Here is a 115,343-nt window from a genome sequence, read left to right as displayed (position 1 = left end):
GCTTCCCCCGCCAATTTCATAACCGTTTAAAACCATATCATAAGCTTGGGCACGGATTTTTCCTGGATCCGTGTCAAAAAATGGAATATCCTCTTCCCTAGGCATAGTAAAGGGATGATGCTCCGCTACGAACCTTTCTTCTTCCTCATCATAGGAGAGAAGCGGAAAATCAATGACCCATAGGAACTTAAAGGTGTTGTCATCAATCAGATTCAGATCTCTTCCAAGCTTTAGACGGAGATTGCCCAAAGCATCAGCCACAACCTTCGGATTATCTGCGACAAATAAGAATAGATCCCCCTCTTCTCCTTGTAACCTCTCTGTAAAGGATTGCAGTTCCTCCTCAGAGAAGAATTTCGCGATTGGCCCCTTTAATCCGTCTTCCTTATAAGCCAGCCAAGCTAATCCTTTAGCACCATATCTCGCTACAAATTCACCCAATAAATCAATTTCCTTGCGACTATAATCTCCGCAACCCTTGGCATTGATGGCTTTGACCTGTCCACCATTTTCCACAGCTTGACGAAATACCTTAAAATTGCAGTTTTCCACCAGATCCGATACATCAACCAGTTCCAATCCAAAACGAAGATCAGGTTTATCTGAACCATATCGTTCTATTGCTTCCTGGTAGGATAGCTTCAAAAATGGCCGTTCGATGGTGATTCCCACAATTTCCTTCATGAGTTTTGCCATTAACTCCTCCATCAATTCATGGAGTTCCTCCATCTTCATAAAGGAGGTCTCTATATCCACCTGCGTAAATTCCGGTTGGCGATCAGCCCTTAAATCTTCATCTCTAAAACAGCGGACAATCTGAAAATATTTCTCATATCCAGCCACCATTAACAATTGTTTAAACAGTTGGGGGGATTGAGGCAAAGCGTAAAATTCTCCGGGATGAACCCTGCTCGGAACCAAATAATCCCGTGCCCCTTCAGGAGTGCTTTTGGTTAACATGGGCGTCTCAATTTCCAAAAAACCATGCTGATCTAAAAAGTCCCGGAAAATTTTTGCCGCTTGATGCCTGATTTTTAAAGTTTTTTGCATCACGGGACGACGCAAATCAAGATATCTGTACTTAAGGCGGATGGACTCCTCCACCTCAACATCATCCTGAATGAGGAATGGAGGGGTTTTAGCAGGATTAATAATTTCCAGATTGATAGCCTGTACCTCAATTTCTCCGGTTTTAATATTGGGATTTATGGTGTCTGGACTCCGTTCCACCACTTTTCCTTCAACTGTAATCACAAATTCACTTCTCACTTTATCGGCCAGCTCCCAGGCTTCTTGGGAATATTCTGGACCAAAGACCACTTGAACCAACCCGCTTCGGTCCCTTACATCCACAAATATTAATCCGCCAAGGTCTCTCCTTTTTTGTACCCATCCACTTAGTTTCACCACTTGGCCAACCAACTCTTTGGAAAGCAATCCACAATGATGTGTTCGAAATAAGGTTTCCATTCCTACTCCTCCATTACGTTATTTCATTATCTTTTCCTTTAGAATATGAAGCACCTGTTCATAAGCTGCCTCTTCCTGTTCCCCGGTTGCCATGTCTTTTATTAAGACATTTCCCCTACTCATTTCTTCCTCACCAAAAATACAAACCCATTTTGCATGAAACCGGTCGGCAGACTTTATCTGAGCCTTCATTTTGCGATTCATATAATCCATATCTGCTGAAAATCCGGCTGCACGAAGTTTCTGAATAAGAGCAACTGCTTTTCCTTTCACGTGTTCGGTCTGGATGGCCAAATAAACATCCAAAAAGGACTGAATAGGGAGGTTTACCTGGTGAGCCTCAAGGGCCAAAAGTACCCTTTCAATACTTAAGGCAAAACCAATGCCGGGAACCGGTGGCCCCCCGATCTCCTCAACCAATCCGTTGTACCGTCCTCCACCACATAACGTGCCAACCGCTCCAATTCTGGTTTCCATGATTTCAAAGGCTGTTCTGGTATAGTAGTCTAATCCCCGAACCATTCTTGGATTTACAACATAGGAAATGCCCATCTCTTTTAAATAATCCTTTACTTTTTGAAAGTGAGAATCACAATCCTCGCACAGATGCTCCAGTACGGAAGGTGCATCTTTAGTCAATTCTTTGCAACTTTCTACTTTGCAATCAAGAATCCGCATGGGGTTACGCTCCAGTCTCGATTGACAGTCTTTGCACAATTTGTCCCTATAGGGTAAAAGATGGCTGACTAGTGCTTCGCGATGGATCGGCCTGCAGTCGGGACAACCAACGCTGTTTATTTCTACATGAAGGTTGGAAATCCCCAATTCCTCATAAAAGGAAAGGGCTAATGCAATAACTTCAACATCAATACTGGGATCATCACTTCCTAGGGCTTCCAAACCGATTTGCGTAAATTGGCGAGTCCTTCCAGCCTGTGGCCTCTCGTAGCGAAACATGGGCCCGATATAGTAGAGCTTGGTCGGCTGCTGAGGGTTGCCATACATCTTGTTCTCCACAAAGGATCGGACAACAGAAGCTGTACCTTCCGGTCTTAACGTTATGCTTCTTTCCCCTTTATCCAAGAAGGTGTACATCTCTTTTTCCACAATATCTGTGGTTTCTCCTACCCCCCGCAGGAACAGCTCGGTATATTCAAACATAGGAGTTCTAATTTCCTGATAATGATAACGATGAAATAAATCCCTTGCTTTGTCTTCAATGATCTGCCATTTTTCCACTTCTCCCGGCAACACATCTGCCGTTCCTCTTGGAATCCTTATGTTCATTTCTATCCCTCCTACAACATAAAATAAAATCTCCCGCCACTGACCTTATGTTGTCAGGGACGAGAGATTGACTGTTCAATCACCCGTGGTGCCACCCTAATTGGATATGATCCCACTTATTTCAGGTTAACGCCCTGTCCATACGCCCATTGATTACTTAAGGAGTCTCCTAAGGAATCTCCTTTTTCAACAAGGGTCTTCCGGGATGTCCTTCATAAGGTAGAATAGGGAATGGTTTCAGCCACGCCATTCCTCTCTTGTACTATTCGTCGCCCCTTATTACTTTTCCCTTCATTAGATCTTCATTAGATCACAGTGAATTATCTTGCAGATATATTACGCAACTTCATATCAATTGTCAAGGTATATTTCGTTCAATTTTTCAATCTTTTTCCTAATGATTTCCTGATAGGTCTCATAATATACCTTAGGCTCCTTCGGATTGGGCCAACGGATAATTTTTTCTGAACCAGGTGGAATTAGTTTGCTGACCGCTCCACAGCCAAGACCGATGATGGTTTGCCTTTCTTCCATGATAATGATGTTATACATGCTCTCTTTTCCCGGTAGGGAATATCCAATATTCTCTAAGTTTCCTAGGATATTTTTTTGCCGATATAGATAATAGGGAAAATATGAATGTTCCTCTGTCCATTGGGACGCCATTTCCATCATCGTTCGAATTTCATCCTGCTCGCTAATTTCATATCTCTTCCTATTTTGAGTCATGGCGGATGCCCTTTTGAAGGATAATGTATGCACGGTTAATGATTCCGGCATTAATTCCTCAATCATCTTCAAGGAATGGGAAAATTCTGTTTCCCCCTCTCCCGGTAGGCCTATAATTAAATCCATGTTAATATTGTTAAATCCCATGGACCTGGCTAATTGAAATGTTTCAATGGTTTCTTCCACGGTATGGTGACGTCCAATGGTGGTTAAGGTTTCCTGGATAAAGGACTGGGGGTTGATGCTGATTCGGTCCACATTCCAACGTTTCATGACTTCCAATTTATCTTTTTCAAGGGTATCCGGTCGCCCCGCTTCTACCGTCCATTCCCTCACTTGATCCATATATGGGATGGAATCAGCCATCACCTGATACAATTCATCCATTTCACTGGCTGAAATACTTGTCGGAGTTCCGCCTCCAAAGTAGATGGTGGTTACACGAATCTGCCTCTCCCTCAACCATTTTCCAATCGCCCTCATTTCTTGATGGAGACTCTTTAAGAAAGTATCTACCGATCCTTGTCTTCCATGTATTGCATAGGCGGGAAAGGTACAATAGGCGCATTTCGTCGGACAAAAGGGGATTCCAATATATAAACTAACATCCCTGTTCAATTGATATAAATCTGGGATGACTTTTTTCTGAATATCAACAATTTCCTGAAGCAGCTTGATTTTCTCTGGCTTCACCAGGAAATTTTCTTCCAGCTCACGATGGGCTTCCTCTTCGCTCAAACCGTCCAATAAAAAGCGATGAAGCAGTTTAGTTGGGCGAATCCCTGTCAAAATTCCCCATGGTTGTCTTTCCCCAGTTGCCTGCTCCAATACCTCAACCAAAACGACATGCAACGCCTGTTTTTCAGCCTTTTGCAATTCACGTCCAGATTGGGTTCCATCAACAGAACGGCTATGGGTAGAGTTCCACTTTCCCGGTACATATTTTTCCCAAATTAATTGGGCCTTTGCTGCTATTCTATGGATTCCATCTTTGGATTCATCATCAGATTTTCGATTTGATTCTTCAATTGAAAGGAATATCTTGATCTCATTTTCTGTTTGGATCCCATAATTCCCATCTTCATTATTCAGATGTTCTTTCATCTGAAGATCATTGTCATTGCTGAAAAAATAATTTATGGTTACATTCCCACGTTCAAAAAATAAGGAAATGATGTTTTCAATTTCCTGTATATACCGATGTCCTTGACAATATATCGTGATTTTCATTGTTTATCCTCCAAGTCATCCCACACTACGGAACAGTGTAACGAAAGAATAATTGCGCGTCAATCGTTGGACATCCTTGAACTTCTGGAACCTTTCATTACTGCCTGGGATATTTGAGGGTTGAAAAACGAACTCCTTCCTCTTCTTCATGGACTGCTTCTTCCTCTATTTCATCGTGGAAATCAACAGACATTAATTTTCCCTGTATCCATTCCACCATTTTTTCCTTCATACTCATTCTCATCTTGCCACCTCCAACGTTACGATCATTTTTTCCAAATATTAAAGAATGTATGACTTTAGAAATGGGGAAGGAAAATCCTCGCAAGAATCGAATACATCTAAAGAATAAATCACCTTGCTTAATCGCCCAGAAAGGAATGTTTTTCTTGTCACAACACAGTCATTTACTTAAAGAAATTGGAATGATTCTCCTGCTTCCGTTGGTGGTCTTATTACTTTTATTCGGCAAAGAAACGGAAGCCAGCACTCAAATTTCGCCGACAGTAGATAATTTAAACGTCAGAACCGGGCCTGGCTTTAATTTTCCTGTTTTAGGAAGGATTCAGAAAGGAGAAAGTTATTCTTTACTGGAAGAACAGGACCAATGGGTACAAATTGAATGGGCAGAGGATAAAATAGGTTGGGTAGCCGGTTGGCTGATCTCAAAAAAAGAATCCCCCAACTACATTCTTGCCATTGAACCAAGGGTGGAAAAAGTAAATGTCCGCTTGGGACCCAGTACATCTTTTCAAGTGATCGAAGCCATTAATCCAGGTGAGACTTATCCGTTCGTAAAAGAAGAGGGGGATTGGATTCAAATTCAATTAAACAATAATATCCAGGGATGGGTAGCTGGATGGTTAGTCACAAAGAAGGAAACCCCTCCGAAGGCCACATCCATTTCCACTTCAGCAGCTACTGTCAATGTTCCTGTTTTAAATGTCCGTTCAGGACCTGGTGTAGAATACGAAAAGATTGGAGAACTAAAAAAAGGAGATACCTTAGATGTTCGCCGAGTAAAGGAAGGATGGTATCAGCTTATTTTCAATGGACAAGAAGGATGGGTAGCTGGAGAATATGCAACCATGGATAAAGCAGCGGAAAATAGCAATTCCCTGCCATCACCAACTAAACCAATCAGGATGAAAGTAAAGCCAGCCGTCCTCAATATGAGAAGCGGGCCGTCTTTAGAGAGTCAAGTGATTTCCAAATTAAACCAGGGTGACATTTTAACCGTAATCCAACAAAAAAATGACTGGTTTCAAGTGAAAACATTTGACGGAAATGAAGGATGGGTAGCTGGCTGGCTAGTCACAGAAATTTCCGGAACAGTGGCCAATGAGCCAAAAGTAAAAATATTAAATCCCGGCACCAACATTCGTTCAGGACCAAGTACCAATAATTCCGTGATCATCCGGGCAAATGTCGGAGATACTTTTCCCATCCTTGGAACTGAAGGAGATTGGTTTAATATTCAGCTCCCTGATGGAAAAAAAGGTTACGTGGCGGGTTGGATCGTTGCCGCTGAAGGAATCCCAAATGTAACAAGGCCTACGATATCCAAATACCTAAAAGACAAAACCATCATCGTTGATCCCGGACATGGAGGAAGGGATAATGGAGCCACCGGTCCAGGATTAAAGACCCTTGAAAAAAAAGTAAATCTTCAAGTGGCCAAGCTTTTAGCAGCCAAATTGGAAGCTGCCGGTGCGAAAGTAGTCATGACCAGAACGACTGACGAAACTGTTCCCTTGCAAAAAAGGGTGGATTTATCCATCCAATATAATGCCGATTTATTTGTAAGTGTTCATCACAACACCAATGATGACAATCGAATAAATGGAACGATTACTTATTACTATACCAATGGACAGGATCGGGAATTAGCCAGTTATGTTCAGCGGGAAGTTGTAAAGAGAAATGGTTTAAGAGATTTGAAAGCCAGAAAGGGAAATTATTTTGTCCTTAGGGAAAATCCTCGTTTAGCGATCTTGGTAGAGCTTGGATTTTTAACTAACTATAATGAGGAAATGGTTATACGTTCCAAGCGGTTTCAAGAGCAAAGTGCTGAAGGGATCTTCCAAGGAATTCTTGAGTACTTTGAAAAAAATAATTGAGTATATCCCCACTCCATTGCTCATACTAACCTTAAGGGAGTGAGGTGAAATAAATGGCTGAAGAAATAAGGAATGAGGGTCACGGACAAGGTGGAGAAAGAGCAGTTGAAGATACCTCTGCCAGATGGATTGGCTGGATTGGAATTGCTGCATCCATCATTGCTTTCTTCTTTGCTCCATATATAATGGGTGGGGCAGGAATAATTTTGGGGATTATCGGCCTTTTTAGCAACGCCAAAACATTAAGCTGGTGGGCAATAGGTCTTGGAGCAGCAGCCATCATCATCAGGTGGTTTATGGTGGGTTATTAGATTCGAGTCCTCTGCCGTATATTGGCGGAGGACTATTTTGGGTTTTTAATGATCACTTTCAACAATAAGGGTAACCGGCCCCTCATTGGTCAGAGAAACATCCATCATGGCTCCAAAGACTCCTGTTTCAACTTGAACACCCTTTTCACGAAGAGCCTGATTAAAAGCGTCATATAATTTTTTCGCCTGTTCTGGACGGGCTGCGGCCATGAAATTAGGACGACGCCCCTTTCGAGCGTCACCATATACGGTAAATTGTGAAATGGACAAAATACTTCCTCCAACATCCAAAAGGGAAAGATTCATTTTGCCTTCCGCATCTTCAAATATTCTGAGATGAACGATTTTTTCCGCCATATATGATACATCCTGAAGTGTATCTTCATGGGTCATGCCAACTAAAAGAACCAATCCCCTGCCGATTGCTCCTGTAACTTCTCCGTTTACGATTACCGATGCATTCTTTGCTCTCTGAACAACAATTCTCATTCTTTCCTCCAAAGTTTTTGATTCAAAGGACTATTGCATCACTCTTTGCACAGAATAGATATCTTTAATTCTTTTCACTCGCTCAACGACTCGATGAAGATGATCCAAATTCCGAATGGATATCGTCACATGAATATGAGCCATTCGGTTTTTGTCAGATTTTCCAGCCACTTCAGTAATATTTGTTTTGGTTTCTGAGATGGCTTGAAGCACTTCATTCAGCAATCCTCTGCGGTCCAATCCGCAAACTTCTATATCCACATGATATGACTGGTCGGTATTTGCTTCCCATTCCACAGGGATAAAACGTTCCTTGTCCACTTCATGTTTTACATTTATGCAATCGCAGCGATGGATGGATACGCCTCTACCACGGGTAATATATCCGATGATATCATCTCCGGGAACAGGGTTGCAACAGCGGGAAAAACGGACCAACAGGTTGTCCACTCCTTTTACACGAACCCCCTGATCCTGTTTCCCCTTTGATTTATATTCATTTACAGGGATTTTATATTCAGGAGGATTTTCCCTTCGGAATTTTTCAGTCAACCGGGTGACGATTTGGGCTGCCGTAATTCCGCCATAGCCAATGGCAGCATACATGTCTTCCTCACCCTGGAAATTAAATTTCTTTGCCACCTTATCCAAGGCTTCATCGGTCATAAATTGCTTAGGATCAAATCCCTGTTTGGTCAGTTCATCCTCAATGGCTTCCTTTCCTTTCAGGATATTTTCTTCCCGTTTTTCTTTTTTAAACCATTGGCGGATTTTATTCCTGGCTTGGGATGATTTCGCAATTTTTAACCAGTCCTGGCTGGGACCATAGCTGTGTTTGGATGTTAAGATTTCGACAATGTCCCCGGTTTTTAATTTATGATCAAGGGGAACAATTTTCCCATTTACTTTCGCTCCAATGCAACGATTTCCTACTTCAGTGTGAATCCGATAAGCAAAATCCAAAGGAACAGAACCTGCCGGCAATTCAATGACATCCCCTTTTGGGGTAAAAACAAATACGAGGTCCGAGAAGAGGTCCACTTTAAGGGTCTCCATAAATTCTTGAGCATCTTTAACTTCCTGTTGCCACTCCAATATCTCACGAAACCATGCCAACTTTTTCTCAAATGCCCCATTGACATTGGCCTTGCCCTCTTTATAGGCCCAATGGGCGGCAATTCCATATTCGGCAATCCGATGCATGTCAAAGGTCCGAATCTGAACCTCCATCGGTTCTCCCCTTGGACCAATGACCGTTGTATGAAGGGATTGATACATATTTGTTTTAGGCATTGCAATGTAGTCCTTAAACCGGCCAGGCATGGGTTTCCATAAGGTATGAACAATTCCCAATACCGCATAACAATCCCTAATATCATCAACAATCACCCGAACAGCCAGTAAATCATAAATCTCATTAAACTGCTTGTTTTGGTTTACCATTTTCCGGTAAATGCTGTATAGGTGTTTTGGACGGCCAGATACTTCCGCTTTTATTTTTAATTCATCCAATTTCTCCTTAATCTTGTCTATGACTTCATGCAAATACTGCTCCCGTTCCGCTCTCTTCTTTTTCATCAGATGAACAATACGATAATACTGCTGAGGATTTAAGTACCGAAGTGCAATATCCTCTAATTCCCACTTGATGGAGGCAATTCCCAAACGATGAGCCAATGGAGAAAAAATTTCTAAAGTTTCATCGGCAATTCGACGCTGTTTCTCTTCCGGTAAATGCTTTAAAGTTCTCATGTTATGCAGCCTGTCTGCCAGTTTGATCAAAATCACACGAATATCCTTAGCCATGGCTACAAACATTTTCCGATGATTTTCTGCCTGCTGTTCCTCCTTAGATTTATAACGAATACGGCCTAATTTCGTAACTCCATCGACAAGCAAAGCTACTTCCTTTCCAAAGTTTGCCTCCAGTTCACTTAGGGTTACTTCTGTATCTTCCACCACATCATGAAGAATAGCTGCTGCAACCGTAACAGCATCCATTTGTAAATCCAATAAGATGCCTGCCACTGCGGCAGGGTGAACAATATAAGCTTCACCGGACTTGCGAACTTGCCCCTTATGGGCTTTATCTGCAAAGCGATATGCCTTCTCAATAAAATCTATATCTTGTATGGAAAGATATTTCTCCGCCTTTTGTATTAATTCATCAATTCCCATGAATATTCCCCTTAAGGCTAAAAATGTATTTCTATCTATTATGTAAGATTCGACAAACTTTGTAAAGAAGGCTGACTGCTCAATTCCCGAGCGTTTATAAACTATTGTTATGATTGTTGTATTTATTTTGATTTATTACAATTGTAAAGCCAAGGGTAAAGTACGGGAATGAGCCCTCAAACTCACTTCTCCTTTGAAATAACCAAATGTTTTTGAGGGCTCCGTTCTTTAGAAAATGTTCAATATTTCACTAATGAGAATACATCTTGATTCTTCAGTTTTTCCCTTCCATTCAAATAAGTTAGTTCTATAAGAAAAGCGCATCCAACAATTTGTGCTCCCAATTCTTCCACTAAACTTATTGCCGAAGAGATGGTTCCCCCCGTTGCTAGGAGATCATCAGCGATCAGAACGCGTTGACCTGGCTGAATGGCATCTTTATGGATAGCAAGAACATCCCTTCCATACTCTAAACTGTATGAGACTTCGAGGGTTTCTCCAGGCAGTTTCCCTTTTTTGCGAATTGGCACAAAACCGACGCCCAACGCATAGGAAAGGGGAGCCCCTATTACAAAACCACGAGCCTCCGGGCCAACGATGATTTGAGCATCTTTATCCTTGGCATATTGGGCAATGGCATCTATGGCCTGTCGATATGCCTTTCCATCCTTTAATAAAGTAGTAATATCCTTAAAACGAATACCTGGTTGTGGGAAATCTGGAATCACGCGAATCTTTTCCTTGAAGTCCATATACTTTTTCCTCCTCTGTATTCCTTTGATTTATCATAGAATCTATGGTTTTCTTTAATTCTTCAGTAGTAGAAAAAATCAATTCCGTTTCTAAGCGAATTTCATCCATTCTTTTCTGATATAAAGCTGATTCAGATAGCTCTCTTTTTTTCGGTTGATCTATATATGCTATTTTTCCCATATCAAGATGAATGAACCCTAATTCATGGAAAACATCAATCATAAATTGAATCATGGATGAGGATAACTGATTTTTGATTCCATACAGATACATTTGCTTTAAAGAGGTATTTCTTAGGGTTCTTATCCGTTGATAAACCCATTTAAAATGATCCCTTGCAGGCAGTGCTTCTACCTTGGGAAGATCTTTATCACCAAATAAACAATAAATTCTCTCTGCATTTGGAAAAAAAGACAGAACATAAGATAAATCATCTATACGTAAAGGCAAATCATAGCATATCACTTGCTTGCAGGAACTATCCATATTCCATCCAGATTGTCCATTGAAACTTCCATCAAAGTACAGTAAATCATCTACTCTGTTCCCCTGTTCGATGATGACCTCCAGTTCCCGTTGGGATTTATACTGAAAACAAATAATGGTTGAATGGGCGATATTGGGAATGGATAATAAGCGTTCACTACGGGGACAACCCCTCCAGTCAAATATTTGTCTTTCACGGACTACCATATCCTTCAATACCATTTGAGGCCGTCTGTACCCGTTCCATTCATTGATGGAGATCTGGCCGATTATATCGGCAGGTGATTCCTGCGAAATCTGAGACGACAGCTCCCCCATTTGGAATCCTACCCCATCAAGGTTTTTATGATTTTTTAAAATGGTACACTTCAAATGGGTTCCATCCCGTCCAATTTTCCTGATCTGAGACAAATACACGCCTTTTAGCATAATAAGCGGAACAGGATTTCCCATTCCATATGGGGCCAATGACTCTAATTCTTCTGCCAATTTTAATTCAATATCGGAAAGCTCACATTGAATATCCACCTGCGTTATCGGAACATAATCTTCCCCTGACAAGATTTCCTTTGCGGAGAAATTAAAGCGTTTTCTTAAATCATCTATATGATCAATTGATAAGGTCATTCCGGCGGCCATTTTATGTCCTCCAAAATGGGGAAGGATATCCTCCATGGCGGATAATGATTGATACAGATCAAAACCTTCAATGCTTCTGGCGGAACCTTTGGCCACTCCCTTTTCCTCATCCATACTTAATACAATGACAGGCTTGTAGAAACGTTCTACCAAACGGGATGCAACAATGCCAATCACGCCAATATTCCAATCCTTCTTGGCAACAACAATAGCGTATTTATAAAGATCAGGATGGGATAAAACCTTTTGTTCTGCTTCAAGATAAATTTCTTCGACCAGGGACTGCCTTTCCCTGTTTAAACGATCCAGTTCAGCAGCCAAATAGACGGCCTCATCCATCTGATCAGCCGTGAGCAACTGTACGGCAAGATAAGCAGTTTCTAAACGTCCTCCGGCATTGATTCTTGGAGCTAAAGCAAACCCTACTTGCCCTGTTCCGATTTCCTTTCCTTGAAGACCTGATACTTGGCATAGGGCCTTTAGTCCGATGTTTGGGGTTTGATTTAACACTTGGAGCCCCAACTTGACAATTGTACGATTTTCACCTATTAACGGAACAAGATCAGCGATCGTGCCCAAGGCCACGATATCCAGCCATTCATACGGAATTCTCTCCAATAGGGCATGGGCCAATTTAAAGGCAACTCCCACTCCCGCCAAGTGAGGAAACGGATAAGAGGATCCGGAAAGCTTGGGATGAACAATAGCATAGGCCTCGGGTAGCACAGACGGTGGTTCATGATGATCCGTTATGATCACGTCTATTCCCTTAGATTGGGCATATGCTGTTTCATCCAAAGCGGATATTCCGGTATCAACGGTAATCAATAAGGAAAAACCCTTCTCTATCGCCTGATGAATGGCATCCTGATTAAGTCCGTAACCTTCGGAAAAACGGTTAGGAATATAGTAATCAAAATTGGCCTCCAATGAAGAAAGGGTATGTATCAGTAAAGAGGTACTACTTACCCCATCTGCATCATAATCACCATAAATCAGAATTTTTTCTTTTCTTTCGATTGCTATCCTTATTCTCCCAACGGCCTTAGCCATATCATGCATCAAAAAAGGATCCGGTATTGTGCTTTCATCAGCCTGTAAAAATTCCCTTACTTTACGTTCATTATCTATTCCTCTAGAAACGAGTAGTTTAGAAAGAATCGGTGAAATTCCGAATTTTTTTTGGATAAGCTCCGCTTTTTCCGGATCAATTTCACAGAGTTTCCATCTTGTTTTTGCATGCAACATAGCAACACCCCTCAACCTTCATCATTATAACGAAGGTAAGGAGTATTGGTAAAGGCCTCTCTATGGTTTGTGTGATTCTTCTAAATGGTTACTCTGATCATGAATTGAGTCTAGGTTGGTTTGATTTTGATTATGTTCATCTTCCTTCATTATTTCTTTTGACTCTGCTTTATTCTTCCCTTCAGCATGAGAGGATATCTCTTCCTCCAGTTCAACGATTCTGTTCCTCAGCCGTTTAATCTCCCGCTGCAATGAATATTGACGAAAAATCCCATATAACCCAACAATTAGACCACCTATTAGAGTTGAAGTTAAAATAACTATAATCAGAGGAATATTCAGAAGGGTAAATAGAAAGTTCACCTCAACGGAGTTGACGTTAACCACGGCAAATATGGCTATAACCAGCGCAAATATCAAGGAAAGAATCAGGTTCCACTGTAAGCGCATCTAGAATTTCTCCTTTCGTGCCTATGTCATAAATACTTTCCTAAAAAATTCGATAAAAAGCCTATACATTCCTTCATGTTGTGAAGATAATAAAAAGCCCTCAAACGGATTTCATCGTTGAAATACCGATAGTTTTTGAGGGCTGATATAGGGATATGATGATTAGCTTGCGGAGCGGAATTTAGCTCGTTCCATGTCTTTTCCCTTCCATGTTAGCCAAAGTTGACTGGCAATAAAAATCGAAGAATAGGCACCGCTAATCAAACCAATTAACAGAGCTAATGAGAAATTGCGAATACCTTCCCCTCCCAGAATAAACAAGGCTACTGCAGCAAAGAGAACCGTTAATACCGTATTAATGGAACGGGCAAGGGTTTGTTTAATACTGTTATTTACGACATTTTCCACATCTTCAACTTTCTTCACCTTTGCGTATTTTAAATTTTCCCTGATCCGGTCAAAAATGACGATGGTATCATTAATTGAATAACCCACGATAGTCAAAACGGCAGCAATAAAGGGAAGATCCACTTCCAATTGGAATATGGAGAAAAAGGCGATAACCATAAAAGCATCATGAAGTAAAGCAACAATGGCTGAAACAGCAAAGCGAAATTCAAAGCGTATCGTCACATAAAGAATAATCCCAATGGAAGCAATGAGTACCGAATAGAAGGCTTTCCAGGCCAATTCCCTGCTAATCGTTGGGTCAACGGTACTGGCCGAAACATCAACCTTTTCCCCGAATTTTTCGGTATACAATCCCCTGATTTGAGCTATTTCTTCCTTCTGTAAGGTTTTATCGTATCTTAAGACAGCCCGGTCATTCTCGGCCCCTGCCGTGACCACACTTTTAGGTTCAAGATTTATTCCCTTTAATTCCTTGATAATTTCTCCTTCATCAAAGGCTTGTCCGATGAAAATTTCAACTCTTGTTCCGCTAACAAAATCGATCCCGAGATTTAATCCAAAAATCAGCAAGGAGAGCAATCCCAGTAAAATGATGAAGCCCGAGGCAATAAAATATTTTTTTCGGTGCTTCACAAAATCAAATTTTATATGTCTTACATCCCTAAAGTTCACTAATTTCACTCTCCTTTACCCCATAATACCAGGGTTTTGTTCCCACATTTCCCCTAACTAGCAGATTCAAAAGAATACGGGAACCAAACACCGCCGTAAAGAAACTGACCAAAATGCTGGTAATCAAAGTGATTGCAAAGCCTTGAATCGCACTACTGCCAAAGTAAAAGAGAACCAACGCAGCCAAGATCGTCGTTAAGTTAGCATCAAAAATCGTCCCAAAAGAACGTCTTGAACCGGCGCGAAGGGCCGACAGTATGGTTTTTCCGCTTCTTAATTCATCCTTTATCCGCTCATAGGTGATAATATTGGCATCCACCGCCATTCCGATTCCCAAAATAAATGCCGCGATTCCCGGCAGGGTCAGGGTTGCTCCCATCCACGTAAAAATGCGTAAAACAAGATAAATATAGGCTGATAAGGTAATGGTGGCAACTAACCCAGGCAAACGATAATATACGATCATAAATAAAAAAATCAAAATTGTACCAATGATCCCGGCTTTCACCGTGTTTTTTAAAGCGAAAGATCCTAATTTGGCGCCTACACTGTTGGAGTATATTTCCTTTAGATCAACCGGCAATGCACCTGCGTTTAACAGAGCTGCCAGCTCTTTGGCCTCATCAACGGTACGCTGACCGTCGATGGTGGCTTCTCCACCAGTAATGACCGCTTTAACAATAGGGGCGGTCAGCATCGTTTCATCAAGATAAATGGCAATTGGCTTCTCTAAATACTGCCTAGTAATATTGGCAAACTTTTCAGGGTCCTTTAGTTTTAATGTAACAAGGGGTTGGTTCAATTGATCGTATCCTATTCCTGCCCCATTTTCCACCAAATCTTTTCCAGTCATTAAGATTTCGCCGTCCATATTTCGAAATGTTAATTTGGCCGGGGATCCAAGAAGTTTCCTTGCTTTATCCTGATCAAATACTCCTGCCAGCTTGATACGAATTCGATCTTTCCCCTCAATTTGAATCTCCGGTTCGGCTACGCCGATCACACTGATCCTGCGTTCAAGGGCGGAAACCGTGTTTTTCATCGTTTCAGGAGTAATGGTCTCTCCTTCCAAAGGGTTAACCTGATACAAAATTTCAAAACCACCCTTCAGATCGAGTCCAAGTATCACATCCTCTAGAACATTATCTGTTGTCAAACCAATAGTGGTGAAGGTTAAGACAACAATGAGCAGAAATCCTGTAACTCTACCCCAACGAACCATCTGTATGCTTCCTCCTTTTTTTCCAATACTCCCATTATCGCAAGATGGGACAGGGATGTCAATTTTCATAGAAATGAAGGATAGAAGGTGAGAAGTCGAAGTGGGAATAAAAAAGTGAACTTAATCTAAGTTCACCCCTTTAAATGCATTTATTGTCATCCAATTCATATAGGCTGTCACCTTTAAAGATAAAATATCGTTAACCAAAACATGAAGCGGGGGATATCCGTTTTTGTAGTTGGAAGAAACACAATTCCAAATATCTTTTCCCGTAATTCGCTCATATCCCAAGAACTGAAATTCTTCAGCCTTACTTTCACACAAATCTTCAATCTGTTTGGTCAATTGGTGATCATAATTTTCTTGTTCCCTTTTTTCCATCATTACCCCTCCTTGCCTAAAGCCTTCTAATTCCTTCCACCCACTTTATGATTCGCTTTTTCAAATAATAAATCCTCCTTCAGCGAATGAGGACTTCACTAAATAATCCGACGACCACTCCGGCAATGACTATACCAATGGCAATGGCCGGAAAGGAATAACGGAGTGAAATGTTAAAAAAACTGGCGGCAAAACATGCAGACCACGCACCGGTTGTAGGAAGAGGAACAGCGGTAAAAATGGATAAACCAATCGCTCCATACTTTTCTACATCTTTACTTTTTTTCATCGTTCTCTGGTACAACCAATCATACATCCTCCGATACCAAGCAAACCTCCTGCTTAAACAATCGCTCACCGGTTGAAACAACAAAAGTAAAGGAAATACCGGAAGGAGATTCCCAATGATACTAAGAAGCAAAACTTTCCAAAAGGGTATTCCCATGGCAATTCCGATTGGCAAAGCTCCCCTTAATTCAATAAATGGCAGAGCGCTAATCAGAATAACTACCAGCTCCTCAGGAATCCTTCCAAAAAATGATACAACACTATCCATGATTCCTCTCCTCTCTTTGTCCAAAAAACCTGGTCATGCAATTCAGGTATCTTTGCATATATATTAGATGTATGAAGTGATAAGTAGGGCTTGTAAAATTGGCGAAGTAGTCGATTTGTGAGAATTATCAAATTAAACCATTCGCCTATCTATTAAAAGGAAGGATGTTCATAGGTGGCAAGACATTCATTCTTTCGAGGGACCGTTATCCTGATCGCAGCAGGGTTTATGACCAAAATATTAGGGTTTATACCCAATATTGTTCTTCCCCGTATTATTGGAGCAGAAGGGGTTGGTTTGTTTCGTATGGCCTTCCCGGTTTTATTACTGGTGATTACCCTAACCACCTTTGGATTGCCGGTGGCCATCTCCAAGTTGGTTGCCGAAGCAGAAGCAAAAAAGGACTATAATAAAATAAAATCAGTTCTTCGCATATCGATTTTTATCGTGATTGGGTTAAGTATCCTATTTACGATTCTTATGTTTGCTTTTGCCCCGTTTATATCAAAATATTTATTGACGGATCAACGGGCTTATTACCCGTTACTGGCCATTACCCCCATCATTCCGATTATCGCCATTTCTTCGGTATTAAGGGGATATTTTCAAGGGAGACAAAATATGACTCCTTCTGCTTTATCTTCTCTGATTGAAACCATCGTCAGAATTTTGACTGTTATTTTTTTTGCTTTATATATGCGCCCTTTTGGAATTGAGTATGCTGCTACCGCTGCCATGCTTGGGGTTGTAGTTGGCGAATTTTTTGGAATGCTGGTCCTGATTTACCAATTTCGCCGGGCAAAAAAAAGAAACCTGATTCCCTATACCGGAAGCCTTTTCCAAAAAGTAAAGCGAAACAGAATTCAATTGCTGGAAATCGGAAGAATTGCCATTCCGGTAACGACAAGCCGTTTGGCGGGAAACGTTTTTTATGTCATTGAACCCGTTGTTGTTGCCCAAAGCTTAGCCTATGCCGGATTCTCTGTGGCAACAGCAACTTCTTTGTATGGGGAACTTTCCGGGATGGCCATCCCCCTTGTCTTTATTCCAACATTTTTAACATATTCCCTTTCGGTATCCCTGGTTCCTGCCATATCCGAAGCGGCTGCCCAAAAAAAATACGGATTGATTCAACGGAGATTATCCCAATCCTTACGCCTTACGCTAGTGATGTGTGCTCCATTTGCCGTTACCATGTATGTTTTCGCCGTTCCTGTAAGCACCATTTTATATGACCAGCCCCAAGTAGGTCATTTGCTGCAGGTGTTGGCTCCATTTTCCCTGTTTCTCTATTTTCAAGCCCCACTGGCTGCTACCCTTCAGGGATTAGACCGAGCAAAAGAAGCCATGAGAAATACGATTATTGGAGCAGCTATAAAAACAATCGCCATATTCCTGCTAGCCTCTCAGCCTGTTTTTGGTATAGATGGAGTAGCTATGGCCATCAATGTGGGAATTGTTTTGGTCACTTTATTTCACTTCTTTAGTTTGGTTAAACTAATTGGGTTTACGATCGAAGCAAGAACTTTTGTCAAAGTAGGAATTGCAATGATCATTATGGGGTACAGCGGATCCTACTTCATGACCAATTGGCTGGATGACTGGGGACTTTTCTTATCTTTATTGGCTGCTGTTTTTGTCAGTATACTTGTGTACATTCTTTTGTTAGTTTCCATGAAGGTATTAGGGCGTCAAGATGTGGTCAGGATTCCATGGATTGGTGAACAATTGGCTCCATTTTTTCCAAAAAGATAGACTAAGCCAAGCCCCTTTTCGTCAATTCTTATCCTTTTTATCTTTCTTGTCCAAGTAAATTTCACCCCGATGATCAATGGTCGCAAAGGCTACTTCCTTAAAATCACGAATCCCAAATATTTCTAGTTGATTTTTTAGCCAGAAACGGGTGACCCCCAGCTTTTCCAAGTTCTGATCGTTCACTTTCCCATCCATAATAATAGGCATGGGCAACCCAGGTGACCTGGGACGTTTTGGAATAGGAGTCCCTTTAAAATCATTTTTAGTAAATACACTCAGTTTTCCTGATGTTTCCAAAATGGCAAATTCCACATCTGCCACATTGGCTACATCCTTTTCCCTTAATTGGGCCATTAAGTCATCCATATTGTATCTAAGCTTCTTCATTTCAGAATCATTAATCTTCCCTTTTTCTATAAGAACCGCCGGTTTTCCATCCACTATTGAACGTATTTTTTCATTTTTTAAAGAAATATAAGCCATTATGATTTGAATTCCGCCAAGAAGTACAATAGGTACAACCCCATGGACAAGGGGCTTTTTATGGTCCTCAATCAAGATGACGGCAGCCTCGGCAATCATAATGGAAACCACCAAGTCAAAAATAGATAATTTCCCAATTTCTCTTTTCCCCATTAATCTTAGGATAAATAAAATAAAAAAATAAACGAAGACCGTTCGCAAAAAAATGGTGAGCAGCTCCATGGATGTAACCCTCCACATTCGGATTTCATCCATATTGTCACCATTTGGGGATAGCGATATCCGGTTAAATGACTGTCAGAAGCGGAAGTTAAAGCCATTTTCGTTTTTTAAAGGTGTACAACATCAAGGCAGACAACAACAGCATTCCTAAAAGAATAAAATAAATCATAAAGGGTTGATCCTGATTCGGTATTACCACATTCATCCCAAAAATGCCGGTAATAAAGGTCAAAGGCATCATAATGGTGGAGATAATGGTTAAGACACGCATCACTTCCGTTGTTTTTGCAACAGAGATAGAGTAATACGTATCTAATGCCCCATTGACTAAATCCCTGAAGGTTTCAGTTGAGTCGACAATTCGTTCCAAATGGTCTGTCAAATCGATATAAAATGGAATGTTATCTTCAGAGATCTCAAAGGACCAACGTCCATTTACATTGGCAAATATCCTTCTCTGGGGCAAAATGACCCGGCGGATCAAAATAATGGTTCTTTTTAGGGCCAAGAACTCTTCGGCAATTTCTTCAACCTGGTGCTCGTAAATTTCATCCTCCAACTCATCGATACGAACACTAAGACGGTCCAGAATCGGAAAAGTTTCATCTGTTATCCCATCCACGATGCAATACAACAGATAATCGGGTCCTCTGTTCATTAATTCCATGCTTCTAAGGCATGTAGCAGCAATTCTTCCAATGGTGGCCATCGGACTTTTGTGAATAGTTACAATATAGTTAGGTCCAAAAAATACATTTAATTCGAGGGTGGTAATTTCTGTATCGCTCTCCTCATTATATCTCAGGGCATGAAACACGAAAAAATAATAATCATCATATTTGTCCACTTTCGCCCTGGGACTGACATGCAAGGTATCTTCAATGGCTAGGGGGTGGAAATCAAAGATTTTTGCAATGTAGTGTAATTCGTCATTTCCAATATCATATAGATCAATCCAGAGCAAATCCTCAGGGGATTTTAAAAATTCGTCTTTTTTATCCAGATTCACATCATGATACATTTTCTTCTCTGAATGGTTATAAAAATAGGTCTTGATCATTCATATCCCCCCTTATATAAATATTCCGTCCATATGGGTAAAGCATAAAAAGGACAGATATCCCCTCTGCCCTTTGCCCGATGGCTCATCAATAGTTAAGTGGCGCTAAACTACATCAATGGAATCAGATAACGGAAATAGATGTACACTGTGGATATGATTAATGCAACCAATGTTAAAGGGGCCCCTATCTTTAAGAATGCCAGATAGGATATATTCTTTCCTTCCCGCATGGCCATCCCTGCTACTATCACGTTTGCAGAAGCTCCAATCAAGGTTCCGTTTCCTCCAATGTCTGCGCCCAATGCCAAGGACCACCATAATACGGCTAATATCGGTGAATCCAGAGGAAGCCCCATGCCAAGTCCCATATCCTGTATCAATGGAATCATGGTTGCCACAAAAGGGATATTGTCAATCGTAGCTGATGCAATACCGGAAACCCAAAGGATAAGCAAAGCAGCAAACGGAATATTATCTCCGGTGATTTCCAGGGCCTGCATGGCCAATGCCTTAATCACTCCCACGTGCTCCAGACCGCCGATTAATGTAAATAATCCGGCAAAGAAGAAGATGGTTACCCATTCAACGGAATGGAATACTTCCTCCAAATCATGCTCTTTTACCCCGATCAGCATCAACAAGGTAGCACCAGCCATGGCAACGGTTGCCGGTTCCATATTTACCGCTGAGTGAAGAATAAAACCAAGGATGGTTAACCCGAGGACCGAAACAGATTTTTTCATCAACGCAGGATCTTTGATGTAATCCCTTTCATTAAGAGCCATGATTTCTGCTTTCTTTTCATCGGAAACCTTCATTTGTTTGCGATAAATCAAATACAGCATCCACAAGGTTACTGCGAGAATCACAACCACAACCGGAGTTAAATTGTATAAAAAGGCGTTAAAGGTCAGGTGTTCATTTCCCTTGGCCGCACCAATCATAATATTGGGCGGATCCCCAATCAGCGTAGCAGTTCCCCCAATGTTGGAAGCCAATACCTCTGAAATCAAAAAAGGTATGGGATTTACGCCAAGCATTCTGGTGATGGAAAAGGTTACAGGGACAATCAATAATACCGTTGTGACGTTATCCAAAAAGGCTGAAGCCACCGCTGTCAAGATAGAAAGAGCAATCAAAATCCGGATCGGATCTCCCTTAGCCAATTTGGCTGATTTGATCGCCATATATTGGAAAACACCGGTTTTGTTGGTAATCCCAACAAGGATCATCATACCGATTAGCAGGGTGATGGTTCCCCATTCGATATACTCCACAAAGGCTGCCTCTAGCTCAACAATACCTAGTGCCACCATAATAACGGCACCGAGAAGAGCAACAACGGCCCTATTGATTTTCTCCGTAATAATGAAGGCATAGGTTGCTAGAAAAATTCCTATTGCAATATAAACTTGTAATGATGAAATTTCTGTTACAGTTTGTTCCACCTATTCATCCCCCTCTAAAAATTAACTCCACCCCATTATACAAGACTATAAAAGATGCGTCTAGAATCTTTCAATTATGAAAATACATATTTGTTGCGAAACAAGCATACAGTTGTACAAATGATAATCAGGAGGTTTTGCCGATGAAATCTTCTTTTTCCCCAACCCTTTCAGGTTTATTTTATACTCTTCTCATTGTAATTATTGGTTCCCTGTTAACCGCTTTGATATTAAAATTAACCAGTGTCAGGGAAGCAAGCATTCCTTATTTTACCTATGGTATTAATACGCTTGCTCTTCTTATTGGTGGTTTTATTGCAGGCAAAAGATCGCAACAGAGGGGTTGGTACTCCGGAGGCTTAACTGGGCTTATGTACGGTATTGTCATCCTTCTTATCGGATTCTTAGCATTTGATGCTATAATTTCCTGGATTTTTCTCGCCTATATCCTTGTTTCCTTTGTATTGGGTGCCATCGGTGGAATTCTAGGCGTAAACATGAAAAAATAAAAGTGCAAGCATCTCAGAAGTAGATCGAAAATAAGCAGGAAATGATATCAACTAAAGGGAAAAGGACTCCGCAATGTTGGAGTCCTTTATGTATTCGCATTGCTTATACTGGCAGTGCATTTGTCCAGAAATTATTCTTCCGATTGAACCACGCTATTTACGGCTTGACGTTCAAACTGCAATTTGACGTTGTCAGCCACACGTAGTGTTACTTTATCATCGGTAAGTTCTACGATGGTTCCATGGAGTCCTCCAATGGTTACCACCTTATCCCCTTTTTTCAATGCATTTAACATGGCATTGCGCTGTTTTTGCTTTTTTTGTTGGGGACGGATTAAAAAGAAATAAAAAATCGCAAATATCAGGATAAGTGGCAATATAGAAGTTAAAAAGTTTCCTTGTGCAGCATCTGCTTGCGCCAGTTCTAGCATGTTCTTCCCTCCTTTAAAAATTTCTATTTTCATTCAACCTGTATTGGCTGAAAAATTGATGCTGATAATCCCGGAGTCGATCCTCGGCAATGGCTTTTCGAATCTCCTCCATTAAATGTACCAGAAAATAAAGGTTATGATAAGTGGTTAATCGAATTCCAAAAATCTCATCTGCTTTAATTAAATGTCGGATATAGGCTCTAGTATAGTTTCGGCAGGTGTAACAATCACAGTCAGGATCCAAAGGTCCAAAATCCTTGGCATATTGTGCGTTACGTATAACCAATCTTCCCCTACTGGTCATGGTGGTTCCATTTCGCGCAATCCGTGTGGGAAGAACACAGTCAAACATGTCTATTCCTCGAATAACACCATCAAACAATGCATCCGGTGATCCAACACCCATTAAATAACGAGGCTTATCCTTTGGCAACAAAGGTACCGTAAAATCCAATACCTCATTCATCAGTTCTTTGGGCTCACCAACGCTTAATCCACCCACTGCATATCCTGGAAAATCAAGTTCCATTAATTCTGCCGCACTCTGCTCCCTTAAATCCCGGTACACCCCTCCTTGAACAATACCAAAAAGGGCTTGATCTTCTTTTCTTTGGTGGGCTTCCAAACATCGTTTTCCCCATCTTGTTGTTCTTTCCAGGGACTGTTTGACATATTCCCATTCCGCAGGATAAGGGGGACATTCATCAAAAGCCATGATGATATCAGCTCCCAGAGCATTTTGTATTTCCATGGCCTTTTCTGGACCAATAAACAGCTTTTCCCCGCTTAAATGGGAGCGAAAGATCACTCCTTCTTCTGTAATTTTTCTAAGCTGGCTTAAACTGAATACTTGGAAACCTCCACTATCTGTTAAAATGGCTCCATCCCAATTCATAAAAGAATGAAGTCCCCCGGCTTCTTTGACAATTTCGTGTCCGGGTCTTAAAAACAGATGGTAAGTGTTGCTTAAAATGATACGTGCTCCCAATTCTTTCAATTCCTCAGGACCCATAGCTTTTACCGATGCCTGGGTTCCAACTGGCATAAATACAGGAGTGTCAACGACTCCATGGGGTGTATGTAAACGCCCAAGACGGGCTCCCGTTTGTTTACATGTCTTGATTAATTCGTAGCGAATAGCCAAGGGTTTTGGACCTCCTTACAAGATTCAGGTATCATTTGTCATTCAATAGATAAACATGGCATCGCCAAAACTGAAAAAGCGGTATTTTTCTTTAACCGCTTCCTGATAAGCAGCCATGATTTTCTCCCGACCGGCAAAAGCACTTACCAGCATCACCAACGTAGATTTTGGCAAATGAAAATTGGTAAGGATGGCGTCTACTATTTTAAATGTATATCCGGGATAAATAAAAATGTCTGTCCAACCTTTACAGGGGACAATGGTTCCATTATGCAGCCCAGCAACTGATTCAAGGGTTCTTGTTGTGGTAGTCCCGACAGCAATGATTCTTCCGCCGTTCTTTTTCCCTTCCTGAATAATCCGGGATGCTTCTTGTTCTAACTCAAAATACTCTGCATGCATTTGGTGCTCTTCCACCTTTTTCACCGACACTGGGCGGAATGTGCCAAGACCTACGTGGAGAGTAATATAGACTATTTGCACTCCTACCTTCTTAATCTCTTCAAGAAGTTCCGCAGTAAAATGCAAACCTGCAGTGGGAGCAGCAGCGGAACCGGGATGCCGGGCATAAACGGTCTGATATCTTTCTTTGTCAGATAGTTTTTCTTTAATATAAGGAGGAAGGGGCATCTCTCCCAACTGATCCAATACCTCTAGAAACACACCTTGATAAGAAAAGCGAAGAATTCTTCCTCCCTCCGGTAGTTCCTCCACACATTGTGCGGTTAGAATTCCATTTCCAAATTGAAGTACTGTTCCTACTTTCACCCTTTTTGCAGGGCGAACCAGAACTTCCCACTTTTCATCCCCCACATCCTTCAACAAAAGAACTTCAATGTGGGCCCCAGTCTCCATTTTTGTTCCGTATAAACGAGCCGGTATAACTCGGGTATTATTTAGTACCATCACATCTCCCGATCTCAAGAACTGAAGCAGTTCAGGGAACCTGTGATGCTCCAGCCGGCCTGTCTTTCTATCTAGGGTTAAAAGCCTGGATCCGGTTCTTTCAGATGCCGGATGCTGAGCAATCAGTTCCTCTGGGAGTTGAAAATCAAAGAGTTCAATTTCCATAAAACTTCTCCTTTATTCAGTAGATCTGTAAATGTGAATATTAAGACTATCCTTTCTTCCTTCACTCCCCTGGAAATCCGGCAAAGAGGAATCTTATGTCCATTCGACTTTCTGACTTGGCGCATCGGGAACATCTGGGTAACTCAAAGGTGCGAGACTACCCTCTGCTTCATCCTCGACAGAAAGTCTTCATTGGGAAGGATTTCAAAAATCGTTCAGAAAGAAAGGATAGTCTTTCCATCTACGCAGGATGAATTGGCTCAGTTGTATCCTTGTGACGCAGACCGGCCCCTTCCGGCCTAGGAGAAATCGTTTTTATCAGCAATAAGCCCTCAACTGTCTCCCTCATTGGAATACCCAGATGTTTTGAGGGCTCTGAGAAAAACGATTGAACCGGACAGTGTAACCAACCTTGTGAAGGGAGACAAGGCAAGGAACAAGGATACAACTTGACCAATTTACCAATATGAAGCATTGAAGGACTTCAACTTAAGCGAAGACAGAAAGGATAGAATTTGGGCTCAAGATCCAAATAAGTCAATTCCTCCTGCATAAGGAGCAGGGTTACAGCTGAGCCAATTTTCGAAAATAAAGTATAAGACTTTTATCCTCTTGCTACTGGATCTTGGTGATAGAAATATCCTCTGAATAATATTGTTTCAATATCTGCTGGTAATCATACCCATCCTCTGCCAATGCTCTAGCACCAAATTGAGAAAGCCCCAAACCATGTCCATAACCCTTTCCAATGAAGCGAAACATCGGGGTCTTGGAAACTACACGGAGCTGTTTATTTGAAGAATAAGCAAAGAAATAATCATTAAACCCATTTGGGCTAGCAGCCGGGAGTCCAATTCCATATGGCTGAGATATCACTGCCAAGGAGGAGTTGATTTCCGGATATTTAGCTGATTTCCCCTCAGCACCAAGAACCGTCACACCCGCCATTTCTTCCACTTCAAAGAGGGTGCTTCTCAAACCAACAGAGCTTCCCCCTCTGTTTTCCTTAAATACAGAGCGGTAGCGGTCAGGACTAGATACGGGAATCACCTGCCCATTCCCCTTCATTTCCATCACCCTTCCCGAGGGCCCACGTTTTGTCACCTCAAGGGAAGTAATGTTATTGATAAAACGGATTCCCGTTTCATCCATGCTATCATTCACCAATTTGGTAATTTGCTCAGATGTAAATGGCCCTGCGATCCATGAATAAGCATTATCCTGGGGAACATCATTAATAATGATTACCCTTACTCCCGGATTTAACAATTTCGTGCTTTCATGGTCAACACTTGGACCAGTCCGAAAATTTAAATCAGTTGTATTAATATATCCATAGGGAAATCCCAGGGGGCTCTTCTCAGATAACACTGTAACAAAATCTGAGCGGACATATCCGACCTCTCCTTCGGGAAGGACAATTTGAAACCAGCGAGGAGCCAATTTCTCCGGCAATTCGTCCTTACTGGGCACCGGCTGGAGATATGGAACATCGTTTCCCCATACTTCTATTCCTCCAGCTGTCATCCCGCCGGCGTTAGAATAGTAATAGGTAGCTGATAATTTCCCATTATAGGTTATTACTTCTCCCCTAGTACTGTCGACAGCTCTTCTTATATCTTCTCCTTCTACAGTAAAACCCTTATAAGCCTGCTCAAAGGTGGTATCAGAAAGATGAGCAATACCATATTTATTCCCCAATCCCAAGGCATAGGTTCGTGCAATAACTGCTTGTACTTTCAGGGATTCTAAAGGCCAGCCAGTAGCCAACTCAGATCCTACAACACCGTACAAATATTCTTCAAAGGGCAGTTCGTTAATGACAGTGTAGGAATCCTGAAACATCCTAAGTTCTATCACACCACGGTATTTTCTGTTATTTTTTTCGGCAACCTGGATCACTGGAGTCTTTCCGCTACTTTCCCTGGGCTTGGCAATGATCACTTGGGACGGGGAAAAATAGTAATGGGGAACATATTCAATATTTTTGCCGGAAAAAACAGCATCATATTTCTTAACCAGATAAGCGGTTTGCTGAACAGGCTGCAAGTTTATATCCGGATAAGCGGCAACTACTTCCTGATAAAGGGATGTGAATTCCTCTGATGTGGCAGCCCTTCCCACCCAGACATTGTATTGAAGCTGGCCATTTCCGTCATGGGTCATTGCCAACTGTACCGGAAATCCTGAATTGGATAACTGGGTAAGAAGATTTAGCGCTTCTCCTTCCGTTGTAAAGGTTCCCGCACTCCAGCGCAAATTCCCAATCACCTTTCCTCTGAGCATGGAAAGAAGGGCAATGCGGTCCTTTAGGGCCACTGCATTTTCATAAGAAGATTCCGCTCCAACGATCACTTGAAAGACGGATTCTCCTTTTTGGTTATCCACCAAAACCTCTGAAGAAAAATCATATGTACTTAAAATTTCAGCCACCTGCTGGGCTTTATTCATATCCTTGGTCTCTTCAACCAAGACCTGAAACAGGTCTGGACTGATGCGCAGGGAAGAACGATCCACTACACTAAGATACGGGAACGAATTGGTATCTTTTAGCCAAAAAATGTCCATTCCTGTTTCACTGGACAATGTTACGGTAGGAACAGTGGCCCGATCATATTTTCCAATGTCAACGAAAAGAGCAACCCGGATGGAAGTCAACCCGGATATCCCTTGGGCCTGGGCATTCCATGAGACAGATGAAAGGATAACCATAGAAGCTAACAGCAGCATAATGATTTTTCTTTTCAACAGAAGTCGTCCTTTCTTTCGTTATATTTCATGCTATAGATCTGGAATTAAAGATTTACACATCCGCTTGTCGAGTTCTCGCGTGAAGTAATTAAAGGCCGCTTCAAGTCTAAAGAACGGAGCCCTCAAAAACATCTGGGAAACTCGAAGATGGAGTCAGATTGAGGGTAATTCCCGTTCTTGAGCCTTTTCGCTCAGTACGAACTCGAAGGCTGTCCGTATAAATCTTTAATTCCGTCTATATAGACGATCATGACCCATAAGGAAACATATTGATTAACGGAACCATCGAAAAATCAAGGAAAGCACCGTGAGCACAATGCTTAATATGATACTTGTCATCACCGGAAAATAAAACTTGAAATTCTCCTTCTCCACCACAATGTCCCCCGGCAACCTTCCAAGGGGGAGAAAACGGCCGCCAATTTGCCAAATCAACCCAATCATAATCAAAACAATCCCAAGTCCTATTAACATTTTTGCAACAGGATTCAAGATTCTGGCACCTCCAATTGGAAATGTTGATAAGCTAATGGAGCAACCATTCGTCCCCTCGGTGTTCGCTGTAAAAAACCAATTTGCAACAAATAGGGCTCATATACATCCTCAATGGTATTGGCTTCTTCACCTATGGTCGCGGCAATGGTATCAATTCCTACCGGACCACCTTTAAATTTTTGAATGATAGAAAGAATAAGTTTATGGTCAATATGATCCAGCCCAAGGCGATCTACTTGAATCATTTCTAATGCTTCTTTGGCCACTTTTTCGGTAATGATGCCATCCCCCTTAACCTGGGCAAAATCTCTTACCCTTTTCAACAGACGGTTAGCCACCCTAGGGGTTCCCCGGGAACGCAGAGCAATCTCTCTTGCACCCGTCTCGTGGATGGGAACCTGCAAAATATCTGCTGCCCTGGTCACAATAAAAGTGAGCTCATCAACGGTATAGTATTCCAGACGGCTGACAACTCCGAAGCGATCCCTTAACGGAGAAGAAAGCAAACCAGCCCTTGTGGTGGCTCCAATCAGAGTAAAAGGAGGAAGATCCAATCGGACCGATCTGGCACTTGGTCCTTTTCCAATAATAATATCTAAGGCAAAATCCTCCATCGCCGGGTACAAAATTTCTTCCACTGTACGATGCAGCCTGTGAATTTCATCGATAAAAAGAACGTCCCCTTCTTGTAAATTAGTGAGAATGGCTGCCAAATCCCCTGGCCTTTCAATGGCTGGTCCTGAAGTGGTTCTCAGGTTAACCCCAAGCTCATTGGCAATAATCGCGGACAAGGTTGTTTTACCCAATCCAGGCGGACCATATAGCAGAACATGATCCAATGCCTCTTTTCTCATCTTAGCAGCCTCAATAAACACCTTCAGATTTTCCTTAACCTGCTGCTGGCCTATGTATTCAGATAGGTATCTTGGACGAAGATTATACTCTACTCCTTCATCTTCGGGCATCATATGAGTCGAAATGATCCTTTCTTCCATTCGTTTTCCTCCTTATCCCCTTGCCAATTCCTTTAATGCCCTTTTCAACACTTCATCAATGGAAGAATATGCTTTATCTTCCTCCCGCAAATGAAGAATAACCCGGTCCACTTCACCTTGTGTATAACCAAGTGCAAGGAGGGCTTCTACAGCTTCGTCTAACAGAGGAACAGACGATATAGGATATTGATTTTCTGTTTTTATTGGCTCTATTCCGTTTGAAAACGGCATGTTTTTCAGTTTATCTTTCATCTCCAAAATAATTCTCTGGGCTGTTTTCTTACCGATTCCGGGGAATTTTGTGAGAAAGCTGACATCCTCCTTTTGTATCGCAGAGATAATTTGTTCAGGAGGAGCCGCAGAAATGACAGATAATGCTCCTTTGGGCCCAATTCCCGATACATCAAGAAGCTTGCGAAATAGTTCCCTTTCCCCTTTGGTTAAGAATCCATATAACATCATAACATCTTCCCGAACATAAAGATGAACGAATACCTTTACCTCCTGATGAAGCAAATGCTGATAGGAGAACGGGTTTCCGCAAAATAAACGATATCCGATTCCTCCTGATTCTACAACCAGGTAATCCGATTCCAATTCACTTAACATTCCTTTGATATATTCCATCATAATGATGTATCTCCATATATGTATTTTTCAAGGGTGGACGAATGGGCATGGGTAATGGCAATGGCCAATGCATCAGCCACATCATCCGGTTTTGGGATTTCCTTTAACTTTAATAAAACCCTAACCATTTCTTGAATCTGACGTTTCTCAGCCTGCCCATACCCTACGACAGACATCTTCACCTGCAAAGGGGTATATTCTGAAATGGAAAGGCGTTTTTGTTCAGCAGCAAGAAGCAGAACCCCCCTGGCCTGTCCGACGGTAATAGCCGTAGTCACATTTCGGTTAAAAAACAGCTTCTCTATAGCCAGACAGGCGGGTTGATATTCTTCTATCAGTTCAAGAGTCGCCCCATATATTTGTTTAAGCCGAGCAGCCATATGCAAATCAGATGCTGTCTGGATAGAGCCGTACTGAACAGGTTTCAGCTGAGATCCCTTTTTTTCAACAATGCCAAATCCGACGATAGCCACTCCGGGATCAATCCCTAATATTCTCATTTGGTTCACCCTAACGAAGCATTTAAACTATGCCAACTCTTATCATAAAATTTTATCACATCGCTATTCTAACATAACAGCATCGTTTATCGAAGTCTTTTCGAAATGTTATCTCCTCATCCAGTGTGTAGAAATAAAAAATCCACTGAAAAAACATTCGATTTTATCAGTGGATATATATGATGATGATTCTCATCGTTAACGTTCCTATGATTATCACCTATGATTTGGCAAATGCTCCGTAAGTAGAAAGGATTGAATTATACTCCGCCAGATTCCTTACCCTGATTCCACTTTGCAGCAACTTCAATTCTTCGGAAGGAAGGCTTGACTCCAACCTTTCCGTATCTAAAGGGTAAAAGGTTTGAATCACTTTTTTGTCTGCGGGAGGACCTAAGAATAAAGTAAGTACTCCGCCTTCAGACAATCCCATATACCCATTTTCTTTACAAGCAGGAGCTAAATCATCCACCTGTTTCAAATAAACCATCTCTTTATCTGTGGCACGAATTAATTCCCATTCCTTATCAAGTTGGGACAATTTATCCATTAGGACGGTTTCTCTTATTTCGTCGGTTACTCCACAGACATATCTAATCTGGTATACAACCTCAATGGGCTGTTTGCCGAGAGCCTCCACGGCTTGGATATTTTCTTTCTCTGCTGCGTTTTTTCCTTTAAAGTTAATCATCGTATCATCAAGGAGCAAAGTTCCCAAAAGAAAAATTCCAATAATGCCCGCAAATAACGCTCCTAATGTGATCCAAGATTTCCTTTTATATTTCTTCAAAAAAATTTTTCTTAAAAACCACATGCGAAAAACCCCTTTTAACCTGGTTTTCATCATTATTTCCAGATAAAAGGGATTTTATACAAGAGACATTTATGATGCCCCTAATTTATCCAATTCTTCATCATCAATATCAAAGTTAGCATACACGTTTTGCACATCATCATTATCTTCCAACATATCCATCAACTTCAACATCTTAGGAACCTCATCTCCGGTCAATTTAACCTGGGTTTGAGGAACCATGGTGATTTCAACAGAAGAAAATGCAAATCCTTGACTCTCCAAGGATGTCTTAACCTTTTCAAAATCATCTGTAGTCGTATAGATTTGGTAACCATCCTTCTCTACCACAAAATCCTCGGCTCCTGCTTCCAACGCTGCCATCATGACCTCATCTTCATCCTGGTTGGTGGTTTCCTTATCGATAGTTAAAGAGCCTTTCCTGTCAAAGAGGAAGGATACACAACCTGATTCCCCTAGGTTCCCGCCATTTTTTGAGAAGATATGCCTGACCTCAGCAGCCGAACGGTTTCTGTTGTCTGTCAATACATTCACCAATACGGCAACTCCTCCAGGACCGTATCCTTCGTAAGTGATTTCTTCATAATTTACTCCGTCCAATTCACCCAGGGCTTTTTTTATGGTTCGTTCAATATTATCATTGGGCATATTGGCTTCTCTTGCCTTATTAACAGCCATACGAAGACGGTTATTGGTATTGATGTCTCCGCCCCCTTGACGGGCAGCCACATAAATTTCCTTTGAAATCTTGGTAAATATTTTTCCCCTCTGCGCATCTTGTCTACCTTTTCGATGCTGAATATTTTTCCATTTAGAATGGCCAGCCATTATTCTACGACTCCCCTTTACATCAAATTCCATGGTTAGTGTAGCATAAGGATTGTCAGTTGGTCAAAGCTAACCCTTGCCCCGCTTAGCTTGCCACATATCGCAATTAGCTCAAGTAACGCACTCTATCTAACAAATGCGAGGTAAATGCATTCCAGTTAACCGGCTCAGGCGACGTGTATTTCCCAGGGGTGTTTTAAGAAAAAGATTGCCTTTGCCTCTTCCGATTACCTTCCCGATTACCTTTGCCTCTTTTCCATATTCATGATTATGCAAAGCTTTCAAAACACGTTCTTCATCCTCTTTGGCCACAATCAAAACAGCCTTCCCTTCATTGGCCAAGTAAAGAGGATCAAATCCCAGCATGTCGCAGGCCCCCTTCACTTCCCGTCTGACAGGCAGAGAGCTTTCTTCTAATTCTATCGTCACCTTAAAATCTTCACATATTTCCACCAAAGTCGTTGCCAGCCCTCCGCGAGTAGGGTCCCTCATAATTCGAATACCCTTAACCCCTCTACAGGTTTCTTCAATCATATTATTCAAAGAAGCACAATCACTCTGAATGTCTGTCATGAGACCCAACTCGCCACGGGAAGTAAGAATGGCAATTCCGTGATCACCAATCGTACCGCTCACAATGACTGAGTCGCTCTCCTCTATTCCCTGAGGAGATAGACTTATCTCTTCACAATGAAAACCAACACCCGTCGTATTGATATACAGGCCATCCGCTTTTCCGTGTTCCACTACCTTTGTATCACCAGCAATAATTTTCACACCTGCTTTTTCTGCCTCTTTAGCCATCGATTCTACAATGGTATTCAAATCATGAAGCAAAAAGCCTTCTTCAATAATAAATCCAGCCGTCAAATACTTCGGAATCGCCCCACTTACAGCAATATCATTCACTGTTCCCGCGACAGCCAACTTTCCAATATTGCCTCCGGGAAAAAAAATAGGCTTAATCACAAAACTGTCAGTGGAAACGGCAACGAGACCCGAGCTTGAAAAGGTTACCGCATCCATCATTGGCTCCTGTTGATGTCCAAAATGTTTGATAAATACATCCCGGATCAATTGGTGAGCCAATTCACCGCCATCCCCATGGGCCATACTTATCCTCTTACTCATATGATATCCCCCCTCATATACTGGTAATGAGCCGCACACGTACCTTCACTTGATACCATGCAAGGGCCGATGGGCTTTGATGGGGTACAGGCTTTACCATATAACACACAATCCTCAGGAACTGCTAGTCCGCGGAGGATATCTCCACAACGACATTTGGTTTTGCGGGGTTCTCCCACATGAACATTAAATTTTTTCTTGGCATCCAAATGTGCAAATTCTTTGCGAATATCTAAGCCACTATTGGGAATAACACCCAGGCCTCGCCACCATTCATCACATTCCTTAAAGTACGTCTTCATAATTTCCTGTGCAAATGAATTTCCGGAATGGGTAACAACGTGAGTATGATAATTCTCGATCTCTACCCGTTCATCCAGCAGCATGGCAATCAATTTGTAGATTCCACCCAAAACACCTACGGGCTCAAATCCGCAAATTGTCCCAGGAACCCCATACTCGTCAACCAAGTAATGATAACTGTGCTTTCCGAGGACAATGGACACATGTCCTGGTAGTAAAAAACCATCTAGTTTCACTTCCTGTGCTTCTAAAAGAACGCGGAGGATAGGTTCAACCAACTTGGTCGTTACCCACATGGAATATTTCTCTAATCCCTTTTCATTCGCCTCCTTTAAAGCGATCCCCAGGGATGGGATGGTAGTTTCGAATCCGATCCCTAAAAATATCACTTCTTTATCCGGATTCTTCTCTGCTATACGAACCGAATCAGAAGGTGAATAAACCACGCGGATATCCTTTCCTTCGCTCTTGGCATCCAATAGTGAACCATTTGAACCAGGGACACGAATCATGTCACCAAAGGTGCAAATAATTCTTCCATCACCTTGAGCCAGTTGTATCATGGCATCTATCGACTTTTGATCAGTTACACAAACAGGACAGCCCGGTCCGGATACTAATTTGACATAATCCCTAAGTGCCTGTTTAATCCCCGATCGTGCCAGCGCCATGGTGTGGGAACCACATACCTCCATGATTACCGGTTTACGGCCATGTTTTTCAATAAAAGTTTCTGCTAGATTCTTAACTTTATCCAATAATTTGCGACTTAAGTCCGGATTAGAGAATTGATCAAGAATTTGTATCATCCGCTAATTTCCTCCATTCCTCGATACTTAATCGCGCATATTCCTCATCAATAATGGACATCGCCTGACCGGCGTGGACAATCACATAATCTCCTTCTGACACTTCAGGAACCATAATTATGCCCACATTCATTTTAGTTCCCATCACATCGACCACCGCTGTATATTCCTGTTTTTCAATTACTTTTGCTGGGACGCCTATACACATAATATCTTCTCCTTACATTTCATAATTGTATCTCAATTGTTCATTCGACTATTCCTTTTATTGGCTGCGATTATTAACTGACCAAGGGACAATCCACCATCACTGCAGGGTACCTGCCTGTGAACGTAAACTTCAACTCCTGCTTTTTTCAAGCCATCGGCAATTTTTTGCGAAAGATAAGGATTATGAAAACTACCTCCTGACAATACGACTTTCCGGTTATAATTCGGATACCTTTCTATCGATTGAATGACGGCACTTTCACAAGCCGACACAATCAAACGGTGAAATCGATTGATCATTGTCCGAATTGGAACATTGGAAAAAATGTCATGAACAAGTTCCCGCAAACCCTGGCGAATCTCAATAACCATCGTTTTATCTTCTGAACTGATTAGATCATATGAATAGCCTTCTTCCTTCGTCACTTCCCCTACCATTTGCTCAGACAAGCGTATCGCAGCCTCCCCATCATAGGTAGAGAGCATGGAAATTCCGAGCATGGCACTGACGGCATCAAACAACCGTCCGCAGGTTCCAGCTAGGGGGGCATTGATTTTCTTTCGCACCATATTCGTCAGTAACTCAATTTCAGTCGAGTAATTCGGAAATAATCGTTTAGCCCATTGTTTTCCTTCTTCTCCAAAGAAATGAAACAACATTCCCACAGCGTTACGCCATGGTTCCTTAATCGCCTTCTCTCCTCCTGGTAATGGCCAGTAGTCAAGATGCGCCAAACGTTCATAGCGGGTAGCATCACCATAGAGTAATTCAAAACCCCAAATATTTCCGTCATCCCCATATCCAGTTCCATCCAAAATCATGCCAAAGCAAGGGTCGGTTAACCGATTGTCCTCCATACATGAAACCATATGAGCATGGTGATGTTGTACAGATACGATTTCCCCTTCCATCTCTCCAGCCAATCGGGTGGTTGTATATTCAGGGTGTTTGTCCACAGCGATGAATTCCGCTTCAATCCCCATCCATTTCTTCAAATGTTCATACGCTGTTTGAAAAAAATCTACCATTTCCATGGTTTCCATATCTCCGATATGGGGGCCGAGGAAGACCTGATGATGCCTTCCAATGGCAAACGTATTTTTTTGCTGTCCTCCAAGGGCGACAACGTCATGGACATTTGTATCGGTGAAAATTGGATCTGGAACATAACCTCGTGATCGCCGAAAAAAATAGGATACATCTGATTTCACCCGTACAACCGAGTCATCTAATGGATGCAGAATTTCCCGATCATGAGTCAGAATATAGTCTGCGATGCCATTCAAATAGGTAAGTGCCTGATCATCCCTGAATAAAATCGGTTGGCCGGACGGATTGGCACTGGTCATGACTAAAAGAGTCAATGATTCATCAAATAACAAGTAATGCAATGGGGTATAGGGAAGCATGACGCCAAGGGTGTTCATTCCCGGTGCTATAGCTTCCGATAACATAGGTTCTGTTCTGTCACCCTTTAATTCCAAAACAACAATCGGCCTCTCCGGAGAAGTTAAATGATTTACTTCTGCATCGGAAACATGACAATAACGCCTCACCTCTTCAAGTGAAGCTGCCATTACTGCCAGCGGACGGTTCGGGCGATTCTTTCGCTGGCGTAATCGCTTGATGACATCCTCATGATACGCATCGCAGGCCAGATGATAACCGCCCAGGCCCTTAATGGCCACAATGGCACCATTTTTCAATAGTGACCTGGTCAAGGCTAATGCATCTCCTTTGATCTCATCACCTGCTATGTTCAACAGTTTCAATTGAGGACCACAGACTGGGCAGGCAATCGGCTGGGCATGATGGCGTCGATTTCTCGGATCATGGTACTCGGCTGTACATTTCTCACACATTGGAAAGGCAGCCATTGACGTGTATTGACGATCATAGGGTAACTGATCAATGATCGTATAACGCGGACCACACTGCGTACAATTGATAAAGGGATATTGGTAGCGAACATCATCTGGATCTCTCATTTCCCCCAAGCATTCTTCACACACTGCCGAATCAATCGGGATGACAATTGACGCTTTTCCTGATCGCTCACTTGGAACAATCTCGAAACGACTATATCCTTGGATCGGTATATTCTTTACCGTAATTTCATCTATTTTGGACAAACGCGGCGGGTGACTCCGCAATTCTTGAAGCATAGCAGATAGATCGGAATCTTCTCCCTCCACCTTTATTCGAACACCATCTAGATTATTCTGTACCGTTCCGACAAGATGATATTTATCTGCCAAGAAAAAGATATAAGGACGAAATCCTACTCCTTGGACCCGTCCAGTAACTCGTATTTCTATTGCTCTTTGCATTTTTTATATGCGCCCCGGATCCAGTTGATCCACTCTTCCATACCTTCACCTGTGATCGCCGAAACCTTGAGCAGGCGAGAATCCGGATTAATCCCCTTCAAATCTGTCTCTGCCTCTTCCACATTAAAGTTCAAATAGGGAAGGAGATCAATTTTATTCAACACGACAAGTTCGGTACGTCGGAACATCACAGGGTATTTTGGTATTTTATCGTTTCCTTCCGGAACGGATAAAACGGCAATTTTACAAGTCTGTCCCAAGTCGTAACCTGATGGACATACAAGATTACCCACATTTTCAATAAAAAGAATGTCAATCTCATCCAAATCAAATTCCGGTAATCTTTTGGCGATCATCCGCGCATCCAGATGACAACCTCCACCCGTATTAATTTGAACGGCCTGGGCGCCTAGTGTTCGAATCCGATCCGCGTCTTTTTCTGTGGCAAGATCCCCTTCGATAACTCCAATCGTAAATTCGTGAGCCAATTTCTCCACAGTTTTCTCCAGGAGTGTAGTTTTGCCCGCACCAGGAGAACTCATCATGTTAATAACCAACGTCTTACTCTGCAGAAACTGACGCCGATTAAAATCGGCCGCCAGTTGGTTGTCTGTTAATACATTTTTATCTAAAGTGACTTTCATTTTAGCTAACTCCCTTCATAGGATTCAATGGCTAATGTCTCCCCAGAAATCAGTTTACCCGTTGGTAAGGAGCAACTAGGACATACTGCAATGCGCCGATCAGGTTTGTATTCTTTCTCGCAGATCGTGCAACGTGCCCAAGCAGGCTCATGAATGATCGTTAACTGAGCATTCCTGGATATCCTTTCAATTCCTTGTGCTTTGAAAATATCGAAAGCCATCTCAAGGGCCTCAGGCATGGCATTGCTTAGTTCACCCACGGTTAAGCTTACTCTATTCACTTCCTTGATACCACGTTGTGTTGCGTCCCGTAAAACCAAATTAAGGATATCTCCCATTAACGCCATTTCATGCATGGTGATCTTCCTAACTATTTAAGATTTTTAAACAGCAGCAACGTACCAGACATCGTCGTCAACTTTCGTTGGGTAACTCTCCAATGGAAGCGTCCCTTCTTCCTGTTCAATCGAATAACTTCCTTCGCATTGCGTACATTTGATTTTTTTCTCATGGGCAATCCATATTGTTATAGATTGGCATGCCGTACAAATCCCGCCAACTGCTTTCATGATTTTCCCATCAGAATAGACATAAACCGGTTTCCCTTTAATATAAAATTCCTGGATCATGTCAAAAGTTGCAGGATGGAACTTTCCTATAGGAATCCATTTAAGATCAATTAGTTCATCTACAAGAGCATTCATCGTTTCCTTCTTTTCGTGTAAATAGTCGAAAACCAGGTCCTGGATAGTTTGAGTGAGGTCATTCCCGATCTGCAAAAAAAATTGTCTGCGGTTCACCGATATGACCTCCACTGTTTCACCTTATCAACCACCATCTCAACCAATTTTGGCAGTTGTTTGGCTACCGTTTCAGTCATTTCAGCACCCCATTCCAAGGATTTAGGCTGAATTCCGCACATAAACATCTCTTTTGGAAGGCTACCTCGGAACTTCGCCATGGCCAGTACCTCTTGAAAACCAAGCTGGTGAAAAGACATTTTCACTCCTAAATATTTGGGAATTTCTTCTCCTTCTAACGTAATCAAGGTCCCCGGTTCTTTTCCTGCATTAATCGCATCAATAATCAATAAATAGTCTGTCTCTTCCACCGGTCCCAATAAACGGAGGCCATCGGTCCCACCATCAATAATTTCAATATCATCTTGATCAGCAAAAACTTTTCTTAAAGGGGAAAGGGTGTGAACACCCACACCCTCATCTGTAAAAAGGGGGTTGCCGATTCCCAAGATCGTAATTTTATTTTCGACAGGTTTTATGATCATTGGGATCATTCCTTTTCGCCATTTTGATGATTGCTTTCGTGTTTATAACCGGTAAAAATGGATGACATTGTACCGTTCTTACTCAGCCAATCTTCTCGAAACGCCATATAAACGTGAACAACCATAAAGACCATGAATCCCCATGCCACGATATGATGCCAGGAGCGAACTGAGAAACTATCACCACCAAACAATGCAGGAATCCAACCAAACAAAATCCCCATAAAAGAATCAAGTCTGGGTTCAGCTAGCAGGTAGTAACCCGTCAACATCATGATAATCGAGCCTGCTCCAATAAAAACCCAATAACTTAGTTCAGCAAGGGGGTTGTGCCCAATATAATGTTCCTTCTTATTATTTAAGAATAGATAATATTTGATGGTCTCCCACAAACCCGTCCAAAATTTTTTTTTCAAAGGATTGGATTTAGAATAAGTATTTCCCTTATATACCCAATACCAGCGCACTCCCAGATTAATCGTGAAGACAAATGCGGCAAAGAAATGAATGTAACGGGCCCAACCCATGAGGTAAGAATAATATGCCTCTTCCGGTATGGATGCCGAGATAAAAGGTCTGCCAATATATATGCCGGTAATCATCAAAATAATGATGCTTAACGCATTAACCCAGTGGAAAATACGTACCGGTAATTCCCATACATATACCTTTTCCGAATGGAGGTGAACTTGCTCAGCCCTACGAACGCCCTCTGGATCAAAAATCTTATATTGATTCTTTTCTAACTGCAATTCATTCTCGGAGATTGCCATTGCTATCCCCCTTTACCCGATACGAATATCGGTTGTTACTTTGTGTTCTGTATCTGTCAGGTGAACAGCACAGGCCAAGCAAGGGTCAAATGAGTGAACAATCCTTAGAATCTCCAAGGGTCTTTCCAGGTCACGAATTGGGGTTCCTCTTAAAGCCGCTTCATAGGCCCCAATTTGACCTTTATGATCCTTTGGAGATGCATTCCACGTGGTTGGAACAACGGCTTGATAATTTTTTACCTTCTCGTCTTCTATCACAATCCAATGTCCTAACGCACCGCGTGGGGCCTCCATCCATCCCACCCCTTTGGCCAGCTTAGGCCACGTTTTCGGTTCCCACTTCGTACGGTCAAAGGTGACTTGGTCCCCATTCTTAATATTGTTAAGTAAAGCATCCATATCATTACGAATCCAATTGGATATAATCCCTGTTTCAAGTCCACGGGCAAGGGTACGACCCAACGCCGATTGTAGAGCCGAAAAAGGCAACTCCATTTTCTTAAGGGTATCATCAATTGCTGAAACGAACTCTTCCCGACCCAAGGCATACCCTATGATCATCCGAGCCAATGGACCAACCTCCAATGGATTCTCTTTCCAACGCGGAGATTTAATCCAACTGTATTTTTGATTCGTATCAAGATATTCATATGGTGGCTTAGGACCTGTGTAATTTAAATTCGTTTCACCAGACCATGGATGTTTACCATCACTCTCATTTCCATCGTAGCTATACCATGAATAATCAATGAACTCCTTTACCTGCTCGGGATCTTTCGGATCTACGTCCAATACCTCATTCAGGTTGCCATTTAATATGACTCCCCGGGGCATTCGGTACAGATTCACATCCCGTATATCTCCAGTCGAAAAATCTCCATAGGATAAATAACTACTTAACCCGCCACCATAAGTCCAATCCTTATAATAGGAACTAATGGTAAGCAGATCTGGAATATATACTTTATTTACAAACTCCCTCGCTTGATCAATGATTTGTGAAACATGCATTAATCGTTCAGCATGAATACCATTATCACTATTGATATCTAAAGGAGTAGCCATACCACCAACGACATAATGCGGATGGGGGTTTTTCCCACCAAAGATTGTATGAATCTTAACAATCTCCTTCTGCCAGTCAAGGGCTTCCAAGTAGTGAGCCACGGCTAACAAGTTCACTTCAGGGGGAAGCTTGTACGCAGTATGACCCCAATAGCCGTTAGCAAAAATACCCAACTGCCCACTTTCCGCAACAGTTTTAACTTTATTTTGGATATCGCGAAAATAGCCTGGAGATGATTTGGGCCAATCGGAAATGGATTGAGCAATTCGACTGGTTTCATTTGGATCCGCTTTCAAGGCACTCAGTACATCCACCCAGTCAAAGGCATGCAAGTGATAGAAATGAACCACATGGTCGTGCATAAATATCGCCATATTCATAATATCCCGAATCAAATGGGCATTCCGCGGAATCTGAATTTCCAGGGCATCCTCCACCGCACGAACCGAGGCTAAAGCATGAACAGTTGTGCAAACACCGCAGATTCGTTGAACAAAGGCCCAAACATCCCTTGGATCTCGATCCCTTACAATTAACTCCAAACCTCGTACTAATGTTCCTGAACTATAAGCCTCTTCAATTTTTCCATCTTTGATATCTGCCTCAATCCGTAAGTGACCTTCAATTCGGGTTACTGGATCTACCACAATTCTTTCACTCACTGATTCTCACCTCTTCCAGAATGTACATCACCATTTGATGTTTTATCATTGTTCTTCTTCAGCGCTGTAACGGTTGCATGGGCAGCAATCCCCACAGCAGTTGCCCCAACGGCATATAATCCCACTTCATCCGGATTAATCGTCGTTTGTGTTCCTGGTATTTTCGCCATTCGCGTATAAAATGGTCCATTGTCCCAGAAGTTTTGTTCCGTACAACCGAGACAAGGGTTTCCTGATTGAATGGGATAACTAACCCCTCCATTCCAACGCATTTCAGCACAAGAACTGTAAGTCGTTGGTCCCTTGCAACCTACTTTATATAAGCAATACCCTTGCTTTGCCCCTTCATCATCAAAGGATTCGGCAAACAAGCCCGCATCGAAATATGCTCGTCGATTACATTTATCATGGATACGGTGTCTGAAGAATGCCTTTGGCCGACCAAGATGATCGAGCTCAGGAATCCTATCAAAGGTAATCATATGGGCGATAACCCCTGTCATAACCTCAGCGATCGGAGGACAACCTGGCACCAAAATTATCGGTTTATCCTTTATGATATCTTTTACTGCTACTGCATTGGTAGGATTGGGATTTGCAAAGGGAATCCCTCCCCACGAAGAGCAGGTCCCATAGGTTATAATTGCTTTTGCACCTTTGGCGGTTTCTAGTAACAATTCCTTTCCAGACATTCCACCAATAGTGAGATATTCGTCGTTTAAAGAGACACTACCTTCAACGGCTAAAATATACTTCCCGTAATACTTCTCTATCACATCAGTCCGTGCACTTTCTACCTGATGACCAGACGCTGCCGATAGCAATTCAAAATATTCCAGTGAGATCATATCTAACAGCACGCTTTCAGCTTTTGGATGTGTCGTGCGAATGAACGACTCTGAACAGCCTGTGCATGCTTGTTGATTTAGCCATATCACTGGAACACGTTCCTTTGACTCCATGGCATAAACTACTTCCTCAGTGTTTGAAAAATCTAACCCCATAGTTGCTGCAAGGGCGGTACACATCTTCAAGAAGTCTCGACGTGTCATCCCCCTTTCCAGTGCATGATCATAAATGGTTTTTACTTTCCCCATTCCACTTAACACCTCTCCCCATCTTGTACAGTTTAAGCTTAATCAAGCACGTTTAATAACCACCAAGAATTATATCAATAATAATTTGAATTTTAAATGATTAAATCAGAAATAAATTATTTTTATAAAATATATTTGACAAATATTTGTAATTAAGAATGCCAACTGAAGAAAATACAAAAAGTAATAACGTCTGATTTAATAAGATAGATGAGTTTTATGCCTTTTAATTAATAACAAACTTGATAGAATTTTATAAACTATTAATCTTTTTATATGATTAACTTATCAAGTAATTCTACCGCAAACATTAGTGAAAACGATCTGCATGTTTAAGAAATTTTTGAATAACATTCCGGGAGTGTGATCACCGATGAAATTAACGAAGGATCGTCACAGCCCGCGATATCCAAATAACTCCAATCACCAGGCTGGACATTCCAGTTAAAAACCACATTCCCTTGCTTACATACTTCCAACGATATGACCATGAAAAAAAACGTCCCACCATTACTCCATAGATAACCATGGTTAGTGTCACGCCAATGCCATAAAATATAATGAGTACCATCGCTCCAGTTACCGTATTTACCGCATTTAAAGGACCAAACAATAATACCCCCGCCGTTCCTGCCATACCCGTTACAATCCCTGTTAAAAGTGGGCCATAGGTAAATACCATTTGATCCATTTTTGTTTGACTTTGTCCTTCAGATTTTAACTTTTGTTTTCTAAGGAATCGACGATAAATGGACCACATCCCCAACGCAATTAACAATATTCCTGAAAAAAGCTCCCAAGAGCTATTAAAAGTGACTGACAAAGAATATTTAAAGGCCAATACGACACTTCCGATGATAAACACAGTAGTAGTATGTCCTAAACCAAATTTAATGCCGAATTTAATGACTTTTGAAGGTCGCGGATCCTGACTGACAAAATCAGTCATCTCGGCTACATGATCATAATCGAAAGCATGGATAACACCTAGTAAAAATGAAGTAACAATCAATGATGAAAACCAAATCAATTCCTTTTCTTCCTTTCCCGTTCTATCTAGAGAGTCATAAAGATAATTTCAGCAAACTTCCACCACATCCTAATGGATTACTTCCACGCATCCTGATGAAGCTTTGGTATCCCAGTTCTACACTTTTCGGTGCCCTATGAACTATGACAATTGGCGAAAAAGCAAAATAGATTATTTCTTTTTCAGTGTAACAAACGCAAATAAAAATTACTGTCGTACAGCTGACAGTAAACGGAAAAGCCAAAAGTTTTTTATCTACTTAAAATTGAATAATCCCTTTATTTATTAAAACCCATTTGGAGAGATATTTTCCTATTTCTACTTTAAGGGGTCATCACATTCGTGAACCAAGTCTTTTAATTTTTTTAGATCTTTAATAAGGTACGTATGTCGATTTACTTTCTCCAAAATTTCCATTTTTTGTAGATCACTCAATATCGTCGATACGGTTTGACGGGATGACCCTATCATATTCGCTATATCCTCTGTTGACATACCCATATCAAGCTGAATACCCTCTGGTACTTGTATTCCAATATCCTCTACCGCATAAATTAAAAATTCTACCAGTCTTAAGCGAACCTCTTTAAAAGCCAAACCATTAATAATCGTAATAGAATTTTTAAGTAAAACACCAAGAACATGAACCATAACCAATGCTACATCAGGTATATCTGCGATTATCTTTCTTAAAACTTGAATATCGGTAACTAAAATAGTAGTATCTTCTAAAGCTTGGCAAAAAGTCCTGGTATGTGTACTAAAAATATCTCCAGGTCTTAAAATAGATAATGTAAACTCTTTATATTCATTAACAAGATAAACACGTACTTTACCAGACTTAATTAAAAAAGCAAAATTATCCTGTTCTTTCGGAGTAAAAAGTATCTCCTTCTTGGTATATTTTTTCTCTTTAAACTCTTTAAAGTAATTGCTGCAAGACGGAGAACTTAAAACATTTATTAAATCGATATCAGTTAATTTCATCCTAGTGGGCATTCAGCTTCCCCCCGATAGATTGACTTCTACAAGTACATATAGTCTTCTCATTTTCTTTACTAGATAAATTTAGGAGCAGACGGGGGCAACATCCGTTTATGTTCGGAACGTTTATGCATTCTCTCAATGATCTCCCTGTCCTTTTGCGGAATCTCTTTTCCTTCTAGCAGATCATCCACCATATCATAGGTGGTCCCCATTTCCTGTTCATCTGTCTGTCCTTCCCATAAACCAGCAGATGGCGCTTTAGTAAGAATCGCTTCTGGTACACCCAAATGGGCAGCCCACTTTTTTACCTCCCGTTTAGTTAAATTGGAGATAGGAAGGATATCCACCCCTCCATCGCCATATTTTGTAAAATAACCGGTATAGGTTTCTGCGGCATTATCCGTTCCCACCACCAGGTAATTTAACGAATTGGCAACGGTATATAAGGTGCTCATTCTAATTCTGGCTCTTAGATTAGCATCAGCCATCCTAAGACTTGTCCCTTCTTCGATTAACTTCTTCTCAGTTAATGCAGAAGTGACCTTGCCATAAATCACATGATGGGCTTCGGAAAGATCCACGTCAAGATATGAGATACCAGAAGCTTCCACCACCTTTAACGCATCTTCCCTATCCTTTGGATTGCTCTTGATTGGCATGATGACTCCCAGGGAGTTTTCAGGAAATGCCTTTTTTATCAGAAAGGTAACAAGGGCAGAGTCAACCCCACCGCTGATTCCGACAACAAGCCCGTTGGCCCCTGCTTCTTTCACTTTTTCGCGCAGCCAATCCACAACTTTTTCAATTTTTTCATCCAACGTCATGGTATACTCCCCTTTTTATAATGGATTTATTGATGTGCATAGAGCCTCAACTCTATTATAACCATTCTTGTCAAGCTTTGTCATAAATATTTACATAAGATGAGTAATGGAGAACAGGAAACAGCTTCAAATAAGAACGAATAACCTCTTTTCTTTTATTCCATTGACCTTCATATCGCTTAATAAAGTGAAATACCCGGTTTTGCCGGTATCCTTTTTTTTTGAATAAAACACCGTTTATCTCTCTCATGATATCTGAAGGGAAACGTAGTAAAAATGAGAGAAGAACTAACTCCCTCTCCTCTAAAGGAATATAATCCTGATATCGATTCACAATATCGGCAAGAAAATAATCGTTCCAATTTTGTTCAACCATAACCCGGTTAATCAATTGGACCAAATCTCCCAATTGAAGATCAATGCCCGCTGTATCTAGATCGATAATATAGACCTCTCCTTCTGCTGTTTTTAAAAAGTTATGACTGGCTACATCCCGGTGGGCTACAGCAGATTTTGCGGCATCTTTGAATGTAAGTTCTTTTAATAAAGACATCGGCAGCTCTTCTAAAGCATGATAGGCCTCCTTTAGAATTCTAGCCCCATTTTGAATCATCCATAACTCCAATGGACTTTTGGGATAATTTAGACCTATCTTTTCCAAAGACCTTTCAAAATTCTTTACTCGCTGCATCCATTTCTCATATAAAGGTATCCCCGTTATCTCTTTTCCGCCCTTGATTCTCTGGGCTGCCTGATGGAACTGAGCTAAAGAAACTGCCGCTTGCTGTGCATCCGTAATCTTCTGATAAGTCATTTGACGCCCTGGTATGTAAGGCATGACCATAAACCAATGACCCTGATGCTCAAAAAAAGGAACCCCATTTTTTACTCTAAAGGAACACACATTGGTAAATTGATTGTTTATCACCTGGGTTGACAACGAATGAAGCCAATCCAAGTCTTTGTCAGACGGGTATGATTTCATCATGTATGCCCCATGGGAGGCCCCAATATACCAAAGATTCCCCCATTTTTTCCATAGATATATTTTTTCTCCGAGAAAATGAGACGCTTTTTGGAAAAGAATGTCCATGATCAATGCCTCCTTCAATCTTCGGGAACATGCATATGTAAGAATTGAAGCCCGAGTTGATCAAAAAGAAGGGTCATTTCGGGCCTCAAAAGAGAGTGCCGGTTAGAAATTAAAAGCTGGAACTTTCTTCTTCAAAAGAAGGAATCATCATTGGCGGAACCACGGGCATTGGAAAGTATGTTCCATAGGGCTTGAAATTGTATGGATTCATCGGATAGGAATTCATTCCATAATAAGGTTGAACCTGTCCCATCATATACATGGGGCAGCATCCATAGGGAATGGTTCCCATCGTCATTTGCTGGGGAAAGGTAAGCGGACTGGATTCGATGGAGTCCCTTTCTGGATGGTGGTGATGGATATTGGGAGTTTGGTACATCGGATATGTTGGAACCATTGGATTCATGGAATACATCGGATAGGGGTAACTTTTCATTTTGGCTGAAGAATCTGCCGATTCATCTTTCCTTGCAATTGAAGATTCTTCTTTTACGGTCAGAGATTCTTTAACTTCTGCTTTGAACATCTCAGATTTATGCTCTACTTTAGAAATCTCTGCCTTTGTAGCTTCCATCTGTTTTTTTTCAACGATTTCCTCTACGGGTGTTACAGGATGAATAAAAGCTTTTTCCTTTTTTGGTTTTACAGGAAATCCAGGGGTGGGAATTTTAATTTTCATTCCAGGCCTTAAAACGTCCGGATCTTTAAGGTGAGAATTTACTTTTTTCAAAGTTTCAAATTCCACCTGATATTTCTTTGACAGTTTCCAAAGGGTATCTCCTTTTTGGACCACATGAATTTTCAACATGACTACCTCCCTAGGCGAAAATTTCATTATATCATATGCACCCATGGGCGTTTTGCTCATAAAAACATCCGCAGATTTCTCTGCGGATGTTTTTTTTATTCGACAAATTTCGAGGTACCCGACACCGGGATTAAACGGCCTTTTCGGCGATTCCTTCATAAACTTGAACTCCATCTGTGGTAACTACTTTACGGAATTCTTCCAATAGTTGATTTGTAATGTTTCCAGGTTTTCCGCTTCCGATCGGTCTGCCATCAACCTGTACAACGGCTATAACTTCTGCCGCGGTTCCGGTTAAGAAAACCTCATCAGCAGTATAGACATCATGACGGGTAAATGGCTCTTCCTTTACTGTGTATCCAAGCTTCTCGGCAATTTCCATGATGGTATTTCGTGTAATTCCTTCCAGGGCTCCCAAATAGGATGGAGGTGTGATAACGACCCCTTTTTTGACGATAAAGACATTGTCACCGGAACCTTCTGACACATACCCTTGGGCATTTAGCATTAAAGCTTCCTTCACACCTGCCAAGCTGGCTTCAATCTTCACCAATACGTTATTTAAATAGTTTAACGACTTAATCTTTGGATTTAAAGCATCTGGTACATTTCTTCTGGTTGGCACTGTAACTATAGGAAGACCATTTTCATAAAGTTCTTTGGGAAATAAAGAAATATTATCCACAATAATAATGATTTCTGGTTTCTTACATTTGAAGGGATCTAACCCCAGATCTCCGACACCCCTGGATACAACCAGACGAATATAAGCATCCTTTAATTCATTCTTTCGAACAGATTCAACCACAGCTTGTATCATTTGTTCCTTGTTCATGGGAATTTCAAGCATAATAGACCGGGCAGAATCATAAAGCCTGTCAATATGTTCCTTCAGTTTAAACACATTCCCGCTGTATACACGAATTCCTTCAAAAATCCCATCTCCATACAAAAAACCATGATCAAATACCGAAATTTTTGCGTCTTCTTTCGAAACAAACTCTCCATTTAAATAAATCCATCTACTCATTACAGTAGGCACCTCCACCCCATATTTAGACCATTAAGTGTAAAAGAAATACCTCTACAACAAAATCCTAACATCGAGAACACCCGTGAAAAATTAATGGGATGACGTCAGAACCTGCCGCAGAGGTTTTTTTCCTCACGGTGTACATCATTTGGATGCTGATATCCCTCGGACCAGACCTTCCATATAGAAACGGAACCCTAGATATCCTCCTGACTTGCTTAAAATGATTTGATTCGCAAATATAATCTTAAATCTGATGGAATTTTCATTAAAATTCAAATTAATTTAATGATCATTATACGAGCATGCGCTCAGAAAGTCAATGAAAATAGGATAACTTTTTCAGGAAATTTTATTTTTTACGATGCTTTCCTTAACCATAAAACAGGGATATGTTCCAAGATATCTCACTTCGCAACCGATAGCTTCTATCTCGGCAAAGGCCCCGGGAAGAAGAACATCATCCATTCCTTGCTCGATATCGATCAAGAAATGGTAACTTCCAAGGCCCTTCTTGGTGGGACGGGATTCAATGCGGGAGAGGTTGATTTTCCTCCAGGCAAACGCCGCCAACACCTGGTACAAGGCCCCTGGGAAGTCAGAAGGCAATGTAACCAAAATACTTGTTTTCTGCTTTTCAGAATGCCCAATAAACGCATTTTCTTCTCCAACAAGAATAAAGCGAGTATAATTATTGGTATGATCCTGTATTTGATGATGAAGGATTTTAAGCGGATAGATTTCTTCAGCCAAACTTGTTCCAATGGCAGCCCACGGTTTTTCCGGGCTGTTCGCCACAAATTGGGCAGCTTCAGCCGTGCTGTTTGTATATTCCACTTCCACATGGGGAAGACATTCTCTTAGGAAATGATGACACTGTGCTACCGCATGGGGATGTGAATAAACTTTTTCCACATGATTAAGTGTTATGGGAATCTCTCTTTTCGCCACCAGGAGATGCTGAGTGATGGGAAGAACCATTTCAGCCAAGATGGGAAGGTTCACCTCATGAATCAGCCAATCCAAAGTTAAATTGACAGATCCTTCAATGGAGTTCTCAATGGGGACCACTCCAAAATCTGTCTCCTTTCGATAGGTGGTCTCTAAACAATCGGCTATATTTTTGCGAGGAACCCACTCATTTTTATCCTCATCAGGAAAGATTGCCCTTGCTGCTTCTTCTGTAAATGTTCCCCGAGGACCTAAAAAAGCTATTCTCCGTCTCATTCAATTCTGCTCCTATCCTTTTCTTTTCTATACACTCTACTATGGGACCAATCCCCTGTCAACCAGTACTAAACTAGACGATAGCGGAGTTTTTTACAGACAATCGTTCAACTGATACGCCATTGTGATCAATGGGCAAAATTCTACCCTTTGCTTCAATTTGTTCCCTTCGGAAAGCATCTTCCAAAAATTGAATGACCCCATCTTCCTTCCCCTTTTTTGTAAAGGCAATCAGAGTAGGTCCTGCCCCGCTCAAAGCTACCCCCAAAGCCCCATGATTCACAGCCGTTTGTAAAATCTCATTCATTCCGGGAATAAGGGGAGCCCGATAGGGCTGATGGAGCTGATCCTGCATGGCATACGGCAAAAGATCCAGATTTCCCGTAGCCAAAGCAGTTAATAAAAGGCCGGTATGGCTGACGGCATGAATCACCTTCTTGATTTCATACTGCTGAGGTAATACTCCCCTGGCTTTTTCCGTAGGTAGGTGAAAAGAAGGGATGATTGCAACAACACTTAAATCCTCAGGAGGGAGAAGCTTCACAAAGGGAACAATATTTTTCTCCATCACGGCAACAACGATTCCGCCAAATAATGAAGCCCCCACATTATCCGGATGACCTTCCAGTTCCGTAGCCATCACATAAATCTCTTCCTTTGATAAAGGCTCGCCGATCAGGGCATTGGCAGCGACCATTCCTCCAATGATAGCTGCAGCACTGCTTCCAAGACCTCGGGTTAATGGAATTTCGGTTTTGATCGTCATATCCAGGGGATGATACCCAAAGCCGGCTTTTTGAAAAACCTGCTGAGCCACCTGAAATACCAAATTACTCTCATCCTCTGGAAGTCCCTCTAAATTCTCATTCAATAATTTAATTCTAGTCTTTTGCGAAAATTGCATATCAATGGTTGTATACAACTGAAAAGCCATGCCCACCGTATCAAAAGCAGGGCCCAGATTGGCGGTGCTTCCAGGAACTTTAACCCTAACCTTGCCTTCCATGAGTTGCACCTTCTTTTTGTATGATCTCCATGACAGCTTTTCTTGAATTTTCCACAACCACTGGTTGAACGGTTACGGCTTCCAAGGCAATTTTGGGGTCCTTTAACCCATTTCCGGTTAGCACCGCTGCAATTTGTGTTCCTGAAGGAATTCGGTTGCTTTTTCTCAACTTTATAATTCCGGCGATGGATGCGCAAGAGGCTGGTTCAGCAAAAATCCCCTCAGTGGATGCCAATAAGCGATAAGCTTCCAAGATCTCCTCATCACTCACCATATCAATATTCCCCTTTGATTCCTTTACGGCATTCATCGCTCCGTCCCAACTGGCGGGATTTCCAATGCGAATGGCAGTGGCAATGGTTTCCGGATAAGGAATCACTTCTCCCTTCACCAGGGCGGCGGCTCCCTCTGCCTCAAATCCAAACATCTGTGGCAGATTGGTTACCTTGCCAGCCTGGTGATATTCCTTAAACCCCTTCCAGTAAGCGGTAATATTACCTGCATTTCCAACTGGAATGGCAAGAATGTCAGGAGCCTTTTCCAACACATCACATATTTCAAAGGCTGCTGTTTTTTGCCCTTCCAATCGATAGGGATTGACGGAATTGACCAGTGTAATGGGCTCATCCCTGGTAATTTCTCTTACGATTTGAAGAGCCTCATCAAAATTACCTTCGATGGCAATCACCTCAGCTCCGTAAATCATGGCTTGGGCCAGTTTTCCCATGGCAATATTATTATTCGGGATAATCACAATGCAGCGTAGGTTGGCCCGGGCCGCATAGGCGGCAGCAGCAGCTGAAGTATTCCCGGTGGATGCGCACATGATGGTATGGCTTCCTTCCTCCATCGCCTTGGCAACAGCCATCACCATCCCTCTGTCCTTAAAGGAACCCGTAGGATTGAGGCCTTCGTATTTCACGTACAATTCAATGTCCAGCATGTTCGACAGTTTTTCCGCATAGATGAGGGGAGTATTTCCCTCATGCAAAGTAATAGGTGGGGTTTTATCTGATACGGGAAGAAAAGAGCGATATCTTTGTATGATTCCTGCCATGATTATGCCTCCCCACCTTCTACTCTGTAACAACTTTTGATCTCTTTTACCACATCCAAATGTGAAAAAACTTCAATCACTTTGTTCATATTTGCTTTGGACGCAAAATGGGTAACCAGAATAATTTCCGCCTTTGATTCACCGTTGATTTGATAGGGCTGTTGAAGCACCTGCTCCAGGCTAATATCATTCTCCGCCAGGATGCTGGTAATCTGGGCCAAAACCCCGCGCTTGTCGGCGACAATAAACCTAAGAAAATATTTAGAGACCACTTGGTCATCGGATTTTAGTTTTTTCTCTTTGTATGGAGCCACAGTTCCCCTCCCATTTACTCCTAATTTCATATTTTTCACCACCGTTACTAGATCTGATACCACTGCGGTTGCTGTGGGTAATTGACCGGCACCGGGACCGTAGAACATCGTCTCACCTACGGCTTCCCCGTATACATAAACCGCATTGAACACCCCATTTACTGAAGCTAATGGATGGGATTTGGGAATCATCGTCGGCTGCACACTTACTTCAATCTTATCGTCATCCCGCTGGGCGATACCCAACAGTTTCACTTCATAGCCAAGTTTTTTTCCGAGGAGAATATCTTCTTTGGTAACCTTGGATATCCCTTTCACGTCTACTTCATCCAAATTTAATGCCACATGGAACCCCAAAGTGCTTAATATGGCCATTTTCCTTGCGGCATCATGTCCTTCCACATCGGCAGTCGGATCAGATTCAGCATATCCCAATTCCTGAGCTTCCTTCAGTACATCTTCATAGGAGGCACCCTCCTGGCTCATTTTAGTCAAGATGTAGTTGGTGGTCCCATTCACGATACCCATCATTTTTGTAATTCGATCGGAAGAAAAACCTTCAACTAACGCTCTTAATATGGGAATGCCGCCGGCAACACTGGCTTCATAGAAAACATCGCACCCCATTTGTTCCGCCTTGGAGAGGATTTCACCTCCTTGCAGAGCCATTAAGTCTTTATTGGCAGTAACCACATGCTTTCCTCTTTCAAGGGCTTCCAAAATATATTCCCTTGTAGGCTCAATGCCTCCCATCACTTCAACGATCACATCAATCTCCGGATCATCAAGAACCTCCCATGGATTGTTCGTGATTATGGAACGGTCAACCGTAACTGAACGCTGTTTTTCAAGGTTTTGAACCAAAACCTTTACGATTTCAATGCGGCATCCGGTTTGTTTATATAAATCCTCCTGATGGGCCTCTAAAATACGGACAACACCACCACCCACGGTCCCCAAGCCCATTAAACCAATTTTAACAACCTGATTATCCATGTGCTTCTCCCCTCTGCATGATTTTCTTTATCCTCTGCCCACGATAATGGCTTTGGACACGCCGTCAATCGTTTCCAATCCTTCCAAAAAGTCAGTGGTGGATAAGTCCATTGATGCAGTATCAATGGACATGGCGACATTGGCCGATCCCTGTAACGGAATCGTCTGATGAATGGTTAAAATATTTCCGCCGGATTGGGCAATATAGCCTAACACTTTGGATAACACCCCAGAACGGTGCTCCAAATTCATGGAGATGGTTATAATCTTCTCTCTCATCATCGCATTGAAAGGGAAGATCCCATCTTTATACTTGTAATAGGCACTTCGGCTTAATCCCACTTTCTCCACTGCTTCAAAAACCGTATCTGCTTTTCCTGATTCCAACAGCTTTTTCGCTTCCACCGTTTTTAGAATAGATTCCGGAAGAATATTAGACCGAATCAGATAAAAAACATCTTCTTTTTTTTTCATCTCAGTCCTCCATACATATACACCTGTTTATATATACGGGACATTATAAACCATATCCGTTCATCAGGCAATCCTTTTTTTTAAAACGCAAAGAAATAAGATTGAAAAACGTCGAATACTTGATATAATAAATGTGTAAGATATTAAAAAGACCGCAGGTGCTGAAACACCCACGGTCGGTATAAATAGATGCCCATAAGGGCGTTGGCTCATAATTTGGTAGAAATAGACCGCAGAGATGTCAACTCAAGGGCGGTCTATTTCCTATTTTTTTGAGACAGTATTGCCACAAGCATTCCGAAAGCTATCATTACAGTTATTGTTTCAAATACTGTCATGTTCTCACCCCCTTTCTATCTTCGGGGATGAGCCAACCACCCTTGAGGAGCCAATTCTATTGTACAACCCTAAGTATAGCACAAAAAGTGGCTAAAATGACCAAATTCAATGAATAATACAAATTGGGCAACATCCCGGAAATGTTGCCCAATTAATCTATATTTGTTAATTTCTGCTACTCGATATCCCCTTCTACAAATTCAAACTCGATTTCGCCAATCCGAACAATGGAACCATCTTCTGCTCCCCGTTCCCTTAATGCCTGATCCACACCCATCTTCCTCATAATCCGGGCAAAGCGGCGAACAGATTCATCCTGTGAGAAGTCTGTCATCAAAATCATTTTTTTCAACCTTTCCCCTTCCACCACAAAAACCTCATTTTCCCTTCGGACCGTAAAGGGTTCTTCCTCTTTCTCAGCCCGGTATATCTTTCGTTCCTCTAATTTTTCCTCTTCAACAAGAGGATAGGCTGGCAAAGTATCCAATTTATCGGCTATGGCATAAAGGAGTTCCTTTATCCCCCGCTGCGTCACTGCAGAGATAGGATAAATGGGAATATCTTGATCTAACTTCTCTTTAAAATGCCTCAGTTGTTCCTCTGCCCCTGTCACATCCATTTTATTGGCGACAATGATCTGGGGTCTTTCCTCCAATTGCTGATTATACAACTTCAGTTCTTCATTAATTTGTAAATAATCTTGAAAAGGATCACGTCCTTCTGAAGCCGACATATCAACCACATGAAGAATGAGCCTCGTTCTTTCCACATGTCGAAGAAATTGATGTCCCAGCCCTACTCCTTCATGGGCCCCTTCAATTAATCCAGGCAAATCAGCCATCACAAAGCTTCTGTCATCCACGGTGCATACCCCAAGATTTGGGGATAATGTGGTAAAATGATAAGCACCAATTTTCGGCCTTGCTGCAGATACCACAGAAAGTAGAGTAGATTTTCCCACACTGGGAAAACCAACCAAGCCAACATCTGCGAGTACTTTCAATTCTAGGACGACCCACTTCTCCTCACCTGGTTCCCCCTTCTCTGCCATATGGGGGGCAGGGTTTGCCGGGGTAGCAAATCTCATATTTCCCCTTCCGCCTCTCCCCCCTTTTACAATTAGGGCTTCCTGACCATGATGAACCAAATCAACCAAAACTTCTCCTGTTTCTGCATCGGTAACCAAGGTGCCCGGGGGAACGCGGACGATCAGATCTTCCGCATTGGCCCCATGCTGCCCTTTACTCTTGCCGTGTTCTCCCCTGTTCGCCTTAAAATGGCGCTGATAGCGAAAATCAACAAGGGTACGCAATCCTTCATCCACCCGAAAAATCACGTCTCCTCCTTTTCCTCCATCACCCCCGGCAGGACCTCCTAAAGGGACATATTTTTCTCGCCGAAAGGCTACCTGTCCGTTCCCTCCGTCGCCGCCTTTCACATATATCTTAGCTGTATCAACAAACATCGCTTCACCTCAAGAATGGAAGTCTGGTACTCTAGTTCCACTAATAAAAGTTAAGATGCCTGGGCTAATGGAATCTTTACCTCCATCAAAGACTCTTCCCTATTATGTAATCCTTCCACAAAGATTCCGCCCTCATTCTTAATTTGTTTGGCTAATTGTTGAAGCTGCAAACGGCAAGCCTTTTCATTGAGATGGCCTTGGAAGTCAAAGGACAAATAAACTGCATGATTCAACAGCTGAAGGGAAAGAAGCAGATTGTTCCGCTCTCCTTCTCCAACGATTACATTTGCCCGGTATGTTTCCACCAATTTATATACAATTTGATATAAAGACTCCACATTTACAGGAATCTTAGATAAGTCCAACTCCTCATCCACTTCCACTTCCAATTCCATTTCCCGAACCAATGAATTGAATGTTAGCAGATAAACAACCAGCGGTGAATATCCTAAACGTGAAATCCGACTATCTTGATGAGCCCTTTCCGTCACTCGCTGGATATATTCTTCCATCCTGTCCAGCTTACCCATTTTTAAATATCCATAGATCACTTGAAAGTGATTTAGCCAATCATGTCGCTGATGACTGATGCTGGTCAGCCATTCCTTCTCAAAATTACTGTGTCTTTCGGCGTGATGGTACCGGTTTCTCCATATACCGATCAAATAACCAATAACAAGAGCAGCAGTAATTAAAGCAATAAGCATGAACTTATCCAGTATCCTTCCCTGAGTTATGAAAAGACCAGATCCAACCATAGATAAAATCAGGGAAACTAGTAAGGCCCACTTCCATTTCACTACACATCGGCTCCCATCTTACCAAGACTTGCTAATTTCACTCAACATTTCTAGTATAACGTACAAAAAACCTCCAGTCCATGAGGAACTGAAGGTTTTTTTCACTTTTTACACATGATTTGATTAAGCTTCACTTGCTGTCGGATAAACACTTACTTTCTTACGGTCACGCCCCAAACGCTCAAAGCGAACAATACCTTCTGCGGTAGCAAATAAGGTATCATCAGAGCCGCGTCCCACATTGGTACCTGGATAAATTTTTGTACCGCGCTGACGAACAAGGATGTTCCCTGCTTTTACCAGCTGTCCGTCGCCTCTTTTAACACCCAGACGTTTAGCGATGCTGTCACGACCGTTTTTTGTGGAACCTACTCCTTTTTTAGTGGCAAAAAATTGAAGATTCATTTTAAGCATGAGATCCACCTCCTTTAATACTTGGGGTCTTTCACCTTCACATATGAACCGTAATCCCGGGATACAGAAACAAGAGCAGCAACCATGGCTTCAAGAATCCACTGCATTTTCTCCCAAGTTTTCTCATCATCAATCCTCGGAGGACAAAAGTAAAGATATCCTGTATTTTCTGCTTTTACGTCCAATGAAATACCCAACAACATTTCTACCGCGTTTATCATCCCTAATGTGATGCCGGAAACAGCAGAACATACAATATCCTTCCCGGGATCTGCAAATTGGGCATGTCCCGAAACGGTCACCGATTCAATTTCCAGGGACGGCAAACGGTCAACTTTTACGGTAATCATTAGGCATTAATCTTTTCAATTACTACTTTTGTATACGGCTGACGGTGGCCTTGTTTGCGATGATAATTTTTCTTCGCTTTATACTTGAAAACGATAATCTTCTTTGCCTTACCCTGCTTTTCAACCTTAGCGGACACGGTAGCCCCTGAAACAAGAGGAGTTCCTACCACCAATCCACTGTCTTTGGAAACAGCCAACACACGGTCAAATTGAACACTGTCCCCTTCTTTTACATCCAGCTTTTCAATAAAGAGAACATCTCCTTCTTTCACTTTATACTGTTTTCCACCTGTTTCGATAATCGCGTACATTCTATACACCTCCTATACTCAGACTCGCCAATGAGGGTGAGGAAAAAATATCCTGCTTATAACCTTTCTTGAGCGGTTACAGCACACTGCGAGGCAGATGCTTACAACAAACAATAGGATACCATAAATTTAAAGAAAGTGTCAATGTGAATTGGGGTCTTCTCCAATGGAAATCTTCCCCCTTCCTTCACATGTCGGACAGGGGGACATCAGCATATCCTCAAGGCTTTGCCGAACCTTTTTGCGGGTCATTTCAACAAGACCAAGCTGAGTAATGCCTAATATTTGCGATTTGGTCCGGTCCTTGTGAACCTCTTCTTGAAGGGCATCCAATACGGCGGCCTTATATTCCGGCTTATCCATGTCGATAAAATCAATAATAATGATTCCGCCAATTCCCCTTAAGCGGAGCTGTCTGGGGATTTCCCTTGCGGCCTCCATATTTGTTCGAAAAACGGTCTCTTCCAAACTATGTTTTCCAGTAAATTTTCCAGTATTAACATCAACGGCAATCAGAGCTTCTGTTTGATCAAAGACCACATATCCGCCGCTTTTTAACCAAACTTTTCTTTTTAAAGCTTTTTCCATCTCCTGCAATACTCCGTAATAAGCAAAGATATCACCATTTGCCTCATGTAAACGAATCCTTGTTTGAAGGTTGGGATCATCTATTAATAAAGAAGCCAGTTTATGGTATGCCTCCTTAGAATTCACCACCAATTCTTCCACATCATCATCCATTAAATCCCGAATCACCCGGGACAACAAATCCAAATCGCGATAAATTAATCCAGGTGATTCCACTTGCTTGCTTGCTTCCAAGGTGTTTTGCCAAACTCTTCGCAAAAAAAGAACGTCCTGGGCCAATTCCTTTTCTGAAGCCCCCTCCGCCGCTGTTCGAACAATAAACCCATCTTCTTTGTTTCTGTATTGCTCAGTGATGGACTTCAGCCGTTCACGCTCTTCCTCATTTTCAATTCTTCTGGAAATAGCCACATAATTCCCTGTCGGAAGATAGACAAGAAATCTTCCGGGAAGGGTAAGATGGGTAGTTACCCGCGGACCCTTATTGCCTAAAGGTTCCTTGCAAACTTGAACAAGGAGTTCTTCACCCATACGAAGATATTCCTGAATGTTTCCCTTCACCTTTTTTTCCCGGGATTCAGGATCCAATAATCGGGGCGGCAGTAAATCATCTATATATAGAAAGGCGTTTTTCCCAATTCCTAGGTCAATAAAAGCGGCTTGCATTCCAGGAAGAACATTGGCCACTTTGCCTTTATAGATGTTTCCAACCAGACGGCGGTCATTAGGCCTTTCCAAAAACAACTCAACCAGCCGTTGGTCCTCTATCAGAGCCACCTTGATTTCCTGGTTAGCACAATTTGCAATGATTTTTTTCACAGTAACACCCGCCCTTCCTCATTCATTGTATCATAACTCGACTATAGATCCGGAACTAAAGTTTACACGTCCGCTTGTCGAGTTCGGCCCAGATGTGGTTAATGTCCGCTTCGGGGATAAAAACGGAACCATCAAAAACATCTGAGTATTTCAACGATGTAGTCAGTTTGACGGCTATTTCCGTTCTTTAGCCCCTTCGCTTAGTACGAACTCGAAGGCTGTCCTTAGTAAATTCTTTAGTCCCATCCATATAGACGATTACGGGATAGTCATTAAGTGGCCGATAGCTAATTGCCTCCAAGAATCTGCTATCGATTAAAATAGGCATTTAAAAGGACTTCTTCCCCAATAAATTCTTTATTCTTCTTCTTTTCATCCATTTGGGAAAACAGGTGATACTTTTCCCTAAATAGTCTTTTTAACAAATCCTTAACCGGTTCATTGCCTTTTATATATATGAATTTAACGGGCCAGCTTTCCTTTGCCAATTGAATTGCATCATATTTGGCAATTAAAAAACGAAAAAAATGATATTCCCTGTGCCTGTAGAAAATAAATGTAGAGTATGCGAGGAAAAAATTAATAAACAGCACATTCAAATGTTTGTCTGGTTGGGATACTGATGTCCAAAGCAAAAAAAGGATGCCGAAACTACTGACCCAAATGATTAAGCGAATCACTTTTCTGTAGGGACATGCATAGCTGATGAGGGCTTTCAGCACTTTGCTTCCATCCAATGGCCAAATGGGCAATAGGTTAAAAAGAGCGATGTAAGCGTTTCCTATAAAGAAAAAATCCGCCCATTCTCTGTTCCACCATCCCAATCTATACATCAGGACGGAAAGTGCCATCATCAACCCATTGATAAAGGGACCTGCCAAAGCAACCATACATTCTTCACGAATCAAGGTGTTTCCCAACTCGTCTACTTTGGCAACCCCTCCAAAAGGAAGAAGGGATATCTCTGTCACCCGCCACCCAAAGGCCTTTGCTGTATATACATGTCCTAACTCATGGATCACAACAATGGTAAATAAAGAAATAATCTCCAGAAATCTTCCGAAAAGCAAAGCAAAACCAATCACCACCCAAAAAAGGGGATGAACCGTAACTTTCATGGAGCCTAGTCTCCAAGGCCTACTCAAATGGAATCACTTCCATGGGATCTACAAATTGGCCATTTTTCTTCATGGAAAAATAAAAATAGCCATTCTCCCCTTTTCCATCAGGACGAACTTTTCCCAATACCGCCCCTTTTTTCACCCAATCATTCACCTGGACGTATAATTCTCCCAAATAACCATACCAAGATTCTATTCCCTTACGATGTTGAACAATGACAACTTGTCCTAGAGAATCCTTCGGACCAATATAGGTAATCCAACCTTCGTCAATGGAGGTGACCATTTCTCCCTTATCTGTTCCAACCAGAACTCCCTTCCCGTCTTTTACAAAAGGTGAGATGACTGCACCATTTAGAACAGGCGCAGCATATGAAACTGGAACATCTCGGTCTTCCTCCAGCATGACACGATTAGATAAATTGGGGAAAAATGTAGGGATGGTACCGATTTTCTGTTCATACCATTTTACTACACCTTTAAAATTAAACTCCCTTTCCATCACTTCCCGGACAGCATCCTGTGAAGTCTTAAAGAAAGGCCCTTCCATCCGAAAAAGGAGAAACGTGGCTCCAAGCAAAATAATGGAAATAAAAAGACGAATGGCCAAAACTTCTTTTTGGGTAGTTCTGTGTTCTTTTCTGAAAGAATGACGCTGACGCACCGTTGATGGAAAGTATGAACTATACGTGGGCTGCTCCCATTCACTCGTCATTCTGTCAAGTTTCCTTTGTCTGATCTTCTCCTTTAACACCTTATATCTTTCTTCTCGTTCCCGAAAAGATCGAAAATCATCCATTCATCAACACCCCACCGTATTGGTCTTTACCTTCACTATATGACTTGTCCGGCGGGAATATGATAAGGAATAAATTATGAGAACATCAGCTTTTTTCTTCTCATCCCAATACTTAGAACTAAACCAACGGCTACAAAATTGGTTATCAGAGAACTTCCCCCATAACTGATAAAAGGAAGGGGAATTCCGGTAATCGGCATTAGGCGGATGGTCATTCCTATATTTTCATAAATCTGAAATACCAGCATGCCAATAACGCCGACAATCACATAGCTGCCAAAGGAATCCTTTGCCTCAATGGAAATCCGGACCATCCGATAGATTAACAAGAAAAAGAGGAGAAGGAGTAAGCTGGCCCCTATAAATCCTAATTCCTCGGCAATTACCGTAAAAATAAAATCAGTCTCCCCTTCGGGCACCCAATTATATTTCGCCTGTGTTCCAGCAAACAGCCCCTTGCCTGTTAATTGACCAGAACCAATGGCAATAAGGGATTGTTTTAATTGATAACCGGTGGTCAGCGCATTTGCTCCATCAGGATTGATAAAGGAAACCAGACGGTTCCACTGGTATTCCTGAATGAAAGAAAAAAAGAGTTCAGGCTTAAAATTGTAGAAATAAGCAAGGACAGCGATACCTGAAGCGATAATTAGTCCCATATAAATAAAATGGCGCAGAGGAATTCCTACAGCGATTAGAATACTCAAAAATATTCCCACAAACACCAAAGCCGTCCCCAAATCAGGTTGGAGCAAAATTAATCCGAGAGGGACTCCCAACAACAAAAACGCAGGAATCAGCTGATAAAAGGATTCTATTTTTTCTTCCTTTTCTTCCTTTTGGGAGAAATATCGAGCTAAGGTCAAGATGATGAAAATCTTCATGAATTCCGATGGCTGTACCTTAAAATATCCAAAATCGAACCAACTTTGAGCTCCATTTGTAATGGTTCCCTTAATCAAAATGGCAATTAGAAGAATGACCCCTATCCCGTAAAAAATATAGGAATAGGTACCTATGAAATGATAATCAAACAAGAGGATCACAAACAACACGGCAAAACCGAGTAAATACCAAATCACCTGCTTATTTTGCTGATTATACTGCGGATTTGCCCCAGAAATGCCAATATAACTAAAAGCAAACAAACCCAATATCACAAGAATAATCATCCAGTCAAATTCACGAATCCATCTTTTTTCGATCCCCATGTGTGCCACCTACCCTAACTACCTACCTGCTATTAGTATAACTTAATTCAAACAATAATCACGATTGCTTGGAGATTGGTAAAAAGGGGCCTCTACATTGGCCCCTTAAGATAATCCCAACCATTTTTTCATTTTAGAAAACATTCCCTTTTGATCATCGAGAACCATTAGGGGAACTGCATCCCCCAGTATTCTCCGTCCAATATTGCGATAGGCCAATGCTGCTCTGCTTTGGGGATTTAGTACCGTCGGTTCTCCGGAGTTGGTTGATTTAATCACCTGTTCGTCATCAGGAACAATTCCCAGCAAGTCGATTCCTAGGACCTGAACAATCTCATCTACATCCAGCATTTCCCCTCGTTTTACCATGTGGGGTTTTATCCGGTTAATGACTAGCTTCGGTGGTGCAATCTCTTCCTTTTCCAATAAACCAATGATCCGGTCTGCATCCCTTACAGCAGAATTTTCTGGTGTCGTAACAACGATGGCCTGATCTGCTCCTGCCACGGCATTTTTGAAACCCTGCTCAATTCCCGCAGGACAATCGATAATAATATAATCAAAATCAATCTTTAATTGATTAACCAGTTTCTCCATCTGTTCGGGGTTGACCGCACTTTTATCCTTTGTCTGAGCGGCAGGAAGAAGATATAGTGCATCAAAACGTTTATCCTTCACCAATGCTTGTTTTATCTCACAAGTTCCCTCCACCACATCAACCAAATCAAAAATAATGCGGTTCTCCAGTCCCATCACAACATCCAAATTTCTTAAACCAATATCCGTATCGATCAGGCATACTTTTTTTTCAGATAAGGCTAGTGCTGTTCCTATATTAGCTGATGTGGTTGTTTTGCCAACTCCTCCTTTACCGGAGGTTACAACGATCGCCTCTCCCAATCTTAACTCCCCTCCTCTATATCAGTTGGATAAAGGAAATAATGGTACATATAGCTCAGGTTTTATTTTGTGAAGATGCCTAATTTTTTCGAAGGTTAATTTCCCATCCTGAATATACGCAAACCCCATCTCAATGGCAGGCTCATTCAAGTTCTCCAGTGGATTTCCGATCACATGTCCAATCCTTAATTGAGTAGGCTGCAGATATGAGGCTCCAATAACCGCATGGATATTTTTGGGGTACCCGGCATGGGCCATACCCATTAATTTTCCCATCACAAAAACATTCCCCGTACTAATGATACATCCACCCGGATTTACATCGGCCAGCAATAAAATATCCCCCTCATGCTGAAGAACTTGCCCGGATCGTACCGTACGGGTGACAATTTTCATCTGGGATGCTAATTTTTCCAATAAAGCTTCCTCTTTGCTAATCACATTGGAATCAACTTGTTTAACGACTAAATTTTTTTGAATTCCTATGATTCTTCGAATCTCTTCTTCTTGTTCTTCCGTAATATATCGATTTCCCAATTTAATCGTGACATGAATAAGGGGTCCCGTTAAAATCTGCTGATAACTGCTTTCCATTTTGGTCGCCAGTTCTTCTATCAGATCTTCAAAGGAACATCTATCATCAAACATAAAAATCAGGCCATCTTTGGTTCCCTTAATCATCACTTTATGCTTGGTTATCATCATGTCCAAAGATCACCCCACCATAAGATGAATTCGGCAGGAATCACCATTTTCCTGCTAGATGTTTGAAATAAGTCTAGAAGTGTATCTTTGCTCCTTGCCTTGACTCCCTTCAACATCGAAGCATTCCTCTGTCCACTTCAATCGTTTTGATCGGACCCCGCAAAACATCTTGGATCATTCAAAGAGGGAGACAGTCGCGGAGTTTTTTCCTCTCAAAACGATTTCCATTAGGTTAGAAGGGCCAGTCTGCGTCACAAGGATACAACTTTCACCCTTGAGTTACTCTACTGAAGGGACTTATCCTTTCTGTCTGAGCGATTTTGAATTCCTGCCCAGGTAAGGATTTCTGGTGAGGAAAAAGCATCGGGTAGTCTCACCACATTGAGTTGCCCAGATGTTCCCGATGCGCCGAACCAGAAAGCCTTCCCGGACAGAAATGCTCCTCAGCAGGAATTCAAGCAGAGCGAAGACAGAAAGGATCAGCACTGCTATGGATTATTTACGGATGGTTGATTGATGCCGAAATAGGCTTCCAGAATCCTTCTGGCAATTAAACCGCTGGCATCTGAACCTCCTCCTCCGTTGGGAACAACAACGGCAAGGGCAATTTCAGGGTCCTCAAACGGAGCATAAGCGATGATAACCGAGTTGTTCATCCCTGGAACCCCAGTCTGAGCCGTCCCGGTTTTTGCGGCAACAGAAACGGGAAACCCTAGAAAGGTATAATAAGCGGTTCCACCAGGCTGGGTAACCATCCGCATTCCCTCTTGAGCCAATTTTATATATTTGCTGTCAATATCCACTCTGTTTAACACTTCCGGTTCCCTCTTAAACAACACTTCTCCCTTTTCTCCCGGCAGCGTAGTCGCTCTACGGATTTCATCAACCAAATAAGGTCTCATCCGGTACCCGCCATTGGCGATGGTACTTACATATTGAGTCAACTGCATGGGAGTATAGGCATTGTACTGCCCAATTAAGGCATCGGCCAAATTCCCCAAATTTTTTGTAGTGGAACGCCATCCAGTTAATTCCTCTTCCAAATCAATTCCAGTCTTTACTCCTAAACCAAATTGGCTAAAGTAATAATCTATTACGCTAAATTTCTGCCTATATTCAGAACGGGAAGCAGGCCAGTTGGCCAGTTCCATGGCAATAAAGTACATATACGTATTATTTGATACCTGAAGGGCCTTTCTTGGATTCACCCTGCCATGACCAGAGAGCTTCCAGTTTTTCTTCTTCATATCCCCTACCTGATACCAGCCGGGGTCAAAAATCTCTGTATTTTCATCAATGAGATTTTCCTGCAGTCCCAACATCACCGATAAGGGCTTTACGGTAGATGCGGCTGGAAATCCCCCTCGTATAGCCTTATTGCTTTCTTTTCCTTTTACATACTGATTGTACAGCTTTCCAAAATCAGGGCTGTTCTGTATGTTTAGATCATAGTCCGGAAAGTTGGCCATCGCCAAAATGGCTCCTGTCTTTGGGTCCATTGCCACTGCAATGGCCTCTTCCACCTCGGGGAGGGGATTTCTTTCTCTTGTCTTTACCTCCTGTACCGTATCGGCCAATATCTCCTCTACTTTCTCCTGGAAATTGGCATCAATCGTAAGAACCAAATCATTGCCACGCTGTGGAGCTTCTATCACTTTGGTTTCAATAATTTTGGCCTGGCTGTTGATTTTAGCTTCCATTTTTCCTTCTTTTCCACGAAGCTGGGTTTCATATGATTTTTCAAGGCCGGAAACCCCCACCTTCTCGTCTACACGGTAGCCCCTTGCTTCATAATAATCTTTGCTGTAAACATCAATGGGCTTGGTATATCCAAGAAGGTGGGTAGCAAATGCACCTCTTTTGTACTGCCTCATGGGTTCAACAACCACATTCACACCGGGAAGTTCATCCCTGTGTTCAGATATTAATGAAACCTCTCTCCAGCTGAGATCTGCCTTGATAGAATGGGGCATATAGCGATAACCAGAAACCATAGCGTAAAGTATTTTTTTTGTTTCCAACAAATTACCCAGTTCTTCAATGGTCATGTCTAAAGAAATATCTTCCTCAGTCATACCATACCTTTTTAATTCACGAATGATCCCCTCTCTATCGTTTTCCGCGATCATCTCTTCAACGTCTTTATCTTCCAAATAGAGAGCAAGCTGTTGGGCAACTTCATTCCTGTTTATGTTCATTCGTTCATCTTCACGAAAGGTAACCGTATATACAGGCTTATTATTGACCAGGACTTCTCCATTTTTATCTAAAATCCAGCCCCGGGGAGCTGGGATGGGGATCACTTTGGTACTGTTTTCTTCCGATGTTCTTAAATACTCTTCTCCCTGTACCAATTGAATAAAAGCAAGTCTTAAAACAAGAATCGTAAAGAGAAAAAAGACTATGATGTATATGATGTTTAATCGGCGAGGTATATGAGAATTTACCTGTTCCGTCTTTTTGCCCATTACTATAGCCCCCTATGATGACTTCTCCTCTTCTTCTAGTCCATCCAATGTAACCATCCACCTTTGGGTCACATAATGGACCAATATCCCAAATCCCATATTTAACAGAACGGTTGGGATCCACACATTGCTCAACTGCCATCTCCATCCTACGTCTGTGAGTGAAAATAAATAGAATAACCCATAGGCTATTCCTTCATGAAAGAAAAGAGAGGCTCCCAAGGAAAGGATGATGAGAAGAACATTTGGGTGAAAAATTTTAAAGGTAAGACCGGAAAAATAAGCCACTACCCCCATGGTAAAGGTATAGATTCCTACAATATCACCATAAATGATATCCTGAAGAAAACCTATGGCAATTCCATACCACATTCCCCTTATTCTTCCAATATAAAAGGAAGCATATAAAATAAAGGTTAAAGCATACCGGGGAATCATCACATAGGTAAGATCTGTTAAATCGGCATAAAAGACTTGAAAAGTCGTTCCTTCAACGATAAAAAGAACAAGCAAAATCAAGGAAAAAATAATCTGATTCATGGTTGGACCCCCTGATCAGAGGGAACGACAAAGGATCTTTCCACCACAAAAACTTCATTTAAGCGATAAAAATCAGCCGCAGGCTTTACGTAGGCCATTTGGGTTAATCCGTAATCCCCGGTGACGACCTGAGTCACTTCACCAACAAGGAGACCTGGCGGAAAAACTCCCCCCAATCCCGAGGTGACCACCATCTGTCCCGGCTTAAGAGGCGATTCAATGGGGACCTTCCTCATGACCAGCAGGCCTTCTTCAAAAATATATCCCTCAATAATGCCGAATACTGACTGATCCCCCTGAACCACTACAGAAATTTGGCTTCCCCTCTCAACATCCGTTAACAGCTGAACAGAAGAGGAAAAATTGGCTACTCTTTGCACACTGCCAATTAATCCTTTGGGAGATAAGACAGCCATATCTTTTTTAATGCCGTTTTTAGATCCTTTATCAATGATAATGACATTGTTCCAACGATCAGGACTTCTAGCAATCACTTCCGCAACGAGCAATTTATAATCTGACATCGATTCCTTGGCGTCCAGCATTTCCCTAAGACGCTGATTCTCATCTTTTAATCGGTTGAGTTCAGCTGACACTTGGGCAAACTTTTCCAGGTTAGACTTCAGAACCTTATTTTCTTCATAAATGGAATACATATCTTTTACATTCTGAAATAAACCCGCTATGCTGCTAGCGGGTTTGTAAAATATCCTTTGAAAAATAGATGTTGTATCCAACAACATTTTTTCAGGTAAAGTCGTCTTCTCTCTCAGTCCCAAGGTGATCCCGACAAAAATAACGAGGGTGATCAAACTAAAGAGAAGAATGACTAACCTTTTGTTCATAAAAAAATTCATCGGCAAAACACCCTTTTATATGCGGAACTAAACCTCCATGACCCGAAGGGTCACAAATTGATATGAACATGTATTTTCATATCAAAGATTCACACGTCCGCTAGTCGAGTTCGTGCAGGAAGTAATCAAGATCCGCATTAAGTCTAATGAACGGCGCCCTCAAAAACATCTGGGTATTTCAAAGGTGCAGTCAGTTTGAGGGCGAATTCCCGTTCGTTAGATTTAATGCTTAAGTACGAACTCGAAGGCTGTCCTTAGTGAATTCTTTAGTTCCGTCTGATTCCCACAAAGTAAGTTTATCTTTTTCCACGGGGGGAGCTGACGCCTCCCTTTGATTTAAAAAGGTGAATATTCTCTAGTGCGCGACCGGTTCCTATGGCTACACAATCCAATGCACTTTCAGCAACCAATACCGGCATTCCTGTCTCGCGACTGAGCAACTTGTCCAAATTTCGAAGCAGGGCTCCTCCCCCTGTTAATACAATTCCCCTATCCATAATATCAGCCGCCAATTCAGGCGGACTTTTCTCCAAGGTGATTTTTACGGCATCAATGATACTGTTTACCGTATCCTTTAACGCTTCAGCAATTTCATTGGAACTGATGGTTAGTGTTTTAGGCAGACCAGTCACCAGATCCCGTCCGCGGACATCCATGGTCTCCTTTTTCTCAGGAGCAATAGCAGAACCAATTTCCATTTTTAAGGTCTCCGCAGTTCGTTCCCCAATCATTAAATTATACATCTTCTTAATGTACTGAATGATCGCTTCATCCATTTCGTCTCCTGCCACCCGAATGGATCGGCTGGTTACAATTCCCCCGAGGGAAATGATCGCCACTTCTGTTGTTCCCCCGCCAATATCCACAACCATGCTTCCCGTAGGTTCCCAAACTGGCAAATCAGCACCGATAGCTGCTGCAAAGGGTTCTTCAATGGTATAAGCTTCCCTTGCTCCCGCCTGCTTCGTGGCATCTTCCACCGCTCTTTTTTCCACAGCAGTAATACCAGAGGGAACACAAACCATAACATGGGGGCGTCTGGTAAAAATCCCCTTATTTTTCTGGGCCTGTCTGATAAAATATTTCATCATCGTTGCCGTTGTATCAAAATCAGCAATGACCCCATCCTTCATTGGCCTGACAGCCACTATGTTGCCAGGAGTTCTTCCAATCATATTTTTTGCCGCATTTCCTACGGCTTCAATGTTATTGGTGTCTGTGCGAATGGCAACCACAGAAGGTTCCCTGACCACAATACCTTTTCCTTTCACGTAAACCAACGTATTTGCTGTTCCCAAATCAATTCCCAAATCTCTCGTAAAGCTGCCAAACATCTTGTTGTATCTCCCTTCCATAAAGGACAAGCCTGATTTACACTCCTTTTATTATACCGAAAAAAATGAATCCTAGATATATCCTTTTTCTTTCAAACTAATAAAATTGCCATCCCCTATGACGATATGATCCAATAACTCGATCCCCATAATTTCCCCGGCTTCCTTTAACCGTTTGGTCACTTGAATATCTTCGCGACTGGGAGTGGGATCCCCACTCGGATGATTATGTAAACAAATGAGGGAGGCGCTGCTTCTTCGTATGGCTTCACGAAATACTTCCCGCGGATGAACGATAGAAGCATTTAAACTGCCGATAAAAACAATTTTTTTCCCTATCACCTGATTTTTCGTATTTAAAAACAAAACGACAAAATGTTCCTGTTGGGCAAAGCGAAGTTCATCCATCATATATTGTGCTGCATCGTGGGGTGAACGGATGGTATAACGAGACTCCGGCAAAGCTTTGGCCAAACGTTTTCCCAATTCAATTCCCGCCACCACTTGAACCGCCTTAGCAGGGCCAACCCCTTTCCATTGCGTTAAGTCGTGAAAGGACATCTCAGCCAGACCTCTTAACCCTTCCCTTTCTTCAAGGATTTGCTGTGCCAAGGAAATGGCAGACTGATTATTGGAACCCGTCCTAAGCAAGATAGCAATTAGCTCAGCATTGGATAAAGCTTCGGGGCCTTTTTCCATCAATCTTTCCCTTGGCCTCTCCTCAACCGGTACATCGCGGATCATCCAACCTTGATACAATCCGTTGTTCAATTGTTTCTCCTCCTTAGAGGACTTACCCATTCCTTCCCAATATTTCCGTGATGCCCATTACAAGATGCGGATTCCCAGTTTCTTAAGCTCTTCCCGAAGGAAGGCGAGGGGCAAGCCCACAACATTAAAATAGCATCCCTCAATCCAGTCAATCAGAGTGGCACCCATTCCCTGAATGGCATAAGAACCGGCTTTATCCATCGGTTCCCCAGTGGCAACATACCTTTTGATCTCTTCAGAACCAAGAGGAACCATATGAACCTTCGTGGATTGAAAGCCTTTCACTTCCTTTTGATTATCCATGTCTATTAAAGCAACTCCGCTATACACCACATGTATTCTTCCCTGGAGCCGAGTTAACATGGAAAAGGCATCCTCTTGATCCCTGGGTTTACCCAGTATCTCATTTTCCAACACCACAATGGTATCAGCTCCAATAATAATACCCTCCCTCTTCCATTGACTGACGGCCTTTGCCTTACGGAGGGCCAGTTCCATCACATTCTCTGATGGGGAAAGGAAATCGGAAATGGTTTCATCTGCATCACTGGCTTCCACCTCAAACTGAAGGCCCAAATTTCCAAGAAGTTCCTTTCTCCGCGGGGATGAAGATGCCAATATAATTTTTCGTAATGGTTCAGTCATTTGTAGTCACCTTAATATCCTTTAGTCAATATTATTAGAATGTACTTGCCAGGTTTTTCATACCATTTTTTTCAATACTATCCTAAGTGTAGCAAATGAGATCAGGAAGGACAAGATGTCATCTTTAACATTTTTTGCAGGTAAGGCTGTTTACTGATTTGGTAAAGTTTTTAACCATCGCTGATAATGAAGTATATAATTTAGCAAACCATCCTGTGCTTGCCATAAATAGGATGGAGAAGGCTGGGATTGATATCTTTGAAGGGCGGTAACCCCTTTGGTAACATCATTCATCATTTGAGAAAAAATCAACTGGCTTTCGCCGGATAGTACATTGTATATCTTTTTCCCTTCTTCAAGGTATAGACGGTGGTTTTCCTGGATGGATGCCCATTGGCTCGTCATTCCGCCGCCGGCAACCCCATTGGCACTGATCGAGGAAATCTGTTGAAAGAGAGTATCTCCTTTTTCCATGAAGGAAGCGAAACTATTTTGGTCTGAATTCTGAGAGAAAACAGGGGTGATCTGAGCAGGAAAGGTTATGTCCTTTACATAAATCTCCACCTGTTTTTCTTTGTAAAACTGACCCAAAGCAATGGCATCATCCCTGTTTTGGGTGACCCCCATATAAAACGCATAGGTGTTTTGGTCCTTTCCCGGAACAACGATACCTGCCCAACCCTTCCCGCGGTGGGTATCCAATACCATTTGGGCTCCGCTCTGGTCCGAAAATACGCCTCCCTGAATGACATAATAGGTTCTGGCAGGAATGATGATGTCATTCCCCTTGGGATTGTCGGCCAAATTGCTTTTTTCTCCGTCGGTATCTGCAGGATTAATCACAACATCATCTAAAGGTACCGCATTAGAAACGTCACTGCCTTCCGTCGGAGAAACATTGCCCATTTTTCCTTTCGAAGACAAGTTCGCCTTTTCTCCGCCAATGGAAAACATGGACAGGATCATAAAACCCAATACCAAACCAACCACAACCGCTCCAAGGATAGAGAAGACCAACTGCATAAAGGGAGAACCCATTAATTCCCCGGTTGACTGTTTCCAGGATATCTTCCTCTTATTTTTCTTGTTTTTTTTCTTAAACGTTTTCCATTTATTTCTACTCCCCCATAATTTCCCCGCTTTTCTCACATCCCCCGAATAAAATGGAGAAGAGGGCTTATTCCAATTGGCAATATTTGTGTGAAATTCCTTTTTTCGAGGACTGTTCACGTCTATCATCTCTCCTTTGGACAATTCCCTTTACTATTTTTATATGAGAGATGAGAGATTGATAGAACAAAAATGAGGGGTTTTCCCCTCACCAATATGATGGAACCACATTTATAGGTTTACGATTTGGAATACGAATATTTAAAGATTTTGTTTCCAATCCATTATTAAAAGGCTCCACATAATAATAAATCTCAAACACATAATTAATTTCATACATATTGGGTTGTTTTGAAAAAGAGTATCTAATCTCGTTAAACTTTACCACCCGGGGCAGCTTCCATAATTCTTCCGTCACCTGTTGCATGATCTGGTAATCACCTACGATCGTCATGGAAAATATAATTTTTTTATAGGGAAGGTTATTTTCGTTATTATCGGAAGTCTGCTTATTTGATCCAATAGCATCCTGGTTTTTTACACCATTTGTCGATTGATTGATCACACCATTTCCCGCCTGAATTTTTACGTCATTTGATAATGAAGGGTTTGAGGGCAATTCCTCTTCAATTTTTATCCGTTCAAAATCCAAGTTCAAACGGTTAAATATTTGATAAATATCGTATAAATATCGGGACACTTCCCTCTCCACAGGGACCATCTCATTTAACCGGACCAATTGTTCCTTGGTAATCGGTTCGGGAACCTCTTTTTTTATGAGCACACCGTTGATCTGTTCCCACTCCTCAATTGCGGAAATTTCTTGTTCCAATCGGTCATTTTCCCTGATATTGGGCATCACATACCACCAAAATGCAATCCCGATAAATAGGATTCCAATGGTGAAAAAAACAAGAATTGTGTAAATCGATTTAAAAGAAAGCGGATTACGTGACAACATCATCATTCTCCTGAGGCATTTTTCTTACTAATGGATAACGTAAACTGGACAACTTTGCTCCCCTTAGGCTGAACAAACAACATAGGGAATGATTTCCTTTCGGAATCAACCAATAACTCTGCTTCTGGTTTTTCAATGAATTGAATATAAATATCCTCTACCAAAGCATTCTTCTTTAAGGTTTCACTAAATAAGACTACTTCATCCAGTGAATGGAAGGCAGCTTTTCCTTCAAGAACTTGATCTGTAACCTGAATGTCAATAATTTGGCTTTCATTTGGTAGAGCTTGTTTAACAGCTCCCAATATGATTCCCCAATTTATCCTGTTATTGTCTAAAGAGAGTACGGTTTCCTGATACCGTTTGATATCAGCCATCTGCTTTTCCATTTGCTCCACCTTTTGATTGTTTGAAATGATTTCTTCAATCTTTTGCTTCAGCTCTATTTTTGAGGTTAACTGCCTGGTTAATTCATCCTTTTGTTCAAGCTGAAAGACATAAAATTTGAAAAGAATGGCGGAAATAAGCAAAAGCAAAGCAAAAGCCAGAAAAAGCAAACGGTAAAAATTCCTTATGATAAAAGGTTCACGAGGTAGGAGGTTTATTTCCATCATCTGCTCACTTCCTTCATACCCAGACCAATAGGAACCGAAAAGACAGACATATCCTTGATGTCCATATCTGTCTGGTTTTCGATATATCCTGTCCAGTCCTCCACTTGAACGGGGACTTGCAATCTTGTGGATAAATACTCACCTAACAGCGAAATGTTGGGAGCTTCCCCGCAAAGAACAATCTCATCAAGGTTTTGGTCACGATTATTCAAGGTAAACAAATAAAAATTCATGACCCTTTCAATCTCATGTCCCAAATCCTGGGCATAAGACTTCAGGCCATCACTGTTTTCCAGATAGTGAATGGCGGAAAATGCATCGGTAATTGCCGGGGATTTGATGAGATAGTCCGATGAACTAAGTGAAATATTCCTTGTCAACCTTAAAATTCCTTGGTGATATATGCTGACATCCACCCCATGATGGCCTACATTCACAGACATAAATGTCGTTGGAAGTTCCTTTCTTATCCATTTCATTAATCTTAAGATGGCAAGTGAGTGAACATCTACGCAAATGGGTTTTAACCCTAGCAATTTGCTGAGTTGAACATATTGCCTTACCACACTCCCCGGAGCAATCACCAGTAATAATTCTTGTTCTGTTCCTTCTGAATTCTGATGAGGCAATGAAATATAGTCAAAAACAGGGTCACTAAAAGGAAGTTGAATGTTATTCTCCAATTCTAGTAAAATCACTTTCTCCAATTCCTTCTTAGGTAATTTTGGAAGTTTTAATGTTCTAAGCATAATTTGCTCGCTTTTTAGTGCAAGAACCGCCTTTTTCGATTTAAATTTTTCTCCTTTTATTAACGGCTTGATCATTTTTCTTAACCCGTCCATATCATGAATGTGACCATTTTGAATAAGTCCATTGGAAAGAGGAGAATAGACGGCTTTCCTCAATTGATACCCTTTTTTTTGATGAACCAGTTCTATTATTTTAACCATATCATCCTTAAATTCTAATCCTAAAAACGAAGGGAATTTATTAAAGAGTCCCATAATTCTCTCCCTGCTAAAAATAGTATCAATATTTCGCTTAGAACTCGACTCGCGAACGTGTAAATCTTTAGTCCGCTTCTATATCTACTAATAGTTAAGTGTAACATATGATAAATGAATGATTGCCAAGATTCATATTAAAATAGTGAATAAATATTGAAATAATAATCAAGAAGTGCTTCCCCCCACAAATAGGTAACTGCTGTTCCAATGGCAATAAAAGGGCCGAAGGGAATGGGTTCTTTTCGCTTGACGGTTCCGGTTAACAACAGCATAACTCCAATCATTCCGCCGATAAAAGAAGCGATGAAGAAGGATAGCAAAGCCATTTTCCAGCCCATAACCAATCCGATCATGGCCATCAATTTGATATCTCCTCCGCCCATTCCGCCCCGGGTTATCACTGCAATCAAAAAGAGCAACCCCCCGGCAATGAAAAACCCGAGAATATAGTCTATGTATGGTAAAGGGCGGATAAAGAATCTTAGAATTAGAAATAAAATCATCCCGGAATAGACCACTTTATTGGAAATGATCTGATATTTTAAATCACTAACGGTAATAACCGAAAGAATAGCCAAAAAGGGAAGGGCAATCCATAATTCCTTGTCAAATCCAAAGCGGTCAAATGCGAAAAAAAACAAAACCGCCGTCCATATTTCGCCAAGGGGATAAAGAACAGAGATCGGCCTGCGGCAATACCGGCATTTTCCCTTTAAAAAGATATAGCTGAACACGGGAAACAAATCCCAAGGTTTAAGTCGCTGATTACATGAAGGACAGTGAGACGGCGGGTAAACAATGGATTCCCCTTTTGGAATTCTCAGGGCCACCACGTTAAGAAACGACCCGATAAACAGGGAGAAGATGATGAATAATATTATCAGTATTTCCATAGTATGCTCCTTAAAAAGAAAGGCAACCAAGAGGTTGCCTTATTATTAGTTTACAGTATAAGTATATTGATTACCACTTCTTACAACTGTAATATTGGAATATGCTGTACCATCTACTTGACTTTCTGGAACCTCGTCAAGATAGCCATTAGTAACCAATGTGTTCATACTAATAACTAGCGTGTTGGCAGGATTATTATCCGCATCTTCATCAAAATTAGGATCATCATCAACAGCGTTAAATCCATCATTGTCCATTATTAATCTTTTTGCTGCATTTATTATAATCTCTTCTGTGGTAGCATCCGTATTCGCTTTTGCATCATCAAAACTATCAATAATATTTGGAGCTGCAATTGCTGCAATAATGCCTAGAATCACTACGACCGCCAGTAATTCAATTAAAGTTACCCCACGCTGATTCCTTAAAAAATTTACCTTTTTACGTAAAAAATTCATAAAATTCCCCCTTCCCTTAGTACTAAAGCACTCTATTAGTACTTTTGTCCTATTTTGGTTATGACACCTATATTATAAAGACTTTACCGAAACTTGTATACACCTTTCAAATAATTTTCATATAATATTAATCTTTTTGAACATCCTCTTATAAGTTGCTATACAGCGTAAAGGTGGGAAGCAATATAGCCAATACAATCATCCCGACAATCCCGGCCATCACCACAATGAGCAAAGGCTCCAGCAGTGACTTTAACCGATCAGCCATCGCATCCACTTCCGCCTCATAAAAATCCGCCACTTTTTCCAGGATGCTGTCTAATGTTCCGGTTTGTTCCCCTACTGCCATCATTTGCACCACCATGGGAGGAAATACCCAATTCTCTTTCAATGGTCCGGTTAGGGATTGCCCGCTTCGCAGATGTTCTTTCGATTTTTCAATGGTTCTGGTGATCACCTCATTTCCGACCACATTGGAAACAATGTTTAGAATTTGTAACATCGGCACGGCAGCGGCAAACAAGGAACTAAAGGTTCTTGAAAAACGGGCCATTGCTGTTTTTTGAAGTAATTTTCCAAAAATAGGCATCTTCAATTTTAAGTAATCCAACCGATACCTACCGCTATCGGTTTTCCCGTACCATTTGATGAGAAAGAAGATGAAGAAGGGAAATGCAAGATACAAATACCAATATCCAATGACGCTGTTGCTGATTCCCATCACGATCCGGGTTACCAGCGGCAACTGAATCCCCAGTCCTTCAAATGTACTCACAAACTGGGGAACCACCTTCCACATAAGGAATCCTGTAACCAATACTGCAATGATCGATACTGTAATGGGATAGGTTAAAGCCGATTTGATTTTTTCCCTTGTCCCATGCTCTTTCTCAAAAAAGGACGCCAGCTTTTCCAACACATCATCCAGGTTCCCACTGGCTTCCCCTGCCCGGACCATATTGATAAAAATGGAAGAAAAGACCTTAGGGTGTTCCATGCAAGCGGCAGACAGCTGAGTTCCTGTACGAATCTCCGCAAGCACACTTTCCAAGGTCTTTTTTAAAACCTTACTCTCCGTTTGTTCGCTTAGCACCTTTACGGCATCTACCACTCCGATTCCCGCGCGGATCAAGGTGGCAAATTGACGGCAAAACACGACAAAGTGCTGGGATTTTACCTTGTTCCCTCCTAGTTCTATCTCTTTTTTCCATACGGATTCTTTATAAGGAGCAATGGAAGAGACATACAATCCCTGTTCCCTCAACCGTTGGTATGCATCTTGAAGATTATTGGTTTCAATCATCCCCTTTTTTTTCTGTCCCGTTCGGGAAGTGGCTTTGTATTGAAAGACAGGCATCCCTTCACCTCCTATATGGTCAGAAGAAAATTAAAAATCACCAAAGTTGACAGAGTATTGCCTAGCCATTGATTCCGTAATATGTCCTGAACGAATTAACTGTTTTAGCGATTGCTCCATCGTAATCATTCCCTGCTGAATCCCTGTCTGCATAATGGATTTTATTTGATGCACCTTTTCTGAACGGATCAGATTGGCTACAGCTGGAGTATTGACCAGTACTTCAATGGCTGCCATTCTTCCGTTTCCGTCCGCCGTAGGAATCAACCGTTGGGACATTACTCCCAGTAAAACCGCAGCCAATTGAATACGAACCTGTTGTTGCTGGGCCGGAGGAAAGACATCAATGATTCTGTCTATGGTTTGAGGAGCATCAGAGGTATGTAAAGTGGCAAACACCAGATGTCCCGTTTCGGCGGCACTGATAGCAGTGGCGATGGTTTCCAGATCCCTCATCTCCCCGACCAAAATAACATCAGGGTCCTGTCTTAAGGCTGCACGCAAGCCATTGGCAAAGGATAACGTATCCTGCCCCACTTCCCTTTGGTCTATAATACAGCGCTGATGAAGATGCAAATATTCAATGGGATCTTCTAAGGTAATGATATGTTTATACATCGTACGATTGATATAGTCAATCATCGATGCCAATGTCGTAGATTTACCGCTGCCGGTTGGTCCGGTAACCAAAAATAATCCCTGAGGTTTTTCAGCAAAATCACGGGCAATTGGAGGTAGACCCAACTGCTCCATACTGGGAACCTTTGAGTTGATGGTCCGAATGGCTAAACTGACACAACCCCTTTGGCGGTATACATTAATTCTAAAACGGGAAACTTGAGGGATGCCATAGGAAAAATCTGCTTCACCCTTTTCCCGGAATCGCTCATCTTGTTCTTGTGTCATCAACTGTCTAGCTATTTCTGCCGTTTCATTTGGTTTTAGCTTCTCTCCAGGAAGTGGTTTTAATTGGCCATGAATTCTCAGAATAGGCGGTGAACCTACCGTAATGTGCAAATCTGAAGCCCCCTGCTCATGGGCAAGACGGAGTAACTGCTCAATTTCCAATTTCGATTCCTCCTCATTCAATGGTTACCCTTAATACTTCCTGAATGGTGGTTAATCCTTCAACCGCCTTCATCAAACCATCCTTGATCATTGGAACCATGCCGATGGACATGGCATAATTTCGGTACTCTGAATCTGACTTCCTTGTCATTACCATCTCTCTCATCTTTTCATCCAAGGATAACACCTCATGGATAGCCAATCTGCCCCTGTACCCGGTTTGGCTGCAACTCCCACATCCTTGACCACGATACAATTTGGAGGCAGATAATTGATATTGTTCCAGCAAATTTTGTTCTTCAAAAGAGGGTTGGTAGGAGTCCCTGCATTGGGGACAAATACGTCGCACCAAACGCTGAGCCACTACGCCCGCAATGGATGAAGAGACAAGAAAGGGTTCAATTCCCATATCGATTAAACGGTTTAACGTGCTGACCGCATCGTTGGTATGCAACGTACTTAATACTAAATGGCCCGTTAATGCGGCTCGAACAGAGATTTCCGCCGTTTCCAAATCCCGGATTTCTCCGACCATGACAATATTGGGGTCCTGACGGAGAATAGAACGAAGTCCCCTGGCAAAGGTAAGTCCCGTCGTTGTATTTACCTGCACCTGATTAATTCCCGGAAGTTGGTACTCAACCGGGTCCTCAACGGTTATAATATTTACCTGTTCCGAATTTAAATAGCTAAGGGCTGCATAAAGGGTGGTGGTTTTCCCGCTTCCGGTGGGGCCGGTAATCAGGATTATCCCATAAGCCGAAGAAATCATTTTTCTAAAAGAGGCCAAATTGTTTTGAGATAGTCCCAGCTTCTCTATATTGGTGATCGCATTGGCCATATCCAATATACGAAGTACTGTTTTTTCCCCATGTATTGTGGGAAGGGTAGAAATACGAATATCTACTTTTCGATAATCCACTTCCATCTCGAACCGGCCATCCTGGGGTAAACGGCGTTCGGCGATGTTCAAGTTGGATAATATTTTAAGCCTTGCTGTTATGACACCCAGCATATGGGCAGGCAAGTCCCTTTCCGTCCTTAATATTCCGTCTATCCGGTATCTTATTTTCACGCTGTTTTCCTGTGGATCAAAATGAATGTCGCTGGCACCCATATTTACCGCTTGGGAAATAATCTGATTCACCATCCTGACAATTGGAGCATTATCATTTGTCGCTTCTGTTTCCTCTATTTCTTTGGGAATCGTCTGCATGACTTCGTCTAAAGTTTCTTGCAAACTGTAATACCGATTAATAGCCCTATTTAACTCTTCCTTGGAAGCAATAACCGGTTCCACTTGAAAGCCCGTACTCATGCGGACATCATCAATGGCATAGTAGTCTAGGGGATCGGACATGGCAATAATTAATTTATTATTTTCTAGACGAAGCGGAAGTACCCGATGTTTTTTTGCTATTTTATCAGGAATCATATTGATGATCTTATCGTCTATCTTTTGGCGATGCAGTTGGACGTGGGGAATTCCCAGTTGAAATTCCAATACTTCTATGAGTTGCTGTTCAGTAATATATCCTCGATCTATTAAAAGATCCCCCAGCTTCATCCCGCTTCCCTTCTGTTCCTGAAGAGCCTGCTTCAACTGTTGATCCGTAATGATCCCCGATTCAACTAATATATCCCCAATTCTTCTTCTGGTCATGACTGACATCTCCCTTATTCGCTGAAGATCATTCCGCTAACTCTTAATTCATCATTGAATGTTCCAACCGATAATACTCAATTCGCTGGAACCCCCTGAACCTCCTGCTGCTGCAGCCTCTGCAAGATCTAAAACAATCGTCGACCTGTCATTTCCCGAAATTTCATTCATGGCTGCGATTCCCCACAGAGAAAAGTCAGAAATGTTTTGACTGAAAGATACGCTTTCTAATGAAACGGCTCGGCCTAATATCCTTATCTGCTCCAAATTCTTGTCAAAAGTAATTTCTTTCTTAGCCAGGATATCTCCATTAATGTTAATATCCACGGATTTTTGATTAAAATCAACTGAATTATTCAGACTGGCCACTGACCCATTAATGGTGAGCTGTTGAATATCCTGACCAAAATTCACTTTATTACCGGCAACCAAGGCTCCTTCAATCACAACGTTTTCTAATTTTTGGTTAAGATCGATTTCCCCTGACTGACTGATGAGATTTCCGTTAAATTGAAAATTTCCACCGTCCTGACCTATATTTATTTTTTTCTCCGCCACCACGTTCTTTCCTATGGTTAAGCCATCAATTTTTGAATGAATATCCACCATATCGGTTTCACTGATGAGATTTCCATTTATTGTAATGTCCGATGAATCCTGTCCTATATTTACTTTTTTATAAGCAATCACATCTTCTTCAATGAGCAAATCCTCAATTTTTTGGTTAAAATCAATCATGTCGTTCACACTGGCTATTTTCCCGTCGATATTGATTATTTTTGAATCCTGTCCAACACTGATCTTCTTCAATGCCATGACATCCCCAAGCACATTTAATTTCTCCAATTTTTGATTCATTACCATATCACCATTTCGGCTGACCAAAAAACCGTCAATTCTTAAGTCTTTAACCTCTTTGCCTATCTTAATATCCCCAGAACTAAGTACGTTTCCTTCTATCGTAATGGATGTTGACTTATCTTTAATTTCAAATGATCCAATTGAAGTGAGTGATCCTTGAATGGTTAATTGATCTTTTTCGTTGTTAAAATCTGTATTTATCTTTATAGATTCAGTGGCAATAATAGGATAAGGGATAGTCCAGGAACTCCCATAGTTATTTCCGGTATCAATTTCCACTGTTTTTGCCAGCAAAGTAAGAACCCCGTTATTATCGATAAATTTCTCCGGTTCTGCAACAGGGTCAGGCGTATTGTCCGGGGAAAGGGTGAGTTCCAGCGAACTGGATAATCCTTCCGGAAGCTGTGAACCGGCAGGCCAATCCTGTGAATAGACAATATCATCTCCTGTTGGGAGCTGAGAAACAAGAATGTTGAAATCATTCTCAAAATCAGCATAATATTCTAAAATTTGTTCTTCGGTAATAGGAACTCCATCATCATCTTTAAAGCTTTCCAGATCTGATATATTTTTTACATCTCCAAAAACCAGGGGATAAGAAAATATCCCCAGATTCGGTGGAAAGGGCGGGTTATAACTCAACGTTATAGTGATTTCCTCATCCTTTACCCGACCAGTAGAACGTATCTCTTTCACTCCAGTATCAATGGCTACTTCAATATCTCCCAATGAAAAGCCTAGCTCCTGTTCAGACACGGAATCGGCATAAGAGATAGCGTCAAGCAATGTTTGCATAGGATTAAAGGGATCATATTTTTCTTTAAAATAAGACAAAGTCATATTTATTCCTGCTTCCGCCAACTGCTGGGCTTGTTCACTTTGTTCCGTTTTCAAAGTATTACGATAGCCTTCATAGGTGGAGAGAAGTAAAGGTGTGGTAAACACAGTTAGCAAAGCCACTAGAAAGAGAACCAACACTAAGGCAGAACCTTCTTCTTTTTTTATGATTCCTGTCATCACATAATCCCCTCACCCTGTTTTTTGGTTCATATCTATTTTATCTGAAAATCTTCGATTTTGTATCCGAAAATAATCCTTGTTGCTCTTTTTCCTGAAATCCGCTAAGTTAGGGTTAGGATCGATTTCAGTATTAAGTGAGAGTCTATGTGGTAGTTAACCATCGGATAAAGGATATGAGCTGAACTAACGACAGCCTTTAATTTCGTCCTTAGCAGAGCGACTAAAGAACGGGAATTATCCCTCAAACTGACGCCATCGTTGAAATACCCAAGTGTTTTTGAGGGCACCGTTCTTTAGCCTCGAAGCCAACTTATATCACTTCTATGACGAATTCGATTAACGGGCGTGTAAATCTTTAGTCCCGCATCTATGGAGGGGAGGAGAGAGTAATATGAACAACGAAAAGGGAATCACGTTAATTGAAATCTTGGCAGCCATAACCATACTTGCCATTATTGTAATTCCTGTCTCCATGTTGTTTACTGGCTCCTATACCAATTCAAAAAAGGAAGAAGAGAAGACCCAGGCTGTGCAAATTGCCAGATGGGTCACTGAAGAGATAAAAGAAAATTATCCCACCTATTCCTTGGATGATATTCGTGCCCAATACCCCGAATTCACCATTGACCCCCCCGTGATTACTTCGTATGGAACAAAAAAAGGAGTGACCCTTTCGTCTCTCCGGATCGTTGAAGTTACCGTATATCCCACCAGGGACAGCCAAAATCTAGTGACTTTACGTTCAATCATAAGGGTGAATTGATTATGAATCATAAAATATACCAAAACCAATATGGCATAACCCTAGTCGAAGTCTTGGCAGCAGTTGCCCTTTTAACCCTTGTTTTTTCGGTAGTTTTCCTTGTTATGGATCAAGTGAGCAGTTCCTGGACTACCATAACTGAAAAGGAAAAGGTCCAAGAGGAATCCCGGATCATACTGGATCATCTAGTTAGGGCAACTAGAAATACTTCAAAAAGCAATTTTATGTCCAGCAATCCGAATGAACCTGGACCAAATCCCGGTTTTATTCAACTTATTTTTCCGTCTCAAAGCGGCGAAGGAAATAAACGGATATATTGGGACAACACTGCAGATAACGACGATCCTTTCCCTCAATATACTTTTGCCATAGATCCTGGGGATGGAAACTATTTGTCTATCTCTAAAAATGTTTCATTCTTTAGCTGGGAGTATATCCCTGACAGCATACAGAAAAAGGGGATAAAATATAATATTGAACTTACAACAAGTTCAGGAAATTATCAATTTTCTGCAGCTACTTTTTTTCAAGATTGGTGAACACTGAAACTGATTCTGTTTTAATTTCTTGTGCACCATTACTTCTCCATTATTTTCAAAGAGTCAACCAGTGAGTGTGCCACTTTCCAAATATCTCCTGCTCCCATCGTGATAACGATATCACCGGGCTGGACTTTTTCTTTTAGAAACTGTAATATTTCCTCTTTAGTGGGTATAAATAGAGCCCCTGAATGACTTTTTTCCCTAATCAACTCCACAAGGCGTTTTGCCGATACCCCTTCGATCTGTTTTTCTCCCGCGGGAGAATAAATATCGGCAATCACCACTTCATCAGCTTCACCGAAGGATTTACTAAAGTCATCCAACAGGAAATAAGTCCTCGTATATCGCTGGGGTTGAAAAACAGCAATGATCCTTCTCCCGGTGGATTTTGCCCCATTGATTGTTGCCTTAATCTCAGTAGGGTGATGGGCATAGTCGTCAATGACTAAAATATCATGGACAAGTCCAATATGTTGAAAGCGTCGTTTGGCCCCCCGAAAGCATCCAAGGATCTCTGAGATTTTTTCAAATGGCACTCCAACCTGCAAGGAAGCAATGATGGCAGCTAAAGCATTTAATACATTGTGGGTCCCCGGTATCGCCAATTTCACTTCTCCCAAATCCTGACCTTGATAGAGTACAGTGAAGGAAGACCTGCCATCACCCAACTGAAGATTGGACACGGTATAATCTCCCTGGGAAAGCCCATATGTAACAATCTTTGTATTCAATTTCATTTTTATTTCCTGAAGATTTGAATCCTCTTCGCACAATATGGCGATCCCATCCTCACGAATCTGCCCCAAGAACTGGTAATAAGCCTCTATTAAATGTTTAAAATCACCATTGTAATTTTCGAGATGATCTGCCTCAATATTGGTAACCACGGCAATATAGGGATAATATTTCAAAAAACTGGCGTCACTCTCATCGGCTTCGGCAACCACATAATCGCTTTTTCCGGCTTTTGCATTGCTGTTCAAATCAACTATTTCTCCGCCGATGACGTATGTGGGATCCACTCCTGCCTTCTCCAAAATCAAAGCAATCATAGAGCTGGTAGTGGTTTTGCCATGAGCCCCGGATACGGCTATTCCTTTTTTCTCATTTAACAGCCGGGCAAGCATATCGGAGCGATGAACCAAGGGAATGTTCTGCTTTATCGCTTCCCTAAGTTCCACGTTATCCTTTGGAATGTCGGTGGAATAGACAACAAAGTCGGCACCGGCAACATGTGACGAGTCGTGACCAATATAAACCGTCGCCCCACGTGCCTCCAGTTTATCCGTCAGTTCCTTTTTGGTTACATCGGAACCAGAAACTGGATAACCCATATCTAATAAAACTCGGGCGATGGCACTCATCCCATATCCGCCAATTCCAACAAAATGAACATGTTCCTTGGTCTTCACCTAGTCACCAATCCTTTCTTTGTTGTACTCCACCAGAAATTTCCTAACATCAGAAATAAAATATAATGAGCCGGTAATTACAATCATTTTTTTATGATTCCAATCATTCATCATGATTCTTAGGACCTTTTCCCATTGAGATTCAACAAAAACCGTTGCATCACCAATGATAGGCTTTATTTTTTCAGCCACTTCTTCCGGATTGGCTCCCCTTTCATGGAAAGGTCTGGTCAGGGTTAATGAAGAACAAATCGGTGTTAAACGGCGCACCATCTCTTCATAGTTTTTATCTTTCAACACTCCCAAAATAACATGTTTTTCCTTTTCAGGATACAATTGTATTAGAGCATCGACAAGAGAAGACATCCCTTCGGGATTGTGGGCTCCGTCTAAAATCACCAGCGGCTTTTCGCTAACTTTTTCAAAGCGTCCGGGCCAAAAGGCTTTGGCCATTCCTCTTTTTACATCCTCTTCCTCCAAAATGGCGGCATTGTACTGCCTTAAGATTTCAAGGGCCATCAGGGCAACTGCAGCATTCATCAATTGGTGTTTTCCTAACAGCTGTATTTCCACCCCAGAATATTCTTTAAAGGGACTCTGAAAAGAGAAACGTTGTCCAACTTTGGAGAAGTGTTCTTCTTTTATAAAAAAATGCTGATTGAACCGGTAGAGGGAAGCTTTTTTCAATTGACTCATCTCTTCAATGACGGAAAGAGCTTCTTTTTTTTCCTCTGCGGTTACTACGGGGACCCCGGACTTTATAATCCCGGCTTTCTCGCTGGCAATGCTTTTTAGGCTTTCACCTAGTATATTTATATGGTCATATCCAATGTTTGTGATGATGGATACCACAGGATGAACGATATTGGTTGAATCCAGCCTTCCGCCAAGGCCTGTTTCCCACACCACATAATCGGGAAAAGAAACCGTGGCAAAATAAAGAATCGCCATAGCGGTGATTACTTCAAATTCTGTGGGTGATCCCCACTCCGTTTTGGAAAGTTCTTCAGCTAAAGGTTTTACCTTTGAAGTGAGTTCCATTAAATCTTGGTCCGGAATATCCTTTAGATTATACTGAATGCGATTCTGAAATCGGATGATATAGGGAGAAGTAAAGGTTCCCACATCATAACCGGCTTCCCGTAAAGCATAGGAAAGAAAAGAAGCCACAGAACCCTTTCCATTGGTGCCGGCAATATGGATAAACTTTAGCCGTCGGTGAGGATTTCCCAGTTGTTCCATCATCCATTCCATTCTCTTTAATCCGGGTTTGATACCCAGGGTGAGCAGCTGATGTACCCACCCTATTGCGTCATTTACATGTTGAAAAGGTCCTTCATTCATCTTATTTCACCATACCTTTAATTATGAACCCAATCCTTTTAATTCTTCCAATCTAATCTTAACCTTTTCTCTTTTTTCCAGGTAGTCTTTTTCCTTCTTTCTTTCTTCCTCAACCACATGAGCAGGTGCCTTATCAATAAAGCCTTTATTGGAAAGCTTCTTTTGCACTCTGTCTACTTCATAATTTAAGGTTACTAGCTCCTTAGACAACCGTTCAATCTCCTTATCAATGTCAATTAAGCCAGCCAAAGGAAGGTAAATCTCCGCTCCGGTTACCACTGCAGACATCGTCTTTTCGGGAACTGAAAGTTCAGGGCCCATACGAAGAGTTTCTGTATTGCAAAAACGGCGGAGATAGGATTCCCCTTCCTTCAACAGGCGAAGATTTTCTTCATTTGTCCTAACCAGGAGCTCAATCTTTTTACTTAATGGAACATTAACTTCCGCCCGGATGTTTCGTACCGCCTTTATGATATCCATCAACAGACCCATTTCCTTGGCAGCTTCAGGATAATCAAACTGATCATTGGCCACCGGCCATTTGGAAGACATGATGCTTTCTCCCTGGTGTGGAATATGCTGCCAAATTTCCTCGGTAACAAAGGGCATGTAGGGGTGGAGAAGCTTTAATATTTGGTCCAATACATAGGTAAGAACTGATTTGGTCTTGAGCTTCCCTTTTTCATCATTTCCATATAATGTGATTTTGGCCATCTCAATATACCAATCACAAAAATCATCCCAGATAAAGTTGTACAAAATTCTGCCCACTTCACCGAATTCAAATTGATCCAAAAGTCTGGTTACATCTTTAATCGTTTCATTTAGACGATGGAGAATCCATTGATCAGGGGTGCTTAATGGACCGGAAAGGTTGATCTGATCAACGGTAAATCCTTCTAAATTCATCAAGGCAAAACGGGAGGCATTCCAAATTTTGTTGGCAAAGTTCCGGGCCGCTTCTACCCTTTCCCAACGGAAGCGCTGATCATTTCCCGGAGTGCTTCCGGTAGCCAGCATATACCTCATGGCATCAGCCCCATACTGGTCTATAACCTCCATTGGATCAACACCATTTCCCAAGGATTTGGACATCTTTCTTCCTTCGGCATCTCGAACCAAACCAGTAATTAACACATATTTGAACGGATTTTGGTTGGTAAATTCCAATGCGGTAAAAATCATACGGGCAACCCAGAAATAAATAATATCATATCCGGTAACCAAAACGTCAGTGGGATAAAAATGCTTGATGTCTTCAGTTTCATCCGGCCATCCAAGGGTGGAGAAGGGCCAGAGGGCTGAACTAAACCAGGTATCCAGCACATCCTCGTCCTGCTTCAATTGATGGCTTCCACAGGAACAAACCCTCACATCTTTTCGGGATACGATGGTTTCTCCGCAATCTTCACAGTACCATGCAGGTATCCGGTGACCCCACCACAACTGTCTGGAAATACACCAATCTCTCACATTTTCTATCCAATGGAGATAAATTTTCTTAAATCTCTCAGGAACGAACTGAACCGTATCCTCTTTCAACCCATCGGCAATCGCCTGCTCTGCCAATGGCTTCATCTTTACAAACCATTGGGTGGACAAATAAGGTTCGATTACGGCTCCACTTCGTTCACTATGGCCAACGGAATGGACATGCTCTTCAATTTTAAATAAAACTCCCTGTTCCTGAAGATCCTTTACAATGGCCTTTCTACATTCAAAGCGATCCATTCCTTTATATTTTCCGGCATTTTCATTCATATGACCCGTTTCATCCATCACTAACACTTGTTCCAATTGATGACGCTGTCCAATTTCGAAATCATTGGGATCATGGGCAGGGGTTATTTTTACGGCTCCGCTTCCAAATTCCTTATCCACATAGCTATCGGCAATAATTTCAATTTCACGGCCGACAATGGGGAGTATAACTGTTTTGCCAATCAGATGCTGATAACGTTCATCATCAGGATGTACCGCTACAGCGGTATCCCCTAGCATCGTTTCAGGACGGGTGGTGGCCACTTCAATATAACCATTGCCATCCTTTAACGGGTAGCGCAGATGATAAAGAGCGCCCTTCACTTCTTTATACTCCACTTCAATATCCGATAATGCGGTGCGGGTAACAGGATCCCAGTTAATAATGTATTTTCCCCGATAAATCAGCCCCTTCTCGTAGAGACGAACAAACACTTCTCTTACGGCTTTGGATAATCCTTCGTCAAGGGTGAAACGCTCTCTGGAATAATCAAGGGAAAGGCCCATTTTCGACCATTGTTCCCGAATCACATTGGCATAATGATGCTTCCATTCCCATACTTTTTCAACGAAGGTTTCCCGACCAAGATCATAGCGGGACAACCCTTCCTCCTTTAATTTCCCCTCCACCCTGGCTTGGGTCGCAATTCCTGCGTGGTCCATTCCTGGAAGCCATAATGCATCAAAACCCTGCATCCGCTTGTAACGAATCATGATATCTTGAAGGGTATTGTTGAGGGCATGACCAATATGAAGATTTCCGGTAACATTGGGCGGAGGAATTACAATGGTGAAAGGAGTCTTTTCAGGGTTTCTTTCCGCCCTAAACAGCCCCTTTTTCAGCCAATAGGCATACCATTTCCCCTCTGCCTGTTTCGGGTCATATGTTTTTGGAATATTTAATTCAGTGGTTTGTTCAGACATAATCTTTCCTCCTTCATCATTTGAGTTAACAGGTACGGAACTAAACATACATGACCCGCAGGGTCACAAATTGATATGAAAATGTTATTTTCATATCAAAGAAATTTACTAAGGACAGCCTTCGAGTTCGTACCCAGCGGAGTGGTTAAAGAACGGAACAAGCACTCAAACTGACTCCATCTTCAAAATCCCCAAATGTTTTTGAGGGCTCCGTTTTTTACCCATGAAGCGGACTTTAAACACCTCGTTGCCGAACTCGACTAGCGGACGTGTAAATTCTTTAGTTCCATCCTTATCGTTGAACCAAGATTTCTTGATGAACAAAAAAACTCCTTCCATCCAAAGGACGAAAGAAGCTGCTCGCGGTACCACCTTTGTTCCCATTTCATTTAGAAATAGGCCCTTCATCAGATAACGGCTTATCACCGTTTCACCCTACTACCTCTATAAGAGGATGTTCAAAGAGTGGAACAAAAATCCAAAGATTTGTGTTCAGAAGGGTTCGGATGAAAAACTTCCGGGGGACCGTATATGCCTACACCTGGAAAACCTCCCAGCCCAACAGTTTTCCTCTCTGAAGGTTCAACACACACTCAGCCCGATCATTGTTTCTTTAACTATTCTCTTTTCAACTATTTTATTAAATCCTTATATATATATATCATATCCATAAAGATAAGAAATGGTCAACATCAGATTGAATTACGTGATCACATAAGCGGTATATTTTCATTATAGACAGGATGTTGAAATATTATCCAGTTTCCCTTGAGAAAGAGTGATGACTTGATCCACTCCCTTTGCCAAGTGAAGCTGGTGAGTCACCATGACGATGGTGATCCCCTTTTGACGAAGCTGGTGGAAAAGCTGAACAATCTTCATTGAATTTTCTTCGTCAAGGGCTCCGGTTGGTTCATCAGCAAAAATAATTTCAGGTCTGTTCATTAATGCCCTGACCAGGGCAACCCTTCTGTTCTCTCCTCCGCTTAGCTGATGGGGCAAATATTCTGCCTTTTCAGCGATCCCAACCATGTCCAGCAATTCCTTAGCCCGTGCAATATCCTTTGCATGAAAAGAGTGTTGAAGCACTTTTGGCAAAATCACATTTTCCATGACGTTCAGTGTCGGAACAAGACTAGGGAATTGATAGACAAATCCACATCGTTCCCCTCTTATTTTTGTGCGTTCCCTTTCGTTCATATTTGAAACAGGGACAAGGTCAAAATAAATTTCCCCTTCAGAAGGAGTTTCTATCAGACCGGCAATGGCAAGGAGGGTGGATTTCCCGCTTCCGGATGATCCGACTACTGCGGTAAAGGTTCCCGGCGGGATATGAAGGTTGATATCAGACAGTGCTTGAACTTTTTCCCCTTTGCCCAATAAGTAGGATTTGGATATATGTTCAAAGGATATCACAGCTATTCCCCCTCCCGAATCAACTGATATGGCTCTTTTTTCATCATTTGATAAATGGGAAGCAAGGCGGCCAATAAGGAAACAAGCAGGATAATGGCAATGACAGCGAAACCTAAGGCCATACCGCTTAGCCAGTCAGGAAACCTCATCGGAAGTTGAATCAATTGGAGAATCAGGATTCGATTATCATACAAAATGGCTCCTGCCAAAAATGCTCCTGCAGCAGCACCTAATAATGAAGTCATCCCCGTTTCCAGCAGCAGCAATTGGAAGGTTGATTTTTTTGAGGCTCCCATTGCCCGCAGCATTCCAATCTCCTTTTTCCTTTCCCCTATAAGCGCCGTATACATGGTCATCACCTGAAAGATATTCATAATCAGAACAAGAAGAATCATCGAGTAACTTAGGAGTTTCATGGGAAACAATTGACGGCTTAATGTTTCCTTTAAAGCGGAACCCTTTACCGCTTCTGCGTCAGAATACTTCTGATTAATATTTAACTGGACAAAGTCAGCGGTCCCCGGTTTTGTTTTTACAAGAATAAGAGAAACGGCATCCTTGGGCATGGCAAGGGCAGGATGATGGTTTTCAGCCAATTTCTTTATCGCATCCATACGGACAAATATGGTTTTGTCTGTGGACATTCCGGTTGGAAATAATACGTTCTTAACTCGAAAAGGATTTCCAAATAAGGTCACCCATTCCTCCACATATGGATTGTCATAGTGATAGATGAAATTCTTACCTCCAGCCTCTGAGCCGATTACAATTTCATTCGGTTGCAGCTCCTTTTTATCGGCCAGCCAGGAAGAAAGGGTAAAATCCTTGTCAGGATCGAAAGCGACAACCGGAAAGTCTCCTTCTGTCCCGCAGCAAACGGTGGAAACCGTGCTTACATACAGCTGAGGAGCGGCAATCTCCACCGAATCAAAGCTTTCTATTTCCTTTACGATGTTTTCCGATAAATATTTATCAGATACAAATCCGGAAATCGCCAAATCTTCTAACTGACGCCCCATTCCCTTTGGTACAACAATAATATCGGCACCAAGTCGCGCAGAACTGGCTTCAAAGCTATTTTCCAGGGAAACGATAAAAAAATAAGCTGAAAATAACACCATCGAAGTGATCGCTGCGCTAACCGAAAGCAAACATGCCCTGACTTTTTTCCTGGTCAGGCTTCTCCACGCCATATGCCATAATCCAATCTTTAAAGGATTCTTCATTTATCAGTTCCCCCAATTAGAGGATGTATATAGACGGAATTAAAGATTTATACGGACAGCCTTCGAGTTCGTTCGTTAGCGTTGGGGCTAAAGAACGGGAATCAGCCCTCAAACTGACTCCGCCTTTGAAATACCCAGATGTTTTTGAGGGCTCCGTTCTTTAGCCTTGAAGCGGACCTGAGTTACTTCCTGACGAACTCGACAAGCAGACGTGTAAATCTTTAATTCCAGATCTATGGTATGATGACGGAAAGGAATAAGCCAGGAGTTGAATACTCCTGACTTATTCTTCTTTTCTCATAGGATTTCCTAATTCTTGGTTTTTAAGAATTCCACTACGGATTTCCTTTGATCTTCACTTACGGTTCCACCCAATGGAGGCATTCCTCCGCGTCCATTGGCTATAATATTTAGAACTTCATCTTCACCTAATTTATTAACAACACCTGTTAAGGCAGGACCTACACTACCTTCAAGATTTTGTCCATGACAGCCGGCACAGCTTTTTCCATATACACTGGCTCCCGCTTCGGCGGAAATGGCAACAGGCGCTGCCCCTCCTGTGGCCTGTTCCCTTTCATCCAAGCCATCAGCCAAAAGAGCATATCCAACGGCCCACACAGCCAATACAACATATACCACGATAAGAAACTTGGGAACCTTCCCGTGCCCCTGTTTCATTCCGTTTACTTCTTCCAGATGGTCTTCATGGTGTTTGTGATCTGACATGTTCATTCCCTCCCCCATATATGCGAATCATCCTATTCATCTTCCAACATCCGGTACTTGATGCCTTCCACATCATCAAATTGACCAGATTTTTTGCACCACCACAATACCAGAACCGATGAACCGACGAAAGAAAAGAAAACGACAAAAAACAATAATACGCTTAAATTCATGGCATCCTCCTATTGTGCCGGGCGTAAGCTCATTAAATAAGCCACGAGATTATTTAAATCTTCTTCACTTAAGTAATCATATGAAGGCATGATGGAGTCAGGAACCAAACTACGAGGATCAAGCAGATGTTCTTTCTGCCATTGTTCATTCCAACGGACTCCCACCCACATCAGATCGGGACCCGTACGATTAGATCCCCATAAGTGGGGCTTATCATACACATAGTCACCAGGCTGACTGACCGGACCCAAATTTTGATTTAAGTCTGCCTTCACAGGACGAACCACCTGGGTATGACAGGTATTACATCCCTCACGAATATATACTTGACGACCAAGGGCCTCCGGTGAACCGGGCTCATAATTTCTTAATTCCGCATTGGCCGTAGGCGTAATCATTTCATCATCTAAAAACGGTAATATAATGGTGGCAAATACCCCCACCATGAATAGAAAAACGGATGCAAAGACGATGCTCCATGTATTTTTTTCAAACAAGACCGTTCCCTCCCCTATAGGTTTTATGAAGTAACTTATGCAATTAAGCAGCCATCGATTTCTTTGTTTCCAAACGTGCACCTGTTGTTACAGTTTTGAAGATATTGTACGCAAAGAAAAACTGTGCAAGGATCATCATTGTACCTCCAACAGCACGAGCTACAAGAAGCGGTTTAATGACCACAAGGGATTCAGTAAATGGATCTCCGTTAATCCATGAGAACCCTTGAATTATTCCTGCAATCCACAGGCTGAAGGCAAAGATAATGAAACCCAGCAGTGAGAACCAATAGTGCCAATTTTGCAGTGACTTACTATACAACTGACGCCCTGTAATTCTTGGAATCGCATAGTAGATGGCAGCAAAGCTGACGAAAGAAAACGCCGCAAAGGGTGCCATATGGGCGTGTCCTACTACCCACTGGGTATACTTTACAACCGCACTGACGGTCATTAAGGATTGGAAAGGTCCCTGTAAACATGCGAGCAAATAAAAGATTGAACCGGTGATGATAAACTTTAAGCCGACATCTTCGGATACTTTATGCCAGGCTCCCTTCATCGTTCCAACAACGTTGGCCAAAACCGTCCAAACCGGAATAATCAATAAGATCGATGGGATGATCCCAGCCTTCATCAACCAAACCGGAATCGGTGCATTCACCAAGTGGTGCGGCCCATTCCAAACATAAAAAGTAGCAATGGTCCAGAAACCAATCAGAGAAAGCTTATGGCTGTATAATGGTTTTCCGGTAAGTTTGGGAAGTAGATAATAAATTTGTCCAATACCAACGGTTGTAAACCATAATCCAATGGCATTATGGCCATAGAACCAGTTCATATTGGCTTGAGGAGCTCCGCCGATCAGTTGGGAAGGAACGTTGCCGACAACATAAACCAACGGAAGCCAAAGGAGTGAACCTACGAAATACCAAATACTAACGTATAATTGCTTTTCTTCCCGCTTGGCGATGGTCATAAAAACGTTAATGGCAACCATCGCCACTCCAACAGCTACGTAAATATCCAAGGGTAAGATCAGTTCTGCATACTCAACACCTGTGGTGATTCCACTAGCAAGAGTAATCACTGCAAGAATAATCAGGATGTTCCATAAAAAACATGTAATGTTCCCCATTCTTTCACTCCATAAAGGGGTACGGAGCAATTTGGGAATCATGTAAAATAATGCGGCAATATAGGTCATGGACAACCAAGCAAAAAGCACCCCATTGGTATGAATCGGACGAATACGACCATATGAAAGCCAAGGAACTCCACCCAAAAAGTTCGGATTAATCTGCTTAATAGCAACGACCAATCCAGCTAACATTGAAATAATGAGCCAAAAAATAGATGAGTACCAAAAATTCTTGGCAGCACTGTTTTCAGCTTTGCTGAACATGAAATACATACCTCCCCCATAAACTTGTAAATGTTTTGACAAAAGTCAATCATTTAAAATCTGTCCCTTTTTATCCCCCTTTCTGTTTTGTAACAGGTTTCAAGATAAAGATAGTCTCTTTTGGAAGTTACCAAAATAAACTAGTCACTATAACATTAGAATACTTCCAAAATATTGGGTGGTCAATGAAGAAATTGTGAACATCATGTGACATTTGTCACCGTTTTTTGCCAGCACCTGTTTTATTACAGTACTTCAATCAATGAATTTACGAATCCTTCAACTTTATAAATTTTTTACATAAAATTCACAAAACTACTTCACAAATTTGTCAATTTTTAACCAAAATTAAGGTTTCATCATAGGCTATAAATAGATGGGATTAAAACAGATATGAAGTTGAAAATACCGTTAAGGTAGGTGAATATTCTTGAGATCACCTTATCGATTTGATCAATGGTTTGAAAAAATGAAACTGGGAATGAAACAACTGCTGCTTCCCCTAATTATTTTCCAATTTATTCGCACAATTCTTCTTCCTACCACTTTTGATGTCATTGTTCTAGGCATTTTATTCCTTCTGTTTTTGACCCTTATCTATGGGTGGATATAAAACAAAAAACCGTTAGTCAGTTAACGGTTCCAAATCTCCCATGGTATATAATTTACCTGTAAGAAAAGTATCAGACTGATAAATGGAATGGATCTCTCTTTCCAGTTTGGTAACGGATTTGATTTCGCTCCATTGACAATTTTTCATATAATACCGGTCAATCAGGCTTATTACCGGTTCCGGGAAGAGTAAAAGAAGATATAAAAGGATCCACTCCTCTTTTTCAAGGGGATGATAATCCTGATAAATCTCCTGCCAACTCTCTCCTATTTCAAATTTCCAATCATAAGCGGACAGGTGATGCCGGTAAAAACTCTTCATATCTCGAATGGGAGAATCCATCCGGCAGTGATGGAGATCAATCCATACCCATTTCCCCTCTGATGTATAAATCATGTTGTTCTGATGAATATGTCCATGGGTAAAACACTTCTTCAGTTTAACTTTTCTTCCTTTGGACCAGTTGAGTAGAATACGATGGGCCTTCTTACCGATTTCCCAAAGGGAAGTAAAATTGGTGGCAAAAACGACATCAAAAGGAGAAGGATACTCCCTGGAACGAGCCACTTGATAGCAGTACTTCATTCTCTTCATTTTCGATTTCCAACGAAAGGCAATTCCCTTCAACCATTCTTCATCCATATAAACACTTTCTTCTGATCCAGTTAAATGATGCATGGTTGCCATTAATCCAACCACTTCTTCTTCCCATTGTTCCTCTAAGATTTCATGTTTTCCTGAAACCCAGGGGGATAGATAATAACATCCTTCATTCCCTGGAACAACCACATCTCCAAACTTATTGGGAATGATTGGACAAAGATGAGTAAAGCCCCTATTGTGCAAATATTGAACGGTGTGAAAGATCCCTTCAATGAAATGCCCCGGCATTTGGGTAAATTTGAGGGCAAACTCTCCCCAATCGGTTGTAATTCTGAAAACATTTCTATGGGGTGCCACTCTGATTGGATATAAATCATACTCCCTGAATACATATTCCTCAATGGATCGTTGTTTCATTTTCATGGTCCATCACATCCCCTCTTCCCATACGGCAAACACTTTTTTGGCTAATTCTTCCCTTTTTTTCTGTTGATGGACCAGTTGTTCCGGAAACCATTTCTTTTCATGAAAACCACCTTTTATTTCCCAATTCATCAGTTCGGTGGGAAAAATTAGATACCCGATCAACGAATAGATTTCCTTGGATGATAAAGACCTTATGCTTCCATAACCCTTTAAGAACGAAGTGACGGGATCAAAATTTTCCAAATTCAGATCTCTTAAAAATGTTAATAAACGGGATAAGCCAGCAGGTGCCCATTCCCATATTTCTTTTAAACCGGTCTTTAGATACCAATAGTCCCCCATTTTTATGATCTGATTGGGATGAAACGGATGAATCCCATTCCATGAAGAATCTCCCTTTTTCATATACTCAACAGCCGTATCTACTCTGTCCAGAAGAGGTTCCCAACCGCAGGTTTGCTTTCTCCAATTCTCGTAAAAATGATTTCTTGCTAAGAAAGGCTGGTTTGTATATTGAAATCGTTTTACCAGCTCCATGGCCAAATGAATACGTGCGGTAATTTCACCTAGAAAGAAGCACGTTTGTTCATCTTTAATCTGAAAAGACTCACCCTCCAACCCATCTGTAACCACGATCTTTTTCCCATGTAATTGAGCATAAGGTTCTCCATCCTTTGTACGGATAAATCTTTCCAGTGTGCGAAATCCCTGCCTCGTCATTTGTTCCCTCCATTGATGGGACCACATGATTTTCTCGAGATCATCAAATACCCTCATCATTTTTGTTCCTTTGTCCGTTTGCAACATCCATTCATCTTTATCTATCGGGATGATTTGATGACAGTGAATTTGGTATTTTTTAAAAATGGGAGTGAACTTTATTTTTTCTGTTTCTCCCACATCGATTCCCCCTAATCTTCGTGAATGGGAATATACAAAACCTGACCTTCTTCCCATTGATCTGATTTTAATCCGTTAGCCAGCATAATCTCTTCAACAGTCAATTGATAACGGCTTGCAATAGAGTTTAAACTTTCATGTTTTTGCGGAATGCATAATTTCAACCGATAGAATTTCTCTCCATTTTGTCCCATAAGGGACATCAAGTATTTTGCGTCAGTTTTTGAAGATTCTCCTTCGGATGATCTTTCACCCACCATTGATGAGCTTTCTGCTTCCATAGTACCAATATGCTTTTGAACAGGTTCTTCCCTAGGAAGGGATTCTTCAGAAAGAGATTCTAATCTTGAAAGATTAGATGATTCCCCTGACGGGGTTTTTATTTTTCTGGAAAAGAAAGAAGATAACTTGATCGGACCTTCACTGGGCCCCTTCTTCTTGCCGATAATGGCTACTTTTACGTCTTTATCTTCCTCTGTCTTACTTTCTTCATCGGTTTGCTCATCTCTAATTTCTTCAATCTGTTCTCCTTCGACTGGTTCTCCTACAACTTCTCTTTCTGGTTCTTCCTCCCTTTCCTCTTCAACTTCTTCACTCTCTTCTTTCCCTTCTTCTTCAGCTTCCTTAGTTTCTTCCCTTTCTTCCTCAGTTTCATCCCTTTTCTCTTTGGCTTCTTTTCTTTCTTCCTCAGTTTCTTCTCCTTCATCTTTCCCCTGTTCTTCTGTCATTTCTGATGTTGTCTCCCGTTCTGTTTCCTTTTCCGACTCAGCCGAATCGGAAAATTGATCCTCATGCTCTTCCCCGGCAACATAGACAAAATGGAAGGGCTCTTGGTAAGATGCGGCCTTTGCTTCTTCTTGATGTTCGATCTCACTATGAATGCCGGAAATGAGAAACTCAGCGGTTACATCCAATTGATGGGATCCCTTTATCTCGTAATCAAAATTATCCACATACACCATCACATCATCTAAGTCCTGTACCCGTTTGCGGGGAACAGTAACTTCAACGGGTATCTTTTGTTCAAGGATCTCCTTATTTTTTAATGTTGAAAAAGCCCCTTCCTCTACGACAAGGGGGTCAAAGTTAAATGGATCCCTTTCATCCTTCCCCTTGATTTTTTTCCCACGGTAGGTCCCGCTTAATACCAAATTCCCTTTGATGGATATGGCGTCTTCCTGTTCAACCACATCAACATCCGGATACAATTCGATATCCACAATCTGACTGATTCCCGGTTTTTCCTTCATTAGACGTACCGTTTCCTTAATATCGAAACTCAGCACCTGCTGTCTATTTTCAGACACGTGATATCCTCCTCCTTTTCTCATACCGTTTCTCCTACAATATATTGAAGTGTCCCATCATTTATACCTTATCTGGAAAATTGGGTCGGCCAATCCGCATAAATTTATCCGATTTCAAGAATAAAGAAAAAGCTTCCACAGTTTTTTCCGTGGAAGCTTTCTTACGTCAGTTACAATTTGGCTACCATTTTCAAATCAAATTTACTTTCCCACTCATCAATCTCCGGAGTGAAGTAGGAGAGCCGTTCCTTTTTGTATTGTTTACTAGAGTATAAAACCAGACGGTCCCGATATCCTATCTCATTTTCAATCTCCTTTAAGGCATCCTCACATTCCTCTTTGTTCCTACCATGGACCATGGTGAAAATATTATATGGCCAATCTTCATAGGTAGGTCTTAAATAGCAATGGGTTACTGCCTTAAAGGAAGCCATCAGACAACCTATTTCTTCAGCCTTATCTGCCGGGATGTTCCAAACTCCCATGCCGTTGGCCAGAAAACCTGCTTCCCGATGGTAGAGAACTGCAGCAAACCGGCGGATGATTCCAGCTTCCTTAAACCGACGGGCCGTTTGCAGAAATTCTTCCTCGGTCACTCCCGCAGCCTCTGCTCTCTCTGAAAAGGGACGTGATTCTATACTTAAATCCTTTTGAAGCTCCCGAATCATTCCTTTTTCAGCTTCGGTAAAATCACAAGTCCTCTGTTTCCTGCTTACTTCCGTATAGGCAGGAGCTTCTTTTCCTTTTGTCACCTTTCCGCTCATATCGAAAAAGACCCCGATCTTAAATAGTTTAAGGGTGGGCAGACAACGAATTGATTTTACCCCTGGGGCCAATTCTCTCAATAACTGGACGGTCCTCTCTAGACCCAAGCGGCTGTGGGCGGGAACGGCAATGGTAAACCATAAATTAAAATCATGATTACGAACATAATTATGGGTGACTCCCGGATGCTGATTGATAACCTCCGCCGCCTGGTCCAAAAGTTCCGGATCCACCTTTGCCGCAACCAGACTGGACTGATATCCCAATGATTTTGTATCAAATATGGCGGATATCTGGCGAATGATCTTCCCCTTCATCCCTTTAATTCGTTCCATTACCTCTTCTTCAGTCATATTCAATTCTTCGGCAATCGCTTGATAAGGTCGTTCCACCAACGGAATCCCTTTCTGCAGGCGATTTAATAATTTTCCATTTATCATATCCAAAGTTTCTGACACCATGATTCTTCCCTGCCTTTATCAATTGTTTTTTTACTGGCAGACCACTTGAAACAACTCCGTTTTGTTTCCGGAGAAGGGGGCCCCTTCTTTCTTATGGATTCTGGCATGATCCTGACTATTGAGCCAATTCTTATAATCCTCTTCCGTTTCCCATTCAGTCATAAGAATATATTCCAATCCATTTTCATTCTGTGTTTTTTTTAATAGTTTAAAAGATATAAATCCTTTAACCTGATCCACCAATCTTGACCGGTTTATAAATTTTTCCTCAAGAAATTGTTCCTGTTCCGGCGGAATGGAAAGGCGAAAAAGTGTGATTACCATTTACTTTACACCACCATTTCGTGGGAACTTTCTAATCCGATTTCTTCATCCGTCAGATAGCATCGGGGATCCGGAGCCCATAAATCGCCAAAAAATGCATCTGCCCTTGCCCTGGAGTTCCCTCCGCAAACTGAAAGCCATTTGCATTGCCGGCATTTTCCTTTTATATGCTCTTCAGGGTAGCTTAATTGTCCGAACAATTCTGATGTGGTTAATATTTCCGTCAGTGTCTTTTCTTTTATATTTCCAAAAGTATATTGAGAGAGAAACATGCTTGGATGAACATTTCCCATATGATCGACGCTGACCAACTTCGGCCCTCCGTCACCCATTTTTACAATTCTTCCCGCATCCTTTGCAAACAGCAGCCGGTATGCCTCCGGAGCCCAATCAGGGTTTTCTTTTTCTATTTTTGAATAGATATATGGAGCATCACAGTAGTTTCCTGCCGTAAGTACCTGAAAGTCAGGTTTCTTCACGGACAACTCCTTGGTCTTTTCATAGATAAAATCCACAGCTTTTCTTGTTTCTTCAAAGGGGATGTCCTCATTGGAAATATCTCTGCCCCTTCCGGAATAGATGAGATGAAAAATATTTATGCGGTCTACTCCTTCTTCCAAAGCCAGATCAAACATTTTGGGAAGATCCTTAATGGTATGCTTCGTCATTGTGTAGCGAAGACCTACGGAAACACCTTCTGAGATCAGATTTCTTACACCCTGCAGAGCCTGTTCAAATGCCCCATTCCCTCCCCTGAAAAAGTTATTCGTTTCACCAATTCCGTCCAAACTGATCCCCACATATTTAAAACCTGCCTCCTTCACTTCCCTTGCCTTTTTCCTGGTAAACAGTGTGCCGTTGGAACTGATAACCGGACGTATTCCTTTAGACGCAGCAAATTCTCCCAGCATAAGAAGGTCATTTCTTAAGAGGGGTTCACCCCCTGAAAAAACAATGACAGGAACCCCCATTTCTGCGAGATGAGAAATAAACTCCTTGGCCTGCTCATGGGTTAATTCTCCCGGGAGAGGTTCTCTTACAGCTCCATAATAACAATGTTTACAGGCCAAATTGCATTGGCCGGTGGTATTCCACTCAACTAGAGGAACCAGGTCAGGTTTCCCATCCTGATGTACTTTTCTTGCCCTGCGATTCTCATCTGCTTCGTACCTCAGCTTTTTGGGGCGGTTGTCTATTCCCGCCACCAGCCTCGTCATATCAATCACAAGAGATACCCCCTGTAGCTAAAAAAGTTGCCCGATGGTTTTATCCCTACATTTTTTATGGTTTTTCTCACATAAACCCCGTCCGGATTCCCGTCATATAAAGGCCTGATGTCTAATACGCTGATCGTTCCTTCCCCCATGCTGTCCACGAAACATTTACTGCCGTCATGGGTGATTTGCGGATGCATCGGCATCTCTCCAACGGCTACCCGGCGGACCACCTCATAAGTTTCCGTATCGACGATAGAAACACAGTTTCCTTTGTATGCATCAAAAATGACATATTGTCCATCTTTAGTAACATCTACAAATCCTTGAGGAGTTCCAAGATCAATTGTGCGAATGAGGGAGGCTTTTTGAATATCAATCACGGACGCAATATTTTCCTTACGTGAGGGAACAAAACACTTGATAGACCCATCCCGAATGACAAACTTACCACCATGGGGATTATAACCGGTTGGTACATTGGCTATTTGTCGATTGTTCAATACATCAATAAAAGTGACAAATTTTTCATCAGCATGATTTACCTGCAGCATCTGCAGTTCTTTGCAGAAAACCATATCATGGGGATGTTTTCCAACGGGAATTTCCTGCTTGATTTCAAAGGGAGGGTAACCGCTTATCTGGACAACCTTATTTTGGTCAGAAACGGCCACCCACAGGTCATTTTTCGAGTCAACCACTAGTCCGCCGCATTTGCCTAAGGGAATCTTAGCCTTCAGGAGAAGTTCCGGCTTTTCTCCCCACTGTGTATCAAATACCATAATCCCAGGCAGATTTTCTCCAGGGATTTCACCATAGCTGCCAATAAACAGATACCGGCCATCCCTGCTTAAATTAACACCAACGCTTCCTTTGGCTATTCCCTTTTCCACATATTCAGTTTCAAGGGTCTGTAAGTTGACCACTTCAATGGTGGACCGGACAATAAATGATAAATAGGTCCATTTTCCGTTAGGATGAAACGTTGCCTTGTGGGGATATTCACCTTCACCCACATGTTTGATGAATTCTTCCGTTTCAACGTCAATTACCGCGAATCCTGTGTCCCCAGCATTTTTGACAAACATGAGTGATCCAGCCAATCCATTTTTTTGCAAAACCTCTATTGACATGTTACCCCTCCTCTTCCCGATTTTTTGTTCCATCTTTCGGATGTGTAGAAATTGTGAAGAACCTTCTAGTTGGATGCTACCATCATCCCATTTCGACCAATGTGATTTATGTCACAGAAATATCAGAATAACGGTACAAAAAAAATCTTGTCACAAAAATGACAAGATTTCCTTTAACAACTGTTTACCGTTTCCTCAATCCATTTGCTGATTAACGGGTGAGGAAGCAAAGTCTCTCCACTGTATACACAGGAATAAGATTTTAGCTTGGCAGGAATTACATGCTTCGTAAAATAACCGATGCTTAAGAAAACGGGAACAACAATCATCCGGTCTCCTTTTATTTTTTCAAGACGGGCCAAAAGGTTATCTGGCCGAAGGGTAGCATATGACACCTGTAAAAAATTAATCCTTTTCTGTACACGATGTGACAATCGGTACAGCATTTTCTCCCATAGTTCATAAAAACCGGGAATCTCGCTACCATGAGCCACCAGGAGTAGCGATTCCTTGGAAGGATCGTTTGATAGTTTATGAATTCGGTCACATATAATATCGGTCATGTAAGGATGGCTATCAAAGGCTGGGCCCCAAATAATTTCTGCCTGAGAAGAAATTTTCTCTATATCTGTCGGGACTGCAGAATGAGAAATGATACCTAGGGCATATTTGATCTCCTCAAGGTGGGTGCTGCCTAAACAAACAAACAAAGGAATAACCAAGATTTGTTTTACACCCTGTTTTTCCAACTCAGCCACACCATCAGCGATACTTTTGTTCGGTACCCACTCCAAAAAGGCAACCGCTCTCGGCAATGGCAGTTTTGCTTGAGCCACCGCTTCTTCAATATATCGATTCCATTGGCCATTGGATGAACCGTGGGAAATGACAAGTACTCCGGTCTTATCCACAAGAACTCTCCTCGTTTCAAATCTTATTGTCCTAAATTTTTGCCGTTAGACTTTCAATTCGGAAAGGAGCCCTCTGAAGAAGTTCACCAATGGACTGTTTATCCAGAGATTCTTCCGAAATGGTCAGATCTGCCTTACAACCGTAACCTTCTAAAACAGACTCGGTACTTGTACCCAAGCATACAACCGCAATGTCTTGAAACAATGAATCAAAATGGTGCTCCCCAAACGCTTGAAAGAAAGTGGTTACTGATGAAGGATCGGTAAAAACAACCATATGAAGGGCCTTATCTTCACTCAGCTGTTTAATCTTGTCGATCTCTTCATCACTGATCACTCTTCTATACAATGAGAGTGAAACTGAAAATTTAATATGGCGGGAACCGGCCTTAGATAGATCATTCATATTCTTTGAACCAAGATATAAAACCTCATCCTCCGGCATCACCCGGTCCAACCAATCCGAGAAAGCAAAAGGGATAAATCCCCTGTCAGATAAAGCTGCTATGCATCGGCCATCTAATCCGACGAATCCGGCGGAAATAGAACGAATATCCAAGGATAATTTTTTAAAATGTCGGAAGAAATAGGACATGGTGATAACATCGGAAAAAACAATCCACCGAAAACGACCAATCTGCATTAGTATGTCACGAATCTGGTTTTCTTCCTCTTCGGAAACGGAGACAACTTCTTGGAAATTTACAACCTCTCCACCAAGTTCTTCAATTACATCTTCAATATTTTGATCCAAATCACCCGCATTCCTGATTCCACGGGGAAGAAGAACGGTTTTTCCAAAAAACGGCTTAGTTTCAAACCATGCCAATTTATTACGCAATCGGACATTCTCTCCAACAAGGATTATGGCTGGTGCCTTAAACTGGGCCTTTTCCACTCTTTCCACGATATTTCCCAAATTGCCAATTAAGGTTTCCTGCTTGCTGAAAGTGCCCCAACGCACCAGAGCAACCGGTGTCTCCGAAGATCGCCCGTATCTTAATAGCTGCTGTTGAATAAAAGGAAGATTAGTCACACCCATATAAAATACCAAGGTCTCAATACCTTTAGCTAAATATTCCCAGTTGATATCTGGTGCCTTACCCGTTTTGGTATGACCGGTTATAAAAGCAACTGTTGTATTCATATCCCGGTGAGTCACCGGTATCCCCGCATATGCAGAAGCAGCAATACCTGAAGTAACTCCCGGTACAATCTCAAAAGTAATTCCATGGCTCAGGCAAAACTCCGCCTCTTCACCAACCCGGCCAAATACGCTGGGATCCCCTCCCTTTAAACGGACCACCAGTTTCCCCTGTTTTGCATGATGCACCAAAATACGATTAATTTCATCTTGAGGAATGTCATGCTTGTCCGGCAATTTACCACAATAGATTTGTTCCGCATCCTCCCTTATATATTTCAGGAGCCTCGAATTTACCAAGCGGTCGAACACAACCACGTCCGCTCTGGATAAAATCTCCTTTCCCCGAATGGTAATTAATTTAGGGTCACCGGGACCGGCACCCACAAAATATACTTTTCCTCCTCCGCCATCCATACGCTTGTCCTCCCTTTCATCTGCATCTTAACACTGTCAACTCTTTACCGTCAATTTACAGATCAATGAACATTTTACATCAATCCACAATAATGACAGTATGATATAATGATATAAAATATAACGGGCTTTATTTCATCCGGTACATGGAAGTGAGTTTATGGATATCCAAACACCTATCATGATCAACCTAAAAGACAGGCCTTGTGTGGTTGTCGGTGGAGGAAGAGTAGCAGAAAGAAAGGTTATGACTCTTCTAGATTCGGAGGCAAAAATTACCGTCATCAGCCCGACTCTTTCTGCTGGTCTTGTGTTATTGTCCAACCGTTTTTCTTATTACAAACGCACCTATCTTCCCGGCGATGTAGAGGGAGCTTTTTTAGTCGTTGCCGCTACCGATAACAGGGAAATCAATCAACAAATATATGAAGAAGCTAAAACATCAGTACCATTGCTTAATATTGTCGATCAACCGGAACTCTGTACTTTTTTCTTTCCCGCAGTCATGAAACAGGGTCCTTTACAAGTTGCCGTTTCTACCGGCGGTACAAGCCCGGCCTTGGCCAGAAAAATCCGCCGGGAACTGGCAGAAATTTTCGGAGGAGAATATGAGGCATTTCTAAACCGTCTATCACTCCTTCGAAAACAGTTGATGAAAGAAATCAACAATCCTGAAAAACGAAATGAAATTCTTACTCGTCTCGTTAACAGTAACTTATTAGAACTTTATAGACAAAATGACCAGGAACGAGCTGAAGAGATGATTCAACGGGTGATTTCCGAATGCAAAACTCAACTTACGGACGTGTAATCTATAGGTCCGCTTCTATACATCATCTCAATTGTTTCATGGCATAGTAACTGGCTTCAATTGTTCTCTCAATATCTTCATCCGTATGGGCAGTGGATACGAACATTCCCTCAAATTGTGAAGGAGGTAGAGAAATTCCCTGGTCCAACATCAGGGCAAAATATTTGGCAAAGCGGGTTAAATCAGAGGATTTCGCCTTTTCATAATTGGTCACTTCTTCGCCTGTGAAGAACAGGCAAACCATTGAACCCACCCGATTGATATGATGGGAAATATTCAATTCTTTCGCATTTCTGGCTAATCCCTCTGCCAATTTTGCTGATTTCCTCTCTAATTCCTCATATACCCCACCCTGGCCCAGTTCCAGGAGGGTTGTATATCCGGCAACCATGGCTAATGGGTTTCCAGACAAAGTACCGGCTTGATAAATGGATCCAGCAGGAGCAATATGCTCCATGATTTCACGTTTTCCCCCATATGCCCCCACAGGCAGTCCGCCGCCAATCACTTTTCCAAGTGTGGTTAGATCAGGCGTAATGCCATATTTCCCTTGGGCACAGTGATAATCTACCCGAAACCCTGTCATCACTTCATCAAAAATCAGAAGGGTTCCATAGGATTGGGTGATCTCTCTCAAGCCTTCCAGAAACCCTGGTACTGGAGGAACCACTCCCATATTTCCAGCCACCGGCTCCACAATCACCGCTGCCAGGTCTTCCCCATATTTCTCGAAAGCCAATTTCACACTGTCCAAGTCATTATAAGGAACAGTAATGGTATGTATAGCGGTAGATTCCGGTACACCCGGGCTGTCCGGCAATCCCAGTGTAGCCACTCCGGAACCGGCTTTAATCAAAAGACTGTCAGCATGGCCATGATAGCATCCTTCAAATTTCATAATTTTGTTCCGCTTAGTATATCCCCTTGCCAAACGCAAAGCGCTCATCGTTGCTTCTGTCCCCGAGTTCACCATTCGGATCAATTCAACAGAAGGCACAATTTCTGTAACCAACTTGGCCATGTCGGTCTCAAGTTGGGTTGGTGCTCCAAAGCTTGTCCCTTTTTCAGCCACTTCTTGAATCGCGGAAATCACCCTAGGATGGGCATGTCCCAAAATAAGCGGTCCCCAGGACCCAACGTAATCAATATACTCATTTCCATCCACATCATATACTTTTGAGCCCTTCCCTCGTTCCATGTATACCGGATTTAACCCAACGGACTTGAAAGCGCGAACCGGACTGTTCACCCCTCCAGGTATATACTTCTTTGCTTCAGCAAATGATATAATGGATGTTTCATAACTCCTTGCCACGTGGAATCCCTCCATTAATATTTATACAAAAATAACTATAGATGTGGAATTAAAGATTCCCACGTCGCTAGTCGAGTTCGTGCATAGAAGTGATTCAGGTCCGCTTCAAGTCTAAAGAACGGAGCCCTCAAAAACATCTGGGTATTTCAAGGACGGAGTCAGTTTGAGGGCTAATTCCCGTTCATTAGCCCCTCCGCTCAGTACGAACTCGAAGGCTGTCCTTAGTGAATTCTTTAATTCCGTCTATATCGCTCACTTTTGCTTGAGCCATTTCGCCACATCTTTGGCATGATAGGTTAAGATGAGATCGGCTCCTGCCCTTTTCATTCCTGTCAGCAATTCCAATACAACAGACTCTTCGTTAATCCAGCCATTCGCACTTGCGGACTTAATCATGGAATACTCTCCACTTACATTATAGGCTGCAACCGGAAGATCAAATTGATCCTTCACCTGGCGAATAATATCCATGTAAGCCATAGCAGGTTTTACCATTAAGATATCTGCCCCCTCCTTTACGTCAGAAGCAGCTTCCCTTAAAGCTTCCCTTCCATTGGCAGGATCCATTTGATAAGTTCTTCTATCACCAAATTGGGGTGCAGAATGGGCCGCATCCCGAAATGGACCATAAAACGAAGAAGCATATTTAACGGCATAGGACATGATCGGGATTTCTGTAAAACCCGCTTCATCTAATCCGTGCCGGATAGCGGTCACGAACCCGTCCATCATATTGGATGGAGCAATCATGTCGGCACCTGCTGTGGCCTGTGACACGGCGGTCTTTACCAATAACTCAAGGGATGGATCATTTAAAATCCGTCCATCATCAACCACACCGCAGTGTCCATGATCCGTATATTGACATAGACAGGTGTCAGCAATGACCAGTAATTCCGGCTTCATTTTTTTAATTTCATAGGTAGCCCGCTGAACAATGCCATCTTCTGCATAGGCTTGAGAACCTGTTTCATCCTTATGGTTTGGAACGCCAAAAAGAATCACTGCTTCAATTCCCAATTGAATAATTTCTTCAATTTCTTCCCTTAATCGGTCCAGAGAAAAGTGAAATACCCCTGGCATGGAGGGGATTTCTTCTTTTATATTTTCCCCTTCAACAACAAATAACGGGTAGATCAGATCATGAACGGTCAGCTGATTTTCACGAACCAGTTTTCTTAAGGTTTCACTACCTCTCAATCTTCTGTGACGGTCAAAGTGAATAGTCATTTTTATCCCCTCCTATATATTTTTTATCGCATCCAACAACCCTTCCATGGTAGAAGGTTTTGCTACAGCATCCACCGGTAGACTCAACTCTTTGGCTGTGTTGGCAGTGATAGGACCTATACAGACAATCTTGATGCCAGATATCAGTTCTTCAAGTTTCTCTTCTTCCAAAATCGTGCAAAAGTTTTGAACCGCGGATGAACTGGCAAAGGTAATAATGTGAACCTGCTTTTTCTTTAATAAATCCACTAATTCATCCTTTAATGAGTCGGCAATTACTGTCTCATAGACATCCACTTCGGTCACCTGCACGCCCCTTCTTCTCAGCTCTTCAGGAAGAAGCTTGCGGGCAATATTGGCTCTGGGAAGCAAAACCTTTTGTCCAGGTTTTAAGTAATCTTCCATCTCTTGCAAAAATCCTTCAGCCTGATATGTAGTTGGAACCCAATGAACCTCCAGCTTATTTTTCCTGAGAACATCAGCCGTTTTGGGCCCGACGGCTGCGATATTTATTCTAGACAAAACTTGGATATCGAAAGAAAGCTTTTCTAAGCGATTTAAAAAAAATCGAACCCCATTCACGCTCGTAAAAATAACCCAATCAAATTGTTCCAGGTGATAAATGGCCAGATCCAGGGCGACCGTATCCTTGGGTGGGATGACCTGAATTAAAGGAAATACAGCGGGTTCACCGCCCAGTTCCCTTATTTTTGCAGATACACCATCGGTCTGGGCTTTCGCTCTGGTGATCAGTATTTTTTTTCCTGTTAAAGGAAATAGATCCCTATTCCTCATTTGATTCTATCCTTACCTTCGACAAAATCTCGCTGGCACCGAGGCTTAACAGCTTTTCTGCTAAGCTTCTTCCCAACTCCTCAGGATGATTTCCGTTCATCTGCTCATGAAGCAAAATTTCTCCATCCGGAGTACCCACAATCCCTGTCAATTGGTACTCCTCTCCTAACTTGATGCAGTAAGCACCAATTGGAACCTGGCATCCCCCCTGCAATTGATGGAGAAATGCTCTTTCAGCCCTGGTGGTTTCAGCCGTTACCGTGTCATTGATTTTTTCTAAAAGAGAAATAATTTCCTCATCCTTTTCCCTGCACTGAATTCCTAGGGCTCCTTGACCAACAGCAGGAATGGAAACCCCTTCGGATAGGAACTGGGTGATTATGTGTTCCCACCCTAAACGAATCAGTCCTGCCGCAGCCAACATAATGGCATCCAAGTTTTCTTCCTCCAGCTTTCTTATCCTTGTATTTAAGTTTCCACGAATGGAACGGATTTCAAGGTCAGGGCGCAGCTTTTTCAACTGGGCTGCCCGGCGAAGGCTACTGGTCCCGATCACAGCCCCATCAGGCAATTGATCCAATGTCTTATGATCCTTTGAAATTAAACAATCCCTTGGGTCCACCCTTTTGGGAACAGAGCCAAGTGTCAAACCCGGCGGCATTTCTGCAGGCATATCCTTCATACTATGAACGGCAAAATCAATTTCCCCGTCCAAAAGAGCCTGTTCAATTTCCTTTACAAATAATCCTTTCCCCCCCACTTTGGAAAGAGTCACATCCAATATTTTATCCCCTTTGGTTACGATGGTTTTTATTTCAAATTGATAGGGAAGTCCAAGGGATTTTAACTGGTTAATTACCCAATTCGTCTGATTTAATGCCAATTCGCTTTTTCGTGAACCAACAATGATGGTTTTCATCAGGGGCCTCCTTAAACGAGATTTGTATCTAAAACCACAGATGGAAGGATGAGTACAGTCCGGAAACCAGATAATTTAACAGCACCGTGGTAAAGGCCACGATATTCCAAAGGGCCAGCTTCTTGCCCATCCACCTTGAAGTTATCCTTTGATAAAGGGAAAACCCAAAGGCAAATAAAACAATAAGTGACATCAGCACCTTAGGGTCATACCAAAAAGGACCGGGGACTTTAACAGTAGCCCATATGATGCCTAAGATTAATGAAAGCAACAAAATGGGGATTCCGATCACATTCAACCGAAACGAGAAAAGTTCCAGCTGATCCAAACTGGGTAAGCGGCGCAATAATGGCGTCCATTGTTTCTTCTTAAGCATTTTATTTTGAATGAGATACATCATAGAAAAAATAAAGGATAAAGAAAATGCACCATAACTTAAAAGGGCCATGGTGATATGAATAAATAGGAGCTTTGAAGTTAATTGTTCAGTAACAACAGGGGATGTATCATGACTGGCAAACAGATTTAGGGCAAGAACGGAAAAACCGATGACATTCGTAAAGAAAACAAATAAATCCATTTTAAAAAAATAGTTTAAGATCAAAGATAGAGTAACTAGAATCCATGAATAAAAAAATAATGTTTCAAATAAAGTTAATACCGGAAAATAGTCTTTTTCCAGCATACTGAACATAAAGAAGGCCGTCTGCATTCCCCAGACAACAGCAAGCAACCAAAAGGCAACTCGATTCGCCCTTTGGTTGCTACTAAGAAAATCGGCAAAATAGAAAAGTACACTTAGCGCATACATATAGATCATCACATCATATAGCCAACCTAATGCTAACACGTGACATACTCCCTTCTCTAGGAGTGGACGGTTATCTTAGCCGCCGCGATGGTTTTACTGTTCACTTGTTGTTCCTTTGATGATGTTAACACCTGTTTTTTTTCTTCCTTCTCCACTTGTTCTTCCAGGGCAAATATTTTACTAAACATTTCCAACGCTTCATCTCCATTGGATTCCGCAGACATTTCTTTAATCCTCAGGATTGGATCCCTTAGAAGTTGGTTTACAATACTCTTTGTATGCTTTTTTAAGATTAATACTTCCCTATCCGTCAGGTTGGGCATCTTATTTAAAATACTTTGCATGGTTTCTTCCTGAATCGCCGTCGCCTTTTTCCGGAGGGATGTAATCAGCGGCACGACTCCAAGGGTATTTACCCAGTTCTTAAAGGCCACCAATTCCTCCTCAATCATGGCTTTAATTCTTTCTGCTTCTTTAGCCCTTTCCTGGAGATTTGCTTCCACGATCCCTTCCAGATCATCTATATCATACAGATACACATTGTCCAATTCATTGATAGCGGGGTCCAAATCACGAGGTACGGCAATATCAATTAAAAACAGCGGTCGATGATTACGCGCTTTTAAAACTTTTGATATATCCTCTTTCGTTACCACATAATGGTTAGAACCAGTAGAACTGACCACAATATCAGCATGAATCATGACATGATTTAACTGCTCCATCGTAAAAGCTTTTCCGCCGAATTGGGAGGATAATTTCTCCGCCCTTTCCAATGTCCGGTTGACCACCATAACATTCTTTGCCCCATTGGCATGGAAGTGTTTCGCCGTCAATTCACTCATTTCCCCGGCACCAATGACTAACACAGACTTTTCAGAAAAAGAACCAAATATTTTTTTCCCTAACTCAACGGCAGCATAACTGACGGAAACGGCATTTTCGCCGATTTGTGTCTCTGAATGGGCTTTCTTTGCCAATGTTACTGCCTGTTTAAACAATGTGTTTAATAAGGAACCGGTGCTTTGGCAACTCTGGGCTGTAAACCACGCTTCCTTCACTTGACCAAGGATCTGGGTCTCTCCCAAAACCATGGAGTCCAAACCACAGGTTACCCTAAACAGGTGGATAATCGCTTCATCGTCCTTTAACAAATATAGATACTTTGAAAATTCCTTTTTGGGTATTCCAAACCATTCGCTTAGAAATATCTTTGGGGTTTCTTCACCAGAATGAAGGTAATCCACCACCAAATACAACTCCATCCGGTTACAGGTACTTAAAATGACACATTCCAGTATACTTTTTGTGTTTCTCAGTTGAGTAAGGGCATGTGGAAGCAGGTCAGCCTGAAAAGCAAACTTCTCCCTAATCTCAACCGGTGCAGTTTTATAGTTTAATCCGATTGTCAGAATGTGCATACGAAACACCCCAAAACGATTCGTAGTAGTCCTATTTTACCCTTGAATCATTATAACATTTATGTCTGCAAAATTTCAGCAGAAATTGTGAACAGAAATTGAAATGATTTCATAAGATATCACAGGCAAAAGCCCAGGACAGGAGGTTTTTATCATGAAAAAAGTAAATTTTTTGGTTATTTTATCACTTCTTTTCGTCTCCCTTGCCATCTTTGTTGGCTGCTCTTCTGGGAAGGAGCAAAATCAAGGGGCGGAAAAAACAAAAATCAGATTGTTTGAAGTCACCCGTTCCATTTTTTACGCCCCGGAGTATATTGCCTTAACTCAAGGACTATTTGAAGAAGAAGGACTGGAGGTAGAACTAACCACTGCCTTCGGAGGGGACAAAACGATGACAGCCCTGTTAAGCGATAATGCCGACATCATTCTTGTCGGATCAGAAACGACCATCTATGTCTACAATCAGGGAACCAGTGATCCGGCTATTAATTTCGCCCAATTAACCCAAACCGATGGATCATTCCTTGTTTCCAGAGAACCCATTGAAAAATTTACTTGGGATATGCTGAAAGGAAAAATTCTTCTGGGTCAGCGCAAAGGCGGCATGCCGGAAATGGTAAGCGAATTCGTGCAAAAGAAAAATGGCATTATCCCATTTAAGGATGTTGAAATCATTCAAAATGTAGACTACGCCAACCTCGGAAGCGCATTTGCATCGGGAACAGGTGATTTCGTGCAGCTCTTTGAACCGGTGGCTTCCAAGCTGGAATTGGAAGGAAAGGGATACGTTGTTGCCTCTTTCGGTGTGGAAAGCGGAAAACTTCCCTACACGGTCTTTATTGCAAAGAAAAGTTTTCTCGATAAAAAGCCGGATGTAGTCCAAAGCTTTACCAACGCCATATATAAAGCACAGATTTGGGCCCAGTCCCATTCTGTGGAAGAAATTGCCGACGCCATCTCCCCCTATTTTCAGGAGATTGATCGAACCACAATGCTAAAGGTTGTAGACCGCTATAAATCCCAAGGCTCATGGGCAACCGATCCCATTCTGGATGAAGAAGAATACCGCAATTTGGAAGCCGTGATGGAGAGCGCCGGTGAATTAAACAAAAAAGCCCCCTATAATGAAATAGTTAACACAACCTTCGCCAAAAATGCTATGAAAAATATCACACAGTAAACTATAGATGTGGAATTAAAGATTCACACGTCCCCTTGTCGATTTCGTGCATAGGAAACTTACTTCATGTGGAGTGTTCTTTTCCACCTGAAGTTTAGTTGAACTTGTCCAGGAGCCTACCGCCACTTGTCTCAAGATAATAAGAGCGAATATTAGTGGCGGTTAGCTACAGGGCAAGAAGTGATCCAGGTCCGCTTCAAGTCTAAAGAATGATGCCCTTAAAAACATCCGAATAACTCGAAGATGGAGTCAGTTTGAGGACTAATTCCCCTCCTTTTACCCGGTGAATAAGATGATGGGAGGAGGTGACTGTATGCCACAAGCCTATGCGATTCAATTTGACAATGTGTCTAAGACCTACATTACCCGGGAAGGGGAGACGGAAGCCATTCGGGATATTTCCTTTCAAGTGGAAGAAGGAGAATTTGTCACATTAGTGGGACCCAGCGGCTGCGGAAAAAGTACCATTCTATCTCTCATATCAGGGTTATTCCAACCTACGGCCGGAACCGTATATATAAATGGAAAAAAAGTATTACAACCCTCGATTGAGATTGGCTATATGCTACAACAAGACTACTTGCTGTCCTGGAGAAAGATAGAAGAAAATATCCTTTTGGGATTGGAAATACAGAATAAGCTCTCAGTAGAAACAAAGGGATATGCACTCTCCCTTCTGGAAGAAATGGGGCTAACCAGCTATAAAAAGCACTATCCACACCAGTTATCAGGAGGGATGAGGCAGCGGGTGGCTCTGGTGCGAACCCTTGCTACCAATCCGAATATTTTACTATTGGATGAACCATTTTCAGCCCTTGACTATCAAACCAAATTAAAGCTGGAGGATTTAGTAAGAAGTACCTTACGCAAACGTCGCAAAACAGCCCTCCTCGTCACCCATGATATTTCGGAAGCGATCGCCATGTCAGACAAAATTGTGATTCTTGATCGCAATCCCGGAAGGATCAAAAAAGAAATCATATTGCCACCGGAATTGAGGGATCCATTGCCTGTTGAAACCAGGGATGTTCCAAGCTTCCAAAAGCACTTCCATCTCATTTGGCAGGAGATGAATCTAAATGATGAGAAAAAGTGAATCCAAGATTAATCAATGGTTAACTCGGGGAGGCCAGTCGGCAGCCCATGGTGAATACTTGAAAAAACTTCGCATTGAAAAATGGATGGTATTCTTTACACAACTTGTGTTGTTGGCGGTACTGTTGGCCCTGTGGGAATGGGCCTCTGCCCTGAAATGGATCGATCCTTTGCTGTTCAGCAGACCCTCAAAAATTTGGAATTCTTTTTATGCCATGCTGATAAACGGAGATCTTCACTATCACATCTTTATTACTGTTGTTGAAACCTTGGCCGGGTTTCTGCTGGGGACGATTTTGGGAACGGTGATTGCCATCACCATATGGACTTCCAATTTTCTGGCTAAAGTGTTGGACCCATATATTGTTGTATTAAACGGAATGCCCAAGGTAGCGTTGGGACCCATTTTTATCGTTGCCTTTGGAGGAGGGTATGGCGCCATTATTTCCATGGCGGTAGCCGTTTCTGTTATCATTACCATCATTGTCGTGTATAGCAGTTTTAAAGAAGTAGATGATAATTATATCCGGATGGCCAAAACCTTTGGTGCAACAAAATCACAGATCTTTCAAAAGATCATTTTCCCCGCCTCATTCCCCACCGTCATTTCCACCCTTAAGGTCAACGTAGGTCTCTCCTGGGTCGGGGTCATTGTCGGTGAGTTTCTGGTTTCCAAAGCAGGACTGGGCTATTTGATCATTTACGGATTTCAGGTTTTCAATTTAACCCTAGTCTTTATCAGCCTCCTTATCATTGCCATTTGCGCCACTCTGATGTACCAAGGGGTCACGATTCTGGAAAAACGCATGATGAAACACCGAGGAATTCGAGATGAAAATTGAAAAAATGGCAGCAATATCTGCCATTTTTTCTTTTTCCGATTTGCATTATATGGCTTTCACCATACCGCCATCGACCAGAAGTGCCTGACCGGTAATATAGGTATTGGCTCCGGAAGCAAAGAAAACAACCGCTTTGGCAAACTCCTCCGGTTCTCCATAGCGACCTAGCGGGATTTGGGTTTCCATTTGCTTTCTTACCTCTTCCCTGGAAATTCCTAATTTATCCCCACGAATTTGATCCAATTGGATCAAGCGATCCGTTGCAACCCTTCCCGGGCCTATGGTATTGATCAAGATGCCGTCTTTAGCCAATTCTGAAGCAAGGGTTTTAGATAAGCCAATGATCCCTGTGCGGAAGGTATTGGACAAAATCAACCCATCAATGGGCTGTTTAAATGAAGAAGAGGCAAAATTGACGATCCTACCGTACTGTTTCTTTCTCATATGGGGAAGGACAGCACGAATGGTTCTGATAAAACTGAGCAGATTTAATTCAAAGGCCCTTATCCAATCTGCATCAGAAAAATCATCAAAGGTTCCGGCAGGCGGGCCTCCGGCATTGTTAATCAGAATATCAACTCCACCAAATTCTTCCACTGTCCGATTAACCAGATTTTCAATATCTTCCGCCTTTGTGACATCTGATGGAACGATCAGTACAGGTTGACCGCTTGCTTCTCTGATTTCTTTAGCTGTCCTTTCCAACTCCTCTTGATTGCGGCTGGAAATGGCCACTTTAGCACCCTCTAAAGCCAACTGCAGTGCCGTTGCTTTACCCAATCCCTTGCTTGAAGCGGTTACAATGGCCACCTGGCCCTTTAGTTTTAAATCCATATTAATCAACTCCTCTTAGCAATGATTCATGTTTATAAGGACATTTTCCACATCTGGGCCAAACTCGACCAGCAGACGTGTAAATCTTTAGTACCGCATGTATCGGTGAAACGATCGATTTACACGTCTTCTATCACTTGATTCCTTAATACCCCAATTCCTTCAATGGCTATTTCTATCACGTCCCCTGGTTGCAGAAACTTAGGAGGATGAAATCCCTTTCCAACACCGGACGGTGTTCCGGTAGCAATGATATCGCCAGGTTCCAGCGTCATTCCTGCAGACAAGGTTTCAATGATTGTAGGAATATTGAAGATAAATTGGTCGGTAGAGGAAGATTGTCTTATTTCTCCATTCACACGGGTTTCAATTTTTAGTTGAGAAGGATTTGAAATCGCTTCCCTGTACACAAGATAGGGACCCATGGGACATGAAGTATCCAGACTTTTTCCAATCAGAAACTGCTTGTGTCTTTGCTGTAGATCACGGGCGGTCACATCATTGATAATCGTATAGCCAAATACGTAATCCCAGGCATCTTCTTTGGAAATTCCCCTTCCCTTTTTTCCGATCACTAATGCCAGTTCCCCTTCATAGTCCAGTTCTGAAGTGACTTTATGATGGGAAAGAATCCCCTCATTGGGACCGATCACGGTGGTGGGGGCCTTTGAAAATACCATCGGGTCTTTGGGAATGGACTCTACCCCTCCCATTTCGATGGCATGATCCGCATAATTTTTCCCCAGGCAAAAAATATTTTTCAGGGGACGGGGAATCGGAGCTTTTAGCTGGATATCTTCCATTAAAAGCCAGCGGGGAGAATGGAAGTGTTCTTCATCTAAAAGTTGAAGCACTTTTTTCGTCTGTTCAATAAACAATTCACCAAATCGGATAGAAGAGATCATATCAACATACAAACCATCCACCTTCGACAATTTCCCCCGTTCAGCCAAATCGCTCTGAGCTGCCAGCAAGTCTAAAACCTTGTCCTTTTGAGTATTTAATATGCCTACTCGATCTCTTCCTTGATGGGAAAACGTCACAAAAAACATCGGAAACCTCCTTTCACCTTATGTATATGTCTCTATTATATATGATTAATCCAGAACAATAAAAGACGCACCAATTAAGACAAGCATGGCTGATAAAACAACATTGACGTGGATGACTTCATCTTCCCGCAGCAACAAACGGCTTAACAGTACCGTTAACAGAGGTTCTGTTGCAGCAATCACACCGACATAAGCCACCTGGATATACCACAGAGCCACAAAAAATGAAAGGATTGCCACGCTTGTCAA

General features: G+C 41.9%; 114 protein-coding genes and 2 other annotated features (2 of these 116 only partly in view). Of the genes, 11 read left to right on the top strand and 103 right to left on the bottom strand.

Going from position 1 to position 115,343, the window contains the following annotated elements:
* The 4 genes from aspS to L1765_RS02015 form a co-directional block, all read right to left on the bottom strand.
* Nucleotides 1-1,470, bottom strand: the 5' portion of a protein-coding gene (gene aspS, locus L1765_RS02030) for an aspartate--tRNA ligase (protein ID WP_236403925.1). It extends 300 nt beyond the left edge of the window; only the first 1,470 of its 1,770 coding nucleotides appear in the window; its start codon is at nt 1,468-1,470; its stop codon lies beyond the left edge, outside the window.
* 18 nt (nt 1,471-1,488) lie between these two features.
* Complete coding sequence (hisS, locus tag L1765_RS02025) at nt 1,489-2,757, bottom strand: histidine--tRNA ligase (protein WP_236403922.1); 1,269 nt, start codon at nt 2,755-2,757, stop codon at nt 1,489-1,491.
* 52 nt (nt 2,758-2,809) lie between these two features.
* Nucleotides 2,810-3,061: a binding site (T-box leader), on the bottom strand.
* A 47-nt stretch (nt 3,062-3,108) separates the two neighbouring features.
* On the bottom strand, nt 3,109-4,716 hold the full coding sequence (locus L1765_RS02020; protein ID WP_236403918.1) for a coproporphyrinogen III oxidase: 1,608 nt from the start codon (nt 4,714-4,716) through the stop codon (nt 3,109-3,111).
* A 97-nt stretch (nt 4,717-4,813) separates the two neighbouring features.
* Complete coding sequence (locus L1765_RS02015; protein ID WP_236403915.1) at nt 4,814-4,960, bottom strand: hypothetical protein; 147 nt, start codon at nt 4,958-4,960, stop codon at nt 4,814-4,816.
* Nucleotides 4,961-5,105: 145 nt separating this feature from the next.
* Between L1765_RS02015 and L1765_RS02010 the strand changes: the two genes are divergently transcribed.
* Both L1765_RS02010 and L1765_RS02005 read left to right on the top strand, forming a co-directional pair.
* Nucleotides 5,106-6,836: an SH3 domain-containing protein gene (locus L1765_RS02010; RefSeq protein ID WP_236403913.1), complete on the top strand. Its 1,731-nt coding sequence runs from the start codon at nt 5,106-5,108 to the stop codon at nt 6,834-6,836.
* A 53-nt stretch (nt 6,837-6,889) separates the two neighbouring features.
* Nucleotides 6,890-7,147, top strand: a complete 258-nt coding sequence (locus tag L1765_RS02005; RefSeq protein WP_236403911.1) for a hypothetical protein — start codon at nt 6,890-6,892, stop codon at nt 7,145-7,147.
* Nucleotides 7,148-7,192: 45 nt separating this feature from the next.
* On the opposite strand, the gene dtd is transcribed toward L1765_RS02005, so the two are convergent.
* The 9 genes from dtd to L1765_RS01960 form a co-directional block, all read right to left on the bottom strand.
* Complete coding sequence (gene dtd / locus L1765_RS02000) at nt 7,193-7,636, bottom strand: D-aminoacyl-tRNA deacylase (RefSeq protein WP_236403910.1); 444 nt, start codon at nt 7,634-7,636, stop codon at nt 7,193-7,195.
* 30 nt (nt 7,637-7,666) lie between these two features.
* Nucleotides 7,667-9,814: a RelA/SpoT family protein gene (locus L1765_RS01995; RefSeq protein ID WP_236403909.1), complete on the bottom strand. Its 2,148-nt coding sequence runs from the start codon at nt 9,812-9,814 to the stop codon at nt 7,667-7,669.
* 239 nt (nt 9,815-10,053) lie between these two features.
* Complete coding sequence (locus tag L1765_RS01990; RefSeq protein ID WP_236403908.1) at nt 10,054-10,566, bottom strand: adenine phosphoribosyltransferase; 513 nt, start codon at nt 10,564-10,566, stop codon at nt 10,054-10,056.
* Nucleotides 10,505-12,940, bottom strand: coding sequence for a single-stranded-DNA-specific exonuclease RecJ (recJ, locus tag L1765_RS01985; RefSeq protein WP_236403907.1), 2,436 nt, complete (start codon nt 12,938-12,940; stop codon nt 10,505-10,507). The genes L1765_RS01990 and recJ overlap by 62 nt, the downstream gene beginning before the upstream one ends.
* Nucleotides 12,941-13,000: 60 nt before the next feature.
* Nucleotides 13,001-13,390: a LapA family protein gene (locus L1765_RS01980; RefSeq protein ID WP_236403906.1), complete on the bottom strand. Its 390-nt coding sequence runs from the start codon at nt 13,388-13,390 to the stop codon at nt 13,001-13,003.
* Between the two features lie 162 nt (nt 13,391-13,552).
* On the bottom strand, nt 13,553-14,482 hold the full coding sequence (gene secF, locus L1765_RS01975) for a protein translocase subunit SecF (protein ID WP_236403905.1): 930 nt from the start codon (nt 14,480-14,482) through the stop codon (nt 13,553-13,555).
* Entirely contained in the window at nt 14,463-15,695 is a 1,233-nt protein-coding gene (gene secD / locus L1765_RS01970; protein WP_236403904.1) for a protein translocase subunit SecD, read from the bottom strand. Before secD ends, secF begins: the two co-directional genes overlap by 20 nt.
* Before the next feature lie 120 nt (nt 15,696-15,815).
* Nucleotides 15,816-16,076: a post-transcriptional regulator gene (locus L1765_RS01965; RefSeq protein ID WP_236403902.1), complete on the bottom strand. Its 261-nt coding sequence runs from the start codon at nt 16,074-16,076 to the stop codon at nt 15,816-15,818.
* Nucleotides 16,077-16,155: 79 nt separating this feature from the next.
* Nucleotides 16,156-16,632 (bottom strand): COG2426 family protein, encoded by a 477-nt coding sequence (locus L1765_RS01960; RefSeq protein ID WP_236403900.1) that lies wholly within the window; start codon nt 16,630-16,632, stop codon nt 16,156-16,158.
* A 174-nt stretch (nt 16,633-16,806) separates the two neighbouring features.
* Here L1765_RS01960 and spoVB point away from each other — a divergent pair, with 174 nt between their 5' ends.
* Nucleotides 16,807-18,387, top strand: a complete 1,581-nt coding sequence (spoVB, locus tag L1765_RS01955; protein WP_329609974.1) for a stage V sporulation protein B — start codon at nt 16,807-16,809, stop codon at nt 18,385-18,387.
* A 21-nt stretch (nt 18,388-18,408) separates the two neighbouring features.
* Here the strand turns inward: spoVB and L1765_RS01950 are convergent, their stop codons facing one another.
* The 3 genes from L1765_RS01950 to L1765_RS01940 form a co-directional block, all read right to left on the bottom strand.
* Nucleotides 18,409-19,092 (bottom strand): DUF421 domain-containing protein, encoded by a 684-nt coding sequence (locus L1765_RS01950; RefSeq protein ID WP_407942177.1) that lies wholly within the window; start codon nt 19,090-19,092, stop codon nt 18,409-18,411.
* An 88-nt stretch (nt 19,093-19,180) separates the two neighbouring features.
* Nucleotides 19,181-20,152 (bottom strand): magnesium/cobalt transporter CorA, encoded by a 972-nt coding sequence (gene corA / locus L1765_RS01945; protein WP_236403898.1) that lies wholly within the window; start codon nt 20,150-20,152, stop codon nt 19,181-19,183.
* Between the two features lie 110 nt (nt 20,153-20,262).
* Nucleotides 20,263-21,603 (bottom strand): ArsB/NhaD family transporter, encoded by a 1,341-nt coding sequence (locus tag L1765_RS01940; RefSeq protein WP_236403892.1) that lies wholly within the window; start codon nt 21,601-21,603, stop codon nt 20,263-20,265.
* A 143-nt stretch (nt 21,604-21,746) separates the two neighbouring features.
* Between L1765_RS01940 and L1765_RS01935 the strand changes: the two genes are divergently transcribed.
* Nucleotides 21,747-22,112 carry a TIGR04086 family membrane protein gene (locus L1765_RS01935; protein WP_236403888.1) on the top strand — a complete coding sequence of 122 codons (366 nt, stop codon included), beginning with the start codon at nt 21,747-21,749 and terminating at the stop codon, nt 22,110-22,112.
* 131 nt (nt 22,113-22,243) lie between these two features.
* Here the strand turns inward: L1765_RS01935 and yajC are convergent, their stop codons facing one another.
* From yajC to L1765_RS01640, 60 genes are all read right to left on the bottom strand, one after another.
* Nucleotides 22,244-22,543, bottom strand: a complete 300-nt coding sequence (gene yajC / locus L1765_RS01930; protein ID WP_236403885.1) for a preprotein translocase subunit YajC — start codon at nt 22,541-22,543, stop codon at nt 22,244-22,246.
* 13 nt (nt 22,544-22,556) lie between these two features.
* A complete protein-coding gene (gene tgt / locus L1765_RS01925; RefSeq protein WP_236403883.1) occupies nt 22,557-23,687 on the bottom strand; it encodes a tRNA guanosine(34) transglycosylase Tgt in 1,131 nt (376 codons plus the stop codon).
* 42 nt (nt 23,688-23,729) lie between these two features.
* Nucleotides 23,730-24,758: a tRNA preQ1(34) S-adenosylmethionine ribosyltransferase-isomerase QueA gene (gene queA / locus L1765_RS01920; protein WP_236403881.1), complete on the bottom strand. Its 1,029-nt coding sequence runs from the start codon at nt 24,756-24,758 to the stop codon at nt 23,730-23,732.
* Nucleotides 24,759-25,373: 615 nt separating this feature from the next.
* Complete coding sequence (locus L1765_RS01915) at nt 25,374-27,506, bottom strand: SpoIID/LytB domain-containing protein (protein ID WP_236403879.1); 2,133 nt, start codon at nt 27,504-27,506, stop codon at nt 25,374-25,376.
* A gap of 276 nt (nt 27,507-27,782) precedes the next feature.
* The gene (locus L1765_RS01910) at nt 27,783-28,001 is read right to left on the bottom strand and encodes a DUF2905 domain-containing protein (protein ID WP_236403876.1); all 219 of its coding nucleotides are present in this window, start codon (nt 27,999-28,001) and stop codon (nt 27,783-27,785) included.
* On the bottom strand, nt 27,998-28,999 hold the full coding sequence (gene ruvB / locus L1765_RS01905) for a Holliday junction branch migration DNA helicase RuvB (RefSeq protein ID WP_236403873.1): 1,002 nt from the start codon (nt 28,997-28,999) through the stop codon (nt 27,998-28,000). Before ruvB ends, L1765_RS01910 begins: the two co-directional genes overlap by 4 nt.
* Nucleotides 29,000-29,011: 12 nt before the next feature.
* Nucleotides 29,012-29,629 (bottom strand): Holliday junction branch migration protein RuvA, encoded by a 618-nt coding sequence (ruvA, locus tag L1765_RS01900; RefSeq protein WP_236403870.1) that lies wholly within the window; start codon nt 29,627-29,629, stop codon nt 29,012-29,014.
* Nucleotides 29,626-30,129, bottom strand: coding sequence for a crossover junction endodeoxyribonuclease RuvC (ruvC, locus tag L1765_RS01895; protein ID WP_236403869.1), 504 nt, complete (start codon nt 30,127-30,129; stop codon nt 29,626-29,628). Before ruvC ends, ruvA begins: the two co-directional genes overlap by 4 nt.
* Before the next feature lie 220 nt (nt 30,130-30,349).
* Nucleotides 30,350-30,919, bottom strand: coding sequence for a BofC C-terminal domain-containing protein (locus L1765_RS01890; protein WP_236403866.1), 570 nt, complete (start codon nt 30,917-30,919; stop codon nt 30,350-30,352).
* Nucleotides 30,920-31,012: 93 nt separating this feature from the next.
* Entirely contained in the window at nt 31,013-31,771 is a 759-nt protein-coding gene (locus L1765_RS01885; RefSeq protein WP_236403863.1) for a YebC/PmpR family DNA-binding transcriptional regulator, read from the bottom strand.
* A gap of 129 nt (nt 31,772-31,900) precedes the next feature.
* Entirely contained in the window at nt 31,901-32,902 is a 1,002-nt protein-coding gene (hypE, locus tag L1765_RS01880) for a hydrogenase expression/formation protein HypE (RefSeq protein WP_236403860.1), read from the bottom strand.
* Nucleotides 32,899-34,014, bottom strand: coding sequence for a hydrogenase formation protein HypD (gene hypD / locus L1765_RS01875; protein WP_236403857.1), 1,116 nt, complete (start codon nt 34,012-34,014; stop codon nt 32,899-32,901). Before hypD ends, hypE begins: the two co-directional genes overlap by 4 nt.
* Nucleotides 33,998-34,222 carry a HypC/HybG/HupF family hydrogenase formation chaperone gene (locus tag L1765_RS01870; RefSeq protein ID WP_236403850.1) on the bottom strand — a complete coding sequence of 75 codons (225 nt, stop codon included), beginning with the start codon at nt 34,220-34,222 and terminating at the stop codon, nt 33,998-34,000. Before L1765_RS01870 ends, hypD begins: the two co-directional genes overlap by 17 nt.
* A 32-nt stretch (nt 34,223-34,254) precedes the next feature.
* Nucleotides 34,255-36,555, bottom strand: coding sequence for a carbamoyltransferase HypF (gene hypF / locus L1765_RS01865; protein WP_236403841.1), 2,301 nt, complete (start codon nt 36,553-36,555; stop codon nt 34,255-34,257).
* Nucleotides 36,540-37,199 (bottom strand): hydrogenase nickel incorporation protein HypB, encoded by a 660-nt coding sequence (gene hypB, locus L1765_RS01860; protein WP_236403839.1) that lies wholly within the window; start codon nt 37,197-37,199, stop codon nt 36,540-36,542. Before hypB ends, hypF begins: the two co-directional genes overlap by 16 nt.
* Nucleotides 37,200-37,204: 5 nt before the next feature.
* A complete protein-coding gene (locus L1765_RS01855) occupies nt 37,205-37,555 on the bottom strand; it encodes a hydrogenase maturation nickel metallochaperone HypA/HybF (RefSeq protein ID WP_236403834.1) in 351 nt (116 codons plus the stop codon).
* 27 nt (nt 37,556-37,582) lie between these two features.
* Nucleotides 37,583-37,999 (bottom strand): hypothetical protein, encoded by a 417-nt coding sequence (locus L1765_RS01850; protein WP_236403832.1) that lies wholly within the window; start codon nt 37,997-37,999, stop codon nt 37,583-37,585.
* On the bottom strand, nt 37,996-38,484 hold the full coding sequence (locus L1765_RS01845) for a HyaD/HybD family hydrogenase maturation endopeptidase (protein ID WP_236403828.1): 489 nt from the start codon (nt 38,482-38,484) through the stop codon (nt 37,996-37,998). The genes L1765_RS01850 and L1765_RS01845 overlap by 4 nt, the downstream gene beginning before the upstream one ends.
* A 5-nt stretch (nt 38,485-38,489) precedes the next feature.
* On the bottom strand, nt 38,490-39,257 hold the full coding sequence (gene cybH / locus L1765_RS01840) for a Ni/Fe-hydrogenase, b-type cytochrome subunit (RefSeq protein WP_236403825.1): 768 nt from the start codon (nt 39,255-39,257) through the stop codon (nt 38,490-38,492).
* A gap of 12 nt (nt 39,258-39,269) precedes the next feature.
* Nucleotides 39,270-40,985, bottom strand: coding sequence for a nickel-dependent hydrogenase large subunit (locus tag L1765_RS01835; protein WP_236403822.1), 1,716 nt, complete (start codon nt 40,983-40,985; stop codon nt 39,270-39,272).
* Nucleotides 40,982-42,082 carry a hydrogenase small subunit gene (locus L1765_RS01830; protein ID WP_236403821.1) on the bottom strand — a complete coding sequence of 367 codons (1,101 nt, stop codon included), beginning with the start codon at nt 42,080-42,082 and terminating at the stop codon, nt 40,982-40,984. The genes L1765_RS01835 and L1765_RS01830 overlap by 4 nt, the downstream gene beginning before the upstream one ends.
* Nucleotides 42,083-42,461: 379 nt before the next feature.
* Nucleotides 42,462-43,112 (bottom strand): HoxN/HupN/NixA family nickel/cobalt transporter, encoded by a 651-nt coding sequence (locus L1765_RS01825; protein ID WP_236403817.1) that lies wholly within the window; start codon nt 43,110-43,112, stop codon nt 42,462-42,464.
* A gap of 318 nt (nt 43,113-43,430) precedes the next feature.
* Nucleotides 43,431-44,111, bottom strand: coding sequence for a Crp/Fnr family transcriptional regulator (locus L1765_RS01820; protein WP_236403814.1), 681 nt, complete (start codon nt 44,109-44,111; stop codon nt 43,431-43,433).
* A 59-nt stretch (nt 44,112-44,170) separates the two neighbouring features.
* Nucleotides 44,171-44,917 (bottom strand): NAD(+) synthase, encoded by a 747-nt coding sequence (nadE, locus tag L1765_RS01815; RefSeq protein ID WP_236404023.1) that lies wholly within the window; start codon nt 44,915-44,917, stop codon nt 44,171-44,173.
* A gap of 76 nt (nt 44,918-44,993) precedes the next feature.
* Nucleotides 44,994-46,016: a phosphotransferase gene (locus L1765_RS01810; protein ID WP_236403811.1), complete on the bottom strand. Its 1,023-nt coding sequence runs from the start codon at nt 46,014-46,016 to the stop codon at nt 44,994-44,996.
* Between the two features lie 109 nt (nt 46,017-46,125).
* Complete coding sequence (gene safA, locus L1765_RS01805; RefSeq protein WP_236403809.1) at nt 46,126-46,824, bottom strand: SafA/ExsA family spore coat assembly protein; 699 nt, start codon at nt 46,822-46,824, stop codon at nt 46,126-46,128.
* Nucleotides 46,825-46,954: 130 nt separating this feature from the next.
* A complete protein-coding gene (ilvE, locus tag L1765_RS01800; protein WP_236403803.1) occupies nt 46,955-47,854 on the bottom strand; it encodes a branched-chain-amino-acid transaminase in 900 nt (299 codons plus the stop codon).
* A gap of 345 nt (nt 47,855-48,199) precedes the next feature.
* A complete protein-coding gene (gene pheA, locus L1765_RS01795; protein WP_236403800.1) occupies nt 48,200-49,084 on the bottom strand; it encodes a prephenate dehydratase in 885 nt (294 codons plus the stop codon).
* Nucleotides 49,085-49,157: 73 nt separating this feature from the next.
* Nucleotides 49,158-50,090 carry a homoserine kinase gene (thrB, locus tag L1765_RS01790; protein WP_236403797.1) on the bottom strand — a complete coding sequence of 311 codons (933 nt, stop codon included), beginning with the start codon at nt 50,088-50,090 and terminating at the stop codon, nt 49,158-49,160.
* Complete coding sequence (gene thrC, locus L1765_RS01785; RefSeq protein WP_236403796.1) at nt 50,074-51,147, bottom strand: threonine synthase; 1,074 nt, start codon at nt 51,145-51,147, stop codon at nt 50,074-50,076. Before thrC ends, thrB begins: the two co-directional genes overlap by 17 nt.
* Nucleotides 51,148-51,149: 2 nt before the next feature.
* Nucleotides 51,150-52,457, bottom strand: coding sequence for a homoserine dehydrogenase (locus L1765_RS01780; protein ID WP_236403795.1), 1,308 nt, complete (start codon nt 52,455-52,457; stop codon nt 51,150-51,152).
* A 27-nt stretch (nt 52,458-52,484) separates the two neighbouring features.
* Nucleotides 52,485-52,931, bottom strand: a complete 447-nt coding sequence (locus L1765_RS01775) for an ACT domain-containing protein (protein ID WP_236403792.1) — start codon at nt 52,929-52,931, stop codon at nt 52,485-52,487.
* A 257-nt stretch (nt 52,932-53,188) separates the two neighbouring features.
* The gene (locus L1765_RS16160) at nt 53,189-53,269 is read right to left on the bottom strand and encodes a putative holin-like toxin (RefSeq protein ID WP_407942175.1); all 81 of its coding nucleotides are present in this window, start codon (nt 53,267-53,269) and stop codon (nt 53,189-53,191) included.
* 176 nt (nt 53,270-53,445) lie between these two features.
* On the bottom strand, nt 53,446-54,735 hold the full coding sequence (gene obgE / locus L1765_RS01770; RefSeq protein WP_236403788.1) for a GTPase ObgE: 1,290 nt from the start codon (nt 54,733-54,735) through the stop codon (nt 53,446-53,448).
* 50 nt (nt 54,736-54,785) lie between these two features.
* Nucleotides 54,786-55,535 carry a Spo0B domain-containing protein gene (locus L1765_RS01765; RefSeq protein WP_236403780.1) on the bottom strand — a complete coding sequence of 250 codons (750 nt, stop codon included), beginning with the start codon at nt 55,533-55,535 and terminating at the stop codon, nt 54,786-54,788.
* Between the two features lie 123 nt (nt 55,536-55,658).
* Entirely contained in the window at nt 55,659-55,949 is a 291-nt protein-coding gene (rpmA, locus tag L1765_RS01760) for a 50S ribosomal protein L27 (RefSeq protein WP_236403777.1), read from the bottom strand.
* 14 nt (nt 55,950-55,963) lie between these two features.
* On the bottom strand, nt 55,964-56,299 hold the full coding sequence (locus L1765_RS01755) for a ribosomal-processing cysteine protease Prp (RefSeq protein WP_236403774.1): 336 nt from the start codon (nt 56,297-56,299) through the stop codon (nt 55,964-55,966).
* Nucleotides 56,299-56,610, bottom strand: coding sequence for a 50S ribosomal protein L21 (gene rplU, locus L1765_RS01750; protein WP_236403765.1), 312 nt, complete (start codon nt 56,608-56,610; stop codon nt 56,299-56,301). Before rplU ends, L1765_RS01755 begins: the two co-directional genes overlap by 1 nt.
* A gap of 10 nt (nt 56,611-56,620) precedes the next feature.
* Nucleotides 56,621-56,698, bottom strand: a sequence feature (ribosomal protein L21 leader region).
* 53 nt (nt 56,699-56,751) lie between these two features.
* Entirely contained in the window at nt 56,752-58,014 is a 1,263-nt protein-coding gene (locus tag L1765_RS01745; protein WP_236403763.1) for an Rne/Rng family ribonuclease, read from the bottom strand.
* A gap of 308 nt (nt 58,015-58,322) precedes the next feature.
* On the bottom strand, nt 58,323-59,132 hold the full coding sequence (locus tag L1765_RS01740) for a M50 family metallopeptidase (RefSeq protein ID WP_236403761.1): 810 nt from the start codon (nt 59,130-59,132) through the stop codon (nt 58,323-58,325).
* A 19-nt stretch (nt 59,133-59,151) separates the two neighbouring features.
* On the bottom strand, nt 59,152-59,934 hold the full coding sequence (locus tag L1765_RS01735) for a M23 family metallopeptidase (RefSeq protein WP_236403759.1): 783 nt from the start codon (nt 59,932-59,934) through the stop codon (nt 59,152-59,154).
* A 74-nt stretch (nt 59,935-60,008) separates the two neighbouring features.
* A complete protein-coding gene (rodA, locus tag L1765_RS01730; RefSeq protein WP_236403757.1) occupies nt 60,009-61,145 on the bottom strand; it encodes a rod shape-determining protein RodA in 1,137 nt (378 codons plus the stop codon).
* Nucleotides 61,146-61,250: 105 nt separating this feature from the next.
* Nucleotides 61,251-62,045: a septum site-determining protein MinD gene (minD, locus tag L1765_RS01725; RefSeq protein WP_236403755.1), complete on the bottom strand. Its 795-nt coding sequence runs from the start codon at nt 62,043-62,045 to the stop codon at nt 61,251-61,253.
* A gap of 21 nt (nt 62,046-62,066) precedes the next feature.
* The gene (gene minC, locus L1765_RS01720) at nt 62,067-62,750 is read right to left on the bottom strand and encodes a septum site-determining protein MinC (protein WP_236403751.1); all 684 of its coding nucleotides are present in this window, start codon (nt 62,748-62,750) and stop codon (nt 62,067-62,069) included.
* 488 nt (nt 62,751-63,238) lie between these two features.
* Nucleotides 63,239-65,218, bottom strand: coding sequence for a peptidoglycan D,D-transpeptidase FtsI family protein (locus L1765_RS01715; protein WP_236403750.1), 1,980 nt, complete (start codon nt 65,216-65,218; stop codon nt 63,239-63,241).
* Between the two features lie 12 nt (nt 65,219-65,230).
* Nucleotides 65,231-65,758, bottom strand: a complete 528-nt coding sequence (gene mreD, locus L1765_RS01710; protein ID WP_236403747.1) for a rod shape-determining protein MreD — start codon at nt 65,756-65,758, stop codon at nt 65,231-65,233.
* Nucleotides 65,755-66,603 (bottom strand): rod shape-determining protein MreC, encoded by an 849-nt coding sequence (gene mreC, locus L1765_RS01705; protein WP_236403746.1) that lies wholly within the window; start codon nt 66,601-66,603, stop codon nt 65,755-65,757. Before mreC ends, mreD begins: the two co-directional genes overlap by 4 nt.
* 308 nt (nt 66,604-66,911) lie before the next feature.
* Nucleotides 66,912-67,949 carry a rod shape-determining protein gene (locus L1765_RS01700; protein ID WP_236404016.1) on the bottom strand — a complete coding sequence of 346 codons (1,038 nt, stop codon included), beginning with the start codon at nt 67,947-67,949 and terminating at the stop codon, nt 66,912-66,914.
* A 72-nt stretch (nt 67,950-68,021) separates the two neighbouring features.
* Complete coding sequence (gene radC / locus L1765_RS01695) at nt 68,022-68,693, bottom strand: RadC family protein (RefSeq protein ID WP_236404014.1); 672 nt, start codon at nt 68,691-68,693, stop codon at nt 68,022-68,024.
* Between the two features lie 84 nt (nt 68,694-68,777).
* Nucleotides 68,778-69,365, bottom strand: a complete 588-nt coding sequence (locus L1765_RS01690) for a Maf family protein (protein ID WP_236403745.1) — start codon at nt 69,363-69,365, stop codon at nt 68,778-68,780.
* A 150-nt stretch (nt 69,366-69,515) separates the two neighbouring features.
* A complete protein-coding gene (locus L1765_RS01685; RefSeq protein ID WP_236403744.1) occupies nt 69,516-70,595 on the bottom strand; it encodes a hypothetical protein in 1,080 nt (359 codons plus the stop codon).
* An 88-nt stretch (nt 70,596-70,683) separates the two neighbouring features.
* Nucleotides 70,684-71,436, bottom strand: coding sequence for a hypothetical protein (locus L1765_RS01680; RefSeq protein WP_236403743.1), 753 nt, complete (start codon nt 71,434-71,436; stop codon nt 70,684-70,686).
* A gap of 2 nt (nt 71,437-71,438) precedes the next feature.
* Nucleotides 71,439-72,050 (bottom strand): hypothetical protein, encoded by a 612-nt coding sequence (locus tag L1765_RS01675; protein ID WP_236403740.1) that lies wholly within the window; start codon nt 72,048-72,050, stop codon nt 71,439-71,441.
* Nucleotides 72,047-73,054 (bottom strand): type IV pilus biogenesis protein PilM, encoded by a 1,008-nt coding sequence (pilM, locus tag L1765_RS01670; RefSeq protein WP_236403739.1) that lies wholly within the window; start codon nt 73,052-73,054, stop codon nt 72,047-72,049. Before pilM ends, L1765_RS01675 begins: the two co-directional genes overlap by 4 nt.
* A 137-nt stretch (nt 73,055-73,191) precedes the next feature.
* The gene (locus L1765_RS01665; RefSeq protein ID WP_236403738.1) at nt 73,192-73,950 is read right to left on the bottom strand and encodes a prepilin peptidase; all 759 of its coding nucleotides are present in this window, start codon (nt 73,948-73,950) and stop codon (nt 73,192-73,194) included.
* Between the two features lie 45 nt (nt 73,951-73,995).
* Entirely contained in the window at nt 73,996-74,409 is a 414-nt protein-coding gene (locus L1765_RS01660; protein WP_236403737.1) for a prepilin-type N-terminal cleavage/methylation domain-containing protein, read from the bottom strand.
* Between the two features lie 148 nt (nt 74,410-74,557).
* Entirely contained in the window at nt 74,558-75,766 is a 1,209-nt protein-coding gene (locus tag L1765_RS01655; protein WP_236403736.1) for a type II secretion system F family protein, read from the bottom strand.
* A 30-nt stretch (nt 75,767-75,796) separates the two neighbouring features.
* Nucleotides 75,797-76,834, bottom strand: coding sequence for a type IV pilus twitching motility protein PilT (locus L1765_RS01650; RefSeq protein WP_236403735.1), 1,038 nt, complete (start codon nt 76,832-76,834; stop codon nt 75,797-75,799).
* Between the two features lie 13 nt (nt 76,835-76,847).
* Complete coding sequence (locus L1765_RS01645; protein WP_236403733.1) at nt 76,848-78,497, bottom strand: GspE/PulE family protein; 1,650 nt, start codon at nt 78,495-78,497, stop codon at nt 76,848-76,850.
* 51 nt (nt 78,498-78,548) lie between these two features.
* Nucleotides 78,549-80,375 (bottom strand): hypothetical protein, encoded by a 1,827-nt coding sequence (locus L1765_RS01640; RefSeq protein ID WP_236403730.1) that lies wholly within the window; start codon nt 80,373-80,375, stop codon nt 78,549-78,551.
* A gap of 394 nt (nt 80,376-80,769) precedes the next feature.
* Between L1765_RS01640 and L1765_RS01635 the strand changes: the two genes are divergently transcribed.
* A complete protein-coding gene (locus L1765_RS01635) occupies nt 80,770-81,141 on the top strand; it encodes a type IV pilus modification PilV family protein (RefSeq protein WP_236403727.1) in 372 nt (123 codons plus the stop codon).
* Between the two features lie 2 nt (nt 81,142-81,143).
* Nucleotides 81,144-81,680 carry a PilW family protein gene (locus L1765_RS01630; RefSeq protein ID WP_236403725.1) on the top strand — a complete coding sequence of 179 codons (537 nt, stop codon included), beginning with the start codon at nt 81,144-81,146 and terminating at the stop codon, nt 81,678-81,680.
* A gap of 38 nt (nt 81,681-81,718) precedes the next feature.
* Here the strand turns inward: L1765_RS01630 and murC are convergent, their stop codons facing one another.
* The 9 genes from murC to L1765_RS01585 form a co-directional block, all read right to left on the bottom strand.
* Complete coding sequence (gene murC, locus L1765_RS01625) at nt 81,719-83,095, bottom strand: UDP-N-acetylmuramate--L-alanine ligase (protein ID WP_236403722.1); 1,377 nt, start codon at nt 83,093-83,095, stop codon at nt 81,719-81,721.
* A complete protein-coding gene (locus L1765_RS01620; protein ID WP_236403720.1) occupies nt 83,096-84,439 on the bottom strand; it encodes a bifunctional folylpolyglutamate synthase/dihydrofolate synthase in 1,344 nt (447 codons plus the stop codon). It lies immediately after the preceding gene.
* A gap of 21 nt (nt 84,440-84,460) precedes the next feature.
* Nucleotides 84,461-87,124 carry a valine--tRNA ligase gene (locus tag L1765_RS01615; RefSeq protein WP_236403718.1) on the bottom strand — a complete coding sequence of 888 codons (2,664 nt, stop codon included), beginning with the start codon at nt 87,122-87,124 and terminating at the stop codon, nt 84,461-84,463.
* A 732-nt stretch (nt 87,125-87,856) separates the two neighbouring features.
* On the bottom strand, nt 87,857-88,540 hold the full coding sequence (locus tag L1765_RS01610) for an ABC transporter ATP-binding protein (RefSeq protein ID WP_236403714.1): 684 nt from the start codon (nt 88,538-88,540) through the stop codon (nt 87,857-87,859).
* A gap of 2 nt (nt 88,541-88,542) precedes the next feature.
* On the bottom strand, nt 88,543-89,766 hold the full coding sequence (locus tag L1765_RS01605) for an ABC transporter permease (RefSeq protein WP_236403712.1): 1,224 nt from the start codon (nt 89,764-89,766) through the stop codon (nt 88,543-88,545).
* A 309-nt stretch (nt 89,767-90,075) separates the two neighbouring features.
* A complete protein-coding gene (locus L1765_RS01600) occupies nt 90,076-90,495 on the bottom strand; it encodes a c-type cytochrome (protein WP_236403707.1) in 420 nt (139 codons plus the stop codon).
* Nucleotides 90,496-90,527: 32 nt separating this feature from the next.
* Entirely contained in the window at nt 90,528-90,668 is a 141-nt protein-coding gene (gene ccoS, locus L1765_RS01595) for a cbb3-type cytochrome oxidase assembly protein CcoS (RefSeq protein ID WP_236403705.1), read from the bottom strand.
* 9 nt (nt 90,669-90,677) lie between these two features.
* Nucleotides 90,678-91,166 (bottom strand): cbb3-type cytochrome c oxidase subunit II, encoded by a 489-nt coding sequence (locus L1765_RS01590; RefSeq protein ID WP_236403701.1) that lies wholly within the window; start codon nt 91,164-91,166, stop codon nt 90,678-90,680.
* A 43-nt stretch (nt 91,167-91,209) separates the two neighbouring features.
* Nucleotides 91,210-92,571: a cbb3-type cytochrome c oxidase subunit I gene (locus L1765_RS01585; protein ID WP_236403699.1), complete on the bottom strand. Its 1,362-nt coding sequence runs from the start codon at nt 92,569-92,571 to the stop codon at nt 91,210-91,212.
* A 430-nt stretch (nt 92,572-93,001) separates the two neighbouring features.
* Here L1765_RS01585 and L1765_RS01580 point away from each other — a divergent pair, with 430 nt between their 5' ends.
* A complete protein-coding gene (locus L1765_RS01580; RefSeq protein ID WP_236403698.1) occupies nt 93,002-93,184 on the top strand; it encodes a hypothetical protein in 183 nt (60 codons plus the stop codon).
* Between the two features lie 12 nt (nt 93,185-93,196).
* Here the strand turns inward: L1765_RS01580 and L1765_RS01575 are convergent, their stop codons facing one another.
* The 9 genes from L1765_RS01575 to cobA all read right to left on the bottom strand — a co-directional run bounded on the left by L1765_RS01575 (nt 93,197) and on the right by cobA (nt 102,789).
* Nucleotides 93,197-94,210, bottom strand: coding sequence for a phosphotransferase (locus L1765_RS01575; RefSeq protein WP_236403697.1), 1,014 nt, complete (start codon nt 94,208-94,210; stop codon nt 93,197-93,199).
* Nucleotides 94,211-94,216: 6 nt separating this feature from the next.
* Nucleotides 94,217-95,113, bottom strand: coding sequence for a protein kinase family protein (locus tag L1765_RS01570; protein ID WP_236403696.1), 897 nt, complete (start codon nt 95,111-95,113; stop codon nt 94,217-94,219).
* 11 nt (nt 95,114-95,124) lie between these two features.
* Nucleotides 95,125-96,420: a LysM peptidoglycan-binding domain-containing protein gene (locus L1765_RS16060; RefSeq protein ID WP_236403695.1), complete on the bottom strand. Its 1,296-nt coding sequence runs from the start codon at nt 96,418-96,420 to the stop codon at nt 95,125-95,127.
* 170 nt (nt 96,421-96,590) lie between these two features.
* Nucleotides 96,591-97,646, bottom strand: coding sequence for a siroheme decarboxylase subunit alpha (gene ahbA / locus L1765_RS01560; protein ID WP_236403693.1), 1,056 nt, complete (start codon nt 97,644-97,646; stop codon nt 96,591-96,593).
* Between the two features lie 30 nt (nt 97,647-97,676).
* Entirely contained in the window at nt 97,677-97,970 is a 294-nt protein-coding gene (locus L1765_RS01555) for an antibiotic biosynthesis monooxygenase family protein (protein ID WP_236403689.1), read from the bottom strand.
* Between the two features lie 5 nt (nt 97,971-97,975).
* Nucleotides 97,976-99,187: a radical SAM/SPASM domain-containing protein gene (locus L1765_RS01550; RefSeq protein ID WP_236404005.1), complete on the bottom strand. Its 1,212-nt coding sequence runs from the start codon at nt 99,185-99,187 to the stop codon at nt 97,976-97,978.
* A 5-nt stretch (nt 99,188-99,192) separates the two neighbouring features.
* A complete protein-coding gene (locus L1765_RS01545; protein WP_236403685.1) occupies nt 99,193-100,317 on the bottom strand; it encodes a cytochrome D1 domain-containing protein in 1,125 nt (374 codons plus the stop codon).
* Nucleotides 100,318-100,490: 173 nt separating this feature from the next.
* Nucleotides 100,491-101,228: a sirohydrochlorin chelatase gene (locus L1765_RS16055; RefSeq protein ID WP_236403682.1), complete on the bottom strand. Its 738-nt coding sequence runs from the start codon at nt 101,226-101,228 to the stop codon at nt 100,491-100,493.
* 31 nt (nt 101,229-101,259) lie between these two features.
* Nucleotides 101,260-102,789, bottom strand: coding sequence for a uroporphyrinogen-III C-methyltransferase (cobA, locus tag L1765_RS01535; protein ID WP_236403679.1), 1,530 nt, complete (start codon nt 102,787-102,789; stop codon nt 101,260-101,262).
* Between the two features lie 160 nt (nt 102,790-102,949).
* On the opposite strand from cobA, the gene L1765_RS01530 reads away from it, so the two are divergent.
* Nucleotides 102,950-103,600, top strand: coding sequence for a precorrin-2 dehydrogenase/sirohydrochlorin ferrochelatase family protein (locus tag L1765_RS01530; RefSeq protein ID WP_236403674.1), 651 nt, complete (start codon nt 102,950-102,952; stop codon nt 103,598-103,600).
* 22 nt (nt 103,601-103,622) lie between these two features.
* Here the strand turns inward: L1765_RS01530 and hemL are convergent, their stop codons facing one another.
* The 6 genes from hemL to hemA all read right to left on the bottom strand — a co-directional run bounded on the left by hemL (nt 103,623) and on the right by hemA (nt 110,091).
* A complete protein-coding gene (gene hemL / locus L1765_RS01525; RefSeq protein ID WP_236403672.1) occupies nt 103,623-104,915 on the bottom strand; it encodes a glutamate-1-semialdehyde 2,1-aminomutase in 1,293 nt (430 codons plus the stop codon).
* Nucleotides 104,916-105,167: 252 nt separating this feature from the next.
* Nucleotides 105,168-106,145, bottom strand: a complete 978-nt coding sequence (gene hemB, locus L1765_RS01520; protein ID WP_236403671.1) for a porphobilinogen synthase — start codon at nt 106,143-106,145, stop codon at nt 105,168-105,170.
* A gap of 12 nt (nt 106,146-106,157) precedes the next feature.
* Nucleotides 106,158-106,940 carry a uroporphyrinogen-III synthase gene (locus tag L1765_RS01515; protein WP_236403670.1) on the bottom strand — a complete coding sequence of 261 codons (783 nt, stop codon included), beginning with the start codon at nt 106,938-106,940 and terminating at the stop codon, nt 106,158-106,160.
* Nucleotides 106,930-107,859, bottom strand: a complete 930-nt coding sequence (gene hemC, locus L1765_RS01510; protein WP_236403669.1) for a hydroxymethylbilane synthase — start codon at nt 107,857-107,859, stop codon at nt 106,930-106,932. The genes L1765_RS01515 and hemC overlap by 11 nt, the downstream gene beginning before the upstream one ends.
* A gap of 28 nt (nt 107,860-107,887) precedes the next feature.
* Nucleotides 107,888-108,709, bottom strand: a complete 822-nt coding sequence (locus L1765_RS01505) for a cytochrome C assembly family protein (RefSeq protein WP_236403668.1) — start codon at nt 108,707-108,709, stop codon at nt 107,888-107,890.
* Nucleotides 108,710-108,726: 17 nt separating this feature from the next.
* Nucleotides 108,727-110,091 (bottom strand): glutamyl-tRNA reductase, encoded by a 1,365-nt coding sequence (hemA, locus tag L1765_RS01500; protein ID WP_236403667.1) that lies wholly within the window; start codon nt 110,089-110,091, stop codon nt 108,727-108,729.
* 154 nt (nt 110,092-110,245) lie between these two features.
* On the opposite strand from hemA, the gene L1765_RS01495 reads away from it, so the two are divergent.
* The 3 genes from L1765_RS01495 (at nt 110,246) to L1765_RS01485 (ending at nt 113,208) form a co-directional block, all read left to right on the top strand.
* Complete coding sequence (locus L1765_RS01495; protein WP_236403663.1) at nt 110,246-111,271, top strand: ABC transporter substrate-binding protein; 1,026 nt, start codon at nt 110,246-110,248, stop codon at nt 111,269-111,271.
* 313 nt (nt 111,272-111,584) lie between these two features.
* Nucleotides 111,585-112,367, top strand: a complete 783-nt coding sequence (locus L1765_RS01490; RefSeq protein WP_236403660.1) for an ABC transporter ATP-binding protein — start codon at nt 111,585-111,587, stop codon at nt 112,365-112,367.
* A complete protein-coding gene (locus L1765_RS01485; protein WP_236404004.1) occupies nt 112,354-113,208 on the top strand; it encodes an ABC transporter permease in 855 nt (284 codons plus the stop codon). Before L1765_RS01490 ends, L1765_RS01485 begins: the two co-directional genes overlap by 14 nt.
* A gap of 45 nt (nt 113,209-113,253) precedes the next feature.
* Here L1765_RS01485 and L1765_RS01480 read toward each other — a convergent pair whose 3' ends face one another.
* The 3 genes from L1765_RS01480 to L1765_RS01470 all read right to left on the bottom strand — a co-directional run.
* Nucleotides 113,254-114,042 (bottom strand): SDR family oxidoreductase, encoded by a 789-nt coding sequence (locus L1765_RS01480; protein ID WP_236403658.1) that lies wholly within the window; start codon nt 114,040-114,042, stop codon nt 113,254-113,256.
* Nucleotides 114,043-114,161: 119 nt separating this feature from the next.
* Nucleotides 114,162-115,094, bottom strand: a complete 933-nt coding sequence (locus tag L1765_RS01475; RefSeq protein ID WP_236403656.1) for a fumarylacetoacetate hydrolase family protein — start codon at nt 115,092-115,094, stop codon at nt 114,162-114,164.
* A gap of 45 nt (nt 115,095-115,139) precedes the next feature.
* A protein-coding gene (locus L1765_RS01470; protein WP_236403653.1) for a DMT family transporter crosses the window boundary here: on the bottom strand, nt 115,140-115,343 show its final stretch. Its footprint extends 690 nt past the window's final position; 204 of the gene's 894 nt are visible here — the last part of the coding sequence; its start codon lies beyond the right edge, outside the window; it ends in the stop codon at nt 115,140-115,142.

Source organism: Microaerobacter geothermalis (assembly GCF_021608135.1).
Lineage (GTDB): Bacteria > Bacillota > Bacilli > DSM-22679 > DSM-22679 > Microaerobacter > Microaerobacter geothermalis.
This window is presented reverse-complemented; position numbering and strand designations above follow the sequence as displayed.

Excerpts from the sequence above, each read along its gene's own strand:
- L1765_RS01690 (WP_236403745.1), bottom strand. The coding sequence starts at position 69,365 with ATGACTGAACCATTACGAAAAATTATATTGGCATCTTCATCCCCGCGG.
- mreD (WP_236403747.1), bottom strand. The coding sequence starts at position 65,758 with ATGAATCAGATTATTTTTTCCTTGATTTTGCTTGTTCTTTTTATCGTT.
- L1765_RS02005 (WP_236403911.1), top strand. The coding sequence starts at position 6,890 with ATGGCTGAAGAAATAAGGAATGAGGGTCACGGACAAGGTGGAGAAAGA.
- L1765_RS01630 (WP_236403725.1), top strand. The coding sequence starts at position 81,144 with ATGAATCATAAAATATACCAAAACCAATATGGCATAACCCTAGTCGAA.
- L1765_RS01680 (WP_236403743.1), bottom strand. The coding sequence starts at position 71,436 with ATGTTGTCACGTAATCCGCTTTCTTTTAAATCGATTTACACAATTCTT.
- pheA (WP_236403800.1), bottom strand. The coding sequence starts at position 49,084 with ATGAGACGGAGAATAGCTTTTTTAGGTCCTCGGGGAACATTTACAGAA.
- L1765_RS01935 (WP_236403888.1), top strand. The coding sequence starts at position 21,747 with ATGAAATCTTCTTTTTCCCCAACCCTTTCAGGTTTATTTTATACTCTT.
- rodA (WP_236403757.1), bottom strand. The coding sequence starts at position 61,145 with ATGGGGATCGAAAAAAGATGGATTCGTGAATTTGACTGGATGATTATT.
- L1765_RS01545 (WP_236403685.1), bottom strand. The coding sequence starts at position 100,317 with ATGTCAATAGAGGTTTTGCAAAAAAATGGATTGGCTGGATCACTCATG.
- L1765_RS01870 (WP_236403850.1), bottom strand. The coding sequence starts at position 34,222 with ATGTGTATAGGCGTCCCAGCAAAAGTAATTGAAAAACAGGAATATACA.
- hemC (WP_236403669.1), bottom strand. The coding sequence starts at position 107,859 with ATGAAAACCATCATTGTTGGTTCACGAAAAAGCGAATTGGCATTAAAT.
- L1765_RS01660 (WP_236403737.1), bottom strand. The coding sequence starts at position 74,409 with ATGAATTTTTTACGTAAAAAGGTAAATTTTTTAAGGAATCAGCGTGGG.
- cobA (WP_236403679.1), bottom strand. The coding sequence starts at position 102,789 with ATGGATGGCGGAGGAGGAAAAGTATATTTTGTGGGTGCCGGTCCCGGT.
- hemA (WP_236403667.1), bottom strand. The coding sequence starts at position 110,091 with ATGCACATTCTGACAATCGGATTAAACTATAAAACTGCACCGGTTGAG.
- rplU (WP_236403765.1), bottom strand. The coding sequence starts at position 56,610 with ATGTACGCGATTATCGAAACAGGTGGAAAACAGTATAAAGTGAAAGAA.
- L1765_RS01655 (WP_236403736.1), bottom strand. The coding sequence starts at position 75,766 with ATGCCTGTCTTTCAATACAAAGCCACTTCCCGAACGGGACAGAAAAAA.
- L1765_RS01665 (WP_236403738.1), bottom strand. The coding sequence starts at position 73,950 with ATGGAAATACTGATAATATTATTCATCATCTTCTCCCTGTTTATCGGG.
- dtd (WP_236403910.1), bottom strand. The coding sequence starts at position 7,636 with ATGAGAATTGTTGTTCAGAGAGCAAAGAATGCATCGGTAATCGTAAAC.
- L1765_RS01485 (WP_236404004.1), top strand. The coding sequence starts at position 112,354 with ATGAGAAAAAGTGAATCCAAGATTAATCAATGGTTAACTCGGGGAGGC.
- ilvE (WP_236403803.1), bottom strand. The coding sequence starts at position 47,854 with ATGAGTAGATGGATTTATTTAAATGGAGAGTTTGTTTCGAAAGAAGAC.
- L1765_RS01605 (WP_236403712.1), bottom strand. The coding sequence starts at position 89,766 with ATGAAGAATCCTTTAAAGATTGGATTATGGCATATGGCGTGGAGAAGC.
- L1765_RS01740 (WP_236403761.1), bottom strand. The coding sequence starts at position 59,132 with ATGAAAGTTACGGTTCATCCCCTTTTTTGGGTGGTGATTGGTTTTGCT.
- L1765_RS01515 (WP_236403670.1), bottom strand. The coding sequence starts at position 106,940 with ATGAGGAATAGGGATCTATTTCCTTTAACAGGAAAAAAAATACTGATC.
- rpmA (WP_236403777.1), bottom strand. The coding sequence starts at position 55,949 with ATGCTTAAAATGAATCTTCAATTTTTTGCCACTAAAAAAGGAGTAGGT.
- L1765_RS01735 (WP_236403759.1), bottom strand. The coding sequence starts at position 59,934 with ATGGATGATTTTCGATCTTTTCGGGAACGAGAAGAAAGATATAAGGTG.
- L1765_RS01530 (WP_236403674.1), top strand. The coding sequence starts at position 102,950 with ATGGATATCCAAACACCTATCATGATCAACCTAAAAGACAGGCCTTGT.
- minC (WP_236403751.1), bottom strand. The coding sequence starts at position 62,750 with ATGATGATAACCAAGCATAAAGTGATGATTAAGGGAACCAAAGATGGC.
- L1765_RS01830 (WP_236403821.1), bottom strand. The coding sequence starts at position 42,082 with ATGGGGAAAGTAAAAACCATTTATGATCATGCACTGGAAAGGGGGATG.
- thrB (WP_236403797.1), bottom strand. The coding sequence starts at position 50,090 with ATGGAAGGCAAGGTTAGGGTTAAAGTTCCTGGAAGCACCGCCAATCTG.
- L1765_RS01620 (WP_236403720.1), bottom strand. The coding sequence starts at position 84,439 with ATGAATGAAGGACCTTTTCAACATGTAAATGACGCAATAGGGTGGGTA.
- L1765_RS01960 (WP_236403900.1), bottom strand. The coding sequence starts at position 16,632 with ATGGATAGTGTTGTATCATTTTTTGGAAGGATTCCTGAGGAGCTGGTA.
- L1765_RS01700 (WP_236404016.1), bottom strand. The coding sequence starts at position 67,949 with ATGTTTGGCAGCTTTACGAGAGATTTGGGAATTGATTTGGGAACAGCA.
- ruvB (WP_236403873.1), bottom strand. The coding sequence starts at position 28,999 with ATGGAAGAAAGGATCATTTCGACTCATATGATGCCCGAAGATGAAGGA.
- L1765_RS01675 (WP_236403740.1), bottom strand. The coding sequence starts at position 72,050 with ATGATGGAAATAAACCTCCTACCTCGTGAACCTTTTATCATAAGGAAT.
- ccoS (WP_236403705.1), bottom strand. The coding sequence starts at position 90,668 with ATGAATTTAAGCGTATTATTGTTTTTTGTCGTTTTCTTTTCTTTCGTC.
- L1765_RS01855 (WP_236403834.1), bottom strand. The coding sequence starts at position 37,555 with ATGCATGAAATGGCGTTAATGGGAGATATCCTTAATTTGGTTTTACGG.
- L1765_RS16160 (WP_407942175.1), bottom strand. The coding sequence starts at position 53,269 with ATGACAGTATTTGAAACAATAACTGTAATGATAGCTTTCGGAATGCTT.
- L1765_RS01615 (WP_236403718.1), bottom strand. The coding sequence starts at position 87,124 with ATGTCTGAACAAACCACTGAATTAAATATTCCAAAAACATATGACCCG.
- L1765_RS01600 (WP_236403707.1), bottom strand. The coding sequence starts at position 90,495 with ATGTCAGATCACAAACACCATGAAGACCATCTGGAAGAAGTAAACGGA.
- L1765_RS01575 (WP_236403697.1), bottom strand. The coding sequence starts at position 94,210 with ATGAAAATGAAACAACGATCCATTGAGGAATATGTATTCAGGGAGTAT.
- L1765_RS01845 (WP_236403828.1), bottom strand. The coding sequence starts at position 38,484 with ATGATCATAAAACCTGTCGAAAATAAAATTACGATCTTGGGAATCGGC.
- L1765_RS01965 (WP_236403902.1), bottom strand. The coding sequence starts at position 16,076 with ATGGAAAAAAGGGAACAAGAAAATTATGATCACCAATTGACCAAACAG.
- ruvA (WP_236403870.1), bottom strand. The coding sequence starts at position 29,629 with ATGATGGAATATATCAAAGGAATGTTAAGTGAATTGGAATCGGATTAC.
- mreC (WP_236403746.1), bottom strand. The coding sequence starts at position 66,603 with ATGAACAAAAGGTTAGTCATTCTTCTCTTTAGTTTGATCACCCTCGTT.
- L1765_RS01640 (WP_236403730.1), bottom strand. The coding sequence starts at position 80,375 with ATGACAGGAATCATAAAAAAAGAAGAAGGTTCTGCCTTAGTGTTGGTT.
- ahbA (WP_236403693.1), bottom strand. The coding sequence starts at position 97,646 with ATGGTGTCAGAAACTTTGGATATGATAAATGGAAAATTATTAAATCGC.
- L1765_RS02020 (WP_236403918.1), bottom strand. The coding sequence starts at position 4,716 with ATGAAAATCACGATATATTGTCAAGGACATCGGTATATACAGGAAATT.
- yajC (WP_236403885.1), bottom strand. The coding sequence starts at position 22,543 with ATGCTAGAACTGGCGCAAGCAGATGCTGCACAAGGAAACTTTTTAACT.
- radC (WP_236404014.1), bottom strand. The coding sequence starts at position 68,693 with ATGATCCGCGATGTACCGGTTGAGGAGAGGCCAAGGGAAAGATTGATG.
- L1765_RS01990 (WP_236403908.1), bottom strand. The coding sequence starts at position 10,566 with ATGGACTTCAAGGAAAAGATTCGCGTGATTCCAGATTTCCCACAACCA.
- hypE (WP_236403860.1), bottom strand. The coding sequence starts at position 32,902 with ATGAGTAAGAGGATAAGTATGGCCCATGGGGATGGCGGTGAATTGGCT.
- L1765_RS01495 (WP_236403663.1), top strand. The coding sequence starts at position 110,246 with ATGAAAAAAGTAAATTTTTTGGTTATTTTATCACTTCTTTTCGTCTCC.
- L1765_RS01775 (WP_236403792.1), bottom strand. The coding sequence starts at position 52,931 with ATGAAAAAAAAAGAAGATGTTTTTTATCTGATTCGGTCTAATATTCTT.
- L1765_RS01480 (WP_236403658.1), bottom strand. The coding sequence starts at position 114,042 with ATGGATTTAAAACTAAAGGGCCAGGTGGCCATTGTAACCGCTTCAAGC.
- L1765_RS01635 (WP_236403727.1), top strand. The coding sequence starts at position 80,770 with ATGAACAACGAAAAGGGAATCACGTTAATTGAAATCTTGGCAGCCATA.
- L1765_RS01490 (WP_236403660.1), top strand. The coding sequence starts at position 111,585 with ATGCCACAAGCCTATGCGATTCAATTTGACAATGTGTCTAAGACCTAC.
- L1765_RS01475 (WP_236403656.1), bottom strand. The coding sequence starts at position 115,094 with ATGTTTTTTGTGACGTTTTCCCATCAAGGAAGAGATCGAGTAGGCATA.
- obgE (WP_236403788.1), bottom strand. The coding sequence starts at position 54,735 with ATGTTTGTTGATACAGCTAAGATATATGTGAAAGGCGGCGACGGAGGG.
- cybH (WP_236403825.1), bottom strand. The coding sequence starts at position 39,257 with ATGGCAATCTCCGAGAATGAATTGCAGTTAGAAAAGAATCAATATAAG.
- ruvC (WP_236403869.1), bottom strand. The coding sequence starts at position 30,129 with ATGAGAATATTAGGGATTGATCCCGGAGTGGCTATCGTCGGATTTGGC.
- L1765_RS02015 (WP_236403915.1), bottom strand. The coding sequence starts at position 4,960 with ATGAGAATGAGTATGAAGGAAAAAATGGTGGAATGGATACAGGGAAAA.
- L1765_RS01585 (WP_236403699.1), bottom strand. The coding sequence starts at position 92,571 with ATGTTCAGCAAAGCTGAAAACAGTGCTGCCAAGAATTTTTGGTACTCA.
- L1765_RS01950 (WP_407942177.1), bottom strand. The coding sequence starts at position 19,092 with ATGGAGCTGCTCACCATTTTTTTGCGAACGGTCTTCGTTTATTTTTTT.
- recJ (WP_236403907.1), bottom strand. The coding sequence starts at position 12,940 with ATGTTGCATGCAAAAACAAGATGGAAACTCTGTGAAATTGATCCGGAA.
- hisS (WP_236403922.1), bottom strand. The coding sequence starts at position 2,757 with ATGAACATAAGGATTCCAAGAGGAACGGCAGATGTGTTGCCGGGAGAA.
- hypB (WP_236403839.1), bottom strand. The coding sequence starts at position 37,199 with ATGAAAGTCACTTTAGATAAAAATGTATTAACAGACAACCAACTGGCG.
- L1765_RS01755 (WP_236403774.1), bottom strand. The coding sequence starts at position 56,299 with ATGATTACCGTAAAAGTTGACCGTTTGCCGTCCCTGGAAATTGAATCG.
- secD (WP_236403904.1), bottom strand. The coding sequence starts at position 15,695 with ATGGTTCGTTGGGGTAGAGTTACAGGATTTCTGCTCATTGTTGTCTTA.
- L1765_RS01780 (WP_236403795.1), bottom strand. The coding sequence starts at position 52,457 with ATGGATAATCAGGTTGTTAAAATTGGTTTAATGGGCTTGGGGACCGTG.
- L1765_RS01550 (WP_236404005.1), bottom strand. The coding sequence starts at position 99,187 with ATGACGAGGCTGGTGGCGGGAATAGACAACCGCCCCAAAAAGCTGAGG.
- thrC (WP_236403796.1), bottom strand. The coding sequence starts at position 51,147 with ATGGCAGGAATCATACAAAGATATCGCTCTTTTCTTCCCGTATCAGAT.
- L1765_RS01820 (WP_236403814.1), bottom strand. The coding sequence starts at position 44,111 with ATGCCCACTAGGATGAAATTAACTGATATCGATTTAATAAATGTTTTA.
- pilM (WP_236403739.1), bottom strand. The coding sequence starts at position 73,054 with ATGGGACTCTTTAATAAATTCCCTTCGTTTTTAGGATTAGAATTTAAG.
- L1765_RS01810 (WP_236403811.1), bottom strand. The coding sequence starts at position 46,016 with ATGGACATTCTTTTCCAAAAAGCGTCTCATTTTCTCGGAGAAAAAATA.
- L1765_RS01715 (WP_236403750.1), bottom strand. The coding sequence starts at position 65,218 with ATGGGCAAAAAGACGGAACAGGTAAATTCTCATATACCTCGCCGATTA.
- hypD (WP_236403857.1), bottom strand. The coding sequence starts at position 34,014 with ATGATACAAATTCTTGATCAATTCTCTAATCCGGACTTAAGTCGCAAA.
- L1765_RS01885 (WP_236403863.1), bottom strand. The coding sequence starts at position 31,771 with ATGGCTGGCCATTCTAAATGGAAAAATATTCAGCATCGAAAAGGTAGA.
- corA (WP_236403898.1), bottom strand. The coding sequence starts at position 20,152 with ATGATCAAGACCTATTTTTATAACCATTCAGAGAAGAAAATGTATCAT.
- L1765_RS01645 (WP_236403733.1), bottom strand. The coding sequence starts at position 78,497 with ATGACCAGAAGAAGAATTGGGGATATATTAGTTGAATCGGGGATCATT.
- L1765_RS01995 (WP_236403909.1), bottom strand. The coding sequence starts at position 9,814 with ATGGGAATTGATGAATTAATACAAAAGGCGGAGAAATATCTTTCCATA.
- L1765_RS01980 (WP_236403906.1), bottom strand. The coding sequence starts at position 13,390 with ATGCGCTTACAGTGGAACCTGATTCTTTCCTTGATATTTGCGCTGGTT.
- hypF (WP_236403841.1), bottom strand. The coding sequence starts at position 36,555 with ATGCAAAGAGCAATAGAAATACGAGTTACTGGACGGGTCCAAGGAGTA.
- queA (WP_236403881.1), bottom strand. The coding sequence starts at position 24,758 with ATGGAAATTGAACTCTTTGATTTTCAACTCCCAGAGGAACTGATTGCT.
- hemB (WP_236403671.1), bottom strand. The coding sequence starts at position 106,145 with ATGACTATTCACTTTGACCGTCACAGAAGATTGAGAGGTAGTGAAACC.
- safA (WP_236403809.1), bottom strand. The coding sequence starts at position 46,824 with ATGTTGAAAATTCATGTGGTCCAAAAAGGAGATACCCTTTGGAAACTG.
- L1765_RS01555 (WP_236403689.1), bottom strand. The coding sequence starts at position 97,970 with ATGGTAATCACACTTTTTCGCCTTTCCATTCCGCCGGAACAGGAACAA.